Here is a 115,343-nt window from a genome sequence, read left to right on the forward strand (position 1 = left end):
TGCCGATCGAACGCATCCCGTATTACGGCGTCCTGCACGAGCGCTGGCTCGGGTATAGGGACGCGCTGGCGGAAGCCGGCATTCCGTACGATCCCGGGCTGATGATCAAGCTGCCGACTTCGCTCGAAGGCGGCTACCGGGCGGCTTCCCGCCTCGCCGCGATGGACGGGGTGACGGCCGTGTTTTCCTTTTCCGACATCAGCGCGATGGGCCTGCTCAAAGGGCTGCGCGAGCTCGGCCGCTCCGTGCCCGGAGACTGTTCGGTCATCGGCTTCGACAACTTGTTCGTGTCCGAATACACGTCCCCGTCGCTTACGACGGTTTCGCAGAACATTTTGGAAAAAGGACGCGAAGCGGTGCATATGCTGCTCGACCTGATCGACGGCAAGCCCGGCGAGGAACGGACGAAAGTGCTGCCGGTCGACCTGATCGTACGGGAGACGACCGGGCCGGCGCGGCGGTCTTGATGCGCTCAAACGGCGGGGAGCCGCTGCAACGATCTCCCGGGCCCGATTCTTTTTCGCTATGCCGAAGGCAGCCGCTGCCTTCTTTTTTATGCTCTTTTTTCTCCCCCCATCCGAAAATCCGTCACGCCGAAACGAGAATCGGTCATCGAATTCGCCGGCCCGCGCTTTTATACTGAAAGCACAAACCGAAAGGAAGTGTGCCAGTTGAAAGCAGCCGCAATCGCCCGGGACCGGGACGGGGCCCCCCGCTTCGCCCGCTGACGCGGAAAGCGGGATTCCTCAAGAATCTGTGGAAGTACCGCTACTTGACGCTGATGACGGTCCCGGCCGCCGTCGTGATCGTCATCCACAGCTACCTGCCCATGTTCGGGCTGTTCATCGCCTTCAAAAACGTGAACTATATCGACGGCATCTGGGGGAGCCCTTGGGTCGGATTCGATAATTTTTCGTTCCTGTTCAACTCCGGTTCGCTGTGGCGCATTACGCGCAATACCGTCCTGTACAGCCTTGCCTTCATGTCGATCAATCTCGTGTTGTCGGTGGCGCTCGCCCTTGCGGTCAACGAATTGCGAAACCGCTTCCTCGCCAAATTTTATCAGACGTTCATCCTGATGCCCTACTTCCTGTCGATGGTCGTCATCAGCTATCTGGTCTACGCGTTTCTTAATCCGACGCAAGGGTTTATGAACGCGACGGTGCTGGAGCGGTTCGGGATCGATCCGGTGTTCTGGTATTCGGAAAAAGAGTACTGGCCGTTCATATTGATTCTCGTCAACGCATGGCAGGGCGTCGGGATGGGAGCGGTTATCTACATCGCGGCCATGGCCGGCATCGACCCGGAATATTACGAGGCCGCCGTCCTGGACGGCGCGTCCAAATGGCGCCAAATTTTCCATATCACCTTGCCGACGATCCAGCCGGTCGTCATCATCATGACGATCCTGTCGATGGGCAGCATTTTCACGGCGGACTTCGGCTTGTTTTACCAGGTGCCGCTCGATTCCGGCGCGCTTTATCCGACGACGGACGTCGTGGACACGTACGTGTACCGGTCGCTGCTGGAATTGAACGATATCGGCATGTCGTCGGCCGCGGCGTTCATGCAGTCCGTTCTCGGCTTCGTCATGGTGCTGGCCACGAACGCGGTCGTCCGCAAAATCAACCGCGAGCAGGCGCTATTTTAAAGAAAGAGCAACTGAGAGGTGAACAAAATGAAAACCCGTTCGCGTCACTGGAGCCAGATTTCCCCGATTTCCAACGCGCTGCTTCACATGGGCTTCGTCGCGCTGTCGCTGCTGTTCGTGCTGCCGGTCGTTCTCGTCTTCATGGTGTCGGTGTCCGACGGAGACGCGATCCTGAAAAACGGCTACAGCTTTTTCCCGGAGACGTTCTCCCTGGTTGCCTACGAAGCGCTGTTCAAGGATTACTCGACGATTGTCGGGGGCTACGCCGTCAGCATCGGCATTACGATCGCCGGCACGATCCTCAGCGTCCTGCTGATGGCCCTGTTCGCCTATCCGATTTCCCGGGGCGATTATCCGTTTCGCGCGTTTTTCACCTTCTTCCTGTTTTTCACGATGCTGTTCAACGGGGGGATGGTGAGCCGCTATATGGTGTACACGCAGGTGCTCGATTTGAAAGACTCGTACATGGCGCTCATATTGCCGCTGCTGATCGTCCCGTTTAACGTCATCATCATGCGGACGTTTTTCCAATCGACGATTCATCCGTCGCTGATCGATTCCGCCCGGATCGACGGGGCCGGGGAAATCCGCATCTTTTTCCGCATCGTGCTGCCGCTGTCGCTTCCCGTGCTCGCGACGATGGCGCTGTTCAGCACGATCGCCTACTGGAACGACTGGTTCAACGCGCTGCTGTACATCGACAGCGAGGACAAGTATCCGCTGCAGTATTTGATGCGAAGGGTCATCAACGATGTCCAGTATTTGCGGAACAACATTACGGTCGCGGCTCAAAATCCGGAGCTGATGAGCAAGCTTCCCGACCAGTCGCTGCAAATGGCGATGGCCATCGTCGGGATGGGGCCGATTCTGATCGTCTATCCGTTTTTTCAGAAATATTTCGTCAAAGGACTGACCGTAGGCGCGATCAAGGGGTAATTGCAGTCGAGGGTAGAGCCGGCCAAAGAGAAACGTCGACCAAGATTCGGCGGGAGCTCTGCAGCCGTTCTATTATAAAAACAAGAAACCGTTTACAGGAGGGTTACGGAACATGAAACGAGGAAAATGGAAAGGCGGCCTGGCGCTGGCGGCCGCGCTGTGCCTGGCGCTGCTGCTTCAGGCCTGCTCGGGCGGCGGGGGCGGCAGCAACGAGGGGGCGTCGAGCACGGCTCCGAGTCCGTCGGCGGCAAACCCGGCTTCGCCCGCGCCGTCGGAGGAGCCGTCGGCCGGGGCGGAGCTGGCCCCGTACGAGGTGTCGATCGTCTACCAGGCGACGCCGCAGCAGGACGACGCGCTGATCGAGGAGAAGCTGAACGAGTATTTCAAGGACAAAATCAACGCGACGATCGATCTGCGTCCGATCGCTTCCAGCGAATACAAGCAGAAGACCGAGCTGATGATGAACACCGGCGAGCAAATGGACCTGATTTTCGCGGCTTCCTGGCTGAACTACTTCGGGAACGTCACGAAGGGCGCCTATCTGGAGCTGGATGAGCTGCTGGACAAATACGGCCAGGGCATCAAGCAATCGCTGAACCCGCTCTATCTCGAAGCGCCGCGTTTCGAAGGCAAGCTGTACGCAATCCCGCAAAACAAGGAAATCACGCAAGGCCTGTCGTTCACCTATCGCAAGGATATCGTCGACAAATACAACATTCCGATCGAGCAGATCAACCGGATGGAAGACCTGCGGCCGTGGTTCGAGCTGCTGAAGGAGAAGGAGCCCGGACTCATTTTGAACATCGTCGGCTCCGGCAGCCAGGGCGACAACCTGATGTACGAAACGAATTCCAATTACCGCAGCATCGGGCCGAAGCTGAGCAAGATGCCGCTGTTCCTGGTCGATTACAAGGCGGCCGATCCGAAGGTGAAATCGCTGCTCGATCCGGAAATCGTCGAAATCAACAAAAAAGAATACGAGCTGTACCGCGAATATTACGAAAAAGGGTACACGAACGCCGACGCGGCAACCAATACGGCCAACCTCGCGGATTTGCGCAAGCAGGGGCAGCTTTGGATGCAGCGGGCGACCTGGAAGCCGGGCTCGGACATCGAACTGAAGCTGTCGACGGACAACAAGTACGACTTCGTGTCCCACGTCGTCGCCGAGCCGGTCGTCGATACCGACGCGGCCACGGGCTCGTTGCTGGCGATCTCCCGGACGTCCAAAGATCCGGAGCGCGCAATGATGGTGCTGAACTACCTGCATACCGATCCTTACGTCATTAACCTGCTCGTGCACGGAATCGAAGACAAGCATTACAAGAAGGTCGGGGACAATCGCATCGAGCTGATTCCGGATTCCGGCTACGTTCCGAACGTCCACTGGGTGCTCGGCAGCCAAATGCTGAACTACCTCAAGCCGGGACAGCCCGACGACATGTACGAAAGCTGGAAAACGTTCAACGAAGAAGCGACGCGGTTTCCGCTGCTCGGCTTTGCGTTTGACGACACGAAGGTGAAGAACGAAGTTTCCCAGTTGGCCGGCGTCATGAGCGAATACGCGACGCTCGCCACGGGCGCCGCCCCGAATCCTTCCGCGCTGCTCGAAGAGAGAAACGGCAAGCTGAAAGCGGCGGGAATCGAAAAGGTGCAGGCGGAGCTGCAGGCGCAAATCGACGCGTGGCTGTTGGAAAACAAAAATTAAGCGGCCGGACGGGGAAAGGTTTCCGAAAGGAAGCCTTTCTTCCGCGGCCGGAGCGAAAGATGGGAGAAAAGCGCATGAGCGGTTGGGAAGATCGGGCTTGGCAATACGTTTTGGACAAATTGGAGCGCACGCATGCGTCGATCGGGGACACGTTTCCGCTGGCGTCCGTCGGCGGCAAGTACGACAACCGGGAGCCGCACTGCTGGACGAACGGCTTCTGGCCGGGCCTGTTGTGGCTCGTCTACCGAAGAACGAGGGACGAGCGGTTCCGGGACATCGCGGAGCGCATCGAGGCGAAGCTGGACGGGCCGCTGCAGGAGTACGAGGAGCTGCACCACGATAACGGCTTTATGTGGAGCCTGTCGGCTGTCGCCAACTTCAAAATAACGGGCAACCCGCCGTCCAGGCGGCGCGGGCTGATCGCGGCCAGCCATTTAGCCAGCCGGTTCAATTTGCCGGGCCGCTTCATTCGGGCCTGGCTTTACGAGGGCAGCGAGGGACTGGCGATCATCGACTGCATGATGAACCTGGGGCTGCTGTATTGGGCGAGCGAGCAGCTGGGCGATCCGCGCTACCGGCATATCGCCGCGGCCCATGCGGAGACGACGCGGGAACATTTCATCCGCCCCGACGGCTCGGTTTGCCATATCGTCCGGTTCGATCCGGAATCCGGGGAAAAAATCGAGGCGCTCGGCGGGCAGGGCTACGCCCCCGATTCGGCCTGGTCCCGGGGCTCCGCCTGGGCGATCTACGGGTTCGCGATCAGCTACCGCTACACGAAGGAAATCCGGTTTTTGGAGGCGGCCCGCAAGGCGGCCGGTTTCTTCGTCGCCAATTTGCCGGAAGACCTCGTTCCCCCGTGGGATTTCAGGGCGCCCGAGGACGGGCGCCGGGCGAAGGATTCGACGGCGGCGGCATGCGCGGCGAGCGGGCTGCTGGAAATGTCCCGCCTCGTTTCGCCGGAGGAAGCGGCCGGCTATCGGGAATGGGGCGCAAAACTCGTCCGATCGCTGTTCGAACGCTATACGCCGGACGAACCGTCGGAAGAAGCCTTGATTGTCAAAGGAACCGGGAATTTTCCGCGGGGAGGGGAGGTGGAGACGCCGCTCATTTACGGCGATTATTTTTTCGCGGAGGCGCTGTTGAAGCTGAAGGGCGATGCCGAATTGTTCTGGTAAAGGTTCGAGGGAGAGTGCGGCCCGAAGGCCGCACCCCCGATCAAACGGCAAAGGAGAGGGAACGATGAGAGCGGCGGCCTTGAAAGCCGTTTTATGCCTGAGTATTTTGGCAGCGTTTACATTCCTGGGGGCGGCAGCGATCGCACGGCGCAGGCCGCGGACGAGTATGACGCGATGCGGGACAAGTGGCGGAAGATGCTGACGGGAGAGCCGCTGGATCCGGCGGACGCCGACGTCTCGGCGGCGGTGGCGGCGCAGGCCGCGGAAGCGAACGGCTATTGGCAGAGCATGAACAAGTCGGCAACGCGGACGCATCTGTGGAGCGATATTCCGAACGTCGGCCACTCCGTCCATATCCGGACGGCGTACGAACGGCTCCGGGCGATGGCTCTGGCCTATTCGACGCCCGGCTCGGCGCTGGCCGGCGATCCGGCGTTGGCGGCGGACATCGTCGGCGCGCTGGACTACATGTACGCCACCCGGTACCACGAATTCGTCGTGACGACGCCGAGCGGGACGAGCAACTGGTGGGACTGGGAAATCGGCATTCCGATGGCGCTGAACGATACCGCCGTGCTCATGTACGACCTGCTGTCCGGCAGCCAGATCGCGAATTATACGAACGCGGTCGAGCGGTTTTCGCCGGTCGTCAACAAGACGGGGGCGAACCGCGCGTGGAAGGGGATCGTCGTCGGCGTGCGGGGCGTCATCGCGAAGGACGGCGTCAAGCTGGCCGACGCGAGGGACGGCCTGTCGCCCATTTTCAATTACGTGACGAGCGGCGACGGGTTTTACGCGGACGGTTCGTTCATCCAGCACGGAACGATCGCGTATACCGGCGGCTACGGGATCGATCTGCTGCAGGCCGTCGGCGACTTGATGGCGCTGCTGCACGGCACGGCGTGGCAGGTGACCGATCCGGACCAGGCCAACGTCTGGCAGTGGGTGCACCGCTCGTATCGCCCGGTCATCTACAAGGGAGCGATGATGGACATGGTGCGCGGCCGGGAAATCTCGCGCCACTACCGGCAGGATCATGCGGCGGGCCATGCGGCGATCCAGGGCATTCTCCGGCTGGCGGAGATCGCCCCGGCGGCGGACGCGGAGGCGTTCAAGAGCATGGTCAAGGGATGGATTCTGGCCGACGGCGCCCTGGATTTCCTCGCGAACGCGCCGCTGAAGCATTTGACGCGGGCGAAGGCGCTGCTGGCCGATCCGGCGGTCGCGCCGGCAAGCGAGCAGGCGGGATACGCGCAGTTTTCGCGGATGGACAAGGCCGTTCAGGTGCGCCCCGGGTACGGCTTCGGACTGGCTATGTACTCCAGCCGGACGTCGAGCTACGAGGCGATCAACAGCGAAAACGGCCGGGGCTGGTATACGTCCGCCGGAACGACGTATTTGTACAACGGCGACCAGAACCAGTACAGCGGCGATTACTGGCCGACGGTCGACGCGTACCGTCTGCCGGGCACGACCGTGCTGTCGGGCGTGTCCGCAACGCCTCATTTGAGCGCGAACAACTGGACGGGCGGAACGGCGCTGCTGGATACGTACGGCGTTTCCGGCATGGACCTGAACTATGCCGCGACGACGCTGACGGCGAAAAAATCCTGGTTCATGTTCGACGACGAGATCGTCGCGCTCGGCGCGGGCATCGCAAGCGCGGATGGCGTTCCGGTCGAAACGATCGTCGAAAACCGCAAAATCGGCGACGCGGGCACGAACGCGCTGACGGTCGACGGCGCCCTTCAGCCGTCCGGCCTCGGATGGTCGCAGACGCTGACCGGGGTCCAATGGGCGCATCTTGCGGGAAGCGCTCCGGGCGCGGATATCGGATACTACTTTCCCCAATCGGCCGATCTTGCGGCACTTCGCGAGGCGCGGACCGGCAACTGGAAGCAAATCAACAACCGCCCGGTCACTCCGGCGGCGAACGTCACCCGCAATTACGTGAAGCTGTGGATGAACCACGGCGCGAATCCGGCCGGCGCCGGCTACCAGTACGTTTTGCTGCCGAACAAGACGAGCGCGGAGGTCGGCGCCTACGCCGCCAATCCGAATATCGAGGTGCTGGAAAACTCGGCAAGCGTGCAAGCCGTCAAGGAGAAGACGCTCGGCATCGTCGGCGCCAACTTCTGGACGGACGCTCCGGAGACGGCGGATTTCATAGCGGTGAACAAGAAGGCGTCCGTCATGACGCGGGAGCAGGCCGGCGAGGCGCTGGACGTCGCGATCTCCGATCCGACGCAGGCCAACGCGGGGACGATCGAGGTCGAGCTGGCCCGCGCGGCGAGCGGTTATGCCGCCGATCCGGGCATCACGGTGACGCAGCTGGCGCCGACGATCAAATTCACGGTGAACGTCAACCAGGCGAGAGGGAAGACGTTCAAGGCGAGCTTCGATCTGTCCGGCGCCGGGCAGACGCTGTTTGTCGACGACTTCCATGACGGCAACGCCGACGGCTGGACGCCGACGAGCGGAACGTGGACGGTCGAGTCGGGCGTTTACAGCGGCACCGCGGGCAGCTCGCGCAGCTTCTCCGTCGCGGGCGACGCCGCATGGACGGACTATGCGCTGGAGGCGAAGGTGAACGTAACGAACAACGCCGGCGGCAACAAGGACGCCGGGCTTGTTTTCCGCTATGCGGATCCCGACAACTTTTACGCGCTGTATTTGAAAAACGACGACCGAACCGGCCGCAAAATGGAGCTCGCGAAGTTCGAAAACGGCGTCCAGACGTCGCTGGGCTTCGCCAATCCGAGCATTGCTCCGGACACCTTTTACACGTACAAAATCGTTGTCGACGGCGATGTCATCGAAGCATACCAGGACGGCGTCCTTCAGGTGAGCGCGACGGACAGCGCGCACGCGGCGGGCAAGATCGGGGCCCGGGTTTACGCCAGCACGAAGGCGCTGTTTGACGATATCGCCGTAACGAGCCTGCCGTGACCATCCGAACGAACGGAGGAATGGACGATGCGAAAAGCGACAAAGAAGCGCGAATTGACGAGGAAAATGCTGCGTCTCGGTCTGGGTCTCCTGCTGGCCCTGCAATTGCTGTCAGGGGCGAGCGGCTTCGCAACGGCGGCCGTCCCGCCGCTTCCGGGGCCGGGGAACCCGCTGCTGTACGACGATTTTGCCGGCGGCGGGCTGTACAAGCAGAACTGGACGAACTGGTACAACCAAAACGGCGGCACGGGCGCTTTCGCGAAGACGACGGCGGATTCCCGCTCGGTCGGCAAGTTCGCGCAAACGCCGGCATCGCCGGCATCGTGGGCGAAGTTTCAGCCGATGAACGAGACCGTTGATCTGACGGGGTACCGCTACTTGCATTTTACGTTAAAAAATCCGGGCTACCCCGAATCGCGCATCAAGCTCGAAATCAACGACGGCACGACGAACTACGGCTTGACGAACGGGTGGACGACGGTTCCGGAGGAATGGACCGAGCTTTCGTTCGATCTGGACGCGCTGACGCCAACCATTCGGAAAAAAGCGGTCAAGCTCGTCGTCTGGCTGAACCAGACGGGCGGGCAGTACGGCGAAATGCTGATCGACGGCATTTTCGCGACGACGGCGTCGACCGGCACCGCGCCGACGCTGACGGATGCCGGCATGACGTCCAATTCGAGCGGCGTCGATAACCAGAATACGATGTACTTTTTTACCGCGACATATGCCGATGCCGACAACGAGAAGCCGTTCGCCATCCAGACGGTCATCGACGATACGGCCTACGACATGAGGGAGACGGACCCGGCGGACGCCGATTATACGGACGGCAAAACATATGCGTTCGCCACCAGACTGGCGCCGGGCAGCCATTCGTATTATTTTCGAACGACGGACGCCACTTCGGACGAAGTCGCCACCCCCGTGCAGCCGGGGCCGACGGTCGTCTATTCGGAGCATCTCGTCGACGTCGTCGTCAGCCAGGCCGGCTATAGCGCGGGCGATTTCAAGAGCGCTTCGGTGACGTCGACGACTTATTTGACCGACACGACTTATCGAATTGCCAACGGCGGAGCGGTCGTCGATGCCGGCAGCATGGTTTATGAGGGAATCGTCTGGGGCAAGCACGTCTATACGATCGATTTCTCGGCGGTTTCCGCTCCCGGAGAAGCCTACGCGATTATGACGAACGGCATTTCGTCGTATCCGTTTCCGATCGCGCCTAACGTTTGGGACCGCTACAAGGACGAGATGACGGCGTTTTACCGCATCCAGCGCGCCGGCGTCGCGACTTCGGACGTTTATCCGCCGGGATACAGCACCGCGGCGCCGTCGGCCAAGGCCTTCCATCCGGCCGGGCATCTGGACGACGCCAAATCGGAGGACGGCACGGCGCACTACGATTTGACGGGCGGCTGGTACGATGCCGGCGATTACGGCAAGTACGGCGGCAACCAGTGGGTCGGCGCGCAAATCGCCCTGGCCTACGTTCGCCACGCCGATTCGCCGAACGTCAAGTTCGACAACGACGGCAACGGCGTTCCCGACCTGGTGGACGAGGCGATCTTCGGCAGCGAGTACCTGATCAAGTTCGCCGACCGGCTTGGCGGGGCCATGTACAACATCCGGAACAACGCGACTTTCCAGCATCCGCACAAGTCGACGGACAACGTGCCGAATACGGCGGACGACCGGAAGCTGACGGATCTTAGCGTCGGCGGGTCGGCGAAGTCGGCGGGCACGCTCGCCGCGACGGCCCGCGCGATCCACGCCGCGATCGCGCAAGGAGACGTCGACGCTTCGCTTGTCGCGGAGCTGACCGCCTTTGCCGACGAATGCGAGGCGGCGGCGGAAGTGTTCTACGAGTATGCGGAGGCGAATCCGAACGGCCCGATCGGCTCCTATTCCACGAGGGGAGGCCTTCCCAATTCGCTGCTGCTGGCGCAGGCGGAGCTGTTTTTGCTGACGGGCGATACGGCCTATCGCGATGCCGCGGCCGCGACGATCGGCGGGCTGGCCTTCGAGGACCTGTACGCGACGAATTACTGGGACATGGCGCCGATCTCGATGGCCGAGCTCTATCCGGTCATGGACGCGGGGACGCAGGCGCACATTCACGGCCTGCTCAAGCGGCAGGTCGACTACTTCCTGTCGGTGGCGGACGATACGCCTTATGGCGTGTTTAACCAGTTCAAAAATTTCGGCGTCAATGAGCCTCACGCCTCTTATCTGGGCGATTTGATGCGTTACTACGAGCTGTTCGGGGATCCGGCGGCGCTGCGGGCCGTGCAGAAGGGCATGTACTGGATTTTCGGGGCGAATCCGTGGAACATCAGCTGGGTGTCGGGCATCGGCACGGACTACGTCGATTTCCTGCACACCCGGTTCGACGAGGAAGCGAACAAGGCAGAGGGGCTCGGCATCGTCATTCCCGGGGCGATGGTCAGCGGGCCGAACATGAAGGACACGATGAGCAAAACGAGCGCAAGCCCCTGGTACGAGGACCGCTCCCTTTATCGCGACAACATCAGCCAGTGGCGGTACAACGAATTCAGCGTCAGCATCCAGGCGGGGCTGCTGTATGCCGTCATGGGGCTCGGCGCGACGGCGGGGGCGGGCTCGGCCGGGGGAACGGCCCCGGAGCCGCTGCCGATTTTGTCCCCCGTCATCGGGGACTACGTCCGCGGCAGCGTCGCCTTGCTCGCCGACCGCGCGCCCGGCGTCGGCTCCGTCCAGTATGCGCCGGCTGGCGGGGGGTTCGCGCCGATGTCGGCGTCGGGCGCGGTCTACGCCGCCGCCATCGATGAAAGCGGCAGCGCGCCGTATACGAACAAAAGAGTCGATGTGAGAGGCGTCGATTCGAACGGAAACGTCACGTACAGCTCGACGCACTACACGGTGGCGCCGCCGCTGCCGGACCCGGCGAACCCGCTGCTGTACGACGATTTCGGCGGTGGCGGCTGGTGGGGCGGATCGGCGGCGAACACGAACTGGGTCAACTGGTACAACCAGAGCGGCGGCGCGGGAACGTTCGCCAAAGTGACGGAGGACGGGCGCACGGCGGGCAAGTTCGCGCAAACCCCGACCTCGGGCAGTTCGCTGGCAAAATTTCAGCCGTCGCATGATATAGTGGACTTGTCGGGCTACCGTTATTTGAACGTGACGCTGAAAAACCCGGGCTACGCGGACCTTCGCACGCGAATCGAAGTACAGGACGGCTCGCGGACGGCGAATCTGACCGGCGGCTGGACGGCCGTTCCGACGTCCTGGACCGAGCTGCGATTCGACCTCGACGCGCTCGTTCCGGCGCTGAACAAGAGAACCGTCAAAATCGCCGTCTGGCTGAAGCAGGAAGGCGGGGCTTACGGCGAAATGCTGATCGACGAAATCAAAGCGACGAACGTCTCAAGCGGCAGCGCCCCGACGCTGACGGCCGGGGGCGTGAGCGCCGCTTCGGGTCCGCCGTCCGCGGATTTCACGTTCAGCGTTACTTTTGCCGATGCGGACGACGAGCCGCCCTTTGCGGTCGAAGTCGTCGTGGACGGGGTCGTCCGCCGGATGGCTCCGGCCGACCCGGGCGATACGACGTATGCCGACGGCAAAGCGTATACCTATACGACCAGGCTGCCCTACGGCAACCATTCCTACTATTTTCATACGTCGGACACGACCTCGAACGCGGTGAGCACGCCGCTTCAGTCGGGCCCGGCGGTCGACCGAACGCTGTTTTTCGACGACTTCGGCGACGGGAACGCGGACGGCTGGTCGGCGACAAGCGGAACGTGGTCGGTTCAGGACGGAGCTTACGTCGGCCAGGCGGGCAGCGGCAACAGCTACGCGGTAGCGGGAGAAGCCGATTGGACCGATTATACGCTGCAGGCGAAGGTGAGCGTCTCGAACAATCCGGGCGGAAACAAGGATGCCGGACTCGTCTTCCGTTATGCGGACGAAAACAACCACTACGTTCTGTACTTGAAAAACAACGACCGCACCGGCCGCAAAATGGAGCTCGTCAAGGTCGCCGACGGCGTCCGGACGACGCTTGCCTACGCCAATCCGAGCGTCGTTCCCGATACGTATCACGAGTACAAAATCGTGGCAGCCGGGGATTCCATCCAGGTTTACAAGGATGGCGTTCTGGAAATCGGCGCGACGGACGGCACGTTCGCCGGCGGAAAGGTGGGCGCGCGGGCGTACGCGAATACGAAAGCGTTGTTCGACGACGTAATCGTAACGCAGTGATGAGGCTTGGGGGCCGAAGGGCGCGATGTGGTGCACGGGGTGCGCTGCATGGGGCGGATCAGTGGCCGAATGTGGCGCGATGTGGCGCACTGGGGCGTACGGGAGAGGGGGGATTCGATGTACAAAATTCTCGTTGTCGACGACGAGCCGAGAGTGAGCGCCGGGATCAAAAATTTGCTGCTCGCGTCGAATCTGGACGTCGTGCATGTGGAAACGGCTCACAACGGGTTCGAGGCGCTCGATTATTTGCGGATGGACGCTTACGACCTCGTGCTGACCGATATCCAGATGAGCATGATGAACGGCATCGAATTGATGGAAGCGATTTATATGGAGCAGCCCCATCTCCCGATCGTCGTCATTTCGGCGCACGAGAAATTCGATTTCGCCAAAAAATCGCTGCGGCTCGGCGCCCGGGACTACCTGGTCAAGCCGGTGGAGCTGGAGGAGCTCATCCGGGTCGTGAAGCGGGTGCTGCTGGAAAAAGGGGAAGCCGGGCGCAAGGCGCTGGAGCGCACCGCCCGGGAACAATCCGGGGAGGAGCGGCTGTCCCAGCGAAAAAAAGCGCTGATCGAGCTCATCACCGAAAAGGATTTGCAGCCGTCCGATTACGCCGAGCTGACAAGCCAGCTCGGCGCCCGGCATGGCGGCGTACGGTACGGCCTCCTTACCGTTCATTTCGAGTTCGGCCGGGCGGGCTTCAGCAACCGCGAGATTACGCTCCGCGACCGCAAGCTGCTCAAATTCGCCTCGGTCAATATCGCGGAGGAGAGCCTTGCGGATTGGAACGGGCTGGCGTTCTACGACTCGGGAAGCCGACTGGTCGCCGTCATCGAGTTCGACGACGGCGACGTGCCCGACCGTCCCGTCCAGGTGAAATCGCAGCTCAACCTGATCGGGCAGTCGCTGTGCATGAACCTGAAGCAGTATTTGAACGTCGAGGCGACCGTCGGCATAAGCACGCTGTGCAAGGAAGCTTCGGCGCTGCCGAGGCTGCTCGAGGAGGCGGCGACGGCCGTCCGGTGGCGAAGCCTGCATCCGAGCAACCGGGTGTTTTATTACGAGGACATGGTCGGTCCGGGCGGAACGAATTACATGGACTGGGTGTCGCGGGTCCACCGTTTCGTCGAAGGGCTGAAGCTGTCGGGAGGCGAAGCTTCTCCGGAAGAAACGGGCGAGCTGGTCCGCGAGCTGACCGGGCTGTCCCGCTCGCCGGAGCTGTTCAACAGCTGCTTCGGGCTGCTGGCGTACCGGCTGTACGGGCTGCTGCTCGAGTGCGCCCAGGGCACCGCGTGGCCGCTCCACCGCTTCGACCCCGACGCCTATTTTCGGGCGGTTTCGCCCGAGGAAAAGGCAGCCCGGCTGGACGATTATATCGCCGAGCTTTGCTCTCTGCTCGGGCAATGCCTGCTGGAGCGGGACCAGTCGATCGTCGCCCGGGTGACGGAGTACATCCGCGCGCATTTTCGCGACCGGGGGCTTAAAGTCCAGGACATCGCCGGCGAGGTGCATTTCAGCCCGGCATACGTCAGTTATTTGTTCAAAAAAGTGATGAAAGTCAACGTGTGGGAATACGTCACGGCCGTGCGGATCGAGGAAGCGAAGCGGCTGCTTGCGACGACGGACAAAAAACGCTACGAGATCGCCTACCAGGTCGGCTACGAATCGCCGGAGCATTTCAGCCGGATTTTCAAACGCAGCGTCGGCGTCTCGCCTGCCGATTACCGGAAGGAAAGACAGGGGGAATCGGACTGAGCCTCAAGTCTAAAGTCATCTTGTCGTTCGCTCTGTTCATCATCGGCCCGTTTCTCGTCGTCGGCTGGATTTCCGCGTTCAGGGCATCGAGCGACATAAAAGAGGAAGTCGGCAAAACGATGCTGCAGCTGGTCCGGCAAAACCACCTGACGATCGAAAAGACGCTATCTTCCGCGAACGATACGACCGTGGCCTTTTTGAACAACCAGTTTTTCAGCGATCCCCGGCAGTACGCGTTCTGGACCGGCATCGAAACGCTGGCGGAAATGAACGAGGCGGACCGGATTCTGGAGCGCCTGTCGGCGGACGGTACGGAATATACGCTGTATATGAAAAACGAGGAAAACCTGCGCCCCGTCGTCGACACCGCCTACAAGACGAGAGGCTTCAAATATACGGACGACCGCTATTCCGGCTTGCCCGCCTGGGCGGAGGAAACGGCAAACGACGGCGGCAAGGCGAGCATCCGGCGGATCGAAACCGCAAGCGGCGCGGGGACCGTCGCGTTTATGCGGAGCATTTTGCACCCGGTGAGCTATGAGCGTTCCATCGGTTTGCTGGTCGTCTCGAAGCTGGAAGTTTTGCTGATGGAGGATGTCGTCTCCGTGCAGCTGCCGGAGGATACCGGCATTTTTTTGCTGAACGAGAAGGAAGAGCGGTTGATGCAGGTCGGCATGGCGGGCGGCGGCGGAAACGGCAACGGCAACGGGGACGAGGCCGCTTATCCGGACGACGTCCGGACGATGACGGAAGGGTACCGTTTCGTCAAGGAAAGCGGCGGCGAATGGCTGTACGCTTTCTCTTACCGGCCGAAGTTCGATACGAGACTGATTTACAAAATTCCGGTCGCTTCCATCATGGGCGGCCAGACCGCCTTTCAATGGACGATCATGATCATGTCCGCCGTCTATTTGCTGCTGGTGCTGTCCTTCGTGCTGTACTTGCTCCGCCTGATTTTGAAGCCGCTCGCCAGGCTCATTTCCATCACCAAAATTTACGAGCCGGGCAAGAAGCTCGACTTCGGCGACACGCCGCTGCGCAAGGACGAGCTCGGCATTTTGTACGGGGCGTTTATCCGGATGACGAAGCGGCTCGACCAATCCGTCGAAGAAAACTACGGGATGAAAATCAAGCAGAAGGAGACGGAGCTGTCGACCCTCCACTCCCAAATTACGCCGCATCTGCTGTACAATACGCTGGATTCGATTTACTGGTACGCGATCGACAGCGGCAACCGGAACGTGGGCGAGATGGTCAAGGATTTGTCCAAGCTGCTCCGCATCGGCCTAAGCAAGGGGAAAACGATCATTACGATCGGGGAAGAGCTGGAGCACGTTCAGGCCTACACTCGTCTGCAAATGCGGCGCTATCCGGACGCGTTTGCGGCGGGGTGGGAAATCGACGAATCGGCCACGAAGTTCATGACGCCCAAGGTCGTGCTGCAGCCGCTTGTCGAGAATGCGATTTTTCACGGCGTCAGCGGCATGGACGGGGAAGGCGAAATCCGGGTTCGCGTCGAGCGCGCGGGCGACGAGATTCGGATGACGGTGGAGGACAACGGCTTCAAAGAAGCCGACGTCGGGATGCTGCAGGCGATCGTGGAGGGCGAACTGACGGACAAAGGGTACGGCATCCGCAACGTGCAGCAGCGCATCCGGCTCCATTTCGGCGAGCGGTACGGGCTGCGGTACGAAAAGCGCGAAGGGGGCGGCCTCCAGGTCACCGTCGTTATCCCGGCTTGGGAGGATGAGCGTTGACGGGATCGGGCGCGGGTCCTGTTCGCGGCGGCGTCTGCCGCGCGCCGCGGAATCGTGCTATAATCGATTAAACTTGCCAGAAAAAGGAGGAGGCCGAACGATGAGGATTACCGTCGATCAACAAAACGATTCCAAAGTGGCCATCGTATCGGGCGACGGCATTTTGATCGGGAGCGTGGACGACGCGCTGGATTTGATGGCGACCGTCCGATACGACGGATGCGACAAGATGCTGCTGAGAAAAGAGAACATCGCGGACGACTTCTTCGAATTAAAAACGAAGCTGGCCGGGGAAATCTTGCAAAAATATACGAATTACCGCATGAACGTGGCCATAGTCGGCGAATTCGCCGGGTATAACAGCAAGAGCTTGAACGACTTTATTTACGAAAGCAACAAAGGCGGCCGGTTTTTGTTCAAGCAAACGGAAGCCGAGGCGCTCGAAGGGCTTCACCGAAGCGTGACGTGAATATTGAAAGGGCGAGGCTATCCCGGGGGTTCTCCCTTGAGGATGGCCTCTTTTTCCCTTGGCGCTCCTTCGGATCGTTTTCCGGCGTCATGATCCTCGGACAAAAGCGCAAGCCCTACGGACAGATTTCCTGACACCGATGCCCGAAACTTTCGAACAATCCGTTATTAATTATAGATTTGCCTTATATGGAACGAGCATCCTCCGGTCTACAATGTAAGAAAGTGCGACATCCGGGAGACAGAAGGAGGATACTCGAATGACTCGAATGGCGGCGCAAAGCGTCCCCAAAGCCCGAAAAGCCAAAGCTGCGGCTTCCCGGCAGCTTCCTGAAAGCATATGGGGCTACATCCTGATCTCGCCGTGGCTGATCGGTTTTCTGACGCTCACGCTGTGGCCGATGCTTCAATCGCTCTACCTTTCGTTCACGTATTACGATCTGTTGTCCAGCCCAAGCTGGACGGGCCTGGCCAATTACAAGGAAATGTTCACCGACAGTCCCGACTTCCGGACCTCGATCCGGGTCACGTTTACTTACGTGCTGCTGGGGGTTCCGCTCAAGCTCGTCGTCGCGCTGCTCATCGCGCTCCTGCTCAGCAAGTCGATCCGGGGAATGCCCCTGTTCCGGGCCGTCTTCTACTTGCCCTCCCTGATCGGCGGCAGCGTCGCCATCGCGATGGTATGGAGGGACATCTTCGGAAACAACGGCATCTTCAACAAGCTGCTGGCCGCCGCGGGAATTCGGGGCATGGACTGGATCAACGACCCGTCCACCTCCTTGTACACGCTGATCCTGCTCGCGCTGTGGCAGTTCGGCTCCGCGATGGTCATCTTTCTCGCGGGGCTGAAGCAGCTGCCCCGGGAGCTAAGCGAAGCCGCTTCCGTCGACGGCGCTTCGGCGTTCCGCACGTTTTTCAGGATCAAGCTTCCGATGCTGACCCCGCTTATTTTGTTCAATATCGTCATGCAGACGATCTACAGCTTCCAGATGTTTACGCAGGCCTACGTAGTGACGGACGGCGGGCCGATGAATTCGACGCTCGTCTACGCGCTCTATCTTTTCCGCGAGGCCTTCTCCTACTTCGACATGGGGTACGCCAGCGCCCTGGCCTGGGTTCTTCTCCTGATCGTCGCCGTCATTACCGGCCTGCTGTTCGGGTCGTCGAAAAAGTGGGTCCATTACGAATCTTGAGTCCGAGGAGGAAGCCGCATGGTCGGATCGCCGCAATCGCGCATTGTTCACAAGTCGTTTCGGTATTTCGCGCTTATCGCCGGATGTTTCGTCATGATTTATCCCGTCGTCTGGCTGTTCGGCAATTCCATTAAAAGCAACGAGGATTTTATCGGCGGCGGCCTGTTCCCGAATCATTTCGTCTGGGAAAATTACGCTCTCGGGTGGAATGCGATACCCGGTTACACCTTCGCGCATTTTTTCTGGAACTCGTTCTTTATCGGGGGGCTGTCGGTCGTCGGAACCGTCGTCTCCAGCTCCGTCGTCGCGTACGGGTTCGCCAGGCTGAATTTCCCGCTGAAAAACATGTGGTTCGCGATCCTGATGCTGACGCTGATGCTGCCGACCCAGGTGACGCTCGTACCGCAGTATATTTTATTCAAGCATCTCGGCTGGATCGGGACGACGCTGCCGCTGGTCGTGCCTCACTTCGTCGCGGCAAGCCCGTTTTTCGTCTTTCTGATCATCCAGTTCATCCGCGGGCTTCCGCGGGATCTGGACGAATCGGCCAAAATCGACGGCTGCTCGGTCGTCGGCATCGGTGTCCGAATTCTGCTCCCCCTCTGCGCGCCGGCGCTGGTGACGACCGCCTTGTTCTGCTTCATCTGGTCCTGGGACGACTTCCTGGCGCAGACGATTTACCTGACCGATACGGCCAAGTTCACCGTTCCGCTCGCCCTTCGCCTGTTCATGGACAACAGCTCCGAGATCACGTGGGGTCCGATGTTCGCCATGTCCGTTCTCGGCATCGTGCCAAGCTTCGTCCTGTTCGCGATGGCCCAAAAGCATTTCGTGGAAGGCATCGCCACGACGGGGCTCAAATAATCGCCGGGGCTCCTTTTTATAAGACAATCATTTATAATGTTAATTAATTTAACACGCGGGTGGTTGCTTATGAAGAATCCGTTCAAAGTGTTTTCGTTCCGTTATACCTTCTTCTTCTCCTTCCTGTTTTTCTCCCTGCTGCTTATCGGGGTGATCGGGGCTGCCAGCTATACGATCACGACCCAGGAGACGGTCAAGCAGATGATCGCCTCCCGGAAGCTGCTCCTTGGCGAAATCAACAAGCAGCTCGTCAACCAGATGCAGGTAATCGAAAACGATTCGCTCGCGCTCAGCAGCAATCCGAAAATCATCCATTATTTGAACGGAGCCGGGGAGCCGTACGAACGGGTCCAGCAGAAAAGGGATATTCTGGACCAGATCAGCCGCCTGAGCTATATCAAGGAGGGCGTGCACTCCGTCGAGCTGTACAGCCGCACCATCGAGTCGACCGAACGCTTCGGCACGAACGCTCTGTACAACTATGCGGAATTCGAGGAAAACGACTTGTACAGTCAGACGAAAAACGCGGACTACAGCTGGCTCGGCGCCCATGAAGCCCGGACCGGCACGGACGAGCCGGACAACCGGGTCATCAGCTTCGTCCGCAAGGTGACGGCCATCTCGGGCAAGGAGGTCGGCGTGCTTGTCGTCAACATGAAGCTGGCCTACGTAAACAAGCTACTGTCCGGCCAGCTCCCCGACGATTCGCGCTACGTGATCGATTCGTCCGGCCGGCTGATTACGGAGGTCGTCAGCGGCGACGAGAATTCCTTCGCGAACGGCGACGCGAATGCGCGGATTACCCGAATATTGAGCGAGGCGAACCCCGACCGGTTCGCCGTTTTCTCTTCCGGGCGGAAGATGCTGCTCATCTGGGACAAGCAGCCGAATTCCAGCTGGATCGTAGCGGACTCCATCGCCTGGAACAATGTTACCCAGGCGAGCCGCAAGATCAAGAACGTCATTCTTCTCGCGGCCGTGGCCTGCACGGCGCTCGCGATCGGCATGGCCTGGCTGCTTTCCCGCCAGTTCGGGGCTCCCATTCGCCGTTTGATCCAGGATGTCTCCCGAATCAAGAGCGGCCGGCTGGACATCCGGATCCGGAACGATTACCAGAATGAATTCGGCACACTGAACGACAGCATCGACCTGATGATCCGGCGGATTCGGGACCTGCTCGCGGAAGTGAACGAGCAGAACCGGCGCAAGCGGGAAGCCGAGCTGCAGATGCTTCAGGAGCAAATCAATCCCCATTTTATCTACAACACGCTCGACATGATCAACTGGCGCGCCATCGAGCGCGGCGCCTCCGACATCAGCAGAATGCTTTCCCTGCTCGGAAAGATGCTGCGGCTGGGCTTGTCGAAAGGGGCGGCCTTCATTCCGATCGGCAGCGAGCTGGAGTATCTGGGCTACTACAGCAAGCTTCAGTCGATCCATTTCGGGCCGAAGGTGCGGATCGACATCCGCATCCCGGAAAGCCTTCACCCGTACATGGTTCCGAAGCTGCTGCTGCAGCCCTTCATCGAAAATTCGCTTATTCACGGGATCGACCGGGCAACGGGAGGGACGATCGTCGTGACGGCGGAGGAGAAGGACGCGGATATCCGGTTCCGGCTGACCGACGACGGCAAAGGAATCGACGCCGGGGAACGCTACGACCAAAAGGCGCTGAACGGCAGCGGCATCCAGAACGTCCGGGAGAGAATCCGGCTGTACTTCGGCGATCCATACGGAGTCGAGATCGACAGCCGCCCGGACCGGGGAACCGTCATCGACATTCGGATTCCGAAAGTATCGCGGGAATATCCACAATGGAAGGCGGAGGCGAAGGAAGCATGATCAAAGCCGTCATTATCGACGACGATACGGCTACGCTGAACGGGATGAAAAGATCGATCGGCTGGAAGCGCATGAATATCGAAGTCGTCGGCGTGGCCGAAAACGGCCGGGAAGGTCTCGAGTTGATCGAACGAACGCGGCCCGATCTCATTCTGACGGACATTTACATGCCCGTCATGGACGGCATCGAGATGCTGAAAAGGCTGCGCCGGTCGAACGCGGAGGCGGAGGTCGTCATTCTTAGCGGCTATGAGGATTTCAAGCACGCCCAGACCGCGTTCAAGCTGCGGGTGCGGGATTACGTGTCGAAGCCGGCCACCGTCGAGGAGATCGAAGAGGTCCTTGTCGAAGCTGCGGAGCATATATTGGCGAGCGGCCGCGCGCGGCGGGAGGAAAGGGAACTGCGCGAGCTGCTCGAGTACAACCGGGCTTCGGCGCGCAGGCAGCTGTTCAAGGAGCTGCTGGAGCGCGGGCAATCGCAATTGGCCGGAGAGGGAGGCGTTGCGGATTTGGGCGTCCGCCTGACGGCATGCGTTTTCGGCGTCGCCGTCCTGGAGTGTTTCAGGCGCGGAGAGCGGGGACCGGCCGATTCGCACGATTGGCCGGCCCTCTTTTCCCGCGGCGCCCGGTCCGTCGAAGAGACGGTCGCCGCGATGAAGGGCGTATATGTCGCGGACGTTCAGTTGAACGCGCTCACCCTGATCGTAACCGAGAACGCGGCGGCAAAGCCGGAAGCCGTGCTGAAAAAGGCGGCCCAGGCCGCCGGGAAGGCCATCGAATGCATGGAGGCGGCGCTCTGCGCAAATGCGCGAGCCGCGATCGGCCCTGTCGCCGAATCCGCCGACAGGATTCCCTTCGCCTATCGGGAAGCGATGAAGCTCATGCGCGAAGGCTTGTACGCGGCCGGGCGGAAGATCGCGACTCCCGGCGATGTCCCCGTCAAGCGAAGGACCCAGCCTCCGCGGACGATCGAGAGCTGCCGCCGCATGGCCGACGCGGCCATGCAAGGCCAAAGCGAGCTCGCCCGCCAACAGCTCGAGAGCTGCCTGGCCGAGTTGTCCGCCCTGCCCGGACTTAGCGTCGCCATGCTCCGGGAGGCCGCCATCGAATTCATCGGCGTCGTCGCCGTCGCGCTTTACGAGCATGGGCTGAAGATCGACGACTTGCACCTGAACCGCAATCCGTATGCCGGATTGGAGCGGCTTCGCTCTATGGAGGATTTGGCCGTTTTGATGGAAGAGATCGTGCAATCGGTATGTCAGGTCATGGCGAGAAGAGCGTCCGCCAAACACCGAAAAACCGTCGATTTCATCATCCGGTTCGTTCACGATCACTATTCCGAGGATATTACGCTGGAAATGATCGCGGACAAAGTGTTTTTGACCCGCAATTATTTGAGCCAGATTTTCAAGCAGGCGACGGGCGAGAACTACAACAATTACCTGACCAGGGTTCGGATGGAGAAGGCGAAGGAGCTGATGAAATCCGGGAATTACAAGCTTTACGAGATTTCGGCGATGGTCGGCTACAAGAACAACGCGTATTTCAGCCAGCTGTTCAAAAAAGTGACCGGCTTCAATCCTTCCGAACTGAATCAATAGAGTTTTACGAAAATAATTGTAGATTTGCATTATTTCTTCAAAGCCGGGCGAAGCTTATGATTTTGGTGTAAGGCAAATTAACATCGAATGAAAAAAAGGGGTGTGCGAGTTGGCGAAGGCAATATCGAAACTCAGCAAAAGAACCGTAACGGCGGCGGCCGCTGCCGTTCTGCTTGCCGGCGCGCTCGCCGGCTGCGGCGGCGGAGGCTCCGCGAACGGCGGGGCCGGCAGCACCGCTCAAGGCGCGGGAAGCGATCCGCAAGCGGCCGGCAAAACCGTCGAGCTGCGCTTCTCGTGGTGGGGCGCGCAAGAGCGGCACGACCGGACGCTCAAGATGATCGAGAAGTTCGAGGAGCTTCACCCCAATATCAAGATCGAACCGGAGTATTCCGCATTCGGCGCTTACCAGGAGAAGCTGGCCACGCAGATTGCGGGAAGCAATGCGCCCGACATCATGAGCATGAGCCTCATTTATATTCAAGGCTATGCGCAGCGCGGCGTTTTGAAGGACATGACCCCCTATGTCGGGAAGACGCTGAATACGGACGGGCTGAACCAGGAGCTCCTCGCCAACATGGGCACCATTAACGGCGAGCTTGTCGGCCTTCCCCTTAGCCAAAGCGCGTCGGTTCTGTTCTACAACAGCGAAATGCTGAAGCAGGCCGGCGCGGAGGCCCCGAAGCCGGACATGACGTACGACGAGTATTTCGAGCTGATGCGCGATTTGAAAGGCAAGCTCGGCGAAGGCAAGTACGGCACGAACGACATGGCCGGGCTGTTCGAAGCGTTCATGTACTACCTGTTCTCCAAGGGCGACGTTCTGTACAAGGACGGCCAGTTGGCCTACAAGGACGAGAATCTGAAGGAATGGCTGGAAATGTGGGACCGGGCGCGGAAGGAAGGCATCGTACCGCCCGCCAGCGAGACGGCCTCGTATCAGCTCGCCACTTACGATCCGGCCAAGGAGCCCATCCTCAAAGGAACGGTCGCGTTCGAGGGGCCGCTTTTCGTTCCGTACTACACGGCGATGGAAGGAATGCTGAAGGACAAGCTCGAGATGACGACGATTCCGCGCGCCAGCGGTTCGACGGGCACGGCCAGCGTGCTGCTGCCGGGAATCTTCCTCTGCATCAACGAGAACACCAAGCACCCCGAGGAAGCGGCGCTGTTCGCGGACTTCATGATCAACTCCACGGAAGCGGCCGACATTCTGGAGCTGGAGCGAGGGCTTCCGGACAATCGGAAAATGGTCGAATACCTGAAGCCTAAGTTTACGGAAGTCGACAACAAGATGCTGGATATGCTGACTTATATCGGCGACCATAACCCGGGCTGGTACGACGGCGGCCCGAAGGGGTCGGGCGAAGTAAGCCAACTGTTCGAGCAGATCGTTCAAAAGCAGCAGTTCGGCAAAGCGACCGTGGACGAGGTCGTCGCCGAATTCCGCAAGGAAGCGGACAAGGTTCTGAGCAAAAACGGGTAGGCGGCATGATTTTCCCCGGGCATGCCACGGGTCGCAAAAGGAGTTGTCCCAAAGGTCGTTAACCCGGCCTTGGGGACAGCTCCTTTTTTGGCGAAGCCTCCGCCCCCCGAATTTCGACGAAACAGAGTCTCTGGACATCCGTTCCCGCCCTGCAAAATTTGGCTCCCATCCGACCTGGAGAAGTCAACCGGCAAGCCTCCGGCATACCTTACGGTATGGAGGCGAATGACATGGTATTTGCTTTGTTTCAGCTTGTCGGAGGCATCATTTTGGCGTTCGGCTGGATTCCGCAAATCGCGCAAATCCTGAAAACGAAATCGGTCCGGGATTTGAATCCGAAAACGTTCCGGCTTTTGTTTATCGGAATCGGCTTGATGGAGGTTTATGCCGTCCGGCTGGCGACCCAGGGGGTGGGCTACGCCTTTCTCGTTACGAACAGCTTGTCGCTGCTTCTGATGCTGTTTATTCTTGTACTCATCTTTAGGTACAGGAACACAAAAGAAAAATAGACCGCCCTCGCCCAAAGGATGCGGTCTATTTCTGCCGTTAATTCCTATAAGCCACCGCCCTCAAGAGCGGCTATTGCAGAGGGAGTCGTGTTCGCCGCACGGCTCCTTTTACATCATAAGCCTTTTCTGCGTCAAGTATACCACCGAATCTTTTTCGTTTCAATCCACGCTTCACGCAAGAACCTCTTCATATTCGGCTCCCCGGACCCGGTTTCCGGCGCAAATTTTACAATAATGAGGATCTTCCGGAAAGCATCTATTGTATAATTGGGAAAAAGATCCGCCCGAAACGGAGGTTGGCGTCGCGTGACGAACGAATTTTTGAACATTGCCCATCGAGGCGCATCCGCCTATTGCCCGGAAAATACGATGGCCGCGTTCAAGCGGGCCATCGCGCTTGGAGCGACGGCCATCGAAACCGACGTGCAGATGACGTCCGACGGCCATCCGGTTTTGATTCACGACGAATCGCTGCAGCGGACGACCGGTTCGCCGAAGCTCGTGAAAGATGTGACGCTGGAAGAGCTGAAGCGGCTGGATGCCGGCTCGTGGTTCGACCCCTCCTTCGGCAAAGAAACGGTGCCGACGCTTGGAGAGCTGCTGGAATTGGTCAAACCGACTTCGCTGCAGGTGAACCTCGAGCTGAAAAACGGCGTCGTCGTGTACCCGAATTTGGAAGAGACGGTCATCGAGGAGATCCGCAAATACGGAATGAGCGACCGTATCATGATCTCCAGCTTTAATCATTATTCGCTGGTAAAGTGCAAACGGCTGGCGCCGGAAGTGCGGACGGGCATTCTCTATATGGAAGGGCTGTACGAGCCGTGGGAATACGCGGCGCGCGTCGGCGCGGAAGCCCTTCACGCGTTCCATTACGCGGTCATTCCGGAGTGGGCGGAGCAAGCGGCCCGGCGGGGAATCGTCTATTACCCGTTCACCGTCAACGAGCCGGAGGAAATGCGCAGGCTGCTCGCCGCGGGCGTTTCCGGCATCATAACCGATTACCCTGACCGGCTGGGAGAACTGCTCAAGGAGACGGAGGTTCAACGCGGGTGAAAAAAACGTGGCTGCTCGGCTTCGGTTTTTTTAGCATCAGCATCACGTGGGCGCTCTATAACGCGTTCGTTCCGTTTTTTCTCGACGAGTTTTTGACCAGCACTGCGATGATCGGCTTCATGATGACGATCGACAATTACTTCGCCCTGTTTTTGCAGCCGTGGATCGGCAACCGCAGCGACAAAACCGTATCCCGGTTCGGCAGGCGAATGCCCTACCTGCTGATCGGAATGCCGCTCGCCGCCTTGTTCGTCGTTCTCATTCCCTTGCATACGAGCTTTCTCACGCTGATTCTTTTTATGGTTCTGATGAATTTGGCGATGAGCCTGTACCGGTCTCCGACCATCGCGCTCATGCCGGACATTACGCCGGAAGCGAAACGAACGAAAGCCAACGGCATTATCAACTTTATGGGCGGCATCGGCGGCATTATCGCGTTCGGAGCCGGGTCGGCGCTGTACGGCGCGAATCCTTCGTTTCCGTTTATCGCCGCGGCCGTCATCACCCTGCTCTCGCTTTTCATCCTGCACCGGTACATAAAGGAAAACCGCGATTCCGTCGTTCCGGCGGCGGCCGAGCCCCGGCGCATCCGGCTGCGCGGCGAACTGAACCGCACGACCGTCCTGCTGCTGGCGGCGATCTTTTTCTGGTTCGTCTCGTACCAGGGCGTCGAATCGCTGTTTACGTTATACGGGAAGCATCACCTCGGGCTGGAAGAGAGCGCCGCTTCGTTTTCGCTGACGTTTTTCTCGCTGTTTTTCGTGCTGTTCGCGATTCCGAGCGGCTGGCTCGGCAACCGGTTCGGCAAGAAAAAAACGATTCTCATCGGCATTTGCGGCCTGTTTCTCGTGTTCGCCGTCGTACCGCTCGTCGAGACGGTCGCGGTGCTGCGCTGCCTGCTCGCGCTCGGCGGCATCTTTTGGGCGTGCATCAATATCAACTCGTATCCGTTCGTCGTCTCGACGGGAACGGAACGGAGCATCGGCACGCGGACGGGCTTGTACTACTTGGCGTCCTCGCTGGCCGCGCTGTCTTCGCCGCCGCTGCTGGGCCTTGTCATCGACCGCTTCGGCTACGCCTCGTTGTTCGTTTGCGCGGCGGGCGGAATGCTGCTGGCCCTGTTGTTTCTCCTCATGGTCAAGCACGACGGCAAAACGGCGGGGGTGTCGCCGGATGCCGCCCGGTTCGAAGGGTAGCTTCGCGTTGCAGGCCGACGTATTCCATAGGGTCCCGTAAACCTTAAGCAAACAAAAACAGGCATCCGGTGCGGAGTTGCCTGTTTTTGTCGTCTTGTTACGGGGTGCCGTTCTCGTCGCTGTCCCGGAAGAAGAAGCCCGGAACGAACAGCTGGCCGGAAAGGGCAGGGCCATTGGCGAAAAGAGGCTGGCGTCGCTTCCGGCACGGCGAAGGCTCCCGGTAACCGGTTTGCGAATCATATAAACTTCGAAGGAGGCACGTTGTAGTATTTTTTGAACGCTTTGGAGAAGGTGAACGGGTCCGGATATCCCAGCATGGCGGAGATTTCCTGAACGGAGTGCTTTTGCTGATAGAGATAGTCCCGGGCGCGGTTCATCTTGATTTGGTTCACGTACATTCCCGGCGTAATCCCGAGCGTTTTTTTGAAAAAGGCGATAAAATATTTCTCCGACATGCCCGCGATGCCGGCGAGCTCGTTCATGCGGATGGAGCGGTTCAAGTTGAGCTGAATGTGACGGAATACGGGCTCAAGGACCGCCAAGCTGCCGACGGACGGCTTGCGGCTCCGAACGCCGTCGCCGAAACCCGCCGGGCCAATCCCTTGGCCGCAGAGGCCGATGATTTTGGCGAGGACGATCGAGAGACAGCCTTTCAAGTACAATCGGGCGCCGGCATAGGCGGCAGAGGCCCGGGACTGATCGTGCGCACGAAGGAACATGCCGGCTTCCTCGCCAACGAGACCGCCCGGCCAAATGCCGGCAAGCCGAAAATCGTCCAAAATCCGCAGCTGCTCCCCGAGACTGAATTCAAAATGCGCATAAACGAATCGGCACCCTTCGGCTTGCGTCATGGCCGTATACGGCATATGCGGATAAAAGAACACCAGGTCCCCGGGTCCGGCCACATATTGGCGTTCGCCGACCTGCAGCCGGACGATTCCTTCCCGGAGGAACCATAAATCGTAATCGTTGTGCGCCTTGCTTTCCAGCCAGTCTTCGCCATGGATTTCTTCGCGGCAGGAGCTGACGCGCAGCGAGATCCATTCGGACAGCTCGTCGAACAAGCCGATATGAGGGGGCATTTCGCGAGCGCCTCCTTACCTTGCAGCATGCCATTCATAATTCGATTATACAGCAATCTTGGAAGCGGTTAAATCATCATACTATTTGACAGGAAGTCGGTACTCCCGCATATTCAACCTTTTTCGCCCCGTTTGTACAATGATGCTATCACCATACGAAGGGATGAGGGTAAGGCAATGAGTGCGACTCAACACCCGAAAGTGGTCGTCATCGGAGCGGGAAGCTTGTTTTTCGGACGGCAGTCGATTTGGCAAATGGTTCATTCCCCTTACTTGAACAAAGGCACGCTGGCGCTGGTCGATACGGACGGGGAACGTCTGGACAAAATGGTCCGGCTCGCGCGGATGGTCGCCGCGGACAACGGCGTCGAACTTAAAGTCGAAGGCTCGACCGACCGCCAGGAGGTGCTGCCGGATGCCGATTTCGTCGTCCTCAGCTTTGCCGAGGACACGGTGAAATATCGCGGAATCGATTGCGCGGTTTCCGAAAAGTACGGCATCCGCATGTGCTCCGGCGATACGATCGGCCCCGGCGGCATCTTCCGCGCCATGCGGGAGCTGCCGGCCATTATGGATTGCGCGCGCGACATCGAGGCCATCTGTCCGGAGGCGTGGGTCATCAACTATATCAATCCGTCGACCGTGCACGGCATCGCGCTCGCCCGATACGCCCCGAAGCTGAAGAGCTTCGCCCTGTGCGACTCGCACCATATGCCGCACAAAAAGCTGCATTACGCGCTTCGCGCCGGCATTATTAAGGATAAATCGGAATATACGCCGGACGTGGACGCCAGGTTCGACTTCCGCGTTGCCGGGGTGAACCACTTTACGTGGCTGCTGAAAGCGGAATACGAGGGCCGGGACGTCATGCCGCAAATCGGCGATTCCTTGAAGCGGGACGCGGAGACGGCGACGCTCGGCGGCGACACCGGAGCGAAGGCGCTCCATAACGACGCCATCGGCTACCAGCTTTACGAAATTTTCGGCTATGTGCCGACGTGCGTGGCGCACACGAAGGAGTATGTCCGCTACTGGCAGGGGCTCGGAAAGCTGAAGGACGCGATTCCGCCCCTTTCGATCTGGGAAACGGAGGACCGTTACCGGAGACACGAGGAAATGTGGGAGCAGGTCGACGGCTTTCTAAGCGGGAAGACGCCGATTGCCGAATATATGAATTCGTTCGGCCCGGATCATGCGACCGATATTATCGAAAGCATGGTCGGCGGACTCGGCAAGCCCTTCTTTATCAACACGCTCAACCGGGGCGCGGTCTCCAACATGAACGACGACGCCTTCCTCGAGCTGTTGTGCGAGGTGACGATGGACGGCCCGAAGCCGCTCCCGGTCGGCGAAATGCCGCGCGGCATCCGCGGCATGCAGGAGCTCGTGCTGGATACGCACGAGCTGACCGCGGAAGCGGTCGTGCAGCGCAGCCGGGAAAAGCTGCGCCGGGCGATGCTGACCGATCCGCTCGTCAGCTCCATCGCCGACGCGGATCGGATCATCGACGAGCTGTTCGAGCTGGAGAAGGACGCGCTGCCGCAAGAGTGGTTCGAGCTTGCGAAATCCTGAACGGGCGGCGAAAGGCATTTTACTCAAAAGGAATCCCGCTGCAGCAAGGTTGTCCTCCGGGGCAGCCTTTTTTTTATTTCCCGAAGTTTTTACGTTCGCCAAACATTGCGTTAACCCAATTCGGTTTCACTTGAACGATGATCTTGCTACCATTATGGATATGAACAAATTAATCAAAAACGAGCAAATGTCCAAACGAGAGGTGAACACAAACAAAAGGAGCTGCTTCGGACATCGCCTGATTTCTCATCGCTCACTTCCCCGACGTATCGGTCCACGACAAAAACTTACTGAAAAGAGGATTGATTTCATTGAAGCACGCGTTGAAAAAATGGTTATCCGTTTCGCTGATTCTGACTTCGCTCGCCGGTCTTGCCGCCTGCGCCGGCAGCGAGAACGGGCAGCCGTCCGTATCGCCGTCCGCCGGCAGCGGAGGAAGCGAATCTTCCCCGGCGGCGACCGAAACGGAACCGGTCGGCAAGTACGAGCCGGCGATCACCGTTACGATGGGAAGAGACCAGTTGACCAATACGACGTTCCGCGAAGGCGATTCCCTGGATAACAACATCTGGACGCGCGAGTTAATGGACGAATACGGGATCCAAATCAAAAATCTTTGGGTAACGGATTCCGCGGGTTATTGGGAAAAACTGAACCTAACGATTTCGTCTGGCGAGCTTCCGGACTTCTTCCAGGTGCGACCGGCGCAATTAAAAGAGCTGCACGAGGCCGGCATGCTGGCGGACTTGACGGAGCTGTACGAAACGCACGCGACGCCGCTGACCAAGGAGAAGTTGAACGAAGACGGCGGGGTCGGCTTGCAATCCGCGACAATCGACGGCAAACTGATGGGTCTTCCGTACGTGACGGCCGCCATCGACAACTCGACGATGCTGTGGATCCGCAAGGATTGGCTTGACAATCTCGGGTTGTCCGAGCCGCAATCGATGGACGACGTCATCGAAATTGCCAGAGCGTTCAAAAACGACGATCCCGACCAAAACGGGAAAAACGATACGACCGGGCTCGGACTGACCCAGGATCTTTTCGGGGCGGGCGGCGGGCTGGCCGGATTTTTCAACGGCTTTCACGCGTATACCAACATTTGGATAGAGAATGAAGCGGGCGACGGTTTGGTCAACGGTCTCGTGCAGCCCGAAATGAAGCAGGCGTTGGCCAAACTGCAGGAGATGTACAAGGAAGGCTTGCTCGATACGGAATTTTCGGCCAAGTCCGGCATCGGCGAAGATGTCATCGCGGGCAAAGTCGGCATGTTTTTCGGAACGATGTCGCAGCCGCTCAATCCGCTGCAGCAAACGATGGACAAGGATCCGAGCGCCGATTGGCAGTTCTATCCGATTCCGAGCATTGACGGGGAGCCGGCCAAACCGCAAGTTTCCTACAATCCGCCCGTCTATTTCGTCGCGAGCAAAACGGCCGAGCACCCGGCGGCCATCGTCAAGATGATGAACTTGTTCGCGGAGAAGTTTTTCGGCGAGACGGCCGACCCGCAGTTCAATTATGACGGCGAGCATCATTCCCACAAGTATCAGGTCGTCCGCACTTACGGCGCAAAGAAAAATCTGAACAACCATTTGCAGATCAAAGAAGCGTTCGAAACGGGGAGCGCGGAGAAGCTCAATCCGGAGCAGCAGGAGCATTACAAGCAAATCCAGGATTTCAACGCGGGCGACAAGAGCATGTGGAAGTACGCGAAAATTTTCGGTCCGGAAGGATCGTTATCGCTTGTCAACCGTTACATCGAGCAAGATTTGCTCTATTCCGACCGGTACGTAGGATTGCCTACGGACCTGATGGTGGACAACGGGAGCATTCTGAGCGATTTGGCCGCGACCGCGTTTACGAAAATCATCATGGGCGAGCCGATCGAAAGCTTCGACAAGTTCGTAAAAGAATGGAACGACCTGGGCGGCGCCGCCATCACGCAGGAAGTCAACGGCTGGTATAAAAATTCGCAGTAACCGAATGCGGCGGATGGAGGGAAAAGGCCGTTCTTTCCGTCCGCCCCATGGATATTAAGCTCAGGGAGAGTCGATAGAGTTGCGCTGGACGTTGCACCTGATGATTGTCCCGGGATTGATCGTTTTGTTTATTTACCAGTATCTCCCCATGTTCGGCTTTGTCATGGCGTTTCAGGATTTCAAGCCGGCCTTCGGCATTTCGGGCTCCGAGTGGGTCGGTTGGGACAATTTTACCTATGCGTTGAACCTTCCGAACATTTCGCAGGTCGTTTGGAACACCTTCTATATTTCCGTTCTTAAAGTGATCGCAAGCCAAGCGTTTCCGATCGCCGTTGCGATTTTGCTGAACGAAGTGCGAATGATGCTGTTCAAACGAACGGTGCAAACGCTGATTTATTTGCCGCATTTTTTGTCCTGGATCATCATGGGCGGCATTTTGGTCGATATTTTGTCTCCCTCGAAAGGCATCGTAAATCAATTTCTGGGGCTGTTTGGCGCGGAGCCGATCTTTTTTCTCGGAGACGCGGATATTTTCCCCTACGTGCTCGTTCTGTCGGATTTGTGGAAAGACTTCGGCTTCAATACGATCGTTTATCTCGCGGCACTGACGAGCATTAACCCTCATCTGTACGAAGCCGCCGTTATCGACGGGGCGAACCGGTGGAAGCAAATTCGGCACGTGACGCTTCCCGGGATGGTGCCGATCGTCGTGCTGGTCGCGACCCTCAGCCTTGGCAATATTCTGAACGCCGGCTTCGACCAGGTATTCAATCTCTACAGTCCGTCCGTCTACGAGACCGGCGATATTATCGATACGTTGGTCTACCGTACCGGCATTTTGCAGGCGAAGTACGCCTTGGCGACGGCGATCGGGCTGTTCAAGTCCGTCGTATCGTTCGTTTTGATCGTCGTCTCGTATGTTCTCGCCTACCGGATCGCAAACTATCGAATTTTCTAGAGGGGAGGCCATGCCATGGTGCAAAACCGGTCGTTGTCCGCAATTATTTTTCATGTGTTCAACTATGCGTTCCTCGGGGTTATGGCCTTGCTGTGCGTTCTCCCGCTCGTTCATGTATTAGCCGTGTCGTTCAGTTCAAGTACGGAAGCCGAGGCCGGGCTGGTCTCCCTGTGGCCGATCGATTTTACGGCGGATTCGTATCGCTACGTGCTGAATAAACCCGAATTTTTCAAATCGTTGGGCGTGACGCTGCAAAAGGTGTCTCTCGGAACCGCGCTGAACCTTCTGCTCGTGATCCTGCTTGCTTACCCGCTGTCCAGGGAGACGAAGGAATTCCCGATGCGCACGTTCTATGCGTGGGCGATCGTCTTCACGATGCTGTTCAACGGCGGCCTCGTTCCGACCTATATGGTCGTCCGGGAAACGCAAATCATGGACACGATCTGGGCGCTCGTGCTGCCGGGCGCGATTCCGGTCTTCCACGTAGTCATGCTGCTTAATTTTTTTCGCGGCATTCCGAAGGAACTGGTCGAAGCGGCCCATATGGACGGGGCCGGCCATTGGACCGTTCTGCGGAAAATCATGCTCCCGCTGTCGATTCCGGCCTTGGCCACTCTGCTGCTGTTCAACATCGTCGGCCATTGGAATTCCTGGTTCGACGGCCTGATCTATATGAATTCGCCGGAAAACTACCCGCTGCAAACGTATTTGCGAACCATCATCATCGAACTGGATTTCACGGCGCTCGGCGCGATGGATGCGATTCATCAGCTGGAAAACGTCTCGGAGCGAACGACCCGGGCCGCGCAAATTTTTCTCGGAGCGCTGCCGGTCATGCTCGTTTATCCGTTTCTCCAGAACTATTTTATGAAGGGCATCGTGCTCGGCAGCGTTAAAGGATAATCGCAACAATTTCATTCGACTCGAGGTGGCGGACATGCAAGGGAGAATAGACGATTGGGCGGCCAAATGGATCTGGAGCGCCGGGGAAGAAAGTCCGCGAAACGAATGGCGGTGCTTCCGCAAGGAATTCGAGGTGCCCGCCGGCGGGTGGGACGAGGCGCGTTTGTTCGTTACGGCGGATTCCCGGTACGTGCTGCACGTCAACGGGGAGCAGGTCGGCCGGGGGCCGGTTCGCTGCTGGCCGTTCGAGCAATCGTACGACGCCTACGACGTTGGGCATTTGCTTCGAAAGGGACGGAAAAATACGGTTGCGCTGCTCGTCATGCATTTCGGCATATCAAACTACTATTATATTCGCGGACGGGGAGGACTGCTGGCGCAGCTGAATTTGCTGGAAGCCGGCGCGTGCGTCGCCGTTCCGTTCGCCACGGACGAAAGCTGGAAGACGGCGCGGCATAGGGGGCAGGATCCGAGAGCTCCGCGGATGTCGTTTCAGCAAGCGTTCTCGGAGCGGATCGACGCAAGGCTGTGGGACGACCGGTGGACGGTATCCGAATATGCAGATTCGGATTGGGAGCGAGCGGCTATCGTCGGCCAGGCGGGATGCGCGCCCTGGGAGCGGCTTGTTCCGCGCGACATTCCGTTTTTGACGGAGACGGAACAATATCCGTCCAGGATCGAGGCGCTGAACGAAGTTCGGCCGATCGCCTGGACGAGTATCATCGATGCCCGCGCCCAAATGGCAGCAGAAAGCCGGGATAACGCCAACGCCTACGGATACGCGGGATACTTGGCTGCCATTGTGCAAACGGAGGAAGCGGCGCAAGCGACGTTCGGACTGACGTATCGTTCGCCGAACGTGCAAAGCCTCATTCTGAACGGAGTACGGCACCCGTATGAGCGCTTTGCATCCGGCCGGCTAACGGCGGAGCTGGAGGCGGGCGATAATTTGCTGATGATCGAGCTGGCCGGACACGATCACGGCAGGGGAGTCTTCCTCGGCATCGACTGCGACAAGCCGTTTGAGCTGTCGAGCCCGGCGTCGGCCGGCGATGGGTTCTCGCCGTTCGTTTCGGTCGGTCCGTTTCATTTGTACGAGTACATCGACCACCGCTACGACGAAGCTTCGCAGGCGAAGCACGCGGCTGCGATGCGTTGTGCCAAACGCGAACGGGAAGCCGCGGCTAACGACGAGGAACGGGAACTGTACGACCGATACGATCGAATCGGGCGCGCTCGAACGAGCGATGAATTAAACGGCCTGGGCGAGGCGCTTCGGCCGGTTCCGACCGGGCTGGTCGGCTCCGAATCCATCATCTCGCTCGCCTCGTGGCCCAAGCGGTCGACTGCCCGCTCCGTGCCGGCAGCGCTTCAGCAGGCGCTCGCGTCCGGCGTCGGTTCGGCAGAAATTCCCGTATACGGCGGAAACGACACGGAGGTCATCGTCGATTTCGGCCGCGAAGTTACGGGCTACCTGTCCTTTGAACTCGATGCGGGGGAAGGAACCGTCATCGATCTGTACGGCTTCGAATATATGCGGGACGGCTGGATTCAGCATATGCACTACCTGGAAAACTCGCTGCGCTACGTTTGCCGGGACGGACGCCAGAAATACGTCTCGCCGGTGCGCAGAGGCTTCCGCTACATCGCGCTTACCGTTCGGCAGGCGACCCGTCCCGTTCGCGTCTACGATTTCCATCTGAAATTAAGCCACTATCCGGTCTCCGAGATCGGCCGGTTCCAAAGCTCCGACGCCCTACTTAACGAAATCTGGAACATCAGCCGGCATACGACCAAGCTGTGTATGGAAGATACGTTCGTCGATTGCCCGTCGTTCGAGCAAACGTTCTGGGTGGGCGACAGCCGGAACGAGGCTCTGATCGCCTACTACCTGTTCGGAAGCGAGGATTTAATCAAGCGCTGCATGAACCTCGTGCCCGGTTCCGGCGTTCAGACGCCGCTTTTTGCCGATCAAGTGCCCAGCGGGATGAACAGCGTCATTCCGAACTGGACGTTCTTCTGGGCGATCGGGTGCCTGGAGTTTTACGAGCGCACGAACGACCGCGAATTCGTCCGGAACGTCTGGCCTCATGTCCGCCATACGCTGACGCATTATTCGGAGCTGTTGGACGAAAAAGGCTTGCTGAACATGCAGGGATGGAACTTCCTGGACTGGGCGCCGATCGACCAGCCGCGGGACGGGATCGTGTCGCATCAAAATATGTTTCTGGTCAAAGCGCTGCTGGCGGCATCCGAGCTTGCGTCGCTCGCGGAAGCCGGGGACGAAGCCCGGATCTTCCGCGAGCGGGCGGGAGCGCTGAAGGAGGCGATCAACCGCCATCTTTGGTCCGAACGGCACAACGCTTATTGCGACTGCATACACCGGGACGGCCGGGTATCGGATATTTACAGCATGCAGACGCAGGTTGTCGCGCTCCTCTGCGGCATTGCGTCGGGAGAGCGGCGATCGAAGCTTGCCTCCTATATGGTCGAGCCTCCCGAACGGTTCGTTCCGATCGGAAGCCCGTTTATGTCATTCTTTTATTACGAAGCGCTGGCGGCGATCGGGGAGGTTGAGCATCTCGTTTCGGACATTCGGAAGCATTACGGGCTCATGGTCGAATACGGGGCGACGGCCTGCTGGGAAATGTATCCGAAAGCCGGGAAAGACGGAAGCATCGATCCGAAAAACCTGACGCGCAGCCACTGCCACGCCTGGTCTGCCGCTCCCGGGTATTTTTTGGGAGCCTATGTGCTCGGAGTCAGAAGCGCCGCTCCCGGATGGAAAAAGGTCGTCGTGGAACCGCGCCCGTCCGGTTTGACCTGGGCTCGCGGCAGCGTTCCGCTGCCTGACGAGGGGCGTATCGACGTCTCGTGGCGGCTCGAGGGCGAGCGTACGTTAAAGCTGCGCATTTGGGCGCCGGCGGGTATTGAGATCGAAGCGCGTTTGCCAGACGGATACGAGGGGAGTATCGAAACAATTCCGATGGGGTGACCTCGATGACGACACAAGCACGGCCGACCGGCATCTGCTGGCAGGCTCACCGGGGCGGCGGAGCGCACGAAGCCCCGGACAATACGATGGCGGCAAATCGCTATGCATGGAAGCTGGGCGGCATCCCGGAGGCGGACATCCGCACGACCAAGGACGGAGTGATCGTCTGCCTGCATGACGAAACGGCGTCCAGAACGACGACCGCGCCTGCAGAATCGAAGGATAAGCCGATTTCGGCGTTGACCTTTGAAGAAACCCGCGCCTGGGATGCGGGAATCAAGTTTGACGCGAAATTCCGGGGAGAGAAGATTCCGGCGCTTGAAGAAGCCTTTTCGGAGATGCGGGGTCATCCGGAGCGAATGATGTATTTGGACCTCAAGGATGCGAACCTTGTTCATTTAGGGCGGCTGATCGACCGATACGGGGTGAACGGGCAACTTATTTTCACCCATCACCGCCAGGAAAATTGCCGGGAAACGAATCGCCGACGGCGTGCGAAGCATGTTGTGGATCGGAGGAAACGGGGAGCAAATCCGACTGAAATTTGAGCAGGCGCTGAAGACATCGTTCGACGGTCTCGATCAGGTGCAGCTTCATCTGAACGAGAAGCCGGAGCGGGACGAGGAATGGCGCTACGAGCTCGAGCCGGATTTTCTGGCGTATGCCCTCCGGGAAGCTTCCCGCTGCGGGGTCGATCTGGAAGTGCTGCCGTTCGCCTTCGACAAACTCTCGATCCGCAATTTGCTGGATCTCGGCATTCGCTGGTTTGCGACCGACGAGCCGTCCCGATTTCTGGACGGGGTTCGCGCGTGGGACCGAACGTACCGATTTGACGACTTGCTTGGAAAGGCTGATGGAACATGAAAATTTTAGTGACGGCGCCGTTCTCGGAACCGGACTTGAAACAACTCGAAACGTTCGGAGACGTCGTATACCGGCCGTGGAAGGCGAACGGCCGCGAACATACGCCCGAACAGCTGGTCGACCTGCTGAAGGCGTCGCAGGCGAACGCGTTGATCGTCGAGCATGATCCGGTCAACGCCCGAGTGCTGGACGAAGTGAAGCTTGAATTTATAGGGGTATGCCGCGGCACCCCGTCCAATGTGGACGTTGCCGCCGCCGCCGAACGGGGAATTTCGGTCTACACCACGCCGGCCCGCAATGCCCAGGCGGTTGCCGAATACGTCATCGGGGAGCTAATTGCCATGCTGCGTAAATTCCGGCAAAGCAAATCCTGGCTTCTGGAACGGAACTGGACAACCTCCAGCCAAGAATCCTACCTGCAATTCCGAGGCTCGGAGCTGTGCGGAAAAACGGTCGGGCTCGTCGGCTTCGGCGGCGTCGGGCAAAAAATAGCCGGAATCCTGAAGCATTTTTCCTGCCGCATCCAATATTACGATCCGTTCTTGCAGGCATCGCCCGATCCGGATTATTCGGCGGTCGAACTCGAGAAGCTGTTCGAGACGAGCGATATCGTCTCGATTCATCTGCCTGTGACAAGCGATACGATCGGCATGATCGACCGCCGGCTTTTCGGCCTGATGAAGCCGGACGCGCTGTTCGTCAACAGCGCGCGGGCGGCCGTCGTCGATAGAGACGCGCTGTATGAGGCGCTGAAGGAGCGGAAGATCGGCGGCGCCGTCGTCGACGTTTTTTATTCCGAGCCGCCCGACGAAAGAGATTACGAGCTCATCGAACTGCCGAACGTATCGGCGACGCCCCATATTGCGGGAAATACGTTGGAGGTCGACAAATACCACGCGCAAATCTTGCTGAAAGCCTTGCATCAACGGAAATTGCAGCCCGAAGCGGTTAAAGGAGAATAGCCTTGCGGACGAAGCTTGCTTTTGTGGGAATCGATATCGGCACGCAAGGGGTAAGGGCGGCGGCGCTTCTGGAAAACGGCGAATTGTGTTCCGGCCAATCGTATCCGTTCGCCAAGCAAGACGCCGAGCTGATGCGGCGGGAACAGAATCCCGAACTATGGTGGCAGGCGGCGGTCCTGTGCTTGAGAAAGGTCGCGGCGGACATTCGGAAGCGAAGCGATCCGGTTCGGATTCACGGCATAACCGTTTCTTCCACTTCCGGAACGGTCATCCCGCTCGGCAAAGGATTTGCGCCGCTTCATCCCGCCTTGATGTACGGCGATACCCGGTCCGCCGAAGCGGCCGAATGGTGCAGCCGGATTGCCGGGCAGTCGGGCGAAGCCGGCGCGAGGTTTACCAGTTCTTACGGTTTGCCGAAAATCGTATGGTTTCAGCGGACGAATCCCCATCTTGCGGAGAAAGTGCAGCTGTGGGCGCACGCGGCGGATTTCATCGTCGGACGCCTCAGCGGAGCCTGGGGCGTTACGGATCATACGAACGGTTTCAAAACAGGATATTTGCTGGAACAGGAAAAATGGCCGGACTACATCAGTCGCGGGTTGGGCATTCCGGAGCATGCGCTGCCGAAGGTGGCACCGACCGGCACGATCGTAGGCCGCGTTTCGCTCCAGGCATCCGAATTGACCGGGCTGCCGGTTTCGGCTCATGTGACGACAGGGGTAACCGACAGCTGCGCGTCGCAAATTTCTTCGGGGGCGATCAAGCCGGGGGATTGGAATACGACCATCGGCACGACGTTGGTCTTAAAAGGGGTCACGAAGTCTCCGGTGGCGGACCGGCAGCACCGGATTTACAATCACAAGCATCCCGAAGGCTACTGGATGCCCGGCGGGGCGAGCAATACGGGGGCGGATTGGGTCGCCTTGGACTACTCGGACGAAGAGCTGGATCGGTTCAATCGGGCTGCGGCGGGGCTAATCCCGACGCCGTGGGCGGCGTATCCGCTCAAGCAGACCGGGGAGCGCTTCCCGTTCGTCGCCCCCGGCGCCAGAGGCTTCGAGCCCGCAGGACTGACGCCTTCGCAAACATTTGCGGCGAGAATGGAAGGCACGGCGTATATCGAGAGGCTGTCCTACTCGCTGATCGAGCGGTTATCGGGCGAAAGGGCAAGCCGGATTTACACGGCCGGCGGAGCGAGCAACAGCGCAACATGGCTTCGGATTCGCAGCCATGTTGCGGGCGTTCCGATCGTCAAAATGAAGCATGCGTCCGGGGCGGCGGGGGCGGCCATCCTGGCCGCTTCCAAAACGTATTTCGCGAACTTGACGGAGGCCGGGGAGCGCATGCTTGTCCCGGAAGCGCGTTACGAGCCCGAATCGGCTTCGCTGCGAGAACGTTACGAGCAGCTGTACGCGGCGTTTGTCGAACAACTCGAAGCCAGAGGTTATATGAAAGATTGGGAGGAGGGAAAGAATTGACGAGGCTGTATTTGATTCGGCACGGTGAAACGGAATGGAACCGGGCCAACAACCGCTTCTGCGGCCGTTCGGACGTGGAATTGTCCGAGGAAGGGAAGCGGCAAGGAGAAGCGCTCGCTTGCTGGCTGGAGACGAAAAATTTGGATGCTTTGTACGCCTCCCCTTTGAAAAGAGCCGTCGACACCGCGGCTTTCGTCGCTCGAAAAACGGGACTGGAAATCAGGCGGGAGTCGGGATTTTCCGAGATCGATTTCGGCATGTGGGAAGGATTAGTCCAATCGCAAATCGAACATAATTATCCGGAGGATTGGCGAAAATGGTTTGTCCGCCCGGACGATGCGCGGGCGGGCGGAACGGGCGAAACGGCTTCGCAAGTCGTTCGGCGCTACGGAGCGTGCGTTCGCGAGCTGTGCGTCAGGCATCCGCATGCGAACGTGGCCGTCGTGAGCCACAGCACGGCCATTCGGATTTTTTTGGCCTCCGTTCTGAACATGCCGCTGCGTGCCTATCGGACGCTGGTTTTGCACAATACGGGCGTCTGCGCGGTCGAGGCTTCCGCGGAAGGAACCTGCAAGCTTTTGTTGTTTAACGGCAAGCCGGAGCCGGTTGGAACGATCTAAATTCGAGAGATCAGAGGGAATGCCATGCAAGGAACGCCTAGAAAAGGCCAGCTTTCCAAAAGAAGCTTTCTGGAACGGGTAGCCCGGATGTATTACATTTTGGGCTACAACCAGCAGGAAATATCCGAGCAGCTCAATGTGGGGCGATCGTCCGTCGCGCGTTTTTTACAGGAGGCGAGGGACCAAGGGGTCGTTCAATTCCGGATTTCTTCGGATTTCGAAAGCTGGCGCTGCGAGTCGCTGGAATCCGAACTTGTCGGAGCTGCGGGGCTGAAAGATTGCGTCGTCCTGCGTTCGGACGAGCGGGCGGGCTTTTCGTTCGAAGCGCTGGCAAGCTCCTATTTGAACTCCGTTCTGCCCGATCGCGGTTCGGTCGGACTCGGATGGGGGCGAACGCTGTATGCGGTCGGCACTCATATGCACAGCTGCGACGCCCGTCCTGACCTCAAGCTGATTCAGTTGTCGGGAGGATTGGGGGCCAAGGAGGAGCTGGTTCCGGCGACTTCCGTCGTCCAGCAGTGGTCTCGGGCGCTTCACGGCAAAGCGCTGCTCCTGCCGGCTCCGGCGATCGTCTCGGCGATGGAGAGCAAAGTCCGATTTCTGGACGACCCCAGCGTTCGGGAAATTATGGAGGAGACGAAGCGCGTAAACGCCGCGATCGTCGGCATCGGCCATATCGGATCTGACGCCACCATTATTTCCGCGAATTTGGCGGCGGACTTGCATCCCGAACTGATGTCCTCCGGCCTGGCCGGCGACATTGCGTTTCATTTTTTCGATCGGAACGGCGTTTTTTCGGCCTACGAACGCCTGAGCGAGCGCGTCATCGGAATTACGCCCGAAGATTTTCTGAACATCGAGCTCCGAATCGGCATCGCGCACGGGTTGCAGAAAGTTCAAGCGATTCGGGGAGCGCTGCTCGGGGGTCTGATCGGCATTTTGATCACGACGGAAGAAACCGCGAAACATTTGCTGCCGGCCATTCGAAACGCCTGATTATAAATTTAGAGAAAAGGGACTTTCCTCGTTGCCGTCTGCGACGCCGGAAAGCCCTTTTTTTGCATGAATGCTTGCCGCTCAAACAACCCGCAGCCGCGAATGTGCCCGCGTTACAGCTTCTCCGATTCCGATGGTTCTCCCGGCCTTCCCGGCTCTCCATTCTCGAAAAATACGCCCGCCTTCAGGTTGTCGACGAAGCTTTGCAGCCAGTCGTAATACTGGGCGGCATGCCTCAGCTTGTGCAAATCCTCGAGACACAGCTTGCGCTCCTCCTCCGGCGTGCCGAGATCCAGAATCGCTTCCGACAGCTCCGGGACGGAAGCTTCGACGGCCTCGCGCATGATGTCGATTTCCCGCTGCAGCTTGGCCGCGAAAAAATTGCGGAACGTTTGAAAAAAATCCGTTTCCGCCCGGTACAAATCCTTCCGCTCGTCCTTCTCCTTCAGTTTGACGACCATTTGGGAGCCGAGCAGCGAACGGACCGCATAGCTCATGTTGCTTTTGCTCATGTTCATCCGTTCCTGCATTTCTTCCAGCGTCATCGGCCGATCCTCGAAAAACATAATTCCGTACAACTGGCCGAACGAGTAGTTTGCGCCGTACAAGTCCATCGTTTGCGCGATGGCGTCGATGACTTTGAATCTGAGCTCCTCGCGGCGCGTAGCGGGCTCTTTCATTTTTCCGGAAGTGGCCTTCTTCACGATGATCCTCCGCAAATCTGAATTTCGCTGAAAATTTTACATGAACTTGATCTTCGCTTCACGCAGCATTAACCATTCTCATTCCGAATGAACGTACAATAATTATTGAACAGAGAGGCCGAATCCTCATTTGCAACCTCAATTATAGCAAAAATTAAAAAAATATTGAATGGATAAAAAGGAGGAACTATGAAGCGTTCCCGGCTGATCGGAGATCTCAAGGCGCTGTCGTTCACGCTGCCGGCGATGATCCCGCTGACGATGTTCTGGCTGTTTCCGCTGGCCTACGTCATTTATCTCAGTTTCATGGAATGGGACTTCATGAGTCCCGAAAAAACGTTCGTCGGCCTGGACAATTATCGTTATTTGTGGCAGGACCCGAATTTCTACCAGTCGCTGAAGGTCACCTTTCTGTTTTGCGCCGGCAGCGTGCTGCCCATTATGGCCTTCGGTCTTCTGCTGGCCGTCCTGCTCGGAAACAAGCTCAAGGGCGGGGCGGTGTACCGGCTGCTGATGTTCTCTCCCTGGGTGACGCCGATGGTGGCCGTCTCGATCGTCTGGTCGTGGATTTACGAGCCCGAAGTCGGACTCGCCAACAGCATCTTGCGGTCGTTCGGGCTGGATGGCGTCCGTTGGCTGGAAGACCCGGCCTGGGCGCTCGTCGGCGTCCTGCTCGTTACCGTCTGGAAAGCGGCCGGCTGGTGCATGATTTTTTATCTGGTCGCGATTCGCCAGGTGCCTTCGGACTTGCTGGAGGCAGCCGAACTGGACGGAGCGGGGGCTTGGGGCAAATTCCGGCACGTGACGCTTCCGCTCATTTCGCCGACGACGTTTTTCCTCTTCGTCGTCCAGACGATCCAGGCGCTGCAGGCTTACGATCAAATCAACGTGCTGACGCAGGGCGGACCGGCCGGCACGACCCGCACGCTGCTCTACCTTTACTACCAATCGGCTTTCGATTCGTTCCGGATCGGCGAAGCCTCGTCCGTCGCCATGACGCTCATTTTCGGCTGCGTCGCCCTGTCCATTCTTTCCTTTTGGGCTGGTCGCCGCACCGTCCATTACTCCTAAGCGAAGGAGAGACGACATGCAAGCCTGGAAACGACTCGGACAAGCCGTCCGGCATCTGGCGCTGGCCGCGGCCGCGCTGCTTATGGCATTCCCGTTCTATTGGATGGCATCCAGCGCGCTGAAAACGAACGACGAGATTTGGCAATTTCCGCCTACGCTATGGCCGCAGGACCCGCTCTGGAGCAATTTCGGCGACGCCTGGGCCGCCGCGCCCTTCGCCCGCTACATGGCGAACAGCATCTTCGTCGCCTCCGCGATCGTCGCGATTCAAATCGTGAATTCCGCCATGATGGCCTACGCCCTGACCCATATGAAATTCCGTTTGAAGGGGACGTTTACGGCGATCGTGCTGGTCGGGTACATGGTTCCCGCCACCGCGGTCTATTTGCCGGGATATCTCGTCCTGAGCCGGCTGGGCCTGCTCGATTCGTACGCCGGGCTGATTTTGTCCAACTGCGTGAGCGTGTTCTCGATCTTTTTGATCCGGCAGGCTTTTCTTCAGGTGTCCCATGAAATGGTCGAAGCCGGACAAATCGACGGCGCATCCCACTTCCGCATTTTGTGGACGATCGTCCTTCCGCTGACCCGCGCGTCGTTCGCCGTGCTTGCCCTCATTACCTTTATCGAGCAATACAACAACTATTTCTGGCCGATGCTCATCACGAAAAATCCGGATTTGCAGCTCGTGTCGGCCGGCCTGCGCAGCTTTTTCGTGGAAGGGGGTGCTTACGGGCTCAAGTGGCCGCTCATTATGGCCGCCAGCGCGTTTACGATCGCGCCGTTGCTGCTTCTGTTCCTGCTGACGCAAAAAACGATCATCCGCAGCGTCAACCTGTCCGCGGGAGCCAGCAAGGGATAAGGGAAACAACGCACTTCGGAGTTTAAAAGAAAAGTGGAGGGAACCTACCATGTTGAAAAGGAAAAAAACCGCGGCAGCTTCGCTTGCACTCGCCGCATCGATGCTGCTCGCCGCTTGCGGCGCAAGCTCCGGAAACGAAACAAACGCAGGCGCGTCAAACGCTTCTCCGTCCGAATCCGCCGCGTCTTCCGCCCCGGCATCCTCGGCGGCGCAGGAGCCCGTCACGATCGAATTCTGGTACGGGCTCGGCGGCAAGCTGGGCGAAAATATGAAGACGCTGATCGACAAGTTCAACGCCTCGCAGCAGGAAGTGATCGTCAAGCCGGTCGTGCAGGCGGATTACTCGGAAACGGAGCAAAAGCTGCAGGCGGCAATCGCCGCCGGCAGCGTTCCGGCGGCCGTGCTGTCCTCGAATGTAGACTGGGCCCGGAAAGGCTATTACGCCCCGCTTGACGACCTGCTGGCGTCGCTGCCCGACTTCGACAAGGACGACGTCATTCCGACGTTCCTCGAGCAAGGACAGGTGGACGGCAAGCAGTATTTCCTGCCGATGTATGGCACGACGCAGGTGATGTATTACCGCAAGGACGCGTTCGAGAAGCACGGCATCAAGGCCGAGGAGCTGACCACGTGGGAAAAGCTCGCCGAAGCGGCCGCGACGATGACCGTCAAGGAAGGCGGCAAAACGACGTTCTACGGCTGGGAGCCGATGTGGGGCGCCGGCAATATGATCGATGCCGTCTTGAGCAAAGGCGGCAGCATCCTGAGCGAGGACGGCAAAACGGTGCTGATCGACTCGCCGGAATGGGTGGAGACGTGGGAGCTGTTCCGCAAGTGGATTCATGACGATCAGATCATGCGGATTCATTCGGGCGGCCAAGGCTGGGAGTATTGGTACAAAACGATCGACGACGTCATGAAAGGCCAAGCGGCCGGCTACACCGGATCGAGCGGCGACCAGGGCGATCTCGATTTCAACATCGTCGCCGCGATGGAGCAGCCCGGCTGGGAGGGCGCAGGCGCAGGCAAGCCGGTGGCGGAGGCCATCATGGCGGGCATCCCGGCCAAAGCGAGCCCCGAGCAGCAGCAGGCCGCCATCAAGTGGTTCGACTTCTTCATGAGCGCGGAAAACACCGCCTTCTGGTCGATGAACACCGGATACATCGCCGTGAGGCAATCCGCGCTGGACGATCCCGCGTTCGTCGAATTCAGCGAAACGAACCCGCAAATCAAGGTTCCGCTCCTGCAAGCCACCCACGCGTCGAAGCCGTTCCAGGATCCGACCGGCGGGAAGATCTCGGACGCGCTGAAGATCGCGGCGGACAAAGTGCAAATCGGCAATACGCCGGCGGCGGAAGCGCTCAAGGAAGCGAAGGAAACGGCCCAGCGCGAGCTGGACAGGCTGAACAAGTAGGTGAATCCCGATGCCGTTATTGATCGCGGCGGGGACCGCTTATCGGGCGGACGCGATATTGTTCGATAAAGACGGCACGCTGCTGGACTTTATGTACACTTGGGGGAACTGGAGCGAGTGTTTGCTCGCTTCGTTCTCCGCTTTTTTGAAGGAGCGGGGACTGCCGCCGATCGGCGCGGACATGTCCGCGCTGTGGGGGACGCGCTCCGGCCCGGACGGCGAGGTATCCGGTTACGACCGGAACGGGCCGCTCGCGATGGGAACGATCGACGAGCTGCTCTCGATCCTGGCGTGGCACGGCTACCGCTCGGGGCTGTCTTGGGCCGAGGCGAAGACGGCCGCGCAGCAGGGCAGGCAGCTGGCGGACGAGCGGCTTCGGCTCGACCGGAGGGTGCGGCCGCTGCCGGGGGCGGTTTCGTTTCTGGAGCGGTGCCGGAGCGCGGGATTCAAGCTCGCCGTCGTGACCGCGGACGAAACGGCCGAGGCCGAACGGCACCTCGAGTGGCTCGGGGTGCGGCCGCTGTTCGGCGCTTGCGTCGGCACGGATCTCGTGCGGCGTGGCAAGCCGTTTCCCGACATGGCGGAGCTGGCTTGCCGCCGCCTGTCCGTCGATCCTGCGCGGGCAGTCGTCATCGGCGACACGAACGGCGACATGCGCATGGCCAAAGCGGCAGGCGCCGCCGCGGCCATCGGCATCGCTGCCGGGGCCGCCGGCATCGCGGCTGGCACCGCGGAGTCGCATTCGGCCGCTGCCGGAACGGTCCCGGCGACGCGCTTGGCCGATGCCGACGCGGTCGTCGCGTCCTACGGCGAACTTTCCGTGCAGCCGGAGCCGGAGCCGGACGAGGGATGAAAGGCGGTAATGCGATGGGTTGGCTGTTTTTGAGTCTGGCGATCGTGCTGGAGCTGTCCGGCACGATCTCCATGAAGTTATCGGAAAGCTTTACGAGGCTTATGCCGTCGCTCATGATGTTCGGCCTTTACGGGGCGAGCTTCACCTGCTTGAATTTCGCGCTTCGCTATATCGATGTCGGCACCGCCTATGCCGTCTGGTCGGGGGTCGGCATCGTCCTGATCGCGCTGGCGGGGCATTTCTGGTTCAAGGAACGGCTGCCGATGGCTTCGGTGATCTGGATCGCGGTCATCGTCGTCGGCGTCATCGGACTGAACATGAGCGGCGGCAAAGGGCACTAGAACGGTCGCCGCACGGTGACTCCGGAAAATCGCGATCGTTCACGGCTTCGAGAACCCGGGCTGCAAGGCTCGTCAAACAAGGAGGAAAATCATGAGCGCAAACGGGGATCGTCCCGAAAACCGGACGCCAAAGCGGGTACAAGAGGACGGGGCGCCGCTGCTGTCCTTTCAGGTCATCACCGACACCCATGTCACTTCCGATCCGAATCACGTCTACAACCGCAATCTGGAGCGCGCGCTGCGGGATATCGCGGACAACGCGCCGGCAAGCCGCGGCATCATGCACGCGGGCGACGTGACCGACCACGGCTTTCCGGACGAATACGCGGAGTTTCGGCGGATTCGGGAAGGCTTCAAGGGGCGGCTGCCGGAAATCCGGTTCACGACGGGCAACCACGACGTCGGGTCCGGCGTTTGGGAGGAACGGCTGGCCCGGTTTCTGGAGGCCGCCGGGGCGAGCGCCGCTAGCCGGGAGGCGCGGGACCTCGGGATTATCGACGAAAAAGCGGAGCTGCGGCGGGTTTGGGACGACTTCAAGGGACGGTTGGCGGAAATTCGCCTCGCGATGGGCAGCTACGATGTCGAGCCCGGCGTTTGGGAGGAGCGGCTGGCCCGCTATTTGGAGGCGACGGGTACGAGCTCCGCTTACCACGATGCCTGGATCGGCGGCTACCATTTTATTTTTCTCGGCACGGAGGAAGCGGACGATCTGTTCTGCAGCTTATCGGCAAGACAGCTCGATTGGCTGGACGCCAAGCTTGGCGAGGACGCTTCGCCGGAAAAGCCGGCATTCGTATTTCTGCATCAGCCGTTGAAAAACACGGTCGCGGGTTCGGCGGAAGCGCAGGGCTGGTACGGCGTCATGCAGGACGAGGAGCTCAAAGCCGTTCTGTCCCGGCACCGGCAGGCGATCCTGTTTACGGGGCATACGCACTGGGAGCTGGGAGCGGCGAACACGTTCCGGGCAGCGGACGAGCGGCTGCCGGCGATGCTCAATGCCGCATCCGTCGCGTATTTATGGACGGACGACGACGAGCGCAAGGAAGGCAGCCAGGGCTATTATGTGGACGTTTATCCGGGCTCCGTGCTCGTCAGAGGCCGGGATTTCGCCTCGGGAACTTGGGTGGAAGGCGCAACGTTCCGGATCGAATACCCGGTCGAATAGAAGGAATCGGCCCGCCGCGCAGGCGGGCCTTTCGCTTTCGTCCGATCGCCGCTTAACCGTCCGAGGGCAGGGGAAGCCGCTTTTTCCGCCCTTTCTGGGCCCGCGCTGCTTGCGGTAAACGCGCGGAGAGACGCCGGTCAGCTTTTTGAACGCTTTGTTGAAATGGGTCAAGGCAGCGATATCGGATACGTCGGATGAAGAGAGAGGAAAGGGAGCCGCGGCGGGCGGCTCCCTTTTCCCCGGGCGCACGTTCGGATACACTGGAGTCGCAGGCCAAGAACGAGCGAAAGGAATTTGGATCATGGTCGATTTCGAATGGTACAGGAGCTTTGCCGCGATCTACAAGCACAACTCGGTATCCGAGGCGGCCAAAGCCCGCATGATGACGCAGCCGGCCATGAGCCAGCACCTTGCTGCCCTCGAAGCGGAAGCGGGAGAGCCTTTGTTTGCGAGAACGGGAAGAAAAATCGTCCCGACCGAGAGGGGAAAGATGCTGTATTCGCAGGTGGCTCCATTGGTCGAGGGGCTGGAAGAAACGGCGATGAGCTTCCGGAAAGCCGCCTCCCCGCTGCTGAAAACGGTCAGAATCGGAGCGGCGCACGAATTTTTCCGCGAGGCGATTCTTCCGCGAATAACGGAGTTTCGGGCGAATACCGTTTGCAGTCTCGGAACGGCCGAGCTCCTGCTCGAACTTTTGCGGGAAGACAAAACGGATCTGATCGTCACATCGAAAAAAATTCCGGTACCCGGAATCGAATATGAGAAGCTGCGGGAAGAACGGTTCGTCGTGATCGCCCCGAACGGGATCGAAGCGCCGGACGAGGCCGGCCTGAAGGGAAGGGAGCGGTGGCTTGCGAGGCAGGACTGGCTCAGCTACGGGCTGGAATTGCCGATTATCCGGCGATTTTGGAGGGAGCATTTCCGGAAACGGCCGCAAATCCACCCGATCCACGTCATTCCCGATTTGCGCATGCTGCTGGAAGCGGTGGAGGCGGGAGCGGGACTGACGCTGATGCCGACCTATTTGCTGGAGGCGTCGCCGAGCGGGAAGGTCCGGGCGATTTACGAGGATATGAGCGTGCGGAACGAGCTGTTTTTCGCCTATCAGAGCAAAAACAAAAACATGCCCGAAATCAGGGACGCGATGGAGATCATTCGCGAGCGGCGCTCGGAGGGGCGGGACTGACGGATCGAACCTGTCACCTATCGCTGCGCATCCAACGTCGGGGCCGAGTCTGAGGATACGGAGGTCCGAATACGGCATGTTTTATCTATAAAAAAATTTATGGAATTTGTACAAATTCATAATTTGTTTTATTCGACTCCCGATCTTACAATTACGGTGAACGAACGAAATCGGGAGGGGAAAACATGACGAAAAAAGTGCTGATTGTCGTGACGAATCATTCGGAAATCCATGAGGGAAGGACGACGGGCATCTGGCTGTCCGAATTCGGAGAAGCTTATGTCGAATTCGTTCGCCGGGGGTACGAGGTGACGGTAGCCGGACCTCTCGGAGGAGCGGTTCCGGTCGATCCGGGCAGCATCGGCCCGGACACGCCTCAGGAGATTGCGGATACGAGGCGTCTCTTGGAAAACGTATCCAGGCTGGACGAGGTGTCGTCCGAAGGCTTTGACGCGATTTTTTTGCCGGGCGGGCACGGGACGATGTACGACTTGCCGGGCAATGCGAAGTTGGGGCAGCTGCTGCGCGAATTTTACGAAGGGGGGCGCGTCGTGGCCGCCGTTTGCCACGGGCCGGCGGGCCTTGTCGGCGCAACGCTTTCGGACGGCCAGCCGCTCGTCGCCGGCAGGCGGGTCAGCGCTTTTACCAACGGCGAAGAGGCGGAAACCGGGTTGGACCGCCATCTTCCGTTCCTGCTCGAAAGCAGGCTGCGCGAGCTGGGAGCGATTTTCGTCGCGGCTCCGAATTGGTCCGCCCATTCCGTGACGGACGGCAATCTGATTACCGGACAAAATCCCCAATCGACGCTGGCCGTCGCGAAAGCCGTCATCGACAAGCTCGGCTGACGCCGCGCCATGGCGCCTTCCCGTACCGGGAGGGCGTTTTTTTATAACGTCGCCGGGTCTTCTGTCGCTGTCGGGCATCGATTCCCCCTCCAATCCTCCTTCCTCGCAACCCTCCGCCAGCCGTTCGACCTTCCAGTTTCACGCGCTCCGCCATAACTCCAATGTCATACAACCTGACAAAAATCAAAAAAAGGGGTTGACGATCGCAAATAAACTGACATATAATCTGATTAAACACACGGAAATCCAATTCGTGTAATTAAATCTAACGCAAAAGCCTATATGTTCCTCCGTTCCGCGGGGGAAGCCAATGCCGTCTAGGGTTCCGTTAAGCGGCGAGCGCTTGCAGACATGCAAGTTTCCGCCCCGTTTAAGCTGGTCCGAGAGACGGCGTATGAACGGCCCGAGCCGTTCATATACACGGAGGGATAAAAGCCCGGGAGATTTCGATCTCCTTGGGCTTTTTTATATTATCTGAAAAGGAAGTGGGTTATGAAAAGGAACCTCAACAAAGCCGCCGCCGCAGGGCTGGCCGCGCTCCTGCTCGCTTTGGCGCTTATCGCCGGCTGCGGGGAGCGGGCGGCAATTCGCAAGGGTCGTCGTCCTCGGAAGAGCCGATCAAGCTGGCGCTCAGTCCGTGGCCGGGCTGGTTTTTCTGGTATGTCGTCGAGGAAAAGGGTTTTTTCGAAAAACAGGGCGTCAACGTCGAACTGACCTGGTTCCCGGTGTACAGCGACTCGCTGCAGGCGCTCGCGACCGGACAGGTCGACGCCAACAGCCAGACGCTGAGCGACACGCTGGCTCCCGCCTCCAGGGACATCGGGCTCAAGGCGGTGCTCGTCAACGACAACTCGAACGGCGGGGACGCGATCGTCGCCAAGCCGGAAATCGCCGGCATCCCCGATTTGAAGGGCAAAACGGTCGCCACCGAGCTCGGCACCGTCGACCATTTGCTGCTGCTTACCGCCCTCGCGGAAAACGGGATGTCGGAGCAGGACATCAACTACGTCAACATGACGGTCAACGACGCCGGCCCGGCCTTCATCAGCGGCAAGACCGACGCGTCCGTCCTGTGGGAGCCGTTCCAGACGCAGGCGGTCAAAGAGGGAAAAGGCAAAATTTTGTTCTCCTCGAAGGACACGCCGGGACTGATTCCGGACTTGCTCGTGTTCAAGGAATCCGTCGTAGAGAAACGCCCGGACGACGTGCAGAAGGTCGTCGCCGCCTGGTTCGACGCCGTCGCCTGGTACGCGGACAACGAGCAGGAAGGGCTGGAAATCATGGCCAAGCATGCCGAAACGACGGTGGAAGATTACAAGCTCGGCATGGACAGCATCAAGCTGTTTTCGCTGGAGGACAACGCAAAGGCGTTTACCGAAGGAGAAACGTACGAATCGCTCCAATACACGGGCCAAAAAACGGCCGAATTCCTTAAAAATCTGGATATGCTGAGCGCGGTGCCGGACCTTTCCGAGGTGCTGGAGCCGAAATTCATCAAGCAGCTGGCGGGAGAGTGAGCTTAAGATGGCGCAAGCGAGAGGCGAGGCCGGAAAACGATACAAGCTGCAGATCTTCAAGGACATCAGCCCTTCGCTGTTTGCCGGTCTGGCCGTTGCCGCTTTCGTCGGCATCGTCGGCGTCTGGTCGCTGCTCAGCTACGCGAAGCTGGTCAATCCGGTCTTTCTGCCGCAGCCGCACCGGGTGCTGGTCGAGTTTTTCCGGCTGCTGGGGACGGAGGAATATTGGTCGCACATCGGAATGAGCGTCTTTCGGGTCGGCGCGGGTTTTCTCCTCGCCTGTTTCCTCGGCATTCCGATCGGCATCTTCGCGGGCACGTTCCGCGCCGGAGCGGCGCTGATCGAGCCGCCGATGGAATTTATCCGCTACATGCCGGCCGTGGCGTTCATTCCGCTCGTCATGGTGTGGGCCGGCATCGGCGAATGGGCGAAAATATTGCTCATCTTCATCGGCTGCTTTTTCCAATTGGTGCTAATGGTGGCGGACGTGACGCGCCGGGTATCGGCCGATCTGCTGCAAGCCTCGTTCACGCTCGGCGCCAGCCGCTGGCAAGCGGTCGACACGGTGCTGCTGCCGGCGATTCGCCCGGAGCTGATGACGACGCTGCGCATCATTTTGGGCTGGGCGTGGACGTACCTGGTCGTCGCCGAGCTCGTGGCGGTCAACAGCGGTCTCGGCTATGCGATCATGAAGGCGCAGCGCTTCCTCAACACGGAGCAGATTTTCGTCGGCATCATCGTCATCGGGCTGCTGGGCCTTGTCAGCGACCGGATTTTCGCGCTGCTGCAGAAGCGGTTATTTCCCTGGGTATAAAGGAGGGCGGAAACATGCAGGCAACCGCGCGACAAGACGACGAACGCAACCAGATTGTGGCCGCCGCGGTGGGGAAGGTGTACAAATCCCGCAAATCGACGTTCGAGGCGCTGCGGGACATCCATCTGACCATCGGCAAAAACGAGTTTCTGACCTTGCTCGGTCCTTCCGGCTGCGGCAAGTCGACACTGCTGCGGATTTTGGCCGGGCTTGAGGAGCCGACGAGCGGGGAATTGCTGCTGGAAGGGCGGCCGATTGTCGGCGCCGGCGCGGACCGGGGCATGGTGTTCCAGGGCTATACGCTGTTTCCCTGGCTGACCGTGCGGCAAAACATCGAGTACGGCCCGAAGCTCGGCGGGGTTCCGCTGCTCGAACGGAGGCGAATCTCGGACTATTATTTGAAGATGATCCGCCTGGAGCCGTTCGCGAACGCCTTTCCGAAGGAGCTGTCCGGCGGCATGAAGCAGCGCGTCGCCATTGCGCGGGCGCTGGCCAACAAGCCGAAGGTGCTGTTGATGGACGAACCGTTCGGGGCGCTCGACGCGCAGACGAAGCTGGAGATGCAGGAGCTGCTGCTCGAAGTGTGGGCAAAGGAAAAGACGACCGTCGTGTTCATAACGCACGACATCGAGGAAGCGGTGTTTCTGTCGCAGCGCGTTTGCGTCATGGCGGCAAGTCCGGGGCGCATCGTCAGCGAGCATCCGGTCGAGCTTCCGGCCGAGAGGACGGAAGAGACGAGGGCGCTGCCCGGCTTTATCGAACTGAAGCGCCGCTTGTCGGCCTTGCTGAAGCATTGACAACCGCATAAGGTTCCGGAACCCGCGCCGATTCCGAAGGGATGGGAGCGCGCCGGGCGAAGAACCGCAAAAACCTGTCTAGGGTTCCGCCGGGAAGCTTGCTGCTTCGCGGGCCTGGTCCAAGAGACGGGGGCGTCGGACGCGCTGGCCGTTTCAAGGCCTCGGCAGACGCTGACACGGAAGGATAAAAGCCTGGGAGACTCTATTTCCCGGGCTTTCATTATTCAAGGGGGTTAGGCGAATGAGTTCGATCGTATGGAGTTTGGAGCTTGCGCCCGGGGCGAAATGGTCCGGCGCGATCGCCCGCGGGCGTCTTGTCCGCTTTACCGCGCTTGAGGCGGGCGCGAACGTGTCGATGCTGCTTTACAACGCCGACGACAAGACGGAGCGGTACAACATGCCGGATACGTTGAAGGCGCAATATACGTCCCATTTGACGAAAGGACACGTGCTGATGTCGGACAACGGCCGCGTGCTCGCCAGCATCGTGGAGGACGGTCTCGGCTGGCACGATACGATCGGCGGCTGCACGACGCGGGAAGCGACTGCGGCCAAGTACGGGACCACCTCGTTTCAGCGGGAGCGGAACGACTGGCTGCGCAACGGGCGCGACAATCTGGCCGGGGAGCTCGTGCGATGCGGGCTTGGCATGCGCGATTTGGGCCCGGTCGTCAATCTTTTCTCCAAAGTGTACTGCGACGAGGACGGAAACACAATTTTCGTGCCGGGCCATTGTCCGGCGGGGGCATCCGTGACGCTGCGGCTGGAAATGAACGCGCTGCTCGTACTGTCGAATACGCCGCATCCGCTCGATCCGGCGACGGCATATCCGTCGTCTCCCGTGGCGATCGAGGTGCTGCCGGCGGACCCCGTCGATCCCGCGACCGACCCGTGCGTCCTTCGCCGTCCGGAGAACAGGCGGGCTTTTGAAAACACCTGGAGCTATTTTGCGCTGCTCGGCCAATAACGAAATCACGATTCGATAAGACAAGGGGGAAGCGCCGATGACGGTTTTTATCCATAAGGAAAGCGAACGAAGGCCGGACGAAGCATTGTACGACCACATCATTCCGGCGGGGGAAGGCTGGATGCGGGATTTGCGGCCCGGGCAGGTGCTGCGGATCGTCGATCTGGAGGGCAACCAGGCGGCGGACACGCTGTTTTACGATGCCGAAAATCCCGAGGATCACTACAGTGCCGTGCAAACGATCGCCGGCCAGCAAAACATTTACTTGACCACGGGTTCGGTGCTCCGCGCGGAATCCGGCAAGCCGCTGCTCACGATCGTGGCCGACACGTGCGGGCGGCACGACACGCTTGGCGGCGCTTGCTCCGCGCAGAGCAACACGGTGCGTTACGCGCACGAAACGCTGCCCATGCACAACTGCCGGGACACGTTCATGCTCCAGCTCGCAAAGCGCGGCGACGGCTACACGAAGCGGGACCTGGCGCCCAATATCAACTTTTTCATGAACGTTCCGGTGACGCCGGAGGGCGGGCTGACGTTTGCGGACGGCGTGTCTGCGCCGGGACGCTACGTCGAAATGCGGGCGGAAACGTCCGTGACCGCGCTGATCAGCAATTGTCCGCAGCTCAACAATCCGTGCAACGCCTACAATCCGACGCCGGTGCGCGTGCTGATCTGGGAGTCGTAAGAGAAAAAAGGTTTTCAGCGGGGAGGATCGCAACATGTTCAGCAAAGTGTTGATTGCCAACCGGGGAGCGATCGCCGTTCGGATCGCGCGCACGCTGCGCCGGATGGGCATCCGCTCGGTGGCGGTATATACGAAGGCCGACCAGGACAGCTTGCATGTCGATCAAGCGGACGAAGCGGTGCTGATCGGCGAAGGGCCGGCAAAAGACAGCTACTTGAACGCCGACGCGATTTTGCGGGCGGCGCGCGAAACGGGAGCGGAGGCGATTCATCCGGGATACGGGTTCCTGAGCGAAAATGCCGGGTTTGCAAGACGCTGCCGGGAGAGCGGCATCGTTTTCATCGGTCCGGAGCCGGAGCAGATGGAGCGATTCGGCCTGAAGCATGAAGCGCGGGCGATCGCCGAGCGGGCGGGCGTGCCGCTGCTGCCGGGAACGGAGCTGATCGGGCGGATCGAGGACGCGGTTTTGGCGGCGGATCGGATCGGATATCCGGTCATGCTGAAAAGCACGGCCGGCGGCGGCGGCATCGGCATGCGGGCGTGCGGCGGCGAAGCCGAGCTTCGCGCGGCGTTTGACGCCGTAGGCCGGCTGGCCGAGGCGAGCTTCGGAGACGGCGGCGTGTTTCTCGAAAAATACGTTGCCAAAGCGCGCCATGTCGAGGTGCAAATTTTCGGCAACCGGTTCGGGGAAGTCGTGGCGCTCGGCGAGCGGGATTGCTCGATCCAGCGGCGCAACCAGAAGGTGATCGAGGAGACGCCGGCGCCGAACCTTCCTTCCGCGGTGCGCGCCGAGCTGCATGCCGCCGCCGTGCGCCTGGCCGCCGAGGCCGGATACCGCAGCGCGGGGACGGTGGAGTTTTTGTACGATCCGCAGACGCACGGCTTTTATTTTCTGGAGGTTAACACGAGATTGCAGGTCGAGCACGGCGTCACCGAAGAGGTGTTCGGCATCGATCTCGTGGAATGGATGGTTCGCGAGGCAGCCGACGAATGGAAGGAGCTCGGCGAAAGGGTTCCCGAGCCGAAGGGCCACAGCATCCAGGCGCGCATCTATGCGGAGGATTGCCTGCAGGGCTTCCGTCCGAGCGCGGGGCAGCTCGACCGGGCGGTGCTTCCGGACGGCGTCCGGGTCGAATCGTGGGTGCGCGACGGGATGACCGTCACGACGCTGTACGATCCGATGCTGGCCAAGGTGATCGCGCGCGCCGATACGAGGGAGGAAGCGATCGGCAAGCTGGTGCGGGCGCTTGAGGAGACCCGGTTCTACGGCATTACGACTAATTTGCAGTACGTTCGGTCGCTGCTGCAGGAAGAAGATTGCGCGAGCGGCCTTGTCCACACGCGGATGCTCGACGGCTTCCAGCCGGCGGAGCGGGCGATCGAGGTGCTGGACGGCGGGCTGCAGACGACCGTGCAGGACTGGCCGGGCCGCGCCGGATACTGGAACGTCGGCGTTCCGCCTTGCGGCCCGATGGACCCGCTGTCGCACCGCATCGGCAACCGGCTGCTCGGCAACGCCGAGGACGCGCCGGGCCTGGAGCTGACGCTGCGGGGAGGCGCGTACCGCTTTCGCGGCGACATGCGGTTTTGCCTGACCGGCGCCGACATGAAGGCGGAGCTGGACGGCGAGCCGGTCGCGCCGTATCGGCCGACGCTCGCGAAGCGGGGACAGACGCTGCGGCTGGCCGAAGCGGAAGCGGGCATGCGCGCCTATCTGCTCGTGCAGGGCGGATTCGACGTGCCGCGCGTGCTCGGCAGCGCCTCGACGTTTACGCTCGGCGGCTTCGGCGGCCACGGCGGGCGAGCGTTGCGCGCCGGCGACGTTATCGGCGTCCGCGGCGGAGAAAGCGCGCTGCCGGGGGCGGCGCCGGACAGGGAGTCGGCCTCGGCGTGGGCGACGGAAGCGGGCCGGACATCGGCGGCGGGAACGGCCCGGACGCCGATTGCGTCTGCGGCTGCGGAGGCGAATCCGGCAACGGCCGCGACGGCGGCCGCGGTATCGGCTCCGGACGCAGCTGCGGTCCCGGAACCGGACATGGAGCTGGATCCGGCGTACCGGCCGGCTATCTCCCGTTCGTGGACGATCGGGGCGATCCCCGGCCCGCATTGCACGGAGGAGTTTTTGCGGCCGGAGTATTTGCAAAGCTTGACGGAAACGGAATGGGAGGTGCATTTCAATTCCTCCCGCACCGGCGTCAGGCTGATCGGACCGGCGCCATCCTGGGCCCGGGAGGACGGCGGCGACGCCGGGCTGCATCCGTCGAACATTCACGATAACGCCTACGCGGTCGGGGCCCTGGATTTGACCGGCGACATGCCGATTTTGCTCGGACCGGACGGGCCGAGCCTGGGCGGCTTCGTCTGTCCGGTCACGGTGCCGTCGGCCGAGCTGTGGAAGCTGGGGCAGCTTCACCCCGGCGACAGAATCCTGTTTCGGCTCGTCACGCTGGAGGAGGCCGACCTGCTGCGCGCGGCGCAGGAGCGAATGCTGGAGGCGATCGGAGCCGATGCCGGGGGCGGGGCGTCCGTGCCGGCAGGCGCCGCGTTCGGCGGCTCGAAGAGGCTGCCGGCAGTGTCGGTGGCCCCGGTCCGGAGAGGGCCGGCCGCTTCGGACGTGACGGAATCCCCCGCCGCGCAGCGCGAGTGGCAGACCGATTATCCGGTGCTCGCCCGGGAACGGGAAGGCCGCCGGTTTCCGATAACGGTCCGCATCAGCGGAGACCGGAACCTGCTCGTCGAATACGGCCCGATGGAGCTCGACTTGCGGCTTCGCTTTCAGGTTCATGCGTTGATGGAAGCCGTGCGGTCGGCGGCCGATTTTCCCGTCCGCGATCTGACGCCGGGCATCCGTTCGCTGCAAATCCAGCTCGATCCGGAATGCATTTCGCTGCGGGAAGCGTGCGAGCGCGTCATGGAGCTCGACCGCGCGCTGCCGCCGCTCGAATCGTTGAAGGTGCCTTCCCGCATCGTCCGGCTGCCGCTGTCGTGGGACGATCCTTCGACCCGGCTTGCCATCGAGCGGTACCAGCAAAACGTCCGCCCGGACGCCCCGTGGTGCCCGAGCAATCTGGAGTTCATCCGCCGCATCAACGGGCTCGAATCGATCGACGAGGTGCAGCGGATCGTTTTTGACGCGAATTATCTTGTACTCGGTCTTGGCGACGTTTATCTGGGAGCTCCCGTCGCGACGCCGGTCGATCCCCGGCACCGGCTGGTGACGACCAAATACAATCCGGCCCGCACGTGGACGCCGGAAAACGCGGTCGGCATCGGCGGAGCCTACCTTTGCGTATACGGCATGGAAGGGCCCGGGGGCTACCAGTTCGTCGGGCGCACGGTGCAAATGTGGAACCGGCTGCGCTCCACCGGCAGCTTTCCGGAAGGAAAGCCGTGGCTGCTGCGGTTTTTCGATCAGATTCGTTTTTATCCGGTCGCGGCGGACGAATTGCTTCGTCTGCGCGAAGATTTTCTGCGCGGCCGGTTCGAGGTCGAGGTCGAGGAGACGACTTTCGATCTCGGCGAGTATTTGCGGTTCCTCGACTCGATCGAGGCGTCCGCCCGCGAGTTCCGCAGCCGGCAGCAGGCGGCGTTTCAGGCGGAGCGGGAAGACTGGAAGCGGCGCGGGCTCGCCGAATACGCGAGCGAGCAGGATGGCGGCAAGCCGCTGAACGAGGAGGAGCTGCCCGCCGGAGTTGCCGCCGTGCGCAGTCCGCTCCCGGGCAGCGTCTGGAAGGTGAACGTGGAGCCGGGAGGGCTCGTGGGCAAAGGCGACAAGATCGCCGTCGTCGAGAGCATGAAGATGGAGTTCGAGATCGAAGCGCCCGAAGCCGGCCGGGTATCGTCGGTCCATGTCGCCCCCGGCGACGGCGTGCAGGCGGGGCAGCTCATGATCGGCATCGCGCCGGCGAAATAAGGAGGGGAAATTAAGAATGGCGATGGAGAGTTCGATCCCGCGCCGCTTGACGGCGGCGTGGCTGAAAGCGATGTACAGGGACGGGAAGCTCTCGCCGGAAACCGTCGTGCGCGAGCTGGTCCGCCGCTCGCGGGAGGACGGCGGCAATCCGGTCTGGATCACGCCGCCCTCGCTGGAGCTGGCGCAGCCTTATCTGGACCGGCTCGGTACGCTCGACAAGACGAAGGCTCCGCTGTGGGGCATTCCGTTCGCGATCAAGGACAACATCGACTGGGCGGGCGTCCCGACGACGGCGGCTTGCCCGGCGTTCGCGTATACGCCCGAGGAGCATGCCGCCGTCGTGGAGCGGTTGATCGAAGCGGGCGCGATTCCGCTCGGCAAAACGAATCTGGACCAGTTCGCGACGGGACTCGTCGGAACGAGAAGCCCTTACGGCGAGACGAAGAACGCCTTTAAGGAGGAACTGATCAGCGGCGGCTCGAGCAGCGGCTCCGCCGTCGCCGTCGCGCTGGGCCACGCGGCTTTCTCGCTCGGCACGGATACGGCCGGCTCGGGTCGGGTGCCGGCCGCCCTGCACGGCCTTGTCGGCTACAAGCCGAGCATCGGCGCCTGGCCGACGAAGGGCGTCGTTCCGGCGTGCGCGAGCCTCGACTGCGTGACCGTGTTCGCGCACACGCTGGACGACGCGCTGACGGTCGATGCCGTCGTCCGCGGCGTTCGCGCGGACGATCCGTGGTCGCGCGACATTCCGGCGCCGCGGCCGCAGCTTCCTTCAAAGGTGATTCTGCCGAAGGAGAAGCCGGTTTTCTTCGGCCCTTACGCCGAAGCGTACGAACAGGCCTGGCAGCGGGCCGAGCAGCGGCTGGGACGCCTGGGGATCGCGATCGAACGGATGGATACCGGTCTGTTCGAAGAAGCCGCGAAAGTGCTATACGACGGCCCGTGGGTTGCCGAAAGGTGGGCGGCATTGGGCGATTTCGTCGAATCGCGCCCGTCGGAGGTGTTTCCCGTGACCGAGCGCATTTTGCGTTCGGGATCGGCCGGCTCGCGGGACGCCGCCGACGTGTTCAAGGCGGTTCACAGGCTGCAAACGCTCAAGCTCGAGGCCAAAAAAATGCTGAACGGGGCGGTTCTCGCCATGCCGACGGCCGGCGGCACGTATACGCGCGACCAGGTGCGGGAGAAACCGATCGAAACGAACAGCGACATGGGCAAATATACGAACCACTGCAATTTGCTCGATTTGTGCGCGGTCGCCGTTCCCGCCGGGGAGGCGGCGCCGGACGTGCCGTTCGGCATAACGCTGTTCGGCTTGGCCGACCAGGAGGGGTTCGTCTGCGGCGCGGCAAAGCGGTTCGTCGCGGGCAGCGCGATGCAGCCGCCCGAAGGGACGACGCTCGTCGCCGTTTGCGGGCTGCATATGCGCGGCTACCCGCTGGAAAGCCAGATGATCGCCAGCGGCGCCTCCTTCGCGGAAGAAGCAAAAACCGCGCCTAAATACCGGCTGGTCAAGCTCCCGACCGATCCCGCCAAGCCCGGCCTGGTCAAGCTGTCGTCGGGAGGCGTTTCCGTTCGGCTGGAGCTGTGGGAAATGCCGCTCGCCGGCTTCGGGGAGTTCGCCGCTTCGATTCCGGCGCCGCTCGGCATCGGCAAAATCGAGCTGGAGGACGGGCGCGCCGTCCCCGGCTTTCTCTGCGAGGCCTATGCCGCCGAAGACGCCGAAGATATCAGCGCGCTGGGCGGCTGGCACGCATGGACAAATTCGTGACGAATCGCCTGAATGCGCATCGAGACCGGGAATTCGCGATCTTCCCGCCGGATCGATCCTCATGCCGCGCGCCGTCAGGGCTAAACCCCTGGCGGTTTTTCTTTTTGAGCCTGTTTCATTACCTTGCTTAGGGAAGCTTCGAGGACGACGGAGAGCGATATTACTTAGGGACGAGGGGGTGCTTATTACTTAATGAAATTAGGGACGATGGAGGAGGCACATATAACTTAGAAAAACTTCGGGGACGTCGGAAGGGGAGCGATGAAGCTGAGGGAAGCCTATGTTGGATTTTGTCTGATTTTGTCCAATCAAAAGAGCGGAAAACAGGGAAATCGTTGGCTAGAGTGGATTTTTTCCAACGAGGAACTTCGAATTTAGGCGAAAACGCCAAAAAAGGCCTCTCCAGATTGGACAAAATCCAACGAGGCCGAAAAGTTTCGTGAAAAAGCCGGTCTTGATTGGATGAAATCCAACCGAGCCTCGCCAACCCAGCATCAACCCAGCATCAACCCAGCATAACCCAGCATAACCCAGCGCCAACCCAGCATAAAAATGGCCCATCTCCCTGCCCCCGCGCGCACGCCGCCAATCCAGTCGGGTCATGGCGACTCATCTCGACCCGCCAAACGCACCTGACGCACGAAGTCGAGTAAAAATGACCCATCTCCCTGCCCCCGCGCGCACGCCGCCGATCCAGTCGGGTCATGGCGACTCATCTCGACCCGCCAAACGCACCACGACGCACAAAGTTGAGTAAAAATGACCCATCTCCGTGCCTCCGCGCGCACGCCGCCGATCCAGTCGGGTCATGGAGGACGACGTAAACAAAAGATACCGGAAGTAAACAGGCGCCACTATCGGCGCATTCCCGCCCCGTCCTATACTGGAAGCACGGAGGAGGGGGAACATGGCGCAAACTCGAAAACGCTTTCGCAGAAACGGGGCGCTCCATCTGATGCTCGTGCCCGGACTCGCGCTGATCGCGCTCTTCAGCTACTTGCCGATGCTGGGGGTCAGCATCGCTTTTCAGGATTTCAATCCGATCGTCGGCTTCGCGGACGCAAACTGGGTCGGCCTGGACAACTTCGAATATATGGTCGCGCTGCCGGACTTTATGCCCGCGGTCCGCAACACCGTCATCATCTCGGTCATGAAAATCGTCGCCGGCATCGTCGTGCCGGTCGTGGCGGCGCTCATGCTGAACGAAGTCCGGTCGATGCTGTTCAAGCGCTACGTTCAGACGGTCATTTATATGCCGCATTTTTTTTCCTGGGTCATTCTCGGCGGGATCGTCATCGATATTCTGTCGCCTAGCGAAGGGATCGTCAACGGCCTCATCAAAGCGTTCGGAGGCAACCCGGTGTCGTTTCTCTCCAGCAACGACTGGTTCCGGTACGTCCTCGTCGTTACGGATCAATGGAAGGAGTTCGGTTTCAATACGATCGTGTATCTCGCCGCGCTCACCTCGGTCAATCCGAACCTGTACGAGGCAGCCGTCGTCGACGGAGCGAGCCGCTGGCGGCAGACGTGGCACATTACGCTGCCGGGCATCCGGCCGGTCATCGTGCTCGTCGGCACGCTCAGTCTCGGCAACGTTCTGAACGGCGGCTTCGACCAGGTGTTCAACCTGTACAGCCCGAGCGTCTACGAGACCGGGGACATCCTCGATACGCTCGTGTACCGGATCGGGATCGTCCAGACGCAATACGCCGTCGCGGCCGCGGTCGGCCTCATCAAATCGGTCGTTTCGCTCGGCCTGATCGGCCTGGGCTATTGGCTCGCCTACCGGTTTGCCAAGTACCGCATCTTTTGACGAAAGGGGCGATCGCCGCCATGCATTTGACGACGCGCGGATACAAAGCTTTTCTCGTGCTCAATGCCGTCCTGCTCACGCTGCTCACCGCCCTCTGCCTGTTTCCCGTGCTGAACGTGCTGGCCGTCTCCTTCAGCTCCAGCGCGGCGGCCAGCTCCGGGCAAGTTGACGCTTTGGCCGGTCGATTTTACGTTCAACTCCTACAGCTACGTCCTGCAGAACGGGCAATTTGCGGACTCCTTCGCCAACAGCCTCGTTCGCGTCGTGCTCGGAGTTGCGATCGGCGTCGCCGTCACGATTCTGGTCGCCTACCCGCTGTCGAAGGAAAGCCATTCTTTCCCGCAGCGCACGCTGTACGCCTGGATTTTCGTGTTCACGATGCTGTTCAGCGGCGGCATCATTCCGAGCTATCTCGTTATCAAAGAGCTGCACCTGCTCGATTCGATGTGGGCGCTCGTGCTGCCGACCGGCGTCCAGGTATTCAACATTTTGCTGATGCTCAATTTTTTCCGCGGGCTGCCGAAGGAGCTGGAGGAAGCGAGCCTGATCGACGGGGCCGGCCATTTCCAAACGCTGGTCAAAGTCTACCTTCCGATTTCGCTGCCGAGTCTCGCGACGATCGTCCTGTTTACGCTCGTGATGCACTGGAATTCGTGGTTCGACGGCATGCTCTACATGAACCGGACCGAAAATTACCCGCTGGCGACCTATTTGCAGTCGATTCTGAACAAGACGACGATGACGCAGACGAACATGACGCTCGAAGAGGTCCGGCTTTTGCAGACGGTGTCCAGCCGGACGGTCCGGGCCGCCCAAATTTTCATTACGGCGCTGCCGGTGCTGGCCGTCTATCCGTTTCTGCAAAAATATTTCGTCAAAGGGCTGGTGCTAGGCAGCGTGAAAGGGTAAGCTAGTTTACAAAAAAGGCGGCAGGAGCATGCGATTCAAACGGAATTCGCTGTTCGTCAAAATGATGCTGATGTTTTTCGCGCTTATCCTTCCGTTGTACGGGTTAAGCGTGTCGTTAACGTACAACAGTTCCGGACAGATGCGTGGGGCGATCGAGCGCTCCAACGAGTCTGTCCTTCTTTTCCATTACGCCAATCTGCAATTCGAATTCGCGAGAATGAACGGCTTGCTGCTCGAATATTCGGTCGACGGAGAGCTGGCCGATTTCAGCACGATGGCTCCCGTTCTGTCCAACTACGAGATCGACCGCAGGCTGAACAATATTTTGCAAAAGCTGCGGCAAATGCAGGCGAGCAGTCCGTACATCGCGGACGTCCGCTACTATTTGCCCGCGCTAGGGAAGGTCGTGTCCGTCAAGGAAGGCGTTTCCGACAGCCCTTCGGGCGAATGGCGGGAGCTGGCCGCGACCGGGGCGAGCCTGCGGGGAACCGTAGCCGAAACCGGGGCCGGGTATTTTTTGGCGGGATCGGCTCCGTACTCGCTGGACGCTTCCGCCGATCCGAATTTCCTGCTCGTCATCCGGCTCTCTGCCGAAGAACTGACGAAGCAGCTGCAGAGCATTCAAAAAGAAGGAGAAGGCGGAGCGTACTTGCTGTTCGGCAATGCCGACCGGGCCGTCGTTTCGGACGAAGCGCTCCGCGGACAATTCGACGGCTTCCGGTTTGCCGTAGACGAAGGCGCCGCCGCCGGAATGGTCGTCCGCGATGAAACGGCGAACGGGTATTTTTATTCGATCGCCGATCCCGTATACGATTTTCGCCTCGTCAGCTACCGGGACAAGGAAACGCTGCTCGAGCCGATCCGGCGCTATTCGTTCTGGATGCTGCTGCTGACCGCCGTCTCCTGCGCGCTGATCGTCGTTTTCACCTACGGCATCTACAGGCTGATTCACCGCCCGCTGCTGAAGCTGATCCGGGGATTCCGGGCCATGGAGCGCGGAGACATGATGACACGGATCGAGCATGGCCGCGGCGACGAATTCGGTTATTTATACGGCCAGTTCAATCAGATGCAGCACCGGCTTCACGAGCTGATCGAGGACAACTACGTGCAGCGCATCCGCACCCAGGACGCAGAGCTGAAGCATCTGCAATCGCAAATCGCCCCGCATTTCCTGTATAACAGCCTCTTTACCATCAAGCAGATGGCCGAGCTGGAAAATACCGAAGACATCAAGGTTTTTTCGGATTATTTGGGCGCGTATTTCCGCTTTATGACGCGGGATTTCAACAAGGAGGTGCCGATCGGCGACGAAACGGAGCATGCGCTCGTCTACCTGCGCATCCAGGAAATCCGGTTTTCGAACCGGATCGCGATCGAAGCCGAGCCGCTGCCGGACGAATTCCGCTCCATCCGGGTGCCCCGCATCATTTTGCAGCCGATTCTCGAAAACGCATTCAAACACGGGCTCGCGAACAAAACGTCCGGCGGCCTGCTGAGACTGGCCGCAGGGTCGGTCGGCCGAACGCTGGCGCTGACGGTCGAAGACAACGGGAACGGGCTGGGGGACGAGCGGCTGCGGCAGCTGCAGGAGCGGCTTGCCGGCATTTCGGCGTCCGGCTTGGACGGGGAGACGACCGGCCTATTCAACGTTCACCACCGGCTGCGCATCCGCTTCGGGCCGGAATACGGCCTCGAGTTGTCCAGAAGTCCGCTTGGCGGTTTGAGATGCGACATTCGGCTGCCCGTCCGCCCATGAGAAAGGAGCGAGAGACATTATGTATCGGATGCTCATTATCGACGACGAGCCGATCATCGTCAACGGGCTGACCGAATATTTCGCCAAACGAAGCCTCAAGGAAGTCGAGGTGCTGTCCGCCTATTCCGCCGAAGAGGCGCTGTCCTGGCTCGGCTCCGTCAAAATCGACGTCGTGCTGAGCGACATTTGCATGCCCGGCATGAGCGGAATGGAGCTGCTCGTCCATATCGAAAAGCAGTGGCCGCGGTGCAAGGTCATTTTCCTGACGGGGCACAACGAATTCGAATACGCGCACAAGGCGATCCGCAGCGGCAGCGTCACCGATTACATCCTGAAGACGGAAGGGATGGAGCGCATCGGTTCCGCCGTCGACGCGACGCTAAAGGCGGTCAAAGAAGAACTGTCCGTTTACCATCACAAGGAATGGCTGCAGCAGGAGCTTCCGAAGGCGATCGCGCAGCTGCAGCGCCAGCTTCTGCTCGACGTGCTCAGGCGCACGGAGGCGTCCTCGTTCCGCGCCCTGCGGGCGGAATTCGAGGCGCTCAAGCTGCCGCTCGACGCGGGGCGGCCGGTTGTCGTCATCTCCCTGTTCGTGGAGAACTGGGGAAAATACAAGTCGGTCCACGAGCGGGACCTGATGCTGTTCGCCATCGGCAACATCGCCGAGGAGCTGCTCGGCACCCGGACCGCCGTCAAGTGCGTGCAGTACGACGGGAATTCCGTCGTCGGCCTCGTGCAGGAGAGGGGGCAGCCGCTTGCGGCGGCGCCGGGAGCGGCCACGGGTTGGACGCCGGGAGCGGCGAGAGCCGTATCGGACGCTTCCGAGGTTGCGATCGGGGGCTTGGCCGTGTCCGGGGCGCCGGGCGCGAGTTCGGCCGAGGCGTCGACGGCGGCGAAGCGCGAGCGGCTGGCCGCCGGCTTCGCGCACGGCACGCTCGAGACCGTGCAGCAGGTCGTCCGCGAGCTGTTCGGCCTCCCCCTGTCCGCGTCGGCGAGCGGAGCGTTCGTGCCGTTCGACAAGGTCGCCCGCGAAGCGCATCGGCTCCGGCTGGCCGGCTTGAACGGCCGGTTCGCGGGAAGCGAGGGGCTGACGATCGTGACGGAGCAGGACGGCGGCGATGTCCGGACGCCGGAAACGTCGGAACGGCTGTCCGCGGAATACTTGCTGGAGCGGCTTCGGCAAGCCGTTCTGGAAGGAGGGGGCGACGGCGGCGAATGGTCGGAATGCTACGAAAAGCTGGTGCGGATGTACCCGGAAAGCGGGCCGGACGATCCGTTCGACCGGATGCTGCTGCAGCAGGCTTTGGGCAAGCATCTTCTCGTTTGCCTGGAGGAGCTCGGGCTCAAGGATCGGGCGATTTCGCAGGCGAACCTGCTCGCCGTCCTGCAGTTCGACAGCCGCACCCCCTGGAACGAGCTCGTCCATTTTTACCAATCGCTGCTCGAATGGATCCAGGCCGTGCGAAACGACCAACTGCGGCTGGCCGAGTCCAACCTGATCGGGCGCATCCATTATTTTATCCGAAACAATCTGCACGGCGACTTGTCCATGTCCCGGATCGCGCGGGAGGTTTCCTTGAATCCTTCCTATTTGTCCAGGTGGTATAAGCAAACGTGCGGCAAAGGGCTTTCCGACCATATCCAGGAGGCGCGGACGGAACGGAGCAAGGAGCTGCTGAAAACGACGACGCTGAAAATGCACGAAATTTCGCAGATGCTCGGCTTTGCCGACCCGCATTACTTTTTCCGCTTTTTCAAAAAAACGGTCGGCTGCACGCCGCAGGAATACCGCAACGGAACGGCGCCGGAACAAGAGGTAAAGGAAAGATACCGGAAGTAACAATCGTCCACTACTGGCGGCGGAGACGGGAACTTACAATAAAGAAGCGGCAAAGCAAAAGAGAATTCCAGGGAGGTTCGACGATGAAACGTTATGTAAAGAAAAGCCTCGCAACGATCGGAATGATAGCGCTAACATTCGCTGCGGCCTGCGCGAACGGGAACGATGCGGCCGAAAGCCCGTCCCCGGGCGCAGGCGAATCGCAGCCGGCGTCCGCCGCCGAAACCGCCGCGGGGCCGCTGTCCAAATACGAGCCGGCGATTGCGGTGCGCACGGTCATGAACGACGTCGGCAAAGATTATTTGGCGCAAGGCGAAACGCTCGAAGACAACGTCTGGACCCGAGGATACGCGAACGAATTGGGCATCGACCTTACGTTCGACTGGATCGTCGAGCGGGCCAATTCCGGCCAGAAGATGAACGTGACGCTGGCGAGCGGCGATTTGCCCGATATTTTCTCCGTCAACCAGACGCAATACAAGCAGCTTCTCGACGCGGGCAAAATCGCGGACCTGACCGAGGCGTTCGATAAATACGGCTCCGAGCGGCTCAAGGAATTTTACAACATGGGCGGCGACGGGCTGAAGCCGGTGCGCCAGGACGGCAAGCTGTACGGCTTGACCGATTACAGCGGCTATCTCGACAACGTGCCGATGGTTTTCGTCCGATCGGACTGGATGGAGAAGCTGGGCCTCAAGCCGCCGGAAACGATGGACGATCTGCTGGGGATCGCGAAGGCGTTCGCGGAAAACGATCCGGACGGGAACGGCCAAAAGGACACGTACGGCATCCAGCTGAACAAGGATCTGGACAGCGGGTGGACGATCAAGCTGAACGGCTTCGCCAACGCTTACCATGCGCTGCCGGGCCAATGGATCGACGACGGCTCAGGCAATCTCGTCTACGGCAGCATCCGGCCGGAAATGAAGACGGCGCTGGCCAGCATGCAGGAGCTCTACAAGAGCGGAATCGTCGATCCGGAATTCGGCACGAAGGACGTCAACAAAGCGGCCGAGTCGCTGATGGCCGGGAAGGCCGGCATTTTCTTCGGACCGCTGTCCTCGCCGTTCGTCATTACGGCCATGATGTCGAACGCCGACGCGGACTGGATGGCCTATCCGATTCCTTCCGCCGACGGCCGGCCGGCTAACGTGCCGAGCCAAATCCAGAACTCCACCGTATACGTCGTCCGCCATGACTTCGCCCATCCCGAGGCGCTCGTGAAAATGCTCAACTTCGCGGTCGAGAAGCTGTACGGCGAATCGGCCGAAGCGGAGGCGGCCGCCTACCTCGGCCCGTCCGGCCAGGGCTTCCAGGTGACGCCGATCAAAATTTTGCAGCCGAACAAGAACATCGCGATATACCAGAACGTCGTCAAGGCGCTGGAATCCGGCGATACGGGCGGCCTGAACCGCGAGGAGAAAAGCAACTACGACTTCATCCAGCAGTTCCGGAGCGGGGACCGGGCGCAGTGGGTGTACGAGCGCATTTTCGGACCCGAGAGCACGCTTGCCGTCGTTCAGCACTATTTGGACAACGATCTGCTGACGCTCAACCAGTTCAGCGCTCCCCCGACCGCCACGATGGCGACGAAAAAAGCGACGCTCGACAAGCTGGAGCTCGAGACGTTCACGAAGATCATCTACGGCGAATCGCCGATCGACGAGTTCGACAAGTTCGTTAGCGACTGGAAGAAGCTCGGCGGCGATCAAATTACGGCCGAGGTGAACGAGGTCGCGAAGGCGGAGTAAGGCGCGGGCGCGAGCCGGGCCGGTAACGGGGCGCGTGAAGGCGGACGAACGCCTGCAAGCGGCATCTCCCGGCAGCCGCCGGGCCGGCATAGCCGGGGCATGGCCCGGAGCCGGCTCGGTGCCGCAGATCAACGAAAAGGAGCTTTTGTTCATGGCGACAGAATTCGAACGGCTGAAGGCGGGGTTCGCCGAACCCGATCCGCACTACGGCCCGGTTCCGTTCTGGTGGTGGAGCGGCGAGGAGGTCACGGAAGAACGGGTCCGGTGGCAGCTGCAAAAATTTCGCGAGAGCGGCCTGCGCAACATCGGCATCATCCATTTGGCGCCGACGGGCCCGCAGTACGGCTCGCGCGGGGACAGCCCGGCGTTTATGAGCGAGCCGTGGTGGCGCCTGTTCGAATCGGCGCTGCGCGAGGCGGAGCGGCTCGGGATGCGGCTCTGGTTTTACGACCAGATCGGATTTTCCGGCGCGAACGCGCAGGCGCGGCTGGTCGCCGCCCATCCGGAATTTGCCGGGCATCACCTGCGCAGGTATGCCGAAGCCGAGCCTTTGCCGCCGGGCGCGGAGCTTCTCCTGGAGTCGGCGGGGTACCGTTACGCGGCGGTGCGCCAAGGGTACAACTGGCTCGACCCGAAGGCGTCGGCGGCCGTTCTGGACCGGGTGCACGGCGAGATGGAGCGCCGGTTTCCGCGCGATCTCGGCAGGACGATCGCCGGAAGCTTCCAGGACGAGCTTCCGCCCTTGCCGCTCTGGTCGCCAGACGTGCCGCGAATATACGAGGAGCGGTTCGGCGAATCGCTAGTTCCGGCGCTTCCGGCGCTGTTCGACGCCGTTCCCGGCGGGGAGGAGGTTCGCAGGCGCGTCTACGGCATCGCGGCGGAGCTGGCGGAACGGGCGTTTTTCGTTCCGCTCGGGGAATGGCACCGGAAGCACGGCATGCTGATCGCCTGCGATCAGGCCGGGCCGGCCCGCAGGGTCGACGTGCACGGGGCGCAGCGGCTGTACCTCGATTATTTCCGCACGCACCGGTGGTACAACTCGCCGGGCTCGGACATGGAAGGCGAAATCAAGCCCCACGCCTCGATGGCGCATCTGCAAGGGGGCTCGCGGGTATTTCTCGAAGCGTTTCATTCGAGCGGCTGGGGCGGGACGATCGAAGAAACGATGCACTGGCTCGTGCCGTGGTTTCAGGCGGGGGCGACGCTGTTCAGCCCGCACGCGGTTTATTATTCGACCCGGGGCGGATGGTGGGAGTGGGCTCCGCCGGATACGGGGTGGCGGCAGCCGTATTTCGAGCACTACGGCATTTTTGCCGATACGGTCAGCCGGGTCAGCCGGCTGCTCAGCGAAGGAACGCATGTCGCCGACATCGCCGTTCACTATCCGTCTTACGCGGCCGTCGGGTATATGTCGCTCGACGATATCAAGCCGCTCGAGCATCCGATGGCGGCTTCGAACCGCGATCCGAACGGCGATGTGACGCGTCTGCGCGAAGCGTACCGCGACGTGACGGGCGCGGTCAACCGGAAAGAGGCGGAGGCGCTGCCGGGCTCGTTGCGAAGCCGTCATCTCGACTTCGACGTGGTGGACGATTCCGCGCTCGAGAAAGCGGACGTCGCGGATGGGACGCTTGCGATCGCGGGCGAGCGTTTCGGCGTTTTCGTGCTTTGCGGCACGACGGTCATGCGCCCGAAAGCGCGCGAGCGAGTGAAGCGGCTGCTTGAGCAAGGCGGCCTCGTCGTCGGCGTCAACGTTCCCGAGACGGAGCGGGCCGTCTTCCCCGGAGCGGTGTACGTAAAGACGGCGGAGGAGATGGCGGCGCTCGTCGAGCGGCGCTTGGCGAAGCGCGTGGAAGGGCCGGGGCTGTCGCTGCAGCGGCGCGCCGCCGGAGCGGACGTGTTTATGCTGCTGCCGAAGGACGGCGAGCTGCTGCGGATGCACGAGCCGGCGGATGCGAGCGCGAAGCCGCCGGGGAAGGCGGAGTATCGCCTGCGCACGTCCGGCTCGCCGCAATTGTGGGACCCGGTCGCCGGAACGGCGAAGCCGGTCGCTTTCGAACGCGAAGGCGAATGGGTGCGGCTTCGGGTCGAGTTCCGCGATTGGCCGGCGGCGCTGATCGTTTGCGCCCCGGAGCCGGGGGCGGATACAACGGCGGACGCACGCAAGGGGATGACGTCCGTTGAGGCTGGCGATAGGACGGAACCGGCCGATGCCCGCCAGGAAGCGGCAACGGGGAAGCCGGGCGAGGAAGCAGCGTGGGATAGTCGCGGCAAGGCCTGCCCGATGCCGCCTCCGTCCGGCGGCCGGTTTCCGGCGGCGACCGGCGCTTGGCCGGAACCGGAGCAGGCGGGCGTCGTGCGGACGCTCGAACACTGGCGGGTGCGCGTCGAGCCGACGCTCGACAACCGGTACGGCGACTTCGATTTGCACAACGGGCATCGGGGATCGATGCCGCCCGAGCGCCGAATTTTTCTCGCGCGAACCGAAAGCGGAACCGGCGACGGCCTGGCCGCCGGCTGGCATCTCCCCGGCACGCCGGACGCGGATTGGGACGCCCGTCTTTGGAGCGAAGCGGCTTATTGGCGGGCTTGCAAAGGAGACGCCTTTCGGGAAAGCGAGTCCTGGCCGGTCGTCTACAGCGCGGTTTTCGGCGATTTGGCGTTTCGTTCCTGGGCCGGCCGGATGGGCCGGGTGCCCCGGAAATTTCTGCACCTGGGCGAAGCGGCGGAGGGCGAAACCGTCTGGGCGCGGACGAACGTCATCGCCCCGCGGGCAGGCCGGTATTGGATCCGAGCGGAAAGCAACGCCGACCTGGCCGCATGGATCGGGGGCCATCCCGTCGAGTGGTCCGGAGGGCCGGAGGAACAGACCGCATGGGTCGAGCTGGAGGAAGGGGCGAACGAGCTGCTGCTGCGGGCGGCGGCGCTTGCGGACGGCCTCGTTCGCGCCGGCATCGAGATCAACGACCGCGCGGGGGAGCCGCTGCCGAAATGGATTCACGTCCGGCGGCCGAATCCCGAAAGCCGCCTGAACAAAGCGCTCGCGGCTCCGGCCGGATGCGCCGTTCGCGCCGTTCGCGCCGTATTCGCCGCGCGGGGGCGCGCCATATTGCAACTCAACGGCGCGACGGTGACGGAGCACGGCGATTTCAATCCGTACATTCGCCAGGGGCAGGAAGAGGTCGATTTGACCCCATACTGGCGCGACGGGGACAACGAGGTGGCGTTCGTCCTCCCGGAAGGCGCGGGGGAAGTGTTCGCGGACGGCCGGATCGAACTGCCGGACGGCGGCGTCATCCCGTTCTGCACCGGGCTCGATTGGCGGGACGAAAAGGGAGAAGAACCGCTTGTCCTGCATTCGTCGGTCCTGCAGTTTGCCGAGACGGAGTCGCTCTGGCTCAACCCGCGGCCGCATCCGCTGCCTGGCGTCGGCTGGCTGATGCCGGAGTCGGCGCCGGAGCGGGCTCCGCTGCCGTTCGCGAACGACCCGGAAGCGATCGGCAAGCCGGTCTGGCTGCGCTTCCCGCTGCCGGTCGGGGCTTGCGGCATGCGGATCGCCGCGCTCGGCCGCGCGCGGGCGTGGGTCGGCGGCGTCGAAATCCCGGTCGCGGACGGGTTCGCCGCGTTTCCGCCCCGGGCGGCCGGCACCGCGGCGGCGGTCCGGATCGAGCCGGCCGGCATGCCGACGGAAGCGGCCGTGCTGGCCGAGCCGATCCGCTTCGACGTCGTCCCGTTCCGCGGCGCGCTCGGCGACTGGCGGACCGCGCTCCATTTGCCGCATCACAGCGGGGCGGTCGAATACGAGACGACGCTGGACGTCCCGGCCGCGGCCGCCGGCGTTCTCGATCTGGGCCACGTGCGCGGAACGGCGGAGGTTTGGCTGGACGGCGAGCCGCTCGGCGTTCGCGTCTGGCGCCCGTACCGCTTCGCGCTCGGCGCGTTGGCGCAAGGAGCGCGCCGCCTGCGCATCCGCGTGACGAATACGCTCGGAACGTTTTACGAGTACGGCCGACCGACGAGCCTTGTCGGAGCGAATCCCGCCGTGACGTACTGGGATCGGACGGACCGGCCGGAATGGCGGGCCGCCTTCCCGTCCGGCGGGTTGTACGGCCCCGTTCGCGTCGCTTGGATAAAAGACGAAAAACCGGAAGATGCCGGGACAACGGGATAAACGGGAAAACGGACGGCACGGAAACCGGATGCGCAGCATGGCGATGCCCGCGCGAGAAAGAGATGCAAGCTGCGGGGGAGGCCGGCGAGCCGTCCGGTTCCGCCGGGAGGAGATGGAGCATGGATATCGCAAGCTGTTTGACGCCTTACAAACGAAAGGAGCCGGTGCTGATCGGCTCCGGCATCGAGGGAGCGTTCGATCGTCACGCGGTTGACTGCCCGTTCGTGTTTCGCCATAACGGCCGTTTTTATATGATGTACGTCGGGTTTGACGGAAAAGGGTACCAGACGGCGCTTGCCGCAAGCGACGATCTGCTTCGTTGGGAGCCGCTGGGGACGATTTTGCGCCGGGAGGAAGGCGCGGATTGGGATTCGAAAAATATCGCCGGGACCTGGATTTTGCGGGACAACGATCTGCACGGCCCGGGCACGCTCAAAAAATGGAACGGCAAGTATTGGCTCGCCTATCATTCCTATCCCGGCGACGGCTACGAGGAAGGCTCCGCGAAAATCGGCCTGGCCTGGACGGAGGACGAAAGCCTGTTGACGTGGAATCGGTTTCCGGAGCCGATTCTCGTCCCCGAGGACGGGGAGGCGTGGGAACGGGGGGGCTTGTACAAAGAATGCCTGCTCGAGCATGAAGGCGTCTTCTATTTGTTTTACAACGCGAAAAACCGGAACGACGGCCGCTGGGTCGAGCAGACGGGGCTTGCCGTTTCGACCGATCTCGCGAGCTGGAAACGGCATGAGGGAAATCCGGTCCTCCGGGTCACCCCGGATGCGTGGGACGGCGGCTTCGTCAGCGACCCTTGCGTGCTGCGGGACGGGAACCGCTGGGTGATGTTCTTTTTCGGCTACGACTACAAAAAAGCGCAGGAAGGCATTGCGATATCGAACGATCTGCTTCGCTGGGAGAAGTTCCCGGAGCCGATCATCCGCGTCGGCGAAGAAGGGGAGCTGGACTCGATCTTCGCCCATAAGCCTTCGGTCATCGCGCATGACGGCGTTTTATATCATTTTTATACGGCGAGCAGGCGGCCGAAAGAGGGCGACCGGACGCGCAACGTGTTTCCGGAGTACCGGACGATCGCGGTCGCGACATCCCGCGAGCTGACGGAAGGAGCGTGAGCCGCATGGCGGTCATGGCATTTTCGGCGCTCCGGACGGAAGGGCGGATTTGCCCGCTCGGTCTCGACGCGGAAGCTCCCCTGTTCAGCTGGTCGTTCGCCGCCGCGGCGGAACCGTCGCTGAAGCAGGCCGCGTACCGCGTCGCTGTCGCGACAAGCGAGAAAAAGCTGCTCGCGGGGGAGGCCGACGCATGGGACAGCGGCGTCGTGCAAGGCGGAGCGCATACGTCCGTCGCGTACCGGGGAGCCGCGCTGGAGCCGGGACGGCGCTATTTCTGGCGCGTTGCGGCATGGGACGAACAGGGGCGGCGGTCGGACAGCCCGGTCGCCTGGTGGGAGACGGGACGCCTGTCCGAAACCGACTGGACGGGGCGCTGGATCGGCGCTCCCGAGCCGCGGGCGGAAGGCCGGCCGCTGCCGCAGTTCCGGCGCGCGTTCGCGGTCAAAGGACCGGTCAGCCGCGCGCGAATCTACATTAGCGGTCTCGGCCACTACGAGCTGCGGCTCAACGGCAGCAAGGTCGGAGACAGCGAGCTCGACCCCGGTTGGACCGATTACGACAAGACCGTGCTTTATGCCGTGCACGACGTCACGGAACTGCTCCGCCAAGGGGAGAACGTCGCCGGGGTATGGCTCGGCAACGGTTTTTACCATGTGGACGGCGGCAGGTACGCGAAATTCAAGGACTCCTACGGCGCCCCGAAATTGCGGGCCGACATCGTGATCGGGTATGCGGACGGAACGGCCGAGACGATCGGGACGGACCGGACCTGGCGCGCAAGCCCGGGTCCGCTGACATTTTCCTGCATTTACGGGGGAGAGGATTACGACGCCCGGCTGGTGACGGCGGGCTGGGATCGGCCGGGCTTTTCCGAGGGGAGCGGCTGGGCCGAAGCGGCCGAGGTCGCGGCGCCTTCCGGCCGGCTGGTCGCCCAGTCGGCGCCTCCGCTGAAGGCGATGCTGAGCTTCACCCCCGCGGTCGTGGCGACGCCGAAGCCGGGAGTCCATGTGTTCGATCTCGGGCAAAACTTTTCCGGGTGGCCGGAAATCGAGACGAGCGGAGCTCGGGGAACGGCGATCAAGCTGGTTCCGGCCGAACTGCTGTCCGAAGACGGGCTTGCCGATCAGCGCTGGACGGGCGCTCCCTACGAGTTGAACTATGCGCTGAAGGGGGAAGGCGTCGAGGCGTGGCGGCCTCGATTCACGTATTACGGCTTCCGGTACGTGCAGGCGGAGGGCGCGGCTTTAGCGAGCGAGGCGGGGGAAGGCCCGAAGAATTTGCCTGTCCTGCATCGGCTGCGGGGCCGCATGATTGTTCCCGACACGCCCGCAACCGGCGGCTTCCGCTGCTCGGACGAATTGCTGAACCGCATTCACGAAATCATCGTATGGGCGATGCTCAGCAACATGAAAAGCGTGTTTACCGACTGCCCGCACCGCGAAAAGCTCGGGTGGCTCGAGCAGGTCCATCTGATGGGGCCTTCGCTCATGTTCAATTTCGACGTCGAGGCGCTGATGGCCAAAACGCTGGACGACATCGCGGACGCGCAGCTGCCGAACGGGCTCGTGCCGACGACGGCTCCCGAATACGTCGTTTTCGAGGAGCCGTGGCAGATGTTCCGCGAAGCCGCGGCCTGGGGCGGAGCCTATATTCTGGCCGCCTGGGAGATGCTGCAGCGCTACGGTAACCGGGGCGTGCTGGAGCGCCATTACGACGGCTTCAAACGGTACTTCGATTACTTGACCGCAAACGCGGACGGCTGCATCGTCCGGGAGGGGCTGGGCGACTGGTACGACATCGGTCCGAAAGGGCCGGGTTTTTCGCAAAACACTCCCGTTCCGCTGGCGGAAACGGCGATTTATTACGGGCTTGCCGCCGCGCTGCGAAACATCGCGAGCCTGCTCGGCCGGGAAAACGATGCGAAAACGTACGGCCGGCTCGCCGATGCCGTCAAAGAGGCGTTCAACCGGGAGTTTTTCGATCCCGACACGCAGCTTTACGCCAAAGGAAGCGACGCCGCCCACGCGATGCCGCTCGCGATCGGACTCGTCCCGGAGGAGCACCGGGAGGCGGTGTTCGCGCGGCTCGTGCAAAACATCGAAAACCGCGGCGGCCGCACAACGTCCGGCGACGTTGGGCACCGCTACGTGCTGTTGGCGCTTTCGAGGGGAGGGCGCTCGGACATCGTGTTTCGCATGACGCGCGACACCGGCGAGCCGGGGTACGGGTACCAGATCGCGCACGGGGCGACGACGCTGACGGAAGCCTGGGACGGGCCGACCGTCGGCAAATCGCAAAATCATTTCATGCTGGGCCACCTGGAGGAATGGCTGTACAGCCGTCTCGCCGGACTGGATTACCGGTTCCGGCCGGAAACCGGGCGCTTCGAGGTCATCGTTCGGCCGGAGACGGTCGGCGAACTCGATTGGGCCGAAGCCTGGTGCGAGCTGCGGGCGGGCAGGGCGAGCGTGCGCTGGGAACGAGGGAAAGGCGGGGCGCTTGCGCTGCGGGCGGAAATTCCCGTCAATGCGGAAGCGACGATCTACGTCCCCGCCAAATCCGCGGCCGACGTCTCCGGCGGCGAAGGGGCGAAGCCGCTGGGCTTTGCGGACGGCTTCGCCGCGTTCCGCGCGGGCTCGGGCGTCTACGACTTCGCCAGCGTCGTTTAACCGGTTCGGGCTCCGGCCTTCGGGTTAATTCCAGACTCCGGGCACCGCTCCGGTTTCGGGCTGACTTCGGACTCCAGGTTAAGTCCGAACGAGCTCCGGGCACCGGGCGAACGGGCCGCCATACGATCGACAGGCACGCGGATCCGCATTCGAGCAAGAAGGAGTTGACCGAACATGCTGCGAAACCAGACGAAAATTTTGTACGGCGGCGACTACAATCCCGACCAATGGCCGCAAGACGTATGGCGGGAGGATATGCGGCTGTTCAAGCTGGCCGGCATCGATATCGCGACGATCAACGTTTTTTCCTGGGCGCTCAATCAGCCGGACGAACAAACGTACCGTTTCGAGTGGCTGGACGATGTCATGGATATGCTTCGCGACAACGGCGTGCGCGTCTGCCTCGGCACCGGAACGGCGGCCCATCCCGCCTGGATGGCCCGGCGCTATCCCGACGTCCTGACCGTCGATTCGCAAGGGCGAAAGCGCAAATTCGGACGCCGCCACAATTCGTGTCCGAACAGCCCGTCGTTCCGCGAATTTTCGCGGCGAATGGCGTCCGGGCTGGCCGAGCGGTACAAGGATCACCCGGCGCTGCTGCTATGGCACGTCAACAACGAATACGGCTGGCGCTGCTACTGCGACAATTGCGAGCGCGCGTTCCGGGAGTGGCTTAAGTCGCGGTACGGCACGCTGGAGGAACTGAACCGGGCGTGGTACACGTCGTTTTGGGGGCATACGTTTTACGATTGGGACGAAATCGTCCTGCCGAGCCACCTGAGCGAGCTGATGGATGCCTCGAATATCGACAAAACGGCGTTCCAGGGCATTTCCCTCGACTACGACCGGTTCAATTCGGACAGCATTCTCGCCTGCTACAAACTGGAACGCGACGCGATCAAAGCGGTCATCCCGGACGCGGTCGTGACGACCAATTTCCAAAGCAACGGCACGTACAAGCCGCTCGATTACTTCAAATGGGCAAAAGAGCTGGACGTCGTCGCGCTGGACAGCTATCCGACGAACGACATGCCGATGAGCCTGATCGCCATGCGCCACGACCTGATGAGGGGCTTGAAGGGCGGCCGGCCTTACATGCTGATGGAGCAAAGTCCGAGCCAGCTCAACTGGAAGGACGTCAATCCGCTGAAGCGTCCGGGCGTCATGCGTCTGTGGAGCTATCAGGCCGTCGCGCGCGGGGCGGAGTCGATCATGTTTTTCCAATTGCGTCGGTCGGCCGGAGCGTTCGAAAAATTTCACGGGGCGGTCATCGATCATGCGGGGCACGAGCATACCCGGGTGTTTCGCGAATGCGCGGAGCTCGGGCGCGAGCTCGAACGTCTCGGCGATCGGCTGCTCGGCGCGAAGACGGCGGCGAAGGTCGCGATCGTGTTCGATTGGGACAACTGGTGGGCGATCGAGCATTCGAGCGGGCCGACCGAGCGGCTGAAATATTTGGAGCAGATTCAAAAATATTACGACGCCTTCTACGAGCGCAACGTGCAGGTCGATATGATCGGCACGGAGAGCGAGCTCGGCGGCTATGAACTCGTCGTCGCTCCGGTGCTGTACATGGCGAAACGCGGATATGCGGCCAGGCTGGAGGCGTACGTTGCCGCCGGGGGGACGTTCGTGACGACGTTTTTCAGCGGCATCGTCGACGAAAACGACAGGGTGACGCTCGGCGGCTATCCCGGAGAGCTGCGCAAGCTGCTCGGCATTTGGGTCGAAGAGACCGACGCGCTGTTCCCCGGACAGACGAACGCGATGGAGATGCACGGCGGCGGCGCGAGCGGGCTCGAAGGAACGTATTCGTGCGGGCTGCTCTGCGATCTGCTTCACCCGGAAGGCGCCGAGACGGAAGCGGCGTTCGGCGGCGATTTTTATCGCGGCATGCCGGCGCTTACCCGGAACCGGTTCGGCGGCGGGGAAGCGTGGTATATCGCGTCCGACCCGGAGGAAGCGTTTCTGGCGGCGTTTTTCGCGCGGCTGGCCGAGCGGAAAGGCATCCGGCCGATCGCCGAGCTGCCCGCGGGCGTCGAAGCGAGCGTGCGGGAAAAGGACGGCTTCCGCTACACGTTCCTGCTCAATCACCGGGCCGAACCGGTCCCGGTCGATCTCGGCGGCGAGTCCCGCCTCGAGCTGCTGAGCGGAAGCCGGATGAGCGGGGCGGCGACGCTCCCCGCGCACGGCGTCTTCATTCTGCAAAGTCCGGCAGACGAAACGGAAGAAAGGAGCGGATTCGCGGAATGGGCGGCAACAACCTGATTTTATGGTACCGGCGTCCTGCGTCCGAGTGGGTGGAGGCGCTCCCCGTCGGAAACGGGAGTTTGGGCGGCATGGTGTTCGGCGGCGCGAAGCGGGAACGGATTCAGCTGAACGAGGATACGCTCTGGTCCGGCCATCCGTACGATCCGAACGACCGGGAAGCGGCGGAACATCTCGGGGAGGTTCGCCGTCTCGTCTCCGCGGGAAGCTATCCGGAAGCGCAGCGGCTCGTCGAGGAGCATATGCTCGGTCCGTGGACCGCTTCCTATCAGGCGATGGGGGATTTAGGGCTCAGTCTGGACGCGGAGGGGGAGGCCGCCGGCTACCGCCGGGAGCTCGATCTGAACGACGCCGTGTGCCGGACCGGCTTCGCGCTTGACGGCGTTCGTCATACCCGCGAAACGTTCGCATCGGCGCCAGATCAGGTCATCGTGGTGCGGCTTGCCGCCGATTCGCCGGGCAAAGTTTCGGTGACGGCCCGCCTTTCCAGCCTGCTCCGATACCGTACCGAGGCGGGCGAGAACGGCGTTTTCGTGCTGCGAGGGCAGGCTCCGAGCCATGTCGAGCCGTTTCATGCCGCGAGCGACGAGCCGATCCGATACGAGGAAAACAAAGGCAACCGCTTCGAGATTTGGCTTCGGGCCGTTTCCGAGGGCGGGAGCGTGCATGTCGACGACGACGGCATCCGGGTAACGGGCGCGGACGCGGTGACCTTCCTGCTGGCGGCGGCGACCAGCTTCAACGGCTTCGACAAGGACCCTTACGCGGAAGGCAAAGATCCGGCGATTCTATGCCTAACGAGGCTGGCTCGGGCAACCGCGTTTACGTACGAGGAACTGCTCGCCCGGCATCGAGCCGATTATCGGGCGCTGTTCGGCCGGGTGGCGTTCGAGCTTGCCGCCCCGGGACTTGCTGAGCTGCCTACGGACGAGCGGCTCGAGGCGGCGCGGGCCGGCCGGTCCGACGAGCCGCTGGCGGCGCTGTTTTTCCAGTTTGGCCGCTATTTGCTGATCGCAAGCTCCCGCCCGGGAACGCAGCCCGCCACGCTGCAGGGCATTTGGAACGACCGGCTGCGGCCGCCTTGGGCCTGCAACTATACGGTCAACATCAATACGCAGATGAATTATTGGCCGGCGGAAACGACGAATCTGGCGGAATGCCATGCCCCGCTGTTCGATTTGCTGGAGGAGCTGCGGACGACCGGCCGGGAAACGGCGCGGATCCACTATCGAGCCGGGGGGTGGGTATGTCACCATGCGACCGATTTGTGGCGCATCGCGACGCCTTCCGGCGGGCCTTCGAAGGGGCCGGCGAGCTGGGCGTTCTGGCCGATGGGCGGGGCGTGGCTGTGCGGGCATTTGTGGGAGCATTACCGGTTTGGAGGGGACGAGTCGTTTTTGCGGGAGCGGGCTTATCCGATCATGAGGGAGGCGGCGCTATTTTTCCTGGACTGGCTTGTCGAGGACGGGGAAGGGTATTTGACGACGAATCCGTCCACCTCGCCGGAAAATACGTTCAGGATGCCGGACGGGCGGAAGGCGGCCGTCAGCCTCGCCTCGACGATGGACAATTCGCTGCTGCGGGAGCTGTTCGCCAACTGTATCGAAGCGTCGTCCGTACTTGGAATCGACGCGGAGCTTCGCGGGAAGCTGGAAGCCGCCCGCTCCCGGCTGCGGCCGCTGGCCGTCGGACGGCACGGCCAATTGCGGGAGTGGTTCGAGGACTTCGAGGAAGCCGAACCGGGGCACCGCCATATGGCGCATCTGTACGGGCTTCACCCCGGAGCGGAAATCGACAGGCATCGCCACCCGAAGCTGGCCGAGGCTTGCCGGGTATCCATCGAGCGGAGGCTGCTGCATGAAAAGGAGGATGCGATCGGCTGGTGCTTCGCCTGGCTGATCAGTCTGTTCGCCCGGCTGGAGGAACCGGATCGGGCGCATCATTATCTCGTCAAGCTGCTCCGGAACCCGTTTCCGAACTTGTTCAACGCGCACCGGCACCCGAAGCTGACGTTTTATCCATTGACGGTCGAGGCGAATTTCGGCGCGACCGCCGGGATCGCGGAGCTGCTGCTGCAAAGCCATGCCGGCGAATTGAGGCTGCTTCCGGCGCTGCCCAAGCAGTGGCCGGAAGGGCGAATTCGCGGCTTGCGGGCGCGCGGCGGGTTCGCCGTCGGCCTGGAATGGAGCGGCGGCGCGCTTCTGCGCGCCGAGATCGAATCGTTCGGCGGCCGACCTTGCCGAATCCGGAGCGCGGCACCGCTTCGGGTACGGTCGGCTTCGGGCGGCGAGGTGGACGTCACGTCGCCGCCGGAGGAGCCGAACGTCTGCGAATTCGCGACGGAAGCCGGGCGCGTGTATACGATCGTTCCCGCGCAGCCGAGATAACGGCCTCGAAAGGCCGTTATTCAGGTCGGGCAAGCCGTTCCGTGCCGAATAACGGCCTGTGTTGGCCGTTATTCGAACCGCCCGAACGGCGCTCATCCAGATAACGGCGTCGAAAGGTCGATATTCAGGTCGGGCAAGCCGTTTTATGCCAAATAACGGCCTGTGTTGGCCGTTATTCGAACCGCCCGAACGGCGCTCATCCAAATAACGGCCTTAAAAGGCCGTTATTTGGAGCGCTCACACGGTAATCCTCCAGATAACAGCGTCGAAAGGCCGTTATTCAGGTTGGGCAAGCCGTTCCGTGCCGAATAACGGCCTGTGTTAGCCGTTACTCGGCTTTTAGCTGCAAAATTCACCTTTTGGCTCCCCCTGCCTCAATTCGGCCCAAGTTCGTATCTCCGCTTCGAAGTAGCGCACGGGGTGCACTACATGCGGCCTAACCGAGCGTCCCCGCCTCGAAGTAGCGCACGGGGTGCACTACATGCGGCCCGACCGCGCCGTTCCGCTTCGAAGTAGCGCACGGGGTGCACTACATGCGGCCTAACCGAGCGTCCCCGCCTCGAAGTAGCGCACGGGGTGCACTACATGCGTCCCAACCGCGCCGTTCCGCCTCGAAGTAGCGCACGGGGTGCACTACATGCGTCCCAACCGCGCCGTTCCGCCTCGAAGTAGCGCACGGGGTGCACTACATGCGTCCCAACCGCGCCGTTCCGCTTCGAAGTAGCGCACGGGATGCACTACATGCGTCCCAACCGCGCCGTTCCGCTTCGAAGTAGCGCACGGGGTGCACTACATGCGCCCCGACCGCGCCGTTCCGCTTCGAAGTAGCGCACGGGATGCATTACATGCGCCCCAACCTCGCTGCGCCGCCGAAGGAAACTCTCTTCCTGACCTAGAGGAAATGTACCGCCGAAGGAAATCCCTCCCTTCCCGGCGAATAGTAACGGGAAAGCCCCGCGAGGCGAAGGAGGAGAACGAGGCGTGAAGCGAGAAATGACGATCGGCGTGCTGAAGCAGGAGATCATCAAAATTTACAACTCGATCAACCAGGATATTTTCGGAATCGGCATAAAATCCCAGAAAATCGACGTTTACGGCGATAAAGTGCTCATTTTCGCCACGCACAAACGGATCCCCGCGCTGAAAATACTGGACGACGATCATCGAAGCCTGACTGCCAACGTCGATATGCTCATCATGGAAATCAACAAAAACAGGCTGAAGGAACAATTGGAACAAAAGCTCGGCCTCGAAGTCGTCGCCGTCCTCAAGGACTACGATCCGAAGGCCGAGATTTCCGGAACGATTATCATTTTGAAGGATAAAATCGAGTAGCCGCCGCCGCACAAGCTTTACATGTCCCGGAGTGCGGGCGCCCCGGATCTAGGCTTCGCGGCCGTACGAGCGGCGGAGGCTAACTCGAAATTTCATCACAAAAACACGACACACATTCAACAAACCATGTAATATTAACGTAATATTAAACGAAATTTCTTACTATTTTTCCATCCTCTCTTGCCTAACCTCGATATTAGTGTTATATTAAATGACATAAGTCACCCTACGAACTACATAATGCCGTAACGCAAGCCATTGATTTGGCCTTCGGTATTAAGGTATCGAATCCTTCCGTATACATGAAGAGATTCGAAACCATGATCCCGAAGCCGAATTCGCGCAGGCAGGTTATGAGGAACTCGCGGCAGAGAGCCTTGAACCGCCAATTGTGACATATTGCGATCATGATTTCCGATGGTCGAGGTATGTTCATAATTGGCGGTTTTTTGTTTACCTGTCCGCATGAAAGCAGAGTTCGTCAACGAGAAGACGGCTTGGAAGGAGTGAGACCAGTTGCCGAAGCTCTCCCGTTCGGGAACCGATGTCGGACGAGTATTGGAGGCGCTCAATCAAATTTCGGGCGGAAGAATGGTGATGAACTGGGAGGAGATCGCGGCGGGCGGCAACCCGTACGTCGTCATGAAGACGTCCAATATCCCGGGAAAAAGCGTGATGGAAATTCCGGGCCTCGTATTCGGCGACAAGAAAAAGCCGGCCAGGCGAATCGGGATCGGCATGACGCTGACGGAGACGATGATCGAGCTGGCGTCCGGCATGAAGCTCGATTTGCTGGTCGTGCATCATCCCGTGGCGGATGCCGCGAGCTCGGGCGGCGTGCCGTTCGCGGACTATTTGCCGCTGTACGGCCTTGCGGTGATCGAAATGCACGAAGCGTTTCACGGCTTGCATCCTGGACTAACCTTTTTGCACGGCCACCATAAACTAATAACGGATACATCGTTCGGCGGGTTGCCCGGAAACGTGCTTCACAAGGGGATCGCCCTGGATGAAGTGCAAACGGCGGGCGATCTGCTGGACCGCATCGAGGCGGGAGCCGGCCGGGAGCTCGATATCGGCCTGCTCGAGGCGGAACGGGCGATCCGGGGCGAGCCCGCGCTGCAGGAAGCGACGATCGTCAATCCGGCGATGCTGCTGAGCGGAAGCCGGGAGCGCCCGGTCAAGCATATTCTGCATTTTTTTCCGCACACCGGTTTTTCGATGGCTCACCTGGAGGCCGCGCTGCGCATGTATCCGGAAACGGACACGATCATCGCGAGCATCAGCCGCGTGCGGGAGGATCATCCGTTCGTCGGCTTTGCCCGGGAAAGGGGGCTGAATTTCATCGTCGGCAATTCGCATTCCGTCGAAATTATGGAAAACGGTTTGCCGCTCGCCTACGCGCTCGAAATGCTGCTGCCCGATACGGAAATTTTTTTGCTGCGGGAACGGATAACGGCGGTGCCGCTGCGCGAGATCGGGCACGAAGGCATGGTTGCATACGGCAAAGAGATGGCGGGGACCTACCTGGTGTCCAAGCCGTCCCGAACCGTGTCAATATAAAAAGGATTTTCACGAAAACGGGAGGGGAAGAGATCAGATGAACATGAAAAAGATCGGTTTGCCGCTTATCGTCGCCCTTATGCTGATGGTTGCCGCCGCATGCGGAAGTTCCGGCGGAAACGGTTCCGGGGCGAGCGAAACCGCGAGTCCTTCGGCGCCGGAGTCGTCCTCCGCACCGCCGTCGCCGTCCGCCTCGCCAAGCGAATCCGCTTCTTCCGAACCGAAGGAAATCGTCACGATCAAGTTTTCCGAGGTCATTCGATCCATTTTTTACGCTCCGCATTACGTCGCCATGTCCCGGGGCTTTTTTGAAGAAGAGGGCCTTAACGTCGATATGAATACGGCGCAAGGCTCGGACAAGGGAGCGGCGGCGCTGATCGCCGGCACGGCCGACATTTCGCTCGTCGGTCCGGAAACCGCCATCTATATTTACAATCAAAAAGGCGACAAAACGCTCAAAATTTTTCACCAGCTGACGATGAAGGACGGTTCGTTCCTGCTTTCCCGCGAGCCGACGGACGCGTTCGACTGGAAAGACCTGTCGGGTAAAACGGTGCTCGGCTGGCGTCCCGGCAGCGCCCCGCAGATGGTCATGAACTCGACGCTCATTCAAAAAGGGATAACCGACGCGGAAGTCGTGACAAACATCGCTTCCCCCGCTTTGGCGGGCGCCTTTACGAGCGGCCAGGGCGATTATATCCAGCTGTTCGAACCGGTCGCCTCGACGCTCGTGCAGGAAGGCAAAGCCTACTACGCCGCTTCTCTTGGCGAAGCGTTCGGCGATTTCCCGGAGACTTCGTACGTCGCGACTTCGGATTATATCGCCGAGAACCCGGAAATCATCCAAAGCTTCGTGAACGCGGTCGCCAAAGGAACGCAGTGGCTGCAGACGGCTTCCGACGACGAAATCGCCGAAGCGCTCGCGCCGTTTTTCGAAGGAACGTCCAAGGAGCTGATCATCCAGTCGGTCACCCGTTATCAGGATCAAGGGACGTGGCCGGCGAAGCCCGAGCTTGCCGCGGAAGCGTTCGAGACGCTGCAATCCGTCCTTATCGAAAACGGCGTGCTGAAGGCCGAGGAGAAAATTTCCGACATGAGCGCGGTCGTCGACATGAGCTTCGTCGAAAAGATCGGAGGTGCGTGAGGCCGATGGCGCAAATCGAGCTGCGGGACGTGGGGCTGAGTTACTTTTCGCCGAAGCAGGAAACCGAAGCGCTGCGGGATGTCCAGGCGTCGATCGAGCAAGGGGAGTTCATCAGCATCGTCGGGCCGAGCGGGTGCGGGAAAAGCACCCTGCTCTCCCTTATTTCCGGCATGCAAAAGCCGACGAAGGGCAAAGTCGAAATCGACGGAAAGGAGGTGACCGGCACTTCTCCCAAGGTGGGGTACATGCTCCAGCACGACCACCTGTTCGAATGGCGGGACGTGCTGAGCAATCTGCTGGTCGGAGCCGAAATTCGCCGCATGAACAAAAAAAAGGCGAGGGAAAAGGCGCTGGAGCTGCTGGAACGTTACGGTCTCGGCGGCTTCGCCCGCCACAATCCGACGCAGCTGTCGGGCGGCATGCGCCAGCGGGTCGCCCTGATCCGAACGCTTGTCGCCGAGCCGGACATATTGCTGCTCGACGAGCCTTTTTCGGCGCTCGATTATCAGACCCGGCTGACGCTTGCCGACGACATTCACCGCATCATCAAAGATCAGGGAAAAACGGCGATTCTCGTCACGCACGACATTTCGGAAGCGATCAGCATGGCGGACCGCGTCATGGTGATGTCCAAGCGGCCGAGCACGATTTCGTCGATCTATCGCATCCGGTTCGAGGAGGGCGAACAGCTGTCCCCGTGGAAAAAGCGCGAAGCCGGCCGCTACAATCAGTATTTCAACGCCATATGGAGGGAGCTGGAAGGCCATGTCGTCACTGCCGGCTAGAGAATTGACCGTCTCCGCGGAGCCGGCTGTCCGGGCCGAACAAGCGGCTTCGCCCCAATACGTCCGCTATTTGCAAAAGCAGAGAAGGCGAAAATGGGCGATCGCTCTGTCCCGCCTGGCGGTGCTGGCCGTTTTTCTCGGCCTGTGGGAGGCTGCCGCGGCGCTGAAATGGGTCGACTCGATGCTGACCAGCCGCCCCTCGCAGCTTGTCTCATCGTTTCGGGAGCTGGCTTTCGACGGAAATCTGCTGCATCACGCCTGGGTGACGACGCTCGAAACGCTGATCGGCCTCGTCGTCTCGATGGCTGCCGGCACGCTGATCGCGATCCTGTTCTGGTGGTCGACCTACGCGTCCAAAGTGCTGGAGCCGTACATGGTCGTCCTGAACGCGCTCCCCAAAGTGGCGCTCGGCCCGATTTTCTACATCTGGCTCGGCGACCGCTACTCGGTGTACGGGATGGCGATCGCGATTTCGATTATCGTGACGATCATGATGATCGAGACGGGCTTTAAGGAAATCAGCAAAACGAAGCTGAAGCTGATGGAATCGTTCGGCGCAAGCAAGCTGCAAATGCTGCGGATCGTGCTGCTGCCGGCCAGCGTCCCGAACTTGATCGCGACGATGAAGGTGAATGTCGGGCTGACGCTTGTCGGCGTCATCATGGGCGAATTTCTGTCGTCCAAAGCCGGGCTCGGCTATCTGATCATCTACGGCGGACAGGTGTTCCAAATGGATATGGTCATGGTCAGCATCGCGATGCTGGCGCTGCTTTCCATTTTATTGTACGGGGTCGTCACTTTGCTTGGGCATTTCGCGTTAAAACGAAACCACTTCGAAGGCTGAACGCATCTTGTCAACTCCCGCCGGACGGGCAGCGGCTTCGCTCCGGCGGACGTTTGCGGGAGAAAGACATAGGTTTTGGAAATCGTCCATATGATCAAGTAGAAGCATTCTTGGTATACAATGCGCCAAAAAGGAGGGTCGAGCTGAAAATGCCGTCCGCATACGAACTGACCCAAATGACTTGGCCGGAAGTCGAGCAGGCTCTGAAAACGGTCAAAATCGCGATCATCCCGCTCGGCGCGCACGAACAGCACGGTCCGCACCTGGCGGAAAGCTGCGATGCGGTGCTAGCCGAGGAGATGGGCAGGCGGCTGGCGGAGCGGCTGTATCCGGAGGCGATCGTGACGCCGACCGTCAATATGGGCGTTTCGCCGCACCATCTGCGCTTTCCGGGCACCCTTTCGCTGGAGCCCGCCACGCTGCTCGCGATTTTGCGCGACATGACCGCTTCGCTCAAGCGGCACGGCATTTGCAACGTGCTCGTGCTGAACTCGCACGGAGGCAATCAGGCGGCGCTCGCCGTCGCCTCCGACACGCTGCCGAGGGAGCTCGGCGTCAACTTTTACTATGCCAAAACGACCGCATCGGCCAAAGACGTCATGGAGCGGCGGATCGAATCGAAGCTGTACGGCCACAGCTGCGAAAGGGAAGTGTCCGAAGCGCTCTATTTGGCGCCGCATCTGGTAAGGCTGGACCGGCTCGCGAAGGGCGATATCCGGGAAGGGAAATGGCGGAAGCTCAGGCCGGGGAATCCGCTGCAAGGTTACTATTATTACGAGGAAATGACAGGCAACGGCTGCATCGGAGACGCGACCAAAGCAAGCCGCGAGCTCGGCGAGGAATTGGTGGAGACGGCGCTCGACCGGCTGGCGGAGGCCGTCCGGGACGTGCTTTAGCATGAAGCCCGCGCTGTTCCTTGCCGCCATCGGCGTCTACTTCGTTTCGGCCCTGCTCCCGGGAGAAGGGCTTGACCGGCTCGCGTCCGTGCTGAGCTTGCTGATCGTGCTTGCGGTTTTTCGGGCGGCGACAGGCTTTGTCCGGACGATCGGCTCCGCGTTTCTGGCCGTCGGCTTGGCGCTGCTGCTGGCAAACCGGGCTTCCGTGCCGGACGCGATATTCAGCTTCGGCTATATGATGAACGTGCTGGGCCTGTTCGCTCTTCTGCCGCTTGTCGCGATCCCGATCGAGCTCGGGCGGTATGCGATCCGGGTGCAAGCGATGATCCGGAGACGAGTCCGCCATTCGGGGACGCTGTACGCGATCACGTCTTCCTTGTCGTATATGTTTTGCGCGTTCATGAATTTGGCCGCGCTGCCGATGGTTCACCAGACGATCCGGCCGTCGCTTGACGCGTATCCGATCGAGGAGCGGGACCGGTTCATCAGCCGGGCCATTACGCACGGCTACAGCCTGCCGGTGCTCTGGTCTCCGATCGCCCCGATCATGGGCATCGTCGTCGAGATGACGGGCGTGCGCTGGGGGGCGATATTGCCGATCGTCATCCCGCTCAGCATGCTGGGCCTTGCGCTCGATTGCGGCATGGGCATGTGGATCGCGAAGCGCCGGGCGAGAAGCCGGAAGGAGCGGGAGGCCGGAACGCCGCGCGGAACCGGGGCAGCCGAACTCGCGGCCGCCGCCGAGCCGCCGGAAGACGGGGACGATTTGGCGAACGGGCGGGAAGCGGGAAAGGCCGCGGGAGAGTCGCCGTCGAATCGGGAGGCGGCCGCGGGATCGGCATCAAGGGCCGCTTGGGCGCTGCCGGACCCGTCCTTCGGTGCGAAAGGCGGAGAAATGCCAAGAAACCCGCTGCAAATCGTATTCGCCATCGTGGCGTTCAACGCGCTTGTCGCGCTGCTGGAGCGAATGACGCAAGCCGGATTTCTTTTGCTGGTGTCGCTATCGGTCGTTCCGTTTGCTTTTGTTTGGTCGGCGCTGCTCGGCAAGGGGAGGTTGTTTCTGAAGGCGGCGGGAGAGAAGCTGCCCGGGCATCTGCTTCGGATGCAGGATTCGTTTTTCGTCTACTTGAGCGCCGGATTCATGATTGCCGCGCTGCAGAGCACGGGAGCGGGGCACGGATTGAACCGGGGCCTTACGCTGCTCAAGGAGGCGATCGGCTCCGAGCCGTTTCTCCTTTTGATCCCGCTCATCCCGTTCCTTCTGGCGTTCGCGGGTCTCCACCCGGCGGTCGGCCTCGCGCTTGCGGCGGAATCGCTCGATCCGGCCGTTCTGGGCCTGTCTCCGGAGCTGACGGCGATCGCCATGCTGACCGGGGCGTCTGCGGCGTTTTTGATGGGACCCTACAACGCGACCGCCGGCATGATGGCGGGGCTGGTCAACCGCAGTCCGTACCGGGTGTCCAACTGGAACGCCCCGTACACGGCCGCTTATTTGGGGTTATCGATGACGGTGTTGATCTTTTTGCACGAGGTCGGAGGGCGGCTTTAGGACAAGCTTGGTCTTTCGATCGTCATGCAACTTAAATAGTCGAGAGGAGATGCTGGATATGTCGACCGTACTGACGAAACCCGAATTCATGAACAAAGAGGACTTCCGCGCCGCGCTGGAAAAAGCGATCGAGGGCAACGCCGTCGCCAAGGCGCCGTTTACGACGATGTGGGCGAACGGGGAGCTGACGAAGGAGCATTTCGCCCGTTGGGTGGAGCAGCACTACGCGTACGTCGGGCCGTTCGCCGAGTATTTGGCCTATGTGTACGCGAATTGCCCGCACGAGGACGCCCGCGACTTCCTGCTGCAAAACATGTGGGAAGAAGAATTGGGCGGCGATCGTCACACGGAGCTGCTGATCCGGTTCGGCGAGGCATGCGGCACGACCCGCGAGCGTATCGTTTCCATGAAGGAGCTGCTGCCGGAAACGATCGGCCTGCAATCGTGGTGCTACCGGATGGCGATGCGGGAAAATTTCCTGTATGCCACGGCCGCCCTCGTCGTCGGGCTGGAATCGCAGGTTCCGTCCATTTACCGCCGGCAAACGCCGACCCTCCGCGAAAAATACGGCTTTACGGACGAGGAGGTGGAATTTTTCGATCTGCACATCGTGTCCGACGAAATTCACGGCGAACGCGGCTATCAAATCGTGCTCGAATACGCGCGGACGGCCGAGGAGCAGCAGCGCTGCATCCGGATCGTCGAAGAAGCGACGAAGATGCGCCGGATGTACCTGGCCGGCATTTCCCGCGAATTTCTCGGCGCGTGAAGGGATGCGATCGATGCGGCGGATGAAAATCGCCGTTTTCGCCGCGGCATCGGCAGCGTGGGTTTGGAGCCGAATAAGGGCGTCGATGCCCGAAATCGAGAAAACGCGAATCGAAAGGAGTGCGTTATGGCAGTCGAAACGGCGATCCGAACGTACAGAAATTTGATCGGCGGCGAATGGACCGAATCGGCAAGCGGCCGCACGTTTGAAAGCGCGAATCCCGCGAGGCGCTCCGATATCGTCGGCCGCTTTCAGGCGTCCGTCGCGGCCGACGTCGAGCAGGCGATCGCGGCGGCCGACAAGGCGTTCCCGGCATGGAAGGCGACGCCGCCGGGCAAGCGGGCCGAGCTGCTGTACAAAGCGGCCGATTTGCTCGAAGCCGATGCGGCGAAAATCGCGGAGGAAATCACGCGCGAGGAGGGCAAGCCGCTTGCCGCCGCCAAGGCGGAAGCGAAGCGGTCGGCGCAGACGCTGCGCTACTACGCTTTCGAGGGGCTGAACATCGCGGGAGCGACGCTGGCCTCCGATGACCCGACGACGTTCGTCTATACGAAAAAAGAACCGCTCGGCGTCGTCTCGGTCATTACGCCCTGGAACTTTCCGCTAAGCATTCCGGCCCGCAAGATCGCCCCGGCGCTCGCCGCGGGCAACACGGTCGTCTTCAAGCCGGCGTCGGACACGCCGCTCGTCGCGCTGCGCCTTGCCGAAGCGCTGCATGCCGCCGGTCTGCCGCCGGGCGTGCTCAACTTCGTCACCGGCCCGGCGTCGGCGACGGGAGCGACGCTCGTCTCGCATCCCGCCGTCAAGGCGGTGACGTTCACCGGCTCGACCGCCTCGGGGGAGAGCATCCGGCGCAGCGCGAGGCTGTCGACGCGCCTGCAAATGGAGCTCGGCGGCAAAAATCCGCTGCTCGTGCTCGAAGACGCCGACATCGGGCATGCGGTCGAGCTTGCGATCAAAGGCGGGTTCGAGCTGACCGGGCAGGCGTGCACCGGCACGAGCCGGATCATCGTCATGGAGCGGGTGCATGACGAGTTCGTCGAGCGGCTCGTCGAGGCGGCGAAAGCGCTCGTCGTCGGCAGCGGCCTGGCGGCCGGCGCGGATATCGGACCGCTGGCCAACGAAAGCCAGCTCCGCAACGTGCTGGACTACATCGAAATCGGGAAAGCCGAGGGGGCGAGGCTTGCTTTCGGCGGCGAATGGCTGCGGGAGGGGGAGTACGCCGAAGGCTATTACGTGCGTCCGGCGATCTTCGCCGGGGCGAAGCCGGAGATGCGAATCGCCCGCGAGGAAATTTTCGGCCCGGTTCTCGCGGTCCTGAAAGCAAAATGCTTCAAGGAGGCGGTCCGGATCGCCAACGACGCCGAGTACGGCTTGTCGGCTTCGATCGTCACGTCCGATTACAACCGGATGCAGTATTTTATCGACCATATCCAGTCGGGGGTGGTCAAGGTGAACCGGACGACGACCGGCAACGCGATCAACGCCCCGTTCGGCGGCGTGAAGCTGTCGAGCACGGCGACATTCCGCGAATCCGGGAGGGACGCGCTCGATTTTTACACCTGTTCGAAGACCGTATACCACGGCGTTCAGGAGCTGAAATTTTGCTGCGGCAAGTAAGGGACGGTCGCGGAAGGAAACGGCGAGGAGGGCGGCAAAAATGAAATCGGCGCTCAAGCTGGAGCTTGAGGAAGCGAAAATCATGGTGGAAGCGGCGAAAAAGGCGGCGGCCGGCGCGAACGCGCTGCAGTCGATCTGCATCGTCGACGAGGGAGGATACGTCATCGCGTTGGAAAGGATGAACGGGGCGCGCATTACCGGTCCGGAAATCGCCATCGCCAAAGCGTTCACGGCGAGCGGGCACAAACGCTCAACCCATCTGTTCACTCGGCCGGGGGGACCGGCGACCGTGACGGGGGAAGCGTTCGGGATCCATGCGATGATGCCCGGGAAATTCGCGATTTTCGTCGGCGGGTTCCCGATCGTCGTCAACGGGGAGGTGATCGGCGGCGTCGGCGTCAGCGGCGGAAACGGGGAGCAGGATATTGCCGTCGGCACGGCCGCGCTTGCCGCGCTGCAAGCGCATTTGGGTCCCGATTACGAAGTGCGGGTCGAGGCCGACATCAAGCTGTAATCCGGGCAAAGGAGGAACGAATTCGGTTGAAGCGGCCGCATGAATGGGCTACACTGGGGAAAACAGCATGCGGAGGTATACCAGATGCCAGATGCGCCGCTCGTATGGAAAGAAGAAGAATTGAGCCCGATCCGGGACAAAGTTTACGAATATATCAAGCAATCCATCGTCGCGGGCGTTTACAAGTCGGGCGACCGCATCGTCGAGCGCGAGCTTGCCGACCAGCTGAACGTCAGCCGCACGCCGATCCGGGAGGCGCTGTTTCGCCTGGAAACGCAAGGCTTCGTCAAAACGCTGCCGCGCAAGGGCGTCGTCGTTTCTTCGCTGTCGCCGGAGGAAATCGTCGAGATTTTTACGATATTATCCGCGCTCGAAGGCCTGGCGATGAAGCAGGCCGCGCAGAAGGCCGACGCCGCGCAGCGGGAGGAAATGAGCCGCATTCTCGAGGAAATCGAGCAGGCGCTGGCGGCGCCGGACAACGATTTCGAAAAGGAGCGGTGGAAGTTCCATTTTGCCATCAACGACGTCGTTTGCCGCGCCGCCAAAAGCCCGCGCCTGGCCGCGATGCTGGACGATCTGTCCGACTATATCCGCTCGTTCGTCCAGGTGGGGTACGATCTCCCCGGCCGCCAGCGCAAGGCGACCGAGGAGCATCGGGATTTGATCCGGGCGGTGCGGGACGGAGAGGCCGATCTGGCGGAAACGTATATCAAAGTTCATCTGGAAAACGCCAAAAAGGCGTATTTGGAGGCCCTCGGCAAAACCGCGGGATAGGATGAGTTGGAGGTTGCTTTATGCCTGCGATTACCCTGCATCACAACGGACGGATTTATCGGCAGGAGGTCGAGCCGAACAGCAACCTGGTCGTACTGGCCGGAATACGCAAATTTCCGAACTTGAAATACGGCTGCGGGATGGGCAAGTGCACGAAGTGCGCGGTCCGGGTCCTGTCGGGAGCGGAGGGACTTCCGGAGCCGAATTGGAAAGAAACCAAAATGCTCGGCGACAGGCTAGCGGGCGGATACCGTCTTGCCTGCCAGCTTTTTATCGCGCACGATCTGGAAATAAGCCAGGATTGAACGCGGCCACGAACGGAGGGCATTCGCAAAATGAGCCAATATGTCATGCTTTCGACGACGGAACGCTATCGCACGGTTACCGAAAACCCGTGTCTCGAGAAGGTGGCGGACTACGAGTATTACTTTTTCGGCAAGAAGAAGACGACCTTCTCCGTTTGCAAAATCAAAAACCCGGACGCCCGCATCGTCATCCAGGGGGTTGCGGAAGTGTTTCCGGACAACAGCATCCCGCTCAAGGTGTTCCCGAAATTCGAAACGACGGCCGAGATCGAAAAGGAAATCTACGAGCTCGATATCGACGAAGAGAGCAAAATCGTCAAAGTGGGCTGAGGCGTTTGCCGCAACATTCGGTTCGGCGACGGCGAGGGACAAACGATGAACCGGCTGCCGAGGACGACAGCCGGTTCGTTTGTTGGAGGAAGGAGGCTTCGCTACTGCGCCGCCTGAATGCGCCGCTGGGCGATTTTGTTCAGCCGTTCGAGGTCTTCGTCGCCCCACGCGATCGTCACGTCGCCGCTGACGAACGTCTGACAGGCGAGCCGGTAGCCTTGTTCGAGCCATTCCGGACCGAGCCGGTCGACTTCCTTCTTCATCGTTTTGGACAGAAACTCGAACCCGTCGACGATGCGCACCTTGCAGGTGCCGCAGATGCCCCCTCCGCATTTGTAAGGGACGGAGCCCTCGTAGCGGATGGACGTTCGGAGCAGGTTGGCGTCTTGGGCGACTTCGATCGATTTGCCGGAAGTTTGGAAAGTGACGGTCGGCATGCGGAATCCCTCCTTATGGGTATATGCCCAGTTTACCACAAATCAATGGCATTTGGTATACCAAATACAATTTGCGTGATAGGATGCAGCTATCGAAAGTAGCCCTTTCGCGGCGGGGGAGGAAGGTTCGCATGGAACAAGCAAGGGTCGGACTGATCGGCTTCGGAGCGATCGGCAGAGATATTGCGGCAATGCTTGGGGAAGGGAAGGCGGGACGAGCGAGGCTCGTCGGCATCCTGGTCCGCAATCCGGACAAGGTTAGGAAAGATGAGGCCGGAGACGGCGTGTTGGTCACGAACGAGGCGGCGGAGTTGTGGCGTTGCAGGCCGGATATCGTCGTGGAATGCGCGGGCCATGCCGCCGTTCGCGGCTATGCGGAAGCGGCGCTCGCCGAAGGCGCGCACCTGATCGTCGTCAGCGCGGGGGCGCTGGCCGACGAAGCGCTGCTCGCGCGCTTGACCGCCGCCGCCGCGGAAGCGGGGCGGCAGGTGCTCGTTCCGTCGGCGGCGATCGGCGGGCTCGACCGGATTGCGGCGGCCAGTCTCGGACCGATGGGGGAGGTGCGGCTCGTTACTCGCAAGCCGCCCGCCGCCTGGATCGGAACGCCGGTCGAGCGGCAGATCGATTTGGCCTCGTTGTCCGAGCCGGTTTGCGTATTCGAAGGCGCCGCCCGGGAGGCGGCGAGGCGGTTTCCCGAGAGCGTCAACGTTTCCGCCGCGCTCAGCCTAGCCGGCATCGGAATGGATGCGACGAGGGTGAGCGTGCATGTCGATCCGACGATAAGCCATAACGCGCACCGCATCGAAGCCGAGGGAACGTTCGGGCGAATCGAGCTCGAAGTCCGCAACGCGCCGTCCGCCGCGAATCCGAAAACGGGCGTCATCGTCGCGATGAGCGTCGTCAAGGCGATTCGCCAGTTTACCGCCCCGATCGTGATCGGGATATAAGCCGTGCCGAATCGTCTGCGCCCCCGGCTACCACTGAATGAGCATGCCGCGCGATCCTCTCGCGGTCGGCGGAGCGCCGGTCCGGTCGACCATTCGTTGAATCGCGGACGAAGCCGGAATCGACGTGTCGGCCGCTTTCGCGCCCAACGCGTCGGCTTCCTTTTCCAGATGGGGACTTTCGTTCAGCAACGCCCCGGACGCCGTCCTCCCCGTGGGAGCGACCCGTCCGGCCTTCTGCTGGACGACATGGGCAAGCTCGTGCCCGATCATTTGCTGGCCTTTCCGGCTGAACGGATCGTACTGGCCCGGCGCGAAGTGAATATCCGTGCCTTGCGCGTAGGCAAGCGCCCCGACCTGGGCGGCGGAAGCGGAATTCGGATGGATGGTGACGTCGGAGAAGTCGGCATCCATGGCCATCTCCATCTTCGCCTGAACTTCCAGCGGCAGCCGGTTCGGGTCGGCCAGCCGCTGCTTCGGCGCGGCCTCGGACCGATCGGGGTTCGGGTTCCGAATCATCTGCAGCGCGGCCTGATTGCCGGCCGCGCCCGGCCATTCGCCCGTCGGCCAAGCGCCGCGCCCGTCCGTCTGCCCGCCGGGCCGCGCCGGGCCGGCGGACGAGCGCGCCGAGCGGGGGGCTCGGCGTTTTTGCCCGGCATGGCGTCGGCCGGGGCTTTTTTATGTTCGCGGGAACGTTTCACGAATCCACGCCCTTCTCTCCAAAAAATGGCTGACTCTAGTATACCTCGAATCCGGCTCCGAAGCATGCTCCCCTTACTTATTTTTAAACTAAATTTAAACGGCGAAAGGTTGATTTTGAGCATACGGGCAAGTAAACTCCTAAGAGCGGCGGAATGCCGACATGATGTCGCCGGCCGGGAGGTTCCATGCTCGAGTCTTACCTGTTTCCGATTTCGTACGCGTTTTTGTCTTTTCCCGCGGCGGCGCTGCTGTTTACGCTGCCGTTCCTGATCGTGCAATACCGCAGGTACGGCTACGTTCACAAAGTCCGGGCCGTAACGCTGTTTTTGTTCCTGCTATATTTGCTGAACGCCGTTTATTTGATCCTTCTTCCGCTGCCCGCAACGATCCATAACGATCCTCCGGCGGCGGAATCCTACGCGCAATGGATCCCCTTCCATTTCGTGCAGGATATTCTGAACGAGACGGCCGTCGATTTCGAGCGCCCCGCGACCTACTGGCTTTTGCTCAGGGAACGGGCTTTCCTTCAGGTCGTCTTTAACGTGCTGCTTACGGTGCCGTTCGGCATCTTTTTGCGGTATTATTTTCGCGCCCGCTGGGCGACGTGCCTGGCCTGGTCGTTCGGGCTTTCGCTTTTTTTCGAGGTTACGCAGGTGACGGGCATTTACGGCATTTACGACTATCCTTACAGGCTGTTCGACGTGGACGACCTGCTGGCCAATACGGCCGGAGGCATCGTCGGCTACGTTGCGGCGGAATGGCTGTCGAGGGTGCTGCCGGCGGTCGACAAGCTGGACGAAAATGTCGACCTGTCGAAAAAAAGGGTGATTTACACGCGCAGAGGCCTGGCCTTTATGCTGGACTGGATGATCCTGCTGCCTGCCCATGTCGCGTTTTACGCCTTGGGGATTCCGGTCCCGTATATCGTCCTTATCGTCTTCTACTTTATCGTCCTGCCCTATTTCACCGAGGGAAGGACATTCGGCAAGTGGATGGTGCGCATCCGGCTGAAGGGGAAGGGAGAACGGATCGGCATCGGCGAGCTCGGCGCCCGTTACGGCCTGCTGTATGTCCTGGCGGGAGGGCCGAACGTGCTGTTCGTCGTCTACGGCGTTCGCTATTTTCCGAAAGCCTTGCTGATGCTGTACGCCGTCGGCCTGTTCGCGCTCAATGCGGCGTTTGCCGTTCATTTGCTGAAGTGCCTGTTCAACCGGAACCGGCGTCTTTTTTACGAGGTTCGGAGCGGGACGAGCCATGCGGTGGACGGACCGGGGGATCGGGCGGAAGCCGGCAAAAAGGATGAAAACTGACGTTCGCACGTCTGCGTCCTCATCCGGAAAATGCCGGCCTCTTCCGTCCGTTCGCAAAAAATCCGGCATTTTTCAAGCGGTTCAAGCGCCTTTCGCGTCTTTGTCTTGCAGCAAATGCTCGGCCAGCGCCTGCTGCAGCGTTCCTTTGGTCATCGCTTTATGCGTAAACGTAAGGTCCGAAGAAATCATGATCTTTACGGTTTTCGGCCTGAGCCCCGTGATCGTCGTTTGGCAGCCCATCATTTTAATTCCGTCGATCATGCGAATGAGGCGGACGATCACTTCGGCCTCCATCTTCAAGACGCCGGAAAGGTCGATGATCAACGATTCGATCCGGCGGTCGCCCAGATGCGAAATGACTTTGTCCTCGATCGCGGCCGACCGGTGCAAGTCGACGTCGCCGATCAGCGGCAAAATGGCGGTCGAAGGCGTAACCGGGATGATGGGGACGGAAAGATCCTCCACGATCTCCTGCTGCGCGCGGATCAAGTTGTCCTTGAACTGGGAATAGCTCATGAAAAAATGGCTCAGAAACAGATCCATCAATTCGTTGATGCGCTTTTCCAAATCGTAAAACTGCTCCTTGCTGCCCAGATAGTCGTTCATCAGATCGTAGTTGTAGAGAAAGTTCCACATCACGCGCCGCACGGCCTGAATCCATTCCAGCTTGAACGCGAGGGTCAGGGAATGCTTGGCCCAGCTGATTCCTTCCGTTCTGGCGAACGAGACGACCTCGTGCTCTCTGCCTTCGACGATGTACAGCACGAGCTTGTGGGCGTTAGCCACCAAATCGATGTTGCCGATCGCCATGATTTCGTCGATTTTTTCCCGCACGTTGACCGCTTCCGCGAGCAGCCTTTCCTCGAAAGCGCTCCGGTTATGTTCGAAAAACTCCTTCAAGCTGCCGTTCTCGGTCCTTTCCAACTGCAACAATACCGCCGCCTCTCTTCTGACGCTATCGTCCTTTGTAAGAGGAAACGAAATCGTGAATTTCGTTCCGACGCTTTCTTCGCTTTCCACTTTGATCGTGCCGTTATTCTGATGAATGACCGAAAAGACGAACGTCAACCCCATGCCGGTTCCGTTTTCTTTCGTCGTGAAAAAAGGAGTGCCCAGCAGTTCGAGCTTTTTTTTCGGAATTCCGCTGCCGTTATCCTGTATGTATATCGTGACTTCGCTTTCGGAGGCGGACTGCCCGATCGTGATCGTGCCCTTGTCCGGTATGGCTTCGAAGGCGTTCTTCAGCAAATTGAACAGCGCTTTTTTGATCTGGTTTTTCTTGCAGACGATAAAGGTGCCCGGATGTTGAAAATGTTTGACGACCGTGACGCGGTAAAATTGATCCTGGAACAGCTGGGTCAGCGACTCCAGCTCCACGGTCAGGTCGAGCGATACGAAGGGCTCTTCCAGATCGGGCTTGGACATTTGAAGCAGGTTTTGCAGCACCGCGATCGCGTTTTCCAACTCGCTTTGGGCGATCTCGATATATTTTTGTTCGTTTCGTTCTTTCAGCAGCTGCAGAAAGCCTTTAACGGCCGTCAACGGATTTTTGACCTCATGGGCGATCCCCGCAGCAATTTGGCCTACCGATGCCAGTTGGCTCAGATGAACGTCGCTTTTTCTTGACGGTTGCGAATTTTCGGTCCAGTGCATGTAGGGCTCCTCCGATCTATCTGAATTCCTGTCCAAAAGGCGCGAGGGCTGTCCAGCCGAACGACTATTTTTCATCATTATACATGAATCCGAGAGAGATATCGTTGAATTTCCTAAATTATGGAGGACGGAGTTTTGGCTAGAAAAAAACAAAAAAACGGTCGCGTCGGACCGTTTTTTTCAGAAATCAAGGCGGGGAATCAATCGTCGTCGCGATCGTCGAAGTCATCGTCGAAGTTATCGTCGAAATCAACGTCGTCGTCATCATCGTCGTCGTCATCGTCGTCATCATATTCGATGGAAAGAATGCTGCCGGTATCGGTATGCACCTCCACCTCGGCTTCGCCCCGGGCCGTTCTGAATTTGACCTCGTAATGGCGTACGCCGTCGTCGGACTCCAGCTTGGCGCGCACAACGGTTCCGGATACTTGTTCGGCGGCAATTTTAGCGGCTTGCTCCGCCGAAATCGGCGTTTTGCCGGAGGCGCTTGCCGTGCCGCTCGCCGAGCTGACCCCCGCGGGGGAACCGTTGCCTGCCGTGCCGCCGCCAGCTGCGGTGCCGTTGGCCGCGCCGTTCCCGTACGCGCTGCCGGCCGCGCTGGCTTCGCTGCCCGTCGAGCCTGCCGATTCGACGATGACCGCCGATTGGCGAACGCGGCCGTCATCGTCGTCATCGTCGTCGAGTCCCGAACGCAGCGTTTTCCCGGTGTAGGCGTCGATGCGGACTTCGTACTCCCGGCGGTTTTTCTCGATATCAACGTCATAGTAAACCTGGCCGAAATCCCGGTCCAATTCGATGCTCTCGACCTGGCCGTCCACGGCCGCAAGCGCCAGCTGCTTCGCCCGTTCGACGCCGATGAGTTTTTTGTCCGCCGCGAAGCTCGTCGACACGGCGCCGATGCCGGCGGCTCCAAGCGCGATGACGGCTGCGGACAGAGCGATAATGCGCATGTTCCTCTTGTTCTTCATGTAAATGCTCCTCTCGCGGGTTTCGATTGCAAGTCTACTTTACGCCATCGAAATGAGAGGAGCGGGTTAAGAAGATTAGAAATGGATGAGAATTCGGGGACCCTTCGCGGCTTCAGGCGTCGTCGTCATCGTCGGCATCGTCGTCCGAATCGTTTTCGTCATCCCATGTGACGGACATAATCGCGCCGGAAATCGCATGGACCTGCACGATGGCGTCCCTGCCGTCGTCGACGTCGATCTCGACCAGATAGTAGGCGCCGCCGTCCGCGGTCCTTTTCAATTCGGCATCTTCGATTTCCCCGGCGACGTGGGCCGCGGCGAGCGACTTCGCTTTGGCCGGCGCAAGCAAGGCGGGCGGTTCCCCCGCGCTTTCCCCCGGCGCTTCCGTTTGGCCGCCGGAAGCGGGAGGCGGAGGCGGAGGCGCGGACCCGCCGGGCGCCGCGGTCGCGGTTCCGTTGCCGCCGCCGGCAGGGGGAGGCGGCGCCGCCTCCGAACCGGAAGCGGGCGGGCTTTGTTCCGTGCCGCCGGAGGGAGAGGGCTCGGCGGCCGCGGCTTCGATCAGCTGCAAATAGACGATCTCACCGCTGTAGGCGTCGGCCTCTACCTCATACAGCCCCCGGTCCGTTTGCAGGCGCATCCGGTATACCCCGCCGGATTTGGTCGTTTCCGAAACGATGCCGGGATAGCGGGCGAGCACCGCACGTTCCGCCGCTTCCCGGGACAGCGCGACGGCTTCTCCCGTCCACGGCTTCCAGATCAAAATCGCGACGATCGCGGCGACGGCCAATCCGCCCAGCCCGGCGATCCAACGTTGTCGTTTGTTCATGTCGAGTCCCCCGCGTTGTTTCGATAACCCCATCATACAGCAACAAGATGAGAATTCGCTGAGAGACGGGCGCTATGGCCGATCCGGAAGCGATATCGTCACCGTCGTTCCGACGCCCTCCAGGCTGTCCATCGCCAGTTCCGCGCCGATCGCTTCGGCGATTTCCTTCGCCAGCGACAAGCCGAGGCCGAAACCGCCGGTTTGCCTGCTGCGCGCCGTGTCCACCCGGTAAAAACGGTCGAACACCTTCGACAAATCCTGCTTCGGAATGCCGACGCCGCGGTCGGCGATGCGAATCCAGGCCGAAGGCGTTTCGCCGGAGGCGCCTATCGCCACGGCAATCGGCTCTTCGCTGTATTTTCGGGCATTGTCCAGAAAAATAAACATCAGCTGCTTCAGCAAATGCTCGTCCGTTCGAACGAATATCGGCTCTTCGGCTCCTTCCAGATGAACGTCGCGCCGGTACGCGTTGCGGAAGGCGCCGACCGTCGCCGCCGCCAGTTCCGCAAGATCGAGCCTGACCGCCTTCGCGTTCCACTGCTCCTTGTTTCGGGCGAGCAGCAGCAGGCGCTCGGTCAATTCTCGCATGCGGATCGCTTCCGAATGAATCGCTTCGATCGATTCGGCGAACAGATCCGGACGCTCCATGCCTTTTCGTTTCAGCAGGCTCGCATAGCTTTCGATGACCGTCAAAGGGGTTTTCAATTCGTGCGAGGCGTTCGAAACGAACTGCTCCTGCTTTTCGAAATTGCTTTCCAGCAGGTCGATCATCCGGTTGAACGTTTGGCCCATTTCCGTAAGCTCGTCTTTGGAAGAGGTGTCCAGCTCAAGCCGTTTGAATCGGCCGCTCCGCCGGATGTCCCGCATCGTGCCGGTCATCGAACGAATCGGCAGCGCGATTAGCCTGCCGAGCAGGCGGCTGGAGGCGACGACGGGAACGAGCGCGATGGCGGTGACGACGATCAAAACGAGCCGAAGCGTCCGCAGATTGTCCGTCGTCTCCTGCAGGCTTTGCGTAATCTGCACGTTGGCGACGCTGCCATCCGTCCATATGACCGGAACCGACACAAGCGCGTATCGCTCGCCGCCGTGTTCGAACATATCGGTCGTTTTTTGCGGAAAATACGAGCTTTCGCGTTTGCTCAAAGCCGATTGCGACGGAGAAGTGACCGGTGCATAGCTTTCGCCCGGCCCGGTGACGACTTGCAGCATGCCGTTCGCGGGCACGTATGCGCGCAGCAAATCCGGCAGGCCGATCGTTCCGATGCTTTGCAGAATGCCGTTCGCGCTTGCGGCGGCTTCGGTTTCCGCCTGGCGGATTTCGCTGTCGATCGACAGCCGGGAAAAGACGAGGTAGATCGTCGCATTCATGACGACGAGCAGCACGGTAAACAAAAGGGACGAATAAAGATGGATTTTGTTCGTCAGCTTCATTTGTTTTCCTTCAGGACGTAGCCGACTCCGCGTACGGTTTGGATCAGTTCGGGCTGCCTTCCGTGGTCGATTTTTTTGCGGACATAGCGGATGTAGACGTCGACGACGTTCGTTTCTCCGGCATAATCGTAGCCCCAGACCGCCTCCAGAATTTGCTCCCGACCCAGCACCTGGCGCTTGTTTCTCAGCAGGTAGACGAGCAAATCGAATTCCCTCGGCGTCAGTTCGACCGGGTCGCCGCCCCTAAGCACTTCCCGCGTTTTTTCGTTGACTTTCAAATCCGCCGCCGTCAGCCATTCCTCCCCGGCCGTTTCGGCGGGAGCCGCGGCGCGATGGCGGAGAGAGGCGCGGATGCGGGCGAGCAGCTCTTCGATCTGAAACGGTTTCGTCATATAATCGTTGGCTCCGTAATCGAGTCCGGATACTTTGTCCTCGACGGAGTTTTTGGCCGTCAGCAAAATGACCGGAGTATGCGGATCCTGCGTTCGAATCCGGCGCAGCAGCTCGATTCCGCTCATGCCGGGGAGCATGACGTCCAGCAGGATCAAATCCCAGCCGCCCCTGCGGTAAGCTTCAAGGGCGTCGAGGCCGTTGGCGAATCTCGCCGTTCGATAGCCTTCGATTTCCAGCTCGATTTCCAGCAGCCGCGATATTTTTTCTTCGTCTTCGACGATCAAAATCGATTTGTCCATGACCCGGTCACCACATCATCCAAGCGAAAAAGACCGCCGCCAGCACGAAGCGGTACGCCGCGAACCACTCGAGCTTGAGCCGCTTGATCAAATTGAGGAAGGTGACGACCGCGAGCATGGCGACGACGAACGCGGCGACGAAGCCGATCCCGAAGAGAGCGAGCGCGTCCGAGGTCAAATATTCCCGGCTGTCGTACATGTCGAGAATCGTGGCGCCGAGCATGACCGGGACGGAGATGATAAACGTAAAATCGGCCGCCGCTTTTTGGCTCGTTCCGAGCAGCAGCCCGCCGGAAATCGTCGAGCCCGACCGCGAAAACCCGGGCCACAAAGCCAGGCATTGAAAAAGGCCGATCCCCAGCGCCTGCTTGTAGCTGATGTCGTCGGTGTTCTCCGCGGTCACTTTGCGTTTCGCTCTTGCGGCGATAATCATCAGCACCCCGCCGGCAATGAGGCCGACGAGCACGGGTTCCGGCCCGAACAAGGTGCCTTTGATGAAGTCTTTCAGGATCAGATAGACGACGAGAGCGGGAATCATGGCCAGAATCATATGGATGGCGTTGAGTTTGTTTTTGGCCGAGAAATCGAAGGCGAACAAATCCTTCAGGATGGACATGTAGCGGCCCCAGTACAGGATAAGGACGGCCATCACGGCGCCGAGCTGGATGACGATTTTGAAGGTGGTCGCCGCGTCTCCTTCGAAGCCCAGCAAGTCGCCGGCCAAAATCAGATGCCCGGTGGACGAAACGGGGAGAAACTCGGTCAGGCCTTCGATAACGCCTAAAATAATCGCGCTTATTACGTCATTCATTCGTCGTATTCCGCCTTTCTTTTTTGAATCGCGAGATTGGGAGACGAAGCCGCGTTCGCGGACCCGGTACAAGCGGCTGCCGTTTCTTCATGCTATTATACCCGCTGGGAGGACAGAACCGAAATCAAATCATAGATTCCGAAAGATAAAAAAATGATAAACGCTAGGAACGCCTGCTTGAAAACGAATGCCGGTCCGGCTCGCGGCGAATTCGCGAGCTCTGTCCGGGGGAGAGCCGGGGCGAATCCGCGAACCCTGTCGGGGGAGAGCCGCAGGGAAATTGCGATCCCTGTCCTAAGGAGATCCGCGGCAAATCCGCCGGCTTTCGTTTGCCGGAGAAGGGGGAGTCACGGGGGACGGCGCGCGTAGGGCTAGATGCTTGCCAGGCGGTTCGTGGCGCGCAGCTCCGCGATCGTGGCGGCGCCGATGCCGAACATGGCCGTGCGCAGCTCGCGCTCCAGCCGCTCGGCCAGGGACGACAGCATGTCGGGCGACGTCACGGCGGGTAGCAGCAGCGAGCGTCCGAACCCCGCCAAATGGGCGCCGAGCGCCAGCGACTTGGCGGCATCGACGCCGTTTGCGAGCCCGCCGCTCGCGATGAGCGGAATGTCCGGGAGCTGTCGCCGGACTTCCCGCACGCATTCCGCCGTCGGAATGCCCCAGTCGGCGAACGCTTCCGCGGCGAGTCGCGCGACCGGATCGGCGGAGCGATGCTTTTCCACCTGGCTCCAGGACGTGCCGCCGGCACCGGCGACATCGAGGAACGCGACGCCCGCGTCCGCCAGGCGCTCGGAAACGTCGGCCGCGATCCCCCAGCCGACCTCCTTGACTCCGACCGGGAACGGAAGCCGGCGGCACAACTCCCCGATCCGCTTCAGCAATCCGCGAAAATCGGTATTCCCCTCCGGCTGGAACGCCTCCTGCAAGCTGTTCAGATGAAGCACGAGCGCATCGGCTTCGAGCTTTTCCGCGGCCCGCATGCATTCGTCGTATCCGAAGCCGTAATTGAGCTGAACGGCGCCCAGATTCGCGAGGATGGGGATGTCCGGCGCGAATCGGCGAACCCGAAACGTCTCCATCAGCTCCGGACGCTCGATCGCCGCGCGCATGGACCCGACGCCGTACGCCCAGCCGCGCGTCTGCGCCAGAACCGCCAGGTTGCGGTTAATATTCGAAGCCTGTTCCGTCCCCCCGGTCATCGAGCTGATCAGAAACGGAGCGCCCAGCTTCCGGCCGAGGAATTCGGTATCGGTGCGCACGGCCGCGTAATCGATCTCCGGCAGCGCCTGATGACGGAAGCGGTACCGTTCGAAGCCGGTCGTGATGCGTTCGCCCTCGACCCGCTCGTTCAGGCAAATTTCGATGTGCTGGCTTTTTCGCCGCTCGGTTGCGTTCGGTTCTTCCATGATCGTTCTACCTCCACGATACCAGCATTGCACAGCCGGTACCGGTTCTAAACCTACCTGGGGCCTGTCCGCTCCTGCAATTGGTCGCCGGGCGGCAGCGAATCGCTTTTTCTTTTGGCGATGGGATTAGCAGACGTATCGTATCCCGCGAGGAGTTGACGAAGCTTTCCGCTTTCGCGCCGATTTTTAACTTCTATAGGTAATATGGCTGTTTCGCAGAACTATTTGAGTCGTGGGCTACCCATCTCACCGCCTTCGCGCGCAAGCTGGCGAACCATTTGAGTCGTGGCTGCCCATCTCACCGCCTCCGCGCGCAAGCTGGCGAACCATTTGAGTCGTGGCTGCCCATCTCACCGCCTCCGCGCGCAAGCTGGCGAACCATTTGAGTCGTGGCTGCCCATCTCACCGCCTTCGCGCGCAAGCTGGCGAACCATTTGAGTCGTGGCTGCTCTTTTTAACCAGCCATTCCATGCTTGCGGCGATCGACGGCATAGCGGTCGCCTTTGCCGGAGGAGATTTTCTTGGTCCTTTGTTGGCCAATAGTTCCATACATCCAAGACATCCAAGACATCCAAGGCAAGTTCGAAGCGATCCTACTGTCCTGTTCTTGAATCGAATTTCCTAATTCCAAGGATAAAATTTACGAAAAAATACACCTTTAAATCCTGCTTCCAACTCTGGTTGACGTTAAATTTTAGTAAAAAGTATCTATATCAAAAGAAGTCGAATTTTGTATAATCATGGGGTAACTGCCATTGCAGGCAAGAAAACGGAGGGGGCCGGCGGGAGAAAGAAGGTTTGCGGAAGCATTTAACAGACGAATCGACTGAAGGGGTTAACGACATGTCACTGAAAAAGCTCGCATCGCTAGGATTGGCTTTCATCCTTTTGTTGAGCTTCATCGTGCCTGTGTCTGCGGCGACGTTTCGCGATACGCAGGGGCATTGGGCGCAAGAAGCGGTGGAAAACTGGAACGCGAACGGCGTCGTAAGCGGATATGATGGGGCATTCCGGCCCAACGACGCCGTGACTCGCGCCGAATTCGCCACGATGATCGACAACATGGTGAAATACGTGGAGACGGGAGACAATGCGTTTACCGATCTTAGCGCGGAAAAATGGTATTATGACGCCTTGATCAAGCTGAACGCGGCCGGCGTCATGAACGGTTCGGACGGCAAAGCGCTGCCCGATCGCCCGATCACCCGCCAGGAAGCGGCCGTGATCGTCGCAAAAGCGTTCGGCATCGAAGGCGGGTCCGCCGATTTCGCGTTTACGGACGCAGACGAGATTGCCGGGTGGGCGGCAGACGCCGTGAATGCGCTCGTCGCGAACAAAATCGTAACCGGCACGCCGGACGGAGCGTTCAAGCCGCTTGCGAATTTGACCCGGGCGGAAGCGGTCACGATGTTCGACAACTTCGTCCGGAAGCTGATCGCATCTCCAGGCGAATACTCCGAGGACGTGCAGGGCAACCTGGTCGTCAATTCGGCGGATGTCGTGCTCAGCGACATGAGCATTTCCGGCGACCTTTATGTAACGCAAGGCGTCGGCGAAGGCGAAGTGACGCTGAACAACGTCGAAATCGCGGGCGACGTGTTCGTCAGCGGCGGCGGCGAGAACTCGATTATTTTCAACAGCGTCGACGTGAAGGGCGCTCTTGTCGTCAACAAATACAACGGCAAGGTCCGCATCTTGGCGACCGGCAGTACGTCCGTTTCCGTCACGCAATTGGAAAGCGGCGCGCTGCTCGTAACCAAGGAGCTTACCGGCGGCGGCTTCGAAACGGTCGAAATTTCGGCCGATGTCGTTGCGGGACAGCAGATTGTGCTGGACGGCAACTTTAACAAAGTCGTCAACCGTTCCGAGTCCGCTCAAATTACGGCAAACGGAACGATCGGCGAACTCGTCGCGGAAGCCAGCACGAAAATCGCGGGCAACGTGGCGATCGATAAAGTAACGGCGCAAAACGGCGCTACAGCGACGGTGAACGACAAGACCGTCGAAAACGGCGGCAGCGTCGGCGCCGCAGCCGGCGGAACTGTCGGCGGAGGTTCTGCCGGCGGCGGCTCTGCGGGAGGGGGCACGACCGATGGCGGATCGGGAGGCGAAGCCCCCGCTGTATCCGTGACCGGCGTCTCCATTACCGAAAGCGATATTTCCCTCGTCGTCGGCGAGACGAAGCAGCTTGCGGCTGTCGTCGCTCCGAGCAACGCCACGAACAAAAACGTGGAGTGGCAGATCGCCGGAGACTCGACCGATGTCGCGACGATCGACCAAAACGGCGTTTTGACCGCAGTCGGCCCTGGCGCGGCGATCGTCAAGGTCGTCACGGAAGACGGCGGCAAGTTCGCCCAAACGACGGTGAAGGTCAGCAAGCCGGCTCTCGGGATCGCTCTTTCCGAGTTTGCGGGCGATGCCGTCGACGCGGCCGCAGGGCTGGATGCGGCGCTTGTCGCGAACAGCGGCAGCTTGTCCGTCTACAAGTTCGCCAAGTCTTTGTATGCGTCAAACCGCTTCGACGCGATGGTGGTGGCGGGAAGCGAGCTGCGGCAAACGCAGCAGCCGTCCGGACGCGCCGCTTCCCTCGTCGTGACGCTGAAGGATTCGAACGGCAATCCGCTTGCCGACTCGACCGGCTTGAAAGCAAGCGTAACAAGCGCAACCTATTCCTATGAAGCCGTATTGGGCGAAGGGCTGGCGGAGGGTGCGAAGCCGGGAAGCTTCGTGCTGACGCTGGACGCCGGAAGCCCGGAAGCGATCCGGAGCGTCAACGTAACCGTTTCGCACGGCCATTACGCCGACACCGAATTGTCCTTGCTTTACATTCCTTTCGGAACGGCTTATGTAACCGGCATCGATCCCGTTTCCGGGGATACGGCCATCGGCTCGGAGCTTGCGGCCGGAACCGTTCATTTCGAGAACATTCCGACCAACGAAAGCATCGCGTACAAATGGCTTCGGGCCGACCGCGCGGAAGGGCCGTATGCGGTCATTGACGGCGCAGCAGGCTCCTCGTATACGCTGACGAAGGAAGACAGCGAAAAATACATTCGCGTCGAAGCCTCCGCGGACCAAATCGCGGTCGGCGGCTATGCCGTAAGCGAACCGTTCGGGCCTGTTCAGAAGGCGATCGATACGAGCGAGCTGTTCGCGGCGATCGAGGCTTCCTTCCTCGGACAAAACGAAAATGCGGGCAATATCGTTTCCAACTTGAATCTGATGACCGCTTTGGCCGACTTCCCCGGAGTCACGATTGCGTGGGAATCGGACAACGCCGCCGTGACGAGCGAAGGGATCGTGACCCGCGACGGGGAAAACGATCAATTCGTCAAATTGACGGTCAAGCTCGGCGGAGCGGTGACGGATTCGAAAACGTACGAGTTGATCGTCCGCAAACAAGGCACGGACAGCGTCGAAACGGGCGACTTTATCGATCCTTATTTTGTCGACGGTTATCCGCAAGCCTATATTAAAGACGGCACGATTCGGGTTCGTTACAAGCTGAACGCGCCGGCGGAAGTTTATATGGTCGTCAACGCGATCAACGGAAACTGGGAATCGAGCGTGAAAGCGGTGCTGGAAGGCCGTTCCGGCGACGACAGCCATGTCGTTTGGGTAGACGAATGGCCGTACTTTAAAATAGAAGCCGGCCAAGTCGGCGAGCTGCAGGAATTCGATACCGGCGTTTCATTCTACGACGACGAGGCGCGGGTGGAATTCGTGATCCGGGACGCCGGCAGCAATTACACGTCCGGCAATGTCACGACGATTTTGTTCGATGCGGCAACGGTCGACGCGCTCGACACGTATCCGCCGTATTCGTACGAAGCGTTCGTCAATGACGCTTTGGATACGATCTATTTGTACTACGACGAGCCGCTGGATCCGGAAAGCAAGCCCGCGGCATCGGAATATGCGTTGAACTACGGAAGCGTCGCCGGAGTGGAAGTGGTTAACTACGAGAACGTCCGGCATATGGTATCGTCTTATGTAAAACTGACCGTCAGCGGCATTCCGGCGGATCGGAAAAACGAACTGGAGCTGTCCTACAACGGCCAGTCCTTGCAGGACCGGACGGATGCGAAAAACAAAGCGGAAACCTTCGCCGATCGTGCCGTTCTCGGAACGGAAGAAGCGATCCGGACGGCGACAATCAGTTCCGACCGGAAATCGATCATGCTGGAAATCGTGCCGGGCTGGAACCCGCTGGACAATCCGAGCCTGAGCGAAGCGGCGGCCCGCTTTGCCGTGACAGTGGAAGGACAGGGAACCTATGCGCCTTCTTCGGCGAGCTACAGCTATACGACGGATCGGCTGTGGTACGCGTTAAAGTTCGCGGATTCGCTGCCGGCGGGCGCTGTGTCGATTAAAATGGATACGACGGGCATCGTCGGCTGGGCGATGAACGCCTATCCGGCTGAAATCACGCTGCAGAACGTCAACGAAATCGGAGCTCCTGGAACGCCTACGGCTGCCTATGTCGATGGCCAAATTCGCCTGGCGTTCCATGAAGGCTTCGCGTTTGAGACAAGCTTTACCGCGGCGGGACTGACGCTCAAGGTGGACGGTACGGAATATTCGCTCAGAGGGTTTATTGTCCATGACGATTATACCGACGATGCGGACAACGCCATTGTTATCGATTTGAACGGCCCGTATGCCCAACATTTCAAAAACGCGATCGAATCGGGAAGCGCGATTCAGATCAAGTATGCGAAAGTCAACGGCACCGACGAAAAACAACTGTCGGATGCGGCGGGAGCGCTCGTTCCCGATTTCGATTACGTAACGGTTACGAAATAAAGAAAAAACGGCCGAGCGGCGCGGATGCCCGCCCGGCCGTTTTTTCGTTTGGAAGTCGGTCCGATTCTCCCGCACATCTGATCGAGTCGCGGCTGCTCATCTTGATCCGCCATGCGCATACGGCCACCCGCAGATGAGTAAAAATTACTCATCCTGTTGCCTCTACACGTCCGCTAACCATCCAGTTGAGTCATGGCTACTCATCTTGACCCGCGATGCGCATACGGCCACCCGCAGATGAGTAAAAATTACTCATCCTGCCGCCTCTGTACGCCCGCTAACCACCCAGTTGAGTCATGGCTACTCATCTTGACCCGCGATGCGCATATGGCCACCCGCAGATGAGTAGAAATTACTCATCCTGCCCCTCTGCACGTCCGCTAACTATCCAGTTGAGTCATGGCTACTCATCCCGATCCGCCATAAAGCACGTTCACCGCGGCTCAGAACAGCCAAAACACCTTCCGCCGCGCCGCCCGGACCGCCGCGGATCCGGTCGTGCGGGCGCCTCCCGCCGCCGGTTCGGGCTTGCGCGCGGGCTCCGGCCTCGCGGCTTCCGGCTCGCGCGCGGCCGCCGCCTGCTGCAGCCCCTCGACCGCTTCGCTTAGCTGGCGAAGCATGAGCCGCAGCTCGTCGATCTCCTGCCGGTGCTGATAGATTTGCGCGGTGACGACTTCGTCCGCTTTCTGGGCAAGCGCCCGCTCCAGCTGGGCGACGCGCAGCCGGAGCGTGTCCGCCTCGGTTCCGGGGAAAGCCGCCGCGCCCGCGGACGAAGCCCCGTCCCGCTCCGGCGCGACGGGCAGCTCGATTTTATCCATCGGCACGCCGCCGCGCACCTCCTCTTTTATTTTCTCCAGCAGCTTCAGTTCCCGCTCGGCGAACAAATAATGCCCCAGCTGATCCTTCGGAAAAACATTCGGAAAGTACGATATCCAGCGCTTGAGCGTCGTTTGGCTGACGCCCAGTATTTCGCATGCTTCCCGGGATCCCAGACTCACGATCATCACTCCTTGGCGGAACATTTTTAGATCGGACAAACGTCGCGGCAGGCGCGCGCATCCGTTTGTTTTCCGTATTCGCCGCTCGTTTCGCAATCCCTGTAGGGGTGACAAAGGTACCGTTCATTCGGCAAAACAAGTGCGATTTCGAACCGGCCCTTCGGTATAGCGCTCGAGCGTCGTGTTCCGCGTTAAGGACCGATCGAACGGAAGAAACCTCATCTACGGGCGAATCGCGGTTATTTCCGCCGCGATTCGCCCGTTTTTGGTTGTGTAATAACGGTCCGGGAGACGATTCAGGCGCTGCCGGCTAAGATGGACGGCTTTAACCGAGTGTGTGTCTTTATTTACAATTAAATGGATGTCTCGGCATTTCGTCGAGAAATAGCGCAATGCAATGGAATGCTGCAACTCATTTGTTAGTTTCCAAGAAATCGGGCAAACGATAAAGCTTCCCTCCGACCGGAGAAAGCTTTGTTGAATAAATTCCCAAACCGATTCAAACGAATGATCAAAATACGGCTCCAGTTTTCCGCATTCTACTTGATAAGTCGCGGTTTCGCCAAAGTCATCTTCCTCTGCGAGATTGGCATTTTCTTTGGCGAACAGCTCCCGTACGATGGGGTGCAATTTTTTATCCGAAAGGAGCCTGCGGAATTCAAGGATCGAATGCGGAAGCATATTTTGCATTTGTATTTTGACAAGCGAAGAGTCCGAATAAATATATTGAATTTTACTGAAGTGGTTTGTGAGTTCGCTAATCGTCCGCTCATTCACCTCTTCATTCGTTATCGGCACCCAAACCAATGAATTCGGAGCGGAAAGAGCGGATGCGGTCAAAAAAAATTGCGATAATACGGATATTGTTGAGTCAGGGTTAATCGTGCTTCTTCTATACGTCTTAATCTCCGGATGTTCAGTACGGTCAGTGCGACTAAAGGAGGAGAAATCTAATCTCTTAACTTCTTGAAACCAACTCAATCGATCACCCCAAAAAACTTACTCACTATGATATATTTTATAACACAATTTTTCAGATGGTTAAATAGAAAAGTAAAAAAAGTAAACTTTTGTATGATTTCAAGGGTTCACGTAGAAGATTAACCGACAGGAAATCGTTTTTTTAACACAAATTTTACAGAAATTTGCCACAAAATGCAGTTGCTAGTGATAGAATAGGATCGAAATGGCAATTTATCCAATTGAGGAGGAAAATGATGAGCACGTTTGCGAGATGGAGAGACCATTGGTTGAAAATCGTCCTGGCCCTGACGTTTTTGCTGCCGGTCCAATTCGGATTCGGCGGTTATTTTCAATCGGCGCAGGCGGAAGGGCCGGACGATCCGGCGCCTTATATCGAGGCCAGAGTCGTCAACGAGAACGCCGGCAAAAAGGTGCTCTTCGACAACACGCACGCGCAGACGGCGGGAGCGGCCGACTGGGTCATCGACGGCGGGTTTTCCGACTTTGCCAACGCGCTGGCGGACAATGGGTATTACGTCAAGGAGCTGCGCAAGACGACCCCGATCGTCTACGAAGATTTGGCGGACTATGACGTATTCGTCATCGCGGAGCCGAACATTCCGTTCAAGCAAAGCGAACAGGCCGCCATGCTGGAATACGTGGAAGACGGCGGCAGCATCTTCTTTATCGGCGACCATTACAATGCCGACCGCAACAAAAACCGCTGGGACGGCTCGGAGTCGATCAACGGGTACCGCCGGGGGGCTTGGACCGATCCGACGCAGGGGATGAGCGACGAGGAAAAGGCCTCGGAAGCGATGCAAGGCGTCGTCAGCTCGGACTGGCTGGCGGACAACTTCGGCGTTCGGTTCCGCTATAACGCGCTGGGCGACGTGGCGGCGAACGAAATCGTCGAGCCGAGCCAGGCGTTCGGCATCACCGAAGGCGTATCGGCGGTGGCGATGCATGCCGGGTCGACGCTGGCGATCATCGATCCGACGAAGGCCAAAGGCATCGTTTACGTTCCGGAAACGGACGAAGCCTGGGGCAACGCCGTCGACCAGGGCGTATATAACGGCGGAGGCGTGGCGGAAGGCCCGTATGTGGCCGTATCGAAAGTCGGCGCCGGCAAAGCGGCCTTCATCGGCGATTCTTCGCCGGTCGAGGACGCGACGCCGAAATATTTGCGCGAGGAAACGGGCGCGGCCAAAACGACGTACGACGGCTTTAAGGAGCTGGACGACGGCGAGCTGCTCGTCAATTTGATCGATTGGCTCGGCGAGCCGGAAAGCTACACCAGCCTGGATCAGGTGCCGGGACTCGAGCTGGACGAGCCGACCGAGCTGTTCGCGTTCGAGCAGCCGGAGCTGTCGACCGAGCCTAAGCCCGAGCCGTGGTCCGCGCCTGCAGCAGGTTACAAATGGTGGGACCGTTCGACGTTCAAGCCCGGCTCCTACGGCGGTCCGATCCGGCCGGTATACAGCTTTGTCCACCAGGCCCAGCTGCCGAACGCGGAGCAATTCCAAATCCGCGTCGTCATCGACAATCTGGCTCCGAACTCGACGGTGTCCGGCTTCAGTACCGGCATCTATTTGACCGGCGGAACCCAGGTGGCGCAATTCCAGAACGCGGACGGAAGCTGGCCGACGGCCTACGGGTACAGCACGGCGTTCAGCGTGACGGCCAATAACGAAGGACGGGCTTATAAGGATTTGACCGTCCGCATCCGGCCGGGTACGAGCGGTTCGGCCAATCTCCGGCTCCGGCAAAACGGCTCGAATCTGCTGACGAAAACCGTCACGCTCGCGAACGTGCCCGCCGAGCCGCTGCCGGACGAGGAAAATCCGATTCCGGAACTCACTTCCATCGCGGAAGCCCGGACCCAACCGGAAGGAACGCTCGTTACGGTCGAGGGCGTCGTGACGACGGAGCCCGGAGCTTTCGGCGGCCAGGCGTTTTATCTGCAAGACGACACGGGCGGCATTTACGTGTTCCAGACGCAGTCCGGTTTTCATCAAGGCGACAAGATCAAAATTACGGCGCCGCTCGTGCTGTACAATACGGAGCTCGAGCTGACGACCCCGGTTTCCATCGAAAAAACGGGGACCGCTCCGCTGCCCGAAGCCGTTCCGGTCGACCGCATCGACGATTCGAACCAGGGGCAGCTGGTCGAACTGCAAAACGTCGAAATCCGCAACATCATTACCGCCAGCCCGTCCGGCTCGTTCGAGTTCGATGCGGTGAAAGGCGAGGTCAGCAACCACGTCCGGGTGGATGTCCGGACCGGACTCAGCCTGAGCGAATTTCCTTACGAGGAAGGGCAAGTCGTCACGGTGAAGGGCGTATCCGCCATCTTCCGGGGCCTTTACCAGCTGAAGCCTCGCGGCCTTGAGGATTTCGCGCTGGCGCAGGCGCCGCTCGGCCAGGTGACGCTGGAGGCGTCGCCGACGCTGCTGCCGGTCGGCGGCACCGCCGAGACGTCGATCGCCGGGTTGTTGACGGACGGAACGCCGGCGGATCTGAGCGCCGCGTCTGTCACGTACGTCAGCGACGGACCGGCGGTCGAAGTGAGTCCGGAAGGACAAATTACCGGCGTTCAGGCGGGAAGCGCGTCGGTAACGGCTCACGTTGTCTATAACGGGCAAACCGTCGTCTCCAATGCGGTAACGTTGACGGTTTTCGAACCGCTCGCGACGGGAGCGCCGGGCAAGCCCGTATTATCCGACAACAACGGCCACGACACCGGTCTTAAGGACGGCAGCTACACCGTGACGATGAATATGTGGTGGGGCAACAACGGCTCGGTCTTCAAACTGTACGAGAACGGAGTCCTGATCAGCGAGCAAAGCTTGGCGGACGCTTCGCCCTCGGCGCAAAAAGCGGCCGTTGACATTGCCGGCAAGCCGAACGGCACGTATGCGTACACATGCGAACTGATCAATGTTTTCGGAACGGCAACGTGCGGAGAACATGTCGTGACCGTTACCGACGCCAATCCGGGCAAGCCGGTGCTGTCCCAAGACAACTGGGACGGGGACGGCAACTACAAGGTGACGATGAACATGTGGTGGGGAACGAACGCCGGCGAATACCGGCTGTATGAAAACGGCACGCTGGTCGATACGCAGGTTCTGAACGCCTCGACGCCGGGCGCGCAAAGCGCCGTAACGAGCCTTGAAGGCAGGGCGCCGGGAACTTACGAGTACCGTGGCGAATTGATCAACGCCGCCGGGACGACGTCCGGCGAAACGATTGTCGTGACCGTAACCAAGTAAAGGTTAGTTCTTCGTTTCGACCGCATCCCCAACATCCGGGCCCGCCCGACTGGCGCGTCCGGTTGTTGCGTTTAGGAGACGGACGGTGACGCGCGACCGGGAGCGAATGAAAACGAGGGAGGAACGAACCGGGGGCGGAAACTATCGGTACGTTGACCGGCAAGGCTTGATTACGCTTACAATAATAGGATAAACGGTACGGTAGAAGATTTTGAAAAAAATTTTGTAAATAAATCTAAATTTCTATCAAATTTACTCGCATTATTCCGATAACTATACATACAGGAAGTTAAAGAAATCATAAAGTGAAGAAGTGAACGGCAAACCTGTCGAAAGGCAGGGACGCAAAGCTACGGGTCTAAGGTTCTGCTATGATCGCCGGGCTGCCAACTTATGGATCTTTTGTGTCTTCATGAGGGCGGCAGGGCTTTCTTTTAGTAGAAAGTCCTTTTTGTTTTTCCCTGAAGAAGACGACTCCTGCAAAACGCGCAGCCGCGGAAAGAAGGTGGTTCGGGGAAGACGAGACCAACGCCCGGAAGACAAGGACTCGGCGCTGCCCTCCGGGCGGGAACGGCAGGAACGCCGAAAACGGATTGCTGGAGGAGAAACGCTTGAACGTTGGGCATTGGAAAAAGGGCACGGTCGGAAAATGGGCGCTGGCCGCGACGGGCTTTATCGCGGTTTTCTCCGTCGCGTTCGGCCTCGCGATCTATTTTACGGCCGCGTCGGTCATGCGAATCGAAATGGACGCAACCTACATAAAAGACTTGAAAACCAGGGTCGCCTGGCTGAGCGTCGGATTCGCCGTTTTATTTTTGCTGCTGGGCAGCTTCTGCGCGTATGCGGCCATTCGCAAGGCGGCCCGCGCCGGCGTCTTCGGCGCTTCCGCAGCGTTAACCGCAGGGGTGCAGGGCGAAAGCGCGGCTCTCGCAACGTCGGAATCAATGCCCTTGGAGAACGGGCAGCTGCGCGAAGTGCTGGCCCGCATCGGCGGGCTGACGAACGAAGTGGCGGCGGCTTCGCAATCGCTGGCGAGCAACACGGAGTTTTGCACGGACATGGTCGTCGGCATTTCGGAGTCGATCCGGCAGATCGCCGGCGGCAGCGAAACGATTGCCGAAAGCTCCCGGGGCAACATGTTCATGCTGGAAGAAGTCAGCAAAGGGATGGAGCACATCGCGGAATCGTCGCAGGGACTGGCGAACGAGATGTCCGAAGTCGCGCAGAAGGCGAGCGGCGGCATGGAGCTGATCGAGCGGACCGTCGCGCAGATGCAGAACATTACCGAAGC

At 60.4% G+C, this 115,343-nt stretch carries 84 protein-coding genes, 1 pseudogene and 3 riboswitches (2 of these 88 cut by a window edge); of the genes and pseudogenes, 72 read left to right on the forward strand and 13 right to left on the reverse strand.

Translation table 11 applies throughout. From position 1 onward, the window contains the following. The 18 genes from JW799_RS14425 to JW799_RS14510 all read left to right on the forward strand — a co-directional run. On the forward strand, positions 1 to 467 hold the 3' end of the coding sequence (locus JW799_RS14425) for a LacI family DNA-binding transcriptional regulator (protein WP_176220720.1). 571 nt of this gene lie to the left of the window's left edge; 467 of the gene's 1,038 nt are visible here — the last part of the coding sequence; its start codon lies off the left edge, out of view; it ends in the stop codon at positions 465 to 467. Between the two features lie 314 nt (positions 468 to 781). Next, entirely contained in the window at positions 782 to 1,651 is an 870-nt protein-coding gene (locus JW799_RS14430; RefSeq protein WP_080835547.1) for an ABC transporter permease, read from the forward strand. A 27-nt stretch (positions 1,652 to 1,678) separates the two neighbouring features. After that, the gene (locus JW799_RS14435; protein WP_080834853.1) at positions 1,679 to 2,587 is read left to right on the forward strand and encodes a carbohydrate ABC transporter permease; all 909 of its coding nucleotides are present in this window, start codon (positions 1,679 to 1,681) and stop codon (positions 2,585 to 2,587) included. 112 nt (positions 2,588 to 2,699) lie between these two features. Beyond that, positions 2,700 to 4,295 carry an ABC transporter substrate-binding protein gene (locus JW799_RS14440; protein ID WP_080834851.1) on the forward strand — a complete coding sequence of 532 codons (1,596 nt, stop codon included), beginning with the start codon at positions 2,700 to 2,702 and terminating at the stop codon, positions 4,293 to 4,295. 74 nt (positions 4,296 to 4,369) lie between these two features. After that, positions 4,370 to 5,473, forward strand: a complete 1,104-nt coding sequence (locus tag JW799_RS14445; RefSeq protein WP_080835544.1) for a glycoside hydrolase family 88 protein — start codon at positions 4,370 to 4,372, stop codon at positions 5,471 to 5,473. Positions 5,474 to 5,566: 93 nt separating this feature from the next. Beyond that, entirely contained in the window at positions 5,567 to 8,422 is a 2,856-nt protein-coding gene (locus JW799_RS14450) for a polysaccharide lyase family 8 super-sandwich domain-containing protein (RefSeq protein ID WP_205430413.1), read from the forward strand. Between the two features lie 27 nt (positions 8,423 to 8,449). Next, on the forward strand, positions 8,450 to 12,667 hold the full coding sequence (locus JW799_RS14455) for a glycoside hydrolase family 9 protein (protein ID WP_205430415.1): 4,218 nt from the start codon (positions 8,450 to 8,452) through the stop codon (positions 12,665 to 12,667). A gap of 117 nt (positions 12,668 to 12,784) precedes the next feature. After that, positions 12,785 to 14,422 carry a response regulator gene (locus JW799_RS14460; protein ID WP_205430417.1) on the forward strand — a complete coding sequence of 546 codons (1,638 nt, stop codon included), beginning with the start codon at positions 12,785 to 12,787 and terminating at the stop codon, positions 14,420 to 14,422. 20 nt (positions 14,423 to 14,442) lie between these two features. Next, positions 14,443 to 16,179: a sensor histidine kinase gene (locus JW799_RS14465; protein WP_205430419.1), complete on the forward strand. Its 1,737-nt coding sequence runs from the start codon at positions 14,443 to 14,445 to the stop codon at positions 16,177 to 16,179. Between the two features lie 100 nt (positions 16,180 to 16,279). Beyond that, positions 16,280 to 16,648, forward strand: coding sequence for a DUF4180 domain-containing protein (locus JW799_RS14470; RefSeq protein WP_205430420.1), 369 nt, complete (start codon positions 16,280 to 16,282; stop codon positions 16,646 to 16,648). Between the two features lie 259 nt (positions 16,649 to 16,907). Then, a complete protein-coding gene (locus JW799_RS14475; RefSeq protein WP_139787163.1) occupies positions 16,908 to 17,840 on the forward strand; it encodes a carbohydrate ABC transporter permease in 933 nt (310 codons plus the stop codon). Positions 17,841 to 17,858: 18 nt separating this feature from the next. Next, positions 17,859 to 18,704 carry a carbohydrate ABC transporter permease gene (locus JW799_RS14480; RefSeq protein ID WP_080834838.1) on the forward strand — a complete coding sequence of 282 codons (846 nt, stop codon included), beginning with the start codon at positions 17,859 to 17,861 and terminating at the stop codon, positions 18,702 to 18,704. 69 nt (positions 18,705 to 18,773) lie between these two features. Beyond that, positions 18,774 to 20,546: a cache domain-containing sensor histidine kinase gene (locus JW799_RS14485; RefSeq protein ID WP_176220717.1), complete on the forward strand. Its 1,773-nt coding sequence runs from the start codon at positions 18,774 to 18,776 to the stop codon at positions 20,544 to 20,546. After that, complete coding sequence (locus JW799_RS14490) at positions 20,543 to 22,147, forward strand: response regulator (RefSeq protein ID WP_205430421.1); 1,605 nt, start codon at positions 20,543 to 20,545, stop codon at positions 22,145 to 22,147. The genes JW799_RS14485 and JW799_RS14490 overlap by 4 nt, the downstream gene beginning before the upstream one ends. Before the next feature lie 109 nt (positions 22,148 to 22,256). Next, positions 22,257 to 23,630: an ABC transporter substrate-binding protein gene (locus JW799_RS14495; RefSeq protein ID WP_080834833.1), complete on the forward strand. Its 1,374-nt coding sequence runs from the start codon at positions 22,257 to 22,259 to the stop codon at positions 23,628 to 23,630. Between the two features lie 230 nt (positions 23,631 to 23,860). Next, positions 23,861 to 24,139, forward strand: a complete 279-nt coding sequence (locus tag JW799_RS14500) for a PQ-loop repeat-containing protein (RefSeq protein ID WP_205430422.1) — start codon at positions 23,861 to 23,863, stop codon at positions 24,137 to 24,139. A gap of 306 nt (positions 24,140 to 24,445) precedes the next feature. Continuing rightward, a complete protein-coding gene (locus tag JW799_RS14505; protein WP_080834829.1) occupies positions 24,446 to 25,195 on the forward strand; it encodes a glycerophosphodiester phosphodiesterase in 750 nt (249 codons plus the stop codon). Beyond that, positions 25,192 to 26,391: an MFS transporter gene (locus tag JW799_RS14510; protein ID WP_205430423.1), complete on the forward strand. Its 1,200-nt coding sequence runs from the start codon at positions 25,192 to 25,194 to the stop codon at positions 26,389 to 26,391. Before JW799_RS14505 ends, JW799_RS14510 begins: the two co-directional genes overlap by 4 nt. Positions 26,392 to 26,627: 236 nt before the next feature. Here JW799_RS14510 and JW799_RS14515 read toward each other — a convergent pair whose 3' ends face one another. Next, positions 26,628 to 27,473, reverse strand: coding sequence for a helix-turn-helix transcriptional regulator (locus JW799_RS14515; RefSeq protein ID WP_080834826.1), 846 nt, complete (start codon positions 27,471 to 27,473; stop codon positions 26,628 to 26,630). 177 nt (positions 27,474 to 27,650) lie between these two features. Between JW799_RS14515 and JW799_RS14520 the strand changes: the two genes are divergently transcribed. From JW799_RS14520 to JW799_RS14565, 11 genes are all read left to right on the forward strand, one after another. Beyond that, complete coding sequence (locus JW799_RS14520; protein WP_205430424.1) at positions 27,651 to 29,045, forward strand: family 4 glycosyl hydrolase; 1,395 nt, start codon at positions 27,651 to 27,653, stop codon at positions 29,043 to 29,045. Between the two features lie 311 nt (positions 29,046 to 29,356). Next, positions 29,357 to 31,027, forward strand: coding sequence for an extracellular solute-binding protein (locus tag JW799_RS14525; protein ID WP_080834822.1), 1,671 nt, complete (start codon positions 29,357 to 29,359; stop codon positions 31,025 to 31,027). 100 nt (positions 31,028 to 31,127) lie between these two features. Further along, positions 31,128 to 31,985, forward strand: coding sequence for an ABC transporter permease (locus JW799_RS14530; protein ID WP_080835542.1), 858 nt, complete (start codon positions 31,128 to 31,130; stop codon positions 31,983 to 31,985). 15 nt (positions 31,986 to 32,000) lie between these two features. Then, positions 32,001 to 32,888, forward strand: a complete 888-nt coding sequence (locus tag JW799_RS14535) for a carbohydrate ABC transporter permease (RefSeq protein WP_080834820.1) — start codon at positions 32,001 to 32,003, stop codon at positions 32,886 to 32,888. A gap of 34 nt (positions 32,889 to 32,922) precedes the next feature. Continuing rightward, entirely contained in the window at positions 32,923 to 35,883 is a 2,961-nt protein-coding gene (locus tag JW799_RS14540) for a family 78 glycoside hydrolase catalytic domain (protein ID WP_080834818.1), read from the forward strand. 5 nt (positions 35,884 to 35,888) lie between these two features. Further along, positions 35,889 to 36,431, forward strand: coding sequence for a glycerophosphodiester phosphodiesterase (locus JW799_RS28725; RefSeq protein WP_240353290.1), 543 nt, complete (start codon positions 35,889 to 35,891; stop codon positions 36,429 to 36,431). Further along, complete coding sequence (locus tag JW799_RS28730; protein ID WP_240353291.1) at positions 36,385 to 36,747, forward strand: hypothetical protein; 363 nt, start codon at positions 36,385 to 36,387, stop codon at positions 36,745 to 36,747. Before JW799_RS28725 ends, JW799_RS28730 begins: the two co-directional genes overlap by 47 nt. Further along, positions 36,744 to 37,709 (forward strand): NAD(P)-dependent oxidoreductase, encoded by a 966-nt coding sequence (locus tag JW799_RS14550; RefSeq protein ID WP_080834814.1) that lies wholly within the window; start codon positions 36,744 to 36,746, stop codon positions 37,707 to 37,709. The genes JW799_RS28730 and JW799_RS14550 overlap by 4 nt, the downstream gene beginning before the upstream one ends. Before the next feature lie 2 nt (positions 37,710 to 37,711). Then, on the forward strand, positions 37,712 to 39,187 hold the full coding sequence (locus JW799_RS14555) for an FGGY-family carbohydrate kinase (protein ID WP_080834812.1): 1,476 nt from the start codon (positions 37,712 to 37,714) through the stop codon (positions 39,185 to 39,187). Next, complete coding sequence (locus tag JW799_RS14560; protein ID WP_205430425.1) at positions 39,184 to 39,807, forward strand: histidine phosphatase family protein; 624 nt, start codon at positions 39,184 to 39,186, stop codon at positions 39,805 to 39,807. Before JW799_RS14555 ends, JW799_RS14560 begins: the two co-directional genes overlap by 4 nt. A 24-nt stretch (positions 39,808 to 39,831) precedes the next feature. Beyond that, positions 39,832 to 40,803 carry a sugar-binding transcriptional regulator gene (locus tag JW799_RS14565; RefSeq protein ID WP_080834808.1) on the forward strand — a complete coding sequence of 324 codons (972 nt, stop codon included), beginning with the start codon at positions 39,832 to 39,834 and terminating at the stop codon, positions 40,801 to 40,803. A gap of 113 nt (positions 40,804 to 40,916) precedes the next feature. On the opposite strand, the gene JW799_RS14570 is transcribed toward JW799_RS14565, so the two are convergent. Beyond that, on the reverse strand, positions 40,917 to 41,483 hold the full coding sequence (locus JW799_RS14570; protein WP_080835539.1) for a GbsR/MarR family transcriptional regulator: 567 nt from the start codon (positions 41,481 to 41,483) through the stop codon (positions 40,917 to 40,919). Positions 41,484 to 41,696: 213 nt separating this feature from the next. Here JW799_RS14570 and JW799_RS14575 point away from each other — a divergent pair, with 213 nt between their 5' ends. The 38 genes and pseudogenes from JW799_RS14575 to JW799_RS14760 all read left to right on the forward strand — a co-directional run bounded on the left by JW799_RS14575 (position 41,697) and on the right by JW799_RS14760 (position 92,827). Continuing rightward, on the forward strand, positions 41,697 to 42,578 hold the full coding sequence (locus tag JW799_RS14575; protein WP_080834806.1) for a carbohydrate ABC transporter permease: 882 nt from the start codon (positions 41,697 to 41,699) through the stop codon (positions 42,576 to 42,578). 16 nt (positions 42,579 to 42,594) lie between these two features. Further along, positions 42,595 to 43,437, forward strand: coding sequence for a carbohydrate ABC transporter permease (locus JW799_RS14580; protein WP_205430427.1), 843 nt, complete (start codon positions 42,595 to 42,597; stop codon positions 43,435 to 43,437). 49 nt (positions 43,438 to 43,486) lie between these two features. After that, entirely contained in the window at positions 43,487 to 44,851 is a 1,365-nt protein-coding gene (locus JW799_RS14585; RefSeq protein WP_205430429.1) for an ABC transporter substrate-binding protein, read from the forward strand. A 10-nt stretch (positions 44,852 to 44,861) separates the two neighbouring features. Continuing rightward, the gene (locus JW799_RS14590; RefSeq protein ID WP_080834800.1) at positions 44,862 to 45,704 is read left to right on the forward strand and encodes an HAD family hydrolase; all 843 of its coding nucleotides are present in this window, start codon (positions 44,862 to 44,864) and stop codon (positions 45,702 to 45,704) included. 14 nt (positions 45,705 to 45,718) lie between these two features. Continuing rightward, a complete protein-coding gene (locus JW799_RS14595; protein WP_205430432.1) occupies positions 45,719 to 46,045 on the forward strand; it encodes a DMT family transporter in 327 nt (108 codons plus the stop codon). A 91-nt stretch (positions 46,046 to 46,136) separates the two neighbouring features. Beyond that, positions 46,137 to 47,210: a metallophosphoesterase family protein gene (locus JW799_RS14600; protein ID WP_205430434.1), complete on the forward strand. Its 1,074-nt coding sequence runs from the start codon at positions 46,137 to 46,139 to the stop codon at positions 47,208 to 47,210. Between the two features lie 301 nt (positions 47,211 to 47,511). Further along, positions 47,512 to 48,396, forward strand: coding sequence for a LysR family transcriptional regulator (locus JW799_RS14605; RefSeq protein ID WP_205430436.1), 885 nt, complete (start codon positions 47,512 to 47,514; stop codon positions 48,394 to 48,396). Between the two features lie 185 nt (positions 48,397 to 48,581). After that, positions 48,582 to 49,241, forward strand: a complete 660-nt coding sequence (locus JW799_RS14610) for a type 1 glutamine amidotransferase domain-containing protein (protein WP_080834795.1) — start codon at positions 48,582 to 48,584, stop codon at positions 49,239 to 49,241. Between the two features lie 306 nt (positions 49,242 to 49,547). Further along, a riboswitch (guanidine-I (ykkC/yxkD leader) is annotated at positions 49,548 to 49,686 on the forward strand. 40 nt (positions 49,687 to 49,726) lie between these two features. Continuing rightward, a complete protein-coding gene (locus JW799_RS14615; protein ID WP_338026271.1) occupies positions 49,727 to 50,758 on the forward strand; it encodes an ABC transporter substrate-binding protein in 1,032 nt (343 codons plus the stop codon). Between the two features lie 7 nt (positions 50,759 to 50,765). After that, entirely contained in the window at positions 50,766 to 51,572 is an 807-nt protein-coding gene (locus JW799_RS14620; RefSeq protein WP_080834792.1) for an ABC transporter permease, read from the forward strand. Positions 51,573 to 51,586: 14 nt separating this feature from the next. After that, a complete protein-coding gene (locus tag JW799_RS14625) occupies positions 51,587 to 52,369 on the forward strand; it encodes an ABC transporter ATP-binding protein (protein ID WP_205430438.1) in 783 nt (260 codons plus the stop codon). Positions 52,370 to 52,436: 67 nt separating this feature from the next. Further along, a riboswitch (guanidine-I (ykkC/yxkD leader) is annotated at positions 52,437 to 52,570 on the forward strand. 40 nt (positions 52,571 to 52,610) lie between these two features. Continuing rightward, the gene (locus tag JW799_RS14630) at positions 52,611 to 53,336 is read left to right on the forward strand and encodes an urea amidolyase associated protein UAAP1 (RefSeq protein WP_205430440.1); all 726 of its coding nucleotides are present in this window, start codon (positions 52,611 to 52,613) and stop codon (positions 53,334 to 53,336) included. Between the two features lie 37 nt (positions 53,337 to 53,373). Next, positions 53,374 to 54,024, forward strand: coding sequence for an urea amidolyase associated protein UAAP2 (locus tag JW799_RS14635; RefSeq protein WP_205430442.1), 651 nt, complete (start codon positions 53,374 to 53,376; stop codon positions 54,022 to 54,024). Between the two features lie 34 nt (positions 54,025 to 54,058). Beyond that, entirely contained in the window at positions 54,059 to 57,937 is a 3,879-nt protein-coding gene (locus JW799_RS14640) for an ATP-binding protein (RefSeq protein WP_205430444.1), read from the forward strand. Positions 57,938 to 57,959: 22 nt separating this feature from the next. Further along, on the forward strand, positions 57,960 to 59,705 hold the full coding sequence (gene atzF, locus JW799_RS14645; protein ID WP_080835532.1) for an allophanate hydrolase: 1,746 nt from the start codon (positions 57,960 to 57,962) through the stop codon (positions 59,703 to 59,705). 907 nt (positions 59,706 to 60,612) lie between these two features. After that, the gene (locus tag JW799_RS14650) at positions 60,613 to 61,518 is read left to right on the forward strand and encodes an ABC transporter permease (RefSeq protein ID WP_080834785.1); all 906 of its coding nucleotides are present in this window, start codon (positions 60,613 to 60,615) and stop codon (positions 61,516 to 61,518) included. 20 nt (positions 61,519 to 61,538) lie between these two features. Continuing rightward, positions 61,539 to 62,427: pseudogene (locus JW799_RS14655) on the forward strand (carbohydrate ABC transporter permease). A gap of 28 nt (positions 62,428 to 62,455) precedes the next feature. Beyond that, positions 62,456 to 64,186 carry a sensor histidine kinase gene (locus JW799_RS14660; protein WP_205430446.1) on the forward strand — a complete coding sequence of 577 codons (1,731 nt, stop codon included), beginning with the start codon at positions 62,456 to 62,458 and terminating at the stop codon, positions 64,184 to 64,186. A gap of 19 nt (positions 64,187 to 64,205) precedes the next feature. Then, positions 64,206 to 66,026 (forward strand): response regulator transcription factor, encoded by a 1,821-nt coding sequence (locus tag JW799_RS14665; protein WP_205430448.1) that lies wholly within the window; start codon positions 64,206 to 64,208, stop codon positions 66,024 to 66,026. Positions 66,027 to 66,109: 83 nt separating this feature from the next. Next, the gene (locus tag JW799_RS14670; protein ID WP_205430449.1) at positions 66,110 to 67,777 is read left to right on the forward strand and encodes an extracellular solute-binding protein; all 1,668 of its coding nucleotides are present in this window, start codon (positions 66,110 to 66,112) and stop codon (positions 67,775 to 67,777) included. Between the two features lie 151 nt (positions 67,778 to 67,928). Then, entirely contained in the window at positions 67,929 to 71,948 is a 4,020-nt protein-coding gene (locus tag JW799_RS14675; protein WP_205430450.1) for a glycosyl hydrolase family 2 protein, read from the forward strand. Between the two features lie 119 nt (positions 71,949 to 72,067). Beyond that, positions 72,068 to 73,075: a glycoside hydrolase family protein gene (locus tag JW799_RS14680; protein WP_080834776.1), complete on the forward strand. Its 1,008-nt coding sequence runs from the start codon at positions 72,068 to 72,070 to the stop codon at positions 73,073 to 73,075. A gap of 5 nt (positions 73,076 to 73,080) precedes the next feature. Continuing rightward, a complete protein-coding gene (locus JW799_RS14685; RefSeq protein WP_080834774.1) occupies positions 73,081 to 75,744 on the forward strand; it encodes a family 78 glycoside hydrolase catalytic domain in 2,664 nt (887 codons plus the stop codon). Positions 75,745 to 75,918: 174 nt separating this feature from the next. Next, a complete protein-coding gene (locus tag JW799_RS14690) occupies positions 75,919 to 78,012 on the forward strand; it encodes a beta-galactosidase (RefSeq protein ID WP_205430451.1) in 2,094 nt (697 codons plus the stop codon). After that, positions 77,994 to 80,399 carry a glycoside hydrolase family 95 protein gene (locus tag JW799_RS14695; RefSeq protein WP_205430452.1) on the forward strand — a complete coding sequence of 802 codons (2,406 nt, stop codon included), beginning with the start codon at positions 77,994 to 77,996 and terminating at the stop codon, positions 80,397 to 80,399. Before JW799_RS14690 ends, JW799_RS14695 begins: the two co-directional genes overlap by 19 nt. A 981-nt stretch (positions 80,400 to 81,380) precedes the next feature. Then, positions 81,381 to 81,734: a Na-translocating system protein MpsC family protein gene (locus JW799_RS14700; protein WP_245809693.1), complete on the forward strand. Its 354-nt coding sequence runs from the start codon at positions 81,381 to 81,383 to the stop codon at positions 81,732 to 81,734. Positions 81,735 to 82,250: 516 nt separating this feature from the next. Then, on the forward strand, positions 82,251 to 83,297 hold the full coding sequence (locus JW799_RS14705) for a Nif3-like dinuclear metal center hexameric protein (protein ID WP_080834770.1): 1,047 nt from the start codon (positions 82,251 to 82,253) through the stop codon (positions 83,295 to 83,297). A 37-nt stretch (positions 83,298 to 83,334) separates the two neighbouring features. Beyond that, positions 83,335 to 84,441, forward strand: coding sequence for an ABC transporter substrate-binding protein (locus JW799_RS14710; protein WP_240353293.1), 1,107 nt, complete (start codon positions 83,335 to 83,337; stop codon positions 84,439 to 84,441). Positions 84,442 to 84,446: 5 nt separating this feature from the next. Next, the gene (locus JW799_RS14715) at positions 84,447 to 85,226 is read left to right on the forward strand and encodes an ABC transporter ATP-binding protein (protein WP_080834769.1); all 780 of its coding nucleotides are present in this window, start codon (positions 84,447 to 84,449) and stop codon (positions 85,224 to 85,226) included. Next, complete coding sequence (locus JW799_RS14720; RefSeq protein ID WP_205430453.1) at positions 85,207 to 86,070, forward strand: ABC transporter permease; 864 nt, start codon at positions 85,207 to 85,209, stop codon at positions 86,068 to 86,070. Before JW799_RS14715 ends, JW799_RS14720 begins: the two co-directional genes overlap by 20 nt. 149 nt (positions 86,071 to 86,219) lie before the next feature. Next, positions 86,220 to 86,966, forward strand: a complete 747-nt coding sequence (locus tag JW799_RS14725) for a creatininase family protein (protein WP_080834765.1) — start codon at positions 86,220 to 86,222, stop codon at positions 86,964 to 86,966. 1 nt (position 86,967) lies between these two features. Next, complete coding sequence (locus tag JW799_RS14730) at positions 86,968 to 88,515, forward strand: hypothetical protein (RefSeq protein ID WP_080834763.1); 1,548 nt, start codon at positions 86,968 to 86,970, stop codon at positions 88,513 to 88,515. A 58-nt stretch (positions 88,516 to 88,573) separates the two neighbouring features. Then, complete coding sequence (locus JW799_RS14735; RefSeq protein WP_080834761.1) at positions 88,574 to 89,284, forward strand: iron-containing redox enzyme family protein; 711 nt, start codon at positions 88,574 to 88,576, stop codon at positions 89,282 to 89,284. 126 nt (positions 89,285 to 89,410) lie between these two features. Continuing rightward, the gene (locus JW799_RS14740; RefSeq protein WP_080834759.1) at positions 89,411 to 90,904 is read left to right on the forward strand and encodes an aldehyde dehydrogenase family protein; all 1,494 of its coding nucleotides are present in this window, start codon (positions 89,411 to 89,413) and stop codon (positions 90,902 to 90,904) included. A gap of 40 nt (positions 90,905 to 90,944) precedes the next feature. Then, positions 90,945 to 91,418 carry a GlcG/HbpS family heme-binding protein gene (locus JW799_RS14745; RefSeq protein WP_080834757.1) on the forward strand — a complete coding sequence of 158 codons (474 nt, stop codon included), beginning with the start codon at positions 90,945 to 90,947 and terminating at the stop codon, positions 91,416 to 91,418. Positions 91,419 to 91,502: 84 nt separating this feature from the next. Further along, positions 91,503 to 92,192: a GntR family transcriptional regulator gene (locus JW799_RS14750; RefSeq protein WP_080834755.1), complete on the forward strand. Its 690-nt coding sequence runs from the start codon at positions 91,503 to 91,505 to the stop codon at positions 92,190 to 92,192. Positions 92,193 to 92,212: 20 nt separating this feature from the next. Then, entirely contained in the window at positions 92,213 to 92,497 is a 285-nt protein-coding gene (locus tag JW799_RS14755; RefSeq protein WP_080834754.1) for a 2Fe-2S iron-sulfur cluster-binding protein, read from the forward strand. A 30-nt stretch (positions 92,498 to 92,527) separates the two neighbouring features. Continuing rightward, positions 92,528 to 92,827 carry a hypothetical protein gene (locus JW799_RS14760; RefSeq protein ID WP_080834752.1) on the forward strand — a complete coding sequence of 100 codons (300 nt, stop codon included), beginning with the start codon at positions 92,528 to 92,530 and terminating at the stop codon, positions 92,825 to 92,827. A gap of 101 nt (positions 92,828 to 92,928) precedes the next feature. On the opposite strand, the gene JW799_RS14765 is transcribed toward JW799_RS14760, so the two are convergent. Continuing rightward, positions 92,929 to 93,264 carry a 2Fe-2S iron-sulfur cluster-binding protein gene (locus JW799_RS14765; RefSeq protein WP_080834751.1) on the reverse strand — a complete coding sequence of 112 codons (336 nt, stop codon included), beginning with the start codon at positions 93,262 to 93,264 and terminating at the stop codon, positions 92,929 to 92,931. Positions 93,265 to 93,395: 131 nt separating this feature from the next. Between JW799_RS14765 and JW799_RS14770 the strand changes: the two genes are divergently transcribed. Beyond that, on the forward strand, positions 93,396 to 94,211 hold the full coding sequence (locus JW799_RS14770; RefSeq protein ID WP_080834749.1) for an aspartate dehydrogenase: 816 nt from the start codon (positions 93,396 to 93,398) through the stop codon (positions 94,209 to 94,211). Between the two features lie 27 nt (positions 94,212 to 94,238). On the opposite strand, the gene JW799_RS14775 is transcribed toward JW799_RS14770, so the two are convergent. Then, a complete protein-coding gene (locus JW799_RS14775; RefSeq protein WP_205430454.1) occupies positions 94,239 to 94,727 on the reverse strand; it encodes an eCIS core domain-containing protein in 489 nt (162 codons plus the stop codon). Positions 94,728 to 95,095: 368 nt separating this feature from the next. On the opposite strand from JW799_RS14775, the gene JW799_RS14780 reads away from it, so the two are divergent. Further along, entirely contained in the window at positions 95,096 to 96,220 is a 1,125-nt protein-coding gene (locus JW799_RS14780; RefSeq protein ID WP_080834746.1) for a VanZ family protein, read from the forward strand. A gap of 81 nt (positions 96,221 to 96,301) precedes the next feature. Here the strand turns inward: JW799_RS14780 and JW799_RS14785 are convergent, their stop codons facing one another. From JW799_RS14785 to fni, 7 genes are all read right to left on the reverse strand, one after another. Beyond that, positions 96,302 to 97,873: an ATP-binding protein gene (locus JW799_RS14785; RefSeq protein ID WP_205430456.1), complete on the reverse strand. Its 1,572-nt coding sequence runs from the start codon at positions 97,871 to 97,873 to the stop codon at positions 96,302 to 96,304. A 200-nt stretch (positions 97,874 to 98,073) separates the two neighbouring features. Beyond that, positions 98,074 to 98,841 (reverse strand): PepSY domain-containing protein, encoded by a 768-nt coding sequence (locus JW799_RS14790; protein ID WP_205430458.1) that lies wholly within the window; start codon positions 98,839 to 98,841, stop codon positions 98,074 to 98,076. Positions 98,842 to 98,953: 112 nt separating this feature from the next. After that, a complete protein-coding gene (locus JW799_RS14795) occupies positions 98,954 to 99,667 on the reverse strand; it encodes a PepSY domain-containing protein (RefSeq protein WP_205430460.1) in 714 nt (237 codons plus the stop codon). 72 nt (positions 99,668 to 99,739) lie between these two features. Then, on the reverse strand, positions 99,740 to 101,101 hold the full coding sequence (locus JW799_RS14800) for a sensor histidine kinase (protein WP_205430462.1): 1,362 nt from the start codon (positions 101,099 to 101,101) through the stop codon (positions 99,740 to 99,742). After that, the gene (locus JW799_RS14805; RefSeq protein WP_205430464.1) at positions 101,098 to 101,793 is read right to left on the reverse strand and encodes a response regulator transcription factor; all 696 of its coding nucleotides are present in this window, start codon (positions 101,791 to 101,793) and stop codon (positions 101,098 to 101,100) included. The genes JW799_RS14800 and JW799_RS14805 overlap by 4 nt, the downstream gene beginning before the upstream one ends. Before the next feature lie 7 nt (positions 101,794 to 101,800). Next, positions 101,801 to 102,604 carry an undecaprenyl-diphosphate phosphatase gene (locus JW799_RS14810; RefSeq protein ID WP_080834737.1) on the reverse strand — a complete coding sequence of 268 codons (804 nt, stop codon included), beginning with the start codon at positions 102,602 to 102,604 and terminating at the stop codon, positions 101,801 to 101,803. A gap of 371 nt (positions 102,605 to 102,975) precedes the next feature. Next, entirely contained in the window at positions 102,976 to 104,010 is a 1,035-nt protein-coding gene (gene fni / locus JW799_RS14815) for a type 2 isopentenyl-diphosphate Delta-isomerase (RefSeq protein WP_205430466.1), read from the reverse strand. An 843-nt stretch (positions 104,011 to 104,853) separates the two neighbouring features. Between fni and JW799_RS14820 the strand changes: the two genes are divergently transcribed. Beyond that, on the forward strand, positions 104,854 to 108,816 hold the full coding sequence (locus tag JW799_RS14820) for an S-layer homology domain-containing protein (RefSeq protein WP_205430467.1): 3,963 nt from the start codon (positions 104,854 to 104,856) through the stop codon (positions 108,814 to 108,816). A 443-nt stretch (positions 108,817 to 109,259) separates the two neighbouring features. On the opposite strand, the gene JW799_RS14825 is transcribed toward JW799_RS14820, so the two are convergent. Together JW799_RS14825 and JW799_RS14830 are read right to left on the reverse strand one after the other, a co-directional pair. Continuing rightward, positions 109,260 to 109,814 carry a MerR family transcriptional regulator gene (locus JW799_RS14825; RefSeq protein ID WP_205430468.1) on the reverse strand — a complete coding sequence of 185 codons (555 nt, stop codon included), beginning with the start codon at positions 109,812 to 109,814 and terminating at the stop codon, positions 109,260 to 109,262. Positions 109,815 to 110,036: 222 nt separating this feature from the next. Beyond that, positions 110,037 to 110,795, reverse strand: coding sequence for a hypothetical protein (locus JW799_RS14830; RefSeq protein ID WP_205430469.1), 759 nt, complete (start codon positions 110,793 to 110,795; stop codon positions 110,037 to 110,039). A 236-nt stretch (positions 110,796 to 111,031) separates the two neighbouring features. Between JW799_RS14830 and JW799_RS14835 the strand changes: the two genes are divergently transcribed. Next, on the forward strand, positions 111,032 to 114,052 hold the full coding sequence (locus JW799_RS14835) for an endonuclease (RefSeq protein ID WP_205430470.1): 3,021 nt from the start codon (positions 111,032 to 111,034) through the stop codon (positions 114,050 to 114,052). 309 nt (positions 114,053 to 114,361) lie between these two features. After that, positions 114,362 to 114,443: riboswitch (cyclic di-GMP riboswitch) on the forward strand. 220 nt (positions 114,444 to 114,663) lie between these two features. After that, on the forward strand, positions 114,664 to 115,343 hold the 5' portion of the coding sequence (locus JW799_RS14840; RefSeq protein ID WP_205430471.1) for a methyl-accepting chemotaxis protein. Its footprint extends 610 nt past the window's final position; 680 of the gene's 1,290 nt are visible here — the first part of the coding sequence; the start codon lies at positions 114,664 to 114,666; the stop codon falls past the right edge of the window.

The sequence above is a fragment of the Cohnella algarum genome (assembly GCF_016937515.1).
Lineage (GTDB): Bacteria > Bacillota > Bacilli > Paenibacillales > Paenibacillaceae > Cohnella > Cohnella algarum.

What these genes read in the sequence shown, in the direction of transcription:
- JW799_RS14430 (WP_080835547.1), top strand. Translation starts at nt 782, where the DNA reads ATGACGGTCCCGGCCGCCGTCGTGATCGTCATCCACAGCTACCTGCCC.
- JW799_RS14435 (WP_080834853.1), top strand. Translation starts at nt 1,679, where the DNA reads ATGAAAACCCGTTCGCGTCACTGGAGCCAGATTTCCCCGATTTCCAAC.
- JW799_RS14440 (WP_080834851.1), top strand. Translation starts at nt 2,700, where the DNA reads ATGAAACGAGGAAAATGGAAAGGCGGCCTGGCGCTGGCGGCCGCGCTG.
- JW799_RS14445 (WP_080835544.1), top strand. Translation starts at nt 4,370, where the DNA reads ATGAGCGGTTGGGAAGATCGGGCTTGGCAATACGTTTTGGACAAATTG.
- JW799_RS14450 (WP_205430413.1), top strand. Translation starts at nt 5,567, where the DNA reads ATGCCTGAGTATTTTGGCAGCGTTTACATTCCTGGGGGCGGCAGCGAT.
- JW799_RS14455 (WP_205430415.1), top strand. Translation starts at nt 8,450, where the DNA reads ATGCGAAAAGCGACAAAGAAGCGCGAATTGACGAGGAAAATGCTGCGT.
- JW799_RS14460 (WP_205430417.1), top strand. Translation starts at nt 12,785, where the DNA reads ATGTACAAAATTCTCGTTGTCGACGACGAGCCGAGAGTGAGCGCCGGG.
- JW799_RS14470 (WP_205430420.1), top strand. Translation starts at nt 16,280, where the DNA reads ATGAGGATTACCGTCGATCAACAAAACGATTCCAAAGTGGCCATCGTA.
- JW799_RS14475 (WP_139787163.1), top strand. Translation starts at nt 16,908, where the DNA reads ATGACTCGAATGGCGGCGCAAAGCGTCCCCAAAGCCCGAAAAGCCAAA.
- JW799_RS14480 (WP_080834838.1), top strand. Translation starts at nt 17,859, where the DNA reads ATGGTCGGATCGCCGCAATCGCGCATTGTTCACAAGTCGTTTCGGTAT.
- JW799_RS14485 (WP_176220717.1), top strand. Translation starts at nt 18,774, where the DNA reads ATGAAGAATCCGTTCAAAGTGTTTTCGTTCCGTTATACCTTCTTCTTC.
- JW799_RS14490 (WP_205430421.1), top strand. Translation starts at nt 20,543, where the DNA reads ATGATCAAAGCCGTCATTATCGACGACGATACGGCTACGCTGAACGGG.
- JW799_RS14500 (WP_205430422.1), top strand. Translation starts at nt 23,861, where the DNA reads ATGGTATTTGCTTTGTTTCAGCTTGTCGGAGGCATCATTTTGGCGTTC.
- JW799_RS14515 (WP_080834826.1), bottom strand. Translation starts at nt 27,473, where the DNA reads ATGCCCCCTCATATCGGCTTGTTCGACGAGCTGTCCGAATGGATCTCG.
- JW799_RS14520 (WP_205430424.1), top strand. Translation starts at nt 27,651, where the DNA reads ATGAGTGCGACTCAACACCCGAAAGTGGTCGTCATCGGAGCGGGAAGC.
- JW799_RS14530 (WP_080835542.1), top strand. Translation starts at nt 31,128, where the DNA reads ATGATTGTCCCGGGATTGATCGTTTTGTTTATTTACCAGTATCTCCCC.
- JW799_RS14535 (WP_080834820.1), top strand. Translation starts at nt 32,001, where the DNA reads ATGGTGCAAAACCGGTCGTTGTCCGCAATTATTTTTCATGTGTTCAAC.
- JW799_RS14540 (WP_080834818.1), top strand. Translation starts at nt 32,923, where the DNA reads ATGCAAGGGAGAATAGACGATTGGGCGGCCAAATGGATCTGGAGCGCC.
- JW799_RS28725 (WP_240353290.1), top strand. Translation starts at nt 35,889, where the DNA reads ATGACGACACAAGCACGGCCGACCGGCATCTGCTGGCAGGCTCACCGG.
- JW799_RS28730 (WP_240353291.1), top strand. Translation starts at nt 36,385, where the DNA reads ATGTTGTGGATCGGAGGAAACGGGGAGCAAATCCGACTGAAATTTGAG.
- JW799_RS14550 (WP_080834814.1), top strand. Translation starts at nt 36,744, where the DNA reads ATGAAAATTTTAGTGACGGCGCCGTTCTCGGAACCGGACTTGAAACAA.
- JW799_RS14565 (WP_080834808.1), top strand. Translation starts at nt 39,832, where the DNA reads ATGCAAGGAACGCCTAGAAAAGGCCAGCTTTCCAAAAGAAGCTTTCTG.
- JW799_RS14570 (WP_080835539.1), bottom strand. Translation starts at nt 41,483, where the DNA reads ATGAAAGAGCCCGCTACGCGCCGCGAGGAGCTCAGATTCAAAGTCATC.
- JW799_RS14575 (WP_080834806.1), top strand. Translation starts at nt 41,697, where the DNA reads ATGAAGCGTTCCCGGCTGATCGGAGATCTCAAGGCGCTGTCGTTCACG.
- JW799_RS14580 (WP_205430427.1), top strand. Translation starts at nt 42,595, where the DNA reads ATGCAAGCCTGGAAACGACTCGGACAAGCCGTCCGGCATCTGGCGCTG.
- JW799_RS14585 (WP_205430429.1), top strand. Translation starts at nt 43,487, where the DNA reads ATGTTGAAAAGGAAAAAAACCGCGGCAGCTTCGCTTGCACTCGCCGCA.
- JW799_RS14590 (WP_080834800.1), top strand. Translation starts at nt 44,862, where the DNA reads ATGCCGTTATTGATCGCGGCGGGGACCGCTTATCGGGCGGACGCGATA.
- JW799_RS14595 (WP_205430432.1), top strand. Translation starts at nt 45,719, where the DNA reads ATGGGTTGGCTGTTTTTGAGTCTGGCGATCGTGCTGGAGCTGTCCGGC.
- JW799_RS14600 (WP_205430434.1), top strand. Translation starts at nt 46,137, where the DNA reads ATGAGCGCAAACGGGGATCGTCCCGAAAACCGGACGCCAAAGCGGGTA.
- JW799_RS14605 (WP_205430436.1), top strand. Translation starts at nt 47,512, where the DNA reads ATGGTCGATTTCGAATGGTACAGGAGCTTTGCCGCGATCTACAAGCAC.
- JW799_RS14610 (WP_080834795.1), top strand. Translation starts at nt 48,582, where the DNA reads ATGACGAAAAAAGTGCTGATTGTCGTGACGAATCATTCGGAAATCCAT.
- JW799_RS14620 (WP_080834792.1), top strand. Translation starts at nt 50,766, where the DNA reads ATGGCGCAAGCGAGAGGCGAGGCCGGAAAACGATACAAGCTGCAGATC.
- JW799_RS14625 (WP_205430438.1), top strand. Translation starts at nt 51,587, where the DNA reads ATGCAGGCAACCGCGCGACAAGACGACGAACGCAACCAGATTGTGGCC.
- JW799_RS14630 (WP_205430440.1), top strand. Translation starts at nt 52,611, where the DNA reads ATGAGTTCGATCGTATGGAGTTTGGAGCTTGCGCCCGGGGCGAAATGG.
- JW799_RS14635 (WP_205430442.1), top strand. Translation starts at nt 53,374, where the DNA reads ATGACGGTTTTTATCCATAAGGAAAGCGAACGAAGGCCGGACGAAGCA.
- JW799_RS14640 (WP_205430444.1), top strand. Translation starts at nt 54,059, where the DNA reads ATGTTCAGCAAAGTGTTGATTGCCAACCGGGGAGCGATCGCCGTTCGG.
- atzF (WP_080835532.1), top strand. Translation starts at nt 57,960, where the DNA reads ATGGAGAGTTCGATCCCGCGCCGCTTGACGGCGGCGTGGCTGAAAGCG.
- JW799_RS14650 (WP_080834785.1), top strand. Translation starts at nt 60,613, where the DNA reads ATGGCGCAAACTCGAAAACGCTTTCGCAGAAACGGGGCGCTCCATCTG.
- JW799_RS14660 (WP_205430446.1), top strand. Translation starts at nt 62,456, where the DNA reads ATGCGATTCAAACGGAATTCGCTGTTCGTCAAAATGATGCTGATGTTT.
- JW799_RS14665 (WP_205430448.1), top strand. Translation starts at nt 64,206, where the DNA reads ATGTATCGGATGCTCATTATCGACGACGAGCCGATCATCGTCAACGGG.
- JW799_RS14670 (WP_205430449.1), top strand. Translation starts at nt 66,110, where the DNA reads ATGAAACGTTATGTAAAGAAAAGCCTCGCAACGATCGGAATGATAGCG.
- JW799_RS14675 (WP_205430450.1), top strand. Translation starts at nt 67,929, where the DNA reads ATGGCGACAGAATTCGAACGGCTGAAGGCGGGGTTCGCCGAACCCGAT.
- JW799_RS14680 (WP_080834776.1), top strand. Translation starts at nt 72,068, where the DNA reads ATGGATATCGCAAGCTGTTTGACGCCTTACAAACGAAAGGAGCCGGTG.
- JW799_RS14685 (WP_080834774.1), top strand. Translation starts at nt 73,081, where the DNA reads ATGGCGGTCATGGCATTTTCGGCGCTCCGGACGGAAGGGCGGATTTGC.
- JW799_RS14690 (WP_205430451.1), top strand. Translation starts at nt 75,919, where the DNA reads ATGCTGCGAAACCAGACGAAAATTTTGTACGGCGGCGACTACAATCCC.
- JW799_RS14695 (WP_205430452.1), top strand. Translation starts at nt 77,994, where the DNA reads ATGGGCGGCAACAACCTGATTTTATGGTACCGGCGTCCTGCGTCCGAG.
- JW799_RS14710 (WP_240353293.1), top strand. Translation starts at nt 83,335, where the DNA reads ATGAACATGAAAAAGATCGGTTTGCCGCTTATCGTCGCCCTTATGCTG.
- JW799_RS14715 (WP_080834769.1), top strand. Translation starts at nt 84,447, where the DNA reads ATGGCGCAAATCGAGCTGCGGGACGTGGGGCTGAGTTACTTTTCGCCG.
- JW799_RS14720 (WP_205430453.1), top strand. Translation starts at nt 85,207, where the DNA reads ATGTCGTCACTGCCGGCTAGAGAATTGACCGTCTCCGCGGAGCCGGCT.
- JW799_RS14725 (WP_080834765.1), top strand. Translation starts at nt 86,220, where the DNA reads ATGCCGTCCGCATACGAACTGACCCAAATGACTTGGCCGGAAGTCGAG.
- JW799_RS14730 (WP_080834763.1), top strand. Translation starts at nt 86,968, where the DNA reads ATGAAGCCCGCGCTGTTCCTTGCCGCCATCGGCGTCTACTTCGTTTCG.
- JW799_RS14735 (WP_080834761.1), top strand. Translation starts at nt 88,574, where the DNA reads ATGTCGACCGTACTGACGAAACCCGAATTCATGAACAAAGAGGACTTC.
- JW799_RS14740 (WP_080834759.1), top strand. Translation starts at nt 89,411, where the DNA reads ATGGCAGTCGAAACGGCGATCCGAACGTACAGAAATTTGATCGGCGGC.
- JW799_RS14745 (WP_080834757.1), top strand. Translation starts at nt 90,945, where the DNA reads ATGAAATCGGCGCTCAAGCTGGAGCTTGAGGAAGCGAAAATCATGGTG.
- JW799_RS14750 (WP_080834755.1), top strand. Translation starts at nt 91,503, where the DNA reads ATGCCAGATGCGCCGCTCGTATGGAAAGAAGAAGAATTGAGCCCGATC.
- JW799_RS14755 (WP_080834754.1), top strand. Translation starts at nt 92,213, where the DNA reads ATGCCTGCGATTACCCTGCATCACAACGGACGGATTTATCGGCAGGAG.
- JW799_RS14760 (WP_080834752.1), top strand. Translation starts at nt 92,528, where the DNA reads ATGAGCCAATATGTCATGCTTTCGACGACGGAACGCTATCGCACGGTT.
- JW799_RS14765 (WP_080834751.1), bottom strand. Translation starts at nt 93,264, where the DNA reads ATGCCGACCGTCACTTTCCAAACTTCCGGCAAATCGATCGAAGTCGCC.
- JW799_RS14770 (WP_080834749.1), top strand. Translation starts at nt 93,396, where the DNA reads ATGGAACAAGCAAGGGTCGGACTGATCGGCTTCGGAGCGATCGGCAGA.
- JW799_RS14775 (WP_205430454.1), bottom strand. Translation starts at nt 94,727, where the DNA reads ATGATTCGGAACCCGAACCCCGATCGGTCCGAGGCCGCGCCGAAGCAG.
- JW799_RS14780 (WP_080834746.1), top strand. Translation starts at nt 95,096, where the DNA reads ATGCTCGAGTCTTACCTGTTTCCGATTTCGTACGCGTTTTTGTCTTTT.
- JW799_RS14785 (WP_205430456.1), bottom strand. Translation starts at nt 97,873, where the DNA reads ATGCACTGGACCGAAAATTCGCAACCGTCAAGAAAAAGCGACGTTCAT.
- JW799_RS14790 (WP_205430458.1), bottom strand. Translation starts at nt 98,841, where the DNA reads ATGAAGAACAAGAGGAACATGCGCATTATCGCTCTGTCCGCAGCCGTC.
- JW799_RS14795 (WP_205430460.1), bottom strand. Translation starts at nt 99,667, where the DNA reads ATGAACAAACGACAACGTTGGATCGCCGGGCTGGGCGGATTGGCCGTC.
- JW799_RS14800 (WP_205430462.1), bottom strand. Translation starts at nt 101,101, where the DNA reads ATGAAGCTGACGAACAAAATCCATCTTTATTCGTCCCTTTTGTTTACC.
- JW799_RS14805 (WP_205430464.1), bottom strand. Translation starts at nt 101,793, where the DNA reads ATGGACAAATCGATTTTGATCGTCGAAGACGAAGAAAAAATATCGCGG.
- JW799_RS14810 (WP_080834737.1), bottom strand. Translation starts at nt 102,604, where the DNA reads ATGAATGACGTAATAAGCGCGATTATTTTAGGCGTTATCGAAGGCCTG.
- fni (WP_205430466.1), bottom strand. Translation starts at nt 104,010, where the DNA reads ATGGAAGAACCGAACGCAACCGAGCGGCGAAAAAGCCAGCACATCGAA.
- JW799_RS14820 (WP_205430467.1), top strand. Translation starts at nt 104,854, where the DNA reads ATGTCACTGAAAAAGCTCGCATCGCTAGGATTGGCTTTCATCCTTTTG.
- JW799_RS14835 (WP_205430470.1), top strand. Translation starts at nt 111,032, where the DNA reads ATGAGCACGTTTGCGAGATGGAGAGACCATTGGTTGAAAATCGTCCTG.